This is a genomic window from Kitasatospora sp. NEAU-69 (genome assembly GCF_057158765.1).
Genome location: NZ_JBWXUE010000002.1, coordinates 306,616 through 419,217 on the forward strand (window position 1 = coordinate 306,616; position 112,602 = coordinate 419,217).

Genomic DNA, 112,602 nt, shown 5'->3' on the forward strand with positions numbered 1-112,602 from the left:
CCCTGCAGTGCCACGGTGGTGCCAGCCAGCGCGCCCTCGACCACCACGAGCTGGCTCGGAGCGCCGCGCCGGCCCCGGCCGGCACCCGGCTGCGAGCCGGACTGGGGGTTGCCGGTCCGCTCGCCCTGGTCGCGCGGACCGGGCTGCGGGCGGGCGCCCGCGCCGGCCGGCGCGGGCGTGGCGGTCGCGTTCGCGGTCCCTCCCGCGGTGGCGTTCGCGGCGGCACCGGCCGCGCGGCGGCCGGTGCGGACGGTGCCCTTGGCGCCGAACAGGTCGCTGCGGATCACCTGCACCGCAACGATGACAAACAGCCACAGCACGGCCAGGAAACCCAGCCGCATGACTGTCAGAGTCAGCTCGGACACCGCTGCTCGCCCTACCCTTCGACCTGTCGGTAGATGATCGTCGTGGAGCCCACGACGATCCGCGAGCCGTCGCGGAGCGTAGCGCGCTGGGTGTGCTGTCCGTCCACCACGATGCCGTTGGTGGACCCCAGGTCGAGCACCATGGCGGGGGTGCCGGGGCGGATTTCGGCGTGCTTGCGGGAGACGCCCGGGTCGTCGATCCGGACGTCCGCCTCGGTGGAACGGCCCAGCACGCAGGCGGTGCCGGTGATCTGGTGCCGGGTGCCGTTGACCTCGATCCAGCGGCGGGTGCCCGCGCCGGTGCCCGAGCCGGGGAACGGCCGGACGTTGCCGGCCGGCGGCGGCACGGCCGACTGCGGGGCGCTCGGGATCGCGGGCGGGGCGCTCGGCGGCGGCCCGGCGTACGTCGGCGCGCTGCCCTGCTGCCACGGCGCGGCGGCGGGCTCGGCCGGACCGCGACCGCCGGTGTAGCCGGGGTGCGCGGGCGGGGCGGGCTGCTGGTGCTGCGCGGCAGGCGGCTCGGCGACGTCGGTCGCCAGAGTGCGGCTGCGCACGCGGTAGAGGCCGGTGTCCAGGTCGTCGGCGCGCTCCAGATTGACCTGGAGCGGACCGAGGAAGCTGTAGCGCTGGGCCTCGGCGTACTCCAGGACCATTCCGGACAGCTCCTGGCCGAGCTGGCCTGCGTACGGGCTGAGTCGCTCGTAGTCGTGCGGGCTCAGCTCGACGATGAAGTCGTTCGGAACGACGGTGCGCTCGCGGTTCCAGATGGTGGCGTTGTTGTCGCACTCGCGCTGCAGCGCTCCCGCGATCTCCACCGGCTGGACCTCGGACTTGAACACCTTGGCGAAGGTGCCGTTCACGAGACCCTCGAGCCGCTGTTCGAACTTCTTCATGACTCCCACGGGGCACCCCCTTCCAAGGGCTGTCGTCTGCGGTACCGGGCCACGGCGGGCCCGAATGCGGTACTTCCGTACTGATCGTATCCACGCCCAGGCCATCTGTACGGTTCCCCGGCCAGCCGGATGGTCCGAGCGAGGGGTCGGGCACACCCCTCGCCGCCGGGCGGTACCCGGTGGCACGACTGGTACCCGCTGCTCGGGCGGCTCATCCCTGGGCCGAACGGGCTCACCCGTTCGCCCGGCCGTTCGAGTGGCGGGCCGCGGACAGCTGTGCAGGCCGGGGGCGGGAAGGGATTCGTAGCTTCGGCTCGCACCGTGCTAATGTTTTCCACGTCGGAAGGGGCGCCCGAAAGGGAGCCGAAGCCGGTCGGGTGAGAAGCGAAGCGGGTCCAAACCGGTTCGATCTCGTCCGAGCGATCGGTTAGCATCTTCTACACCACCTTGCGCGGGTGGCGGAATAGGCAGACGCGCTGGATTCAGGTTCCAGTGCCCGAAAGGGCGTGGGGGTTCAACTCCCCCCTCGCGCACCAGCTGAGGCCGGTTGCATCGACGAAAGTCGGGGCAACCGGCCTCACTTGTTTCCCTGCCTTGCTTTCTTGCGGAAGTGGTGCGGCGCTGCGGAAGTGGTGCGGCCCTGCGGAAGTGGTGCGGCGTCAGCCTTCGCCGGATTCCTCCCCCGGGCTGTGCGCGATGGTGATCCCGTGCTTCTCGGCCATCCGGAGCAGCCCGGAGATCCGGCCCTGATACGCCTGGACGCCGTCCAGGTCGCCCTCGGCGCGCGCCTTCGCCAAGGCGTCGCGGGCCAGTGCCAGCTGCTCGCGCAGCTCCTCGTCGAACATCGCGGTCACCTGACCAGCATCGCCTCGCGGCGGCACATCTTCAACCGGTGCCGGTCCGGTCCGGCGGTAGGTTGGGCGGATGGAGACGAGGACCGAACCGGTCGCCGCGCCGCCGAGCGAGCGGGTGCGGCTGCGCGGCACGTACGACGTGCTGGCGGTGATCGCGGTCGGCGGCGTGATCGGTGCCGAGGCCCGGTACGGGATGGGCCGGCTCTGGCCGACGTCGGCCGGCACGTTCCCCGCAACCACGCTGCTGATCAACGCGCTCGGCTGCCTGGTGATCGGGGTCTTCCTGGTGGTGATCACCGAGGGGCGCCCGGCGCACCGGCTGATCCGGCCGTTCTTCGGCACCGGCGTGCTCGGTGGCTTCACCACCTTCTCCACCTACTGCGTGGACGCGCAGAAGCTGATCTCCGGCGGCCACGCCGGCACCGCACTCGGTTATCTGGCGGTCACCCTGCTGGCCGCGATGGTGGCGGTCACGGCCGGGGCCTGGGCGGCGCGGCTGGTGCTGCGCCGGGCGGGGCTGCTGCGATGACCGGCACGAGGCCTGCGCTGCGGCTGACCGTCTACGTCGGCGACACCGACGTCTGGCACCACCGCCCGCTGGCGGCCGAGATCGTGCACCGGGCGCACGCCGCCGGGCTGGCGGGGGCCTCGGTCTTCCGCGGGGTGGAGGGCTTCGGGGTGGGTGCGGTGGTGCACTCGGTGCGGTTGCTGTCGCTGAGCGAGGACCTGCCGGTGGCGGTGGTGATCGTGGACGCGCCCGAACGGGTGCGGGCCTTCCTGCCGCGGCTGGCGGAGCTGGTGCGGGGGACCGGGCTGGTGACCCTGGACGAGGTCGAGATCGTCGACTTCGGAGCGGGCGGCGCCGATGGTGCCGATGGTGCTGATGGAGAGGGCCGACGGTGAACGGGTATCTGCTGGTCGGCGTGGGGGCGGTGGTGGGTGCGCCGTTGCGCTGGCTGACCGACCGGGCGGTGCAGGCCCGGCACGACTCGGTCTTCCCGTGGGGGACCTTCGCGGTGAACGCGTTCGGCTCGCTGGTGCTGGGCCTGGTGACCGGCGCGGTGCTGGCCGGGGCGGCGAGCTCACAACTGCAACTGCTGATCGGCACCGGCTTCTGCGGAGCGCTGACCACGTACTCGACGTTCAGCTACGAGACGCTGCGCCTGGCCGAGACCGGTGCCCGGCTGTACGCGGTGGCGAACGTGACGGTCTCGCTGGCGGCCGGGCTGGGTGCGGCGTTCGCCGGCTCGGAGCTGGCGAAGGCGCTGTTCTGAGTCCTGTGCTGAGTGCTGCGCTGCGGGAGCGGTCAGACCATCAGTTCGCTCTCGATCCTGCGGGTGTGATGGCGGGCCATCGCGAGGTTGGCCCGGGACCGGTCCAGCACCAGGAAGAGGAAGAGGCCCTGCCCGGTCGTCCCGGTGAGCGGCCGGATCAGGTGGTACTGGTGGGTGAGGGTGGCCAGGATGTCCTCCATCTGCTCGCCGGGCCGCCCCTGTAGCTCGACCGAGCGCAGCGTGGCCCGGACCACGTCGGTGCTCCCGGCGGCGGCCAGCGTGAGGTCGAGGTCGGGCGCGTGGCCCAGGGTGCCGAGCGCCATCCCGCTCCCCACGTCGACCAGGGCGGCGCCGAGCGCCCCCTCGATGGCCATCGCCGCTCTGAGCGCGTCGTCGACTCCGGACACCCTGACCTCCCGCGTGATGGTTCCGATACCGACAGCCTAGGGAGCTGTCGGGGTCATGCCGGGCCAGGGCTGAGTAGTGATCACAATTGACCGGTTTGTGAGTGGTGATGAATGGGATTGTCGATAGATCGTCGAATATGCGACCACTTCGGGGGGTGAGGAAACAAACTGGAATTCGATAACGGAATGGGAACAGTTGATTCGCGCCGGTCGTGCGCCCGTCGTGCACGGATAAGGTGATCCGCGCTCCGGGGGGACCGCCTTCGGGCTGACGCGGCCGCAGATGGCCGCAGCGCAGGCAGGACGGTTCTGTGAATCTCACGCGTACGGCGGCCCTCGGTGCCGCTGTCCTCGGTCTCGCTTCTCTGTCGCTGGCGGCCGGTCCGGCCGCCTACGCCGACGACTTCGGCAGCCTCAAGCTGGGGCCCTGGGGGACTTACGACGTCGGGCACCAGGACGTCACGGTGGCACCCGGATCTTCCGAGGACTTCGCGATCTGGGTCAACGGGGCCGCCGGTGCCGATATCGATGCCAATGTGCTGGTGACCGTCAAGACCGTCGGCAGCGACGGCACGGCGCTGCCGACCGGCGTCTCGCTGAGCTTCCCGAACAGCAAGTGCACTCCGGCCGTGCCGGGCACTGCGCCGGCTCAGGCGGCGGCGTTCCTGTGCGAGGTGAGCAACAAGGCCGGTTCGATGATGCCGCCCGGCCCGCCCACCGGCCAGACAGCGGCCCGGGCCGATGTGACGGTGCAGTTCGGGGCGAACGCGCCGGACGCGGAGCACGTCGAGCTCACCCAGACGCTGGTACCGCAGCAGGACCAGACCCTCGCCCAGGTCGAGGCCGACCAGAAGGCCGGGAAGGCCTTCCAGAGCAGCAGCGAGCTCTTCGAGGTCGAGTCGAAGGACCGGGCGGCGCAGGGGACGAGCACCTTCCAGCTGACCGACTTCTCGGCCGGCCAGACCGTGGTGCAGACCGTCAAGGTGCACGCGGCCGACAACCCCGACGTGCAGATCTTCGCCGAGGACGGCGTGGCCGGCCAGACCTGGAACCCGGACCAGAAGACCGAGATCGCGCTGCCGGCCGGCCTCGACCTGATCGCGGCGACGGCGGACAACGGCGCGAAGTGCAAGACGGTGCCGGTTTCCTACCAGCACGTGCAGGGCGCCGGGGACGGCCCGTCGCTGGTGACCTGCGAGGGGCTGGCCACCGGTGACACCACGCTGAAGCTGACCTTCAAGGCGGACGCCGCGCTGAAGGACACCCAGGTCAAGCTGCACAGCCGGTACCGGGTCTACTCCAACAGCTCGTACGACAGGCCGTTCAGCGACGCGGTCGGCAGCTTCGCGGTGAAGGCCGTCGCCGCTGCGCCGGTCACCAGCGCCGCGCCGACCGCCAGCGCTGCGCCCGCCACCAGTGCCGCCCCGGTCACCAGCCCGGTGGCGAGCGCCTCGGTTGCTCCGTCGGCCACGGCGTCGGCTGTCGCGGCCGCCGCGACCACCGGCGCGGCCACGCCGTCCGCGACGGCGAGCCGCAGCGGTGCTGCCACCGGGCAGGAGCTGGCCTTCACCGGCGCGGGCAACGTCGTTGGCTATGCGATCGGTGGCGCCGTGGTGCTGGCCGCCGGCGTGGGCATCACGTTCGCCGCGCGCCGTCGGACCGCCCGGGGCTGATGCCGGAGCCGGTAGAAGCGGCTGCCGAAGGCCGGCCGGAGCGACTTGCGTCGCTCCGGCCGGCCTTCGGCGTGTGTGGGGGTGGAGGGAGTGGTTCGGGGGCTGCGGGCGAGGGGGACGTCGCGGGGCAGCGACAGCCGTCCGGGAGGTGTGGGTGGTGGTTGCGGGCGGAGGGTGCGTGTTGTCGGGGGGTGGGTGGGGTGTGTGGGGGCGGGGGCTGCGGGTCGGGGCGGGGAGAATGGGTTTCGGGGCCGGTCCGGTCGGAGCGGGCGGCGGGACAGGTGACAGGAGGTGCCGCGGTGGTGGACTGGCGGGTGCGGCCCGAGCGGGTGCAGGCGGTGGTGCTGGTGCTGCACGGCGGGCAGGAGCACAGCATGGCGCCGGCCCGGCCGTGGCAACTGGCCTCGGTGCGGATGCGCGGCTTCGTCCGGCCGCTGGTCCGGAGCACGGCCGGGGCCGGCGTGGCCGTCGGGCTGGTCCGCTACCGCTACCGGGGATGGAACGGCGAACGGGCGGACGCCGCCAGGGACGGCGCGTCGGCGCTCGCGGCCGTCGCAGAGCGGTTCGGGCCGGTGCCGGTGGTGCTGGTCGGCCACTCGATGGGCGGGCGGGCCGCGCTGCGGGCGGCCGGGCACCCGACCGTCACCGGTGTGGTCGCGCTGGCCCCGTGGTGCCCGCCGCAGGACCCGTGCGAACAGCTGGCCGGGCGCACCCTGCTGACGCTGCACGGTGACCGTGACCGGGTGACCGATCCCGCCGACACCCGGCGGTTCGCGGCCCGGGCCAGGGCCGCGGGCGCGGCGGTGGCCGGCTTCGAGGTCGCCGGGGCGGACCACGCGATGGTGCGCCGTTCCCGTGTCTGGCACCGCAGCACCGCGCTGCTCACCGCCGGTCTGCTCGGGCTGCGCCCGCTGTCGCCGGAGGTGACCGCCGCGCTGGAGCTGCGCGGCGCGGACCAGGCCGGACTGCGGATCCAGCTGCCCGGCTGACGGCCCGTCGGGCATCGGGGAGCCGTCAGCGCCGGCGCACCGAGCGCAGCGTCAGCATCGCCGCCGTACTGACGAGCAGCCAGAGCGCGCCGAACCCGAGCAGTGCCGGACCGCCGACCAGTGCGGAGACCGGCCCGGCGGCGGCCAGCCCGAGCGGGCCGAGTGCGAAGGCACCGAGGGTGTTGTACGCGGAGATCCGGGCCCGTACTCCGGCTGGGATCTCGCGCTGGGTGACCGTGTCGTAGAGCGTGCCGGAGACCGCCGAGGCGAGCCCGGCCAGCGCCGCTCCGCCGCAGATCCACGGCAGCCCGGCGCCGCTCGCCAGCGCAGCCGAAGGCATCGCGAAGCCGAGCATCGCGACGGTGGAGACCAGCAGCGGCCGGCGGGGCCGGCGCCCGCCGAGCAGCAGCAGTCCGCCGGCCACCGCGCCCGCACCCTCCACCACCAGCACCAGGCCCCAGGCCCACGCCCCGCCGAGCCGCTGCTGCGCGACGGCCGGGCCGAGCACGAGGAACGGCGCCCAGGTCAGGAAGTTGAACAGGCAGCCGTACAGCGAGCTGGCCCAGAGCCACTGGCGGGATCTGAACTCCTGCCAGCCCTCGCGTAGTTGGTGCACGAAGCCGGGCTGCTGGGCGGGTGCGGGCAGGGCCACCGAGATCCGGGCGAGGGTCAGCACGCTGACCGCGTAGCTGGCCGCGTCCAGGGCCAGCACGAGCGCCGGGCCGGCGGTGGCGCAGAGCAGCCCGGCGATCGCCGGACCGGCCACCGTACTGGTCGAACGGGCCAGTCCCAGGAGTGAGTTGGCCCTCATCAGCTGATCCCCCGGGGCGATCCGCGGCACCAGTGCGGCGAGCGCCGGGCTGAACACGGCCTCCCCGGCGCCGAGCACCGCGACCAGCACCAGCGGCACCCAGAGCGGCGGCCGGCCGCCGAGCAGCACGGCCGCGAAGGCGCCCTGGGCCAGGCAGCGGGCCAGGTCGGCGGCGAGCATCACCCGGCGACTGCCCAGCAGGTCCGCGCCGACGCCGCCGATCAGCAGCAGCAGGACCAGCGGCACGATTCGGGCGGTCATCACCAGCCCGAGTCCGGTGCTGCCGGCGCCCGAGTCCAGCACCGCGAAGGCCAGGGCCACCGGGGCCATCGAGGAGCCGAGCACCGAGGTGGCAAAGCCGGGGAAGAAGAATCGGAAATTCCGGTCGCGCCATAACGGGGAATGCGGCACCAGGGCACGCACCGACCCCTGGCGGTCGCGCGGAGCGGTCGTCATGAGCAGCAGCCTGCCGGTCTCCGGCGCCGCCGGGCAAGGCTTTCCCGGAAAAAACATGAGTGACTTGATATCAATTTCCGGCTACCGTCGAAAGAGCGCAGTAAACAGCTGCTGAGCTGCGCACAACAGGGGAGCGGGGATGTCTGATTTACTGCGGGAAGAATGCGAGCCGGTGGAATACGCGGTCGCCGTCGAGCGGTATCTGGCGGCCGCCGAGCTGACCGAGGGATCGCGCAGGATCTATCGGATCGCGCTGGTGACCTGGGCGTGGGCGCTCGCCGGGCGCACCCCGCCGCAGGGGGCCGAGCGGCGGCGGGCGGCGCCACCGGTGTTGCCGCTCGCGCTGCTGGACGACCCGCGCGCGGCCGACCGGCTACGCGCCGCGGTGGCCGAGCGGACGGCGGTGGCGGGCGAGCGGACGGTGCGGCGCGAGCTCTCCGCGCTGCGCGGGGCGCTCGCCTGGTGGCGGGCGCGGGGCTGGCTGACCGGCGATCCGGTGCCGGGCAGGGCGTGGCCGGTGCCGAGCGCCGATGGCTCGCAGCCCGATCGGTACCGGGCGCTCGGGCCGGCCGAGGTGCGGGCGGTGCTGTCGCTGGCGGCGCCGCTGCGGGACCAGGTCTGCTGGCACCTGCTGTACGAGTCCGGGGCGCCGATCGAGCGGCTGCTGGCGCTGGACGTCGATGACATCGACGTCTCGGGACGGCATGGCCGGGGGCGGGCGGCCGGGCTGCACTGGGGCGCGGGCAGTGCCCGGCTGCTGCCGCTGCTGCTGGTGAGCCGCGCGGGCGGGCCGCTGCTGCTGACCGACCGCCGGGCGCCGGCCGGCACACCGGCTCGCGACCGGTGCCCGCTGACGGGGCGCGGGCGGCTCTCCTACCGCCGGGCGGCGGAGGTGTTCGCGAGCGCCACCCGGCCGCTGGACCCGGCGGGGCGGGGGTGGACGCTGCGCCAGCTGCGGCTGAGCGCTGCGCGGTAGGGGGTGGGGGGTAGGGGGAAAAAGGCGGGGGCGGGAGCTGGGGGGAGCGCGTGGGGGGACGTGGGAGGGCAGCAAAGCGGCCGACCCCGCTGGCTTGCGGGACCGGCCGGGAGTGGAGCAGATCAGGCGTTGATGCAGGTGTTCCCGAACGCCGGGTTCGCAATGCTGACGACGCCGATGCTGTTGCCGCAGACGTTGATCGGGATGTGAATCGGGATCTGGATCACGTTGCCGGACAGCACGCCGGGCGAGCCGACCGCCACGCCGGTGGCGGTGGCGTCGGCAGCGGCGGCACCGGCCCCGCCCAGCACCAGGGCACCGGCAGCGCAGGCCAGCACGAGGGCCCTGCGGAAGTCCTTCATGGTCTTCTCCGTTTCCTTGCGGGAGCGAACAGGTCACGCAGGATCACGACCGACCATTCCTGGCCGAAAGTGTTCCTCGGCTTACTCTTCGTCGTCGGGCCCCGCGCAGACGGTTGCGCCACCCGCTATTCACCCGCTCGGCGGAGCTAATCCCGCCCGGCCGACAGACCGTGGGCCAGCAGCGCGGCCTCCACCGATTCCGACTCCGGCCGCGTTCGCGAGCCCGGCACGGCGTCCTGCGCCGGCAGTTCGCTGTGCACCGCGAAGCCCTGGTCGGGGGTCGGCCCGGCCGTCATCGAGCCGCCGAGCAGCTGGGCCCGCTCGCGCAGGCCGACCAGCCCGTGCCCGCCGCCGGGCAGCCCGGCCGGCTCCCGGCCGTCCGGGCGCCGTGGCGCAGGCCCGTTCTGGACGTCCACCAGCAGCCGCTCGCCGCGAACGGTGAGCCGGACCCGGACCTGGGCGCCCGGTGCGTGCTTGCGGATGTTCGTCAACGCCTCCTGCACGGTCCGGTAGGCGGCCCGCTGCACGGCTTCCGGCCATTCCCGGGGGCCCGGGGCCAGCTCGGCCTCGGTGGGCAGGCCGCTCTCCTCGATCAGCCGGGGCAGGTCGGCCAGCTGCGGCTGCGGGGTGAGCGGGTGCTGCGGCTCCCGGCCCGCGCCGGCCGCGCGCAGCACGCCGACCATCTGCCGCAGCTCCTGCAGCGTGCGCACCGACAGTTCGCGGATGGTCTGCGCGGTCTGCGCGGCCGTCGGGTCGGTGGTGGAGACCTGCAGGCCGCCGGCCTGCACGCTGATCAGGCTGACCTGGTGCGAGACCACGTCGTGCATCTCCCGGGCGAGCCGGGTCCGCTCGGTGGCGAGCACCCGTTCGGCGAGCAGCCGGGCCTCGCGCTCCCGGCCCCGGGTCAGCTGGTCCAGCCGCAGCGTCAGCTCCCGCCGGGTGCGGGCCAGCAGTCCGAGCGCGACCGGCGCGGTGCCCAGCAGCAGCGACTGCATCAGCGCCAGCCCGTCGGTCTGGTTGAGCGCGAACGGGTTGATGCCGGAGTTCGGCTCGCTGACCGACCAGGTGAAGTAGTCGGCCGCGCCGAAGGCGGTCGCGCAGAGCACCGGCAGCAGCAGCCGGCGCCGGTCGGCGGCCACCGAGTAGAGCGCGGTCATCGAGGCCAGCCAGCTGTCGGTGAAGAAGGTGCCGGGCAGTGCGCACAGCATCGACAGCATCGGACTGCGTCCGCGCAGCAGCAGGCCGGCCGCCGCGAGGCAGTTCAGGCCGGTCTTCCACCAGGCCGTGTTGTGGTCCAGCAGCCAGCTCTCCAGCAGGGATATCAGCACCGGCAGCAGCAGCGTGAGCCAGTGCACCACCCGGGCTCTGGCGCCGGCCGCGCCGTCGCCGCTCACTGCTGCGGGGGCCGGACGAGCCCGGCCCGGTGGGCGATCACGGCGGCCTGCACCCGGTTGGTGGCGCCGAGCTTGCCGAGGATCGCGCTGATGTGGTCCTTGACCGTGCCGGTGCCGAGGAAGAGCCGGTCGGCGATCTCCGCGTTCGCCAGCCCCTCGCCGAGCAGCGCCAGCACGTCCAGCTCGCGCCCGGTCAGCGTGCGGACCAGGCCGAGTGCGGTCGAGTCGGGGCCGCCGCCCTCCACGTAGCCGCCGATCACGGTCCGGGTGACCGCCGGCGAGAGCATGCTGCCGCCGGCCGCCAGGATCCGCACCGCGTGCACCAGCTGGTCGGGCGCGGTGTCCTTGAGCAGGAAGCCGGCCGCGCCGGCCCGCAGCGCGGTGCCGATGTACTCGTCGGTGTCGAAGGTGGTCAGCATCGAGACGGCCGGCGGGTCGGGCAGCGCCCGCAGCTTGCGCAGCACCGAGATGCCGTCCAGGTCGGGCATCCGGATGTCCAGCAGCACCACGTGCGGCTTCAACCGCTGGACGAGCTCCTCCGCCTCGGCGCCGGAGCAGCCGCCGACCATCTCCAGGTCGGGGGCCGAGCCGACGATCAGCCCCAGGCCCGAGCGGACCAACAGCTCGTCGTCCACGATCAGCACACGGATCGCTGTCACGATGCCTCCTCACTCTCGCTACCCCGGGGATGAGCCTAGGGCCAAAACAGGGTGGCACCCCCGCCGAACGGCGGGGTTGGAATCGGCTGACCGGTTCACGCGATTCTCATCCTGGGTGGGCCACGATTGAGGACGCTCCTTCCGGCACTGCGGATGCGCCGCCCGGACTGATCGTTTGGAATTGACCTGTGTCGACCACCAAGCAGCCCGCGCCGGCTGCCACGCCCAGCAGTGGCCCGCTCGCCAGGCTGCGGCCCCACGCTGCCACCGGCACGGTCTGGTACCTGCGGCTGGTCGCCCTGCTCAACGTGGTCGCGGTGCTGGTGGAGCCGTTCCGCAACACGGTCCGCCACCACAACGAGGGCGAGTTCTTCACGCCCTACCTGGTCACGTCGGGCCTGGCCGCGGCGGTGCTCTCGCTCTTCCTGGCAGTTGCGATGCGCCGCCGCAAGCGGGCGGCCTGGATCTTCAACTTCGTGCTGGGCGGTCTGGTCTTCCTGGTCTACGTGCTGGCGCTCGCCGTGCCGGGCGGCGACGGCTACGACCACCACGTCTTCAACTACTTCTCCGCCGCGCTGACCGGCCTCTTCGTGCTCTGCCTGGTGGTCGGGCGCAAGGAGTTCACGTCCAAGGGCGACCGGTCCAACCCGAAGATGGCGGTGGTCACCTTCTTCGGCGGCCTGCTCTTCGGCGGGCTGGTCGGCGCGGTGCTGGTCGGCTTCTACAACACGCTCTCCGGCTCCGGGTTCGGCGACCGGTTCCGCTACGCGGTCGGCCGGATGATCACGGTCAGCCCGTCCGAGCGGCTGATGGACGTGATCGACGTCCCGAGCTGGCTGAACGCCTTCATCAACGCGATGGGCGCGGTGCTCTTCCTGCTGGTGCTCTACGTGGCATTCCGCAGCCCGCGCGGCAAGGAGCTGCTCTCCGAGCAGGACGAGGCGCAGCTGCGCGACCTGCTGGAGCGTCAGGGCGACCGGGACTCGCTCGGCTACTTCGCGACCCGCCGGGACAAGGCGGTGATCTTCTCGCCGTCCGGCAAGGCGGCGGTCGCCTACCGGGTGGTCGGCGGTGTCTCGCTGGCCTCCGGCGACCCGATCGGCGACCCGGAGGCCTGGCCGGGCGCGATCGAGCAGTGGCTGGCCGAGGCGCACACGCACGCCTGGGCGCCGGCCGTGATGGGTGCCTCCGAGGAGGCCGGGGTGATCTACGCCCGGCACGGCCTGGACGCGCTGGAGCTGGGCGACGAGGCGATCGTCGAGCTGGACGAGTTCTCGATGGACGGCCGCGCGATGCGGGCGGTCCGGCAGGCGTACAACCGGGTCAAGCGGGCCGGCTACACGGTCCGGATCCGGCGGCACGAGGACATCCCCGAGGCGGAGATGGCCGATCTGCTGGCCAAGGCGGACCGCTGGCGGGACGGCCAGACCGAGCGCGGCTTCTCGATGGCGCTGGGCCGGCTCGGCGACCCGGCCGACGGGCGCTGCGTGATGCTGGAGTGCCATGACGGCGGCGGTGAGCTGCGCGCGCTGCTCAGCTTCGTCCCGTGGGGTCCCAAGGGCCTCTCGCTCGACCTGATGCGCCGGGACCGGGACAGCGAGAACGGCCTGATCGAGTTCATGGTGATCCAGCTGCTGGAGAAGGGCACCGCCGAGGTCGGGCTGGAGCGGGTCTCGCTGAACTTCGCGATGTTCCGCTCGGTCTTCGAGCGCGGCTCGCGGCTCGGGGCCGGCCCGGTGCTGCGGCTGTGGCGCGCGGTGCTCGGCTTCTTCTCCCGCTGGTGGCAGATCGAGTCGCTGTACCGGGCGAACGCCAAGTACCGGCCGATCTGGGAGCCGCGCTACCTGCTGTTCGAGAAGAGCAGCGAGATCCCGCGGATCGGCATCGCGAGCGCCCGTGCGGAGGGCTTCATCACCGCACCGAGTCTGCCCGCCCTGTTCCGTCGTCGGCATTCCCGTTCGGTCGCCCCGCCGGCGACTCCCGGGCAGCCGGCGGCGGAGCGTGGCGGGAAGGGGTAGCCCTCCGCCGGGGGGCGGAGGGGACCAATCACCCTGATGGAGTCTCAGGGTTCCCACTGAGGCACAACTCACTCTCCAGCGGGGTATGTCCCCGATATGGAAAAGCGCTGTATCCCACTTGAGGATGAGTGGGAAACCGCCGAATAGGCGGAGTCGGATCGGGGACCAATTGCCTAGGCTGGATCTCAGGACGAAGCCCGGGCGGGCCTACGGGGGCGTCGGCCGGAAAGCAACCGGACCATTGATCCGCAGCAGAAGGACGAGAGAGGCAGTCGTGGACGAGAGCACCCGCACGGGGGACGAGCGATGGGGGTGGACGGCGCCGGCGCGCCGCGCCGTCGTCGCCGAGTGGGGCACGCTGTTCGGCACCGTACGGGACCACCTGGTCCGCAGGCGTTTCGCGTCCATTCCGCTCGCACTCGGTGCGACCTTCCTGATTCTGCTCTTCAGCATTGTTCAGCACCTGCCGGGCGGTGAGCAGTTCGTCAACCGGATCGGTGTGGTCAAGGCCGCGCTGCCGCTGGACGTCTCACTGCTGCGCACCCCTCTCTCGCTCTACGTGCCGGCGCTCGACCTGCCGGTCTGGGGGGCGCTGGCACAGGTGCTGCTGGTCTTCGGGATCGCCGAGATCGTGCTGGGCCGCAAGCTGACGCTGTTCATCGCCTACGCCTGCACGCTGGCCGGCACGATCTACGCGCGGGTGGGCCTGGAGATCGGTCCCGACCACCTGCTCGGGCTGCCGGCGAAGGTCGCGCACATGCGCGACACCGGTCCGTCGGCGGCCGTGGTCGCGCTCGCGCTCTGCGTCGCCTGGAAGACCCGGGCCTGGGTCACCGGCGCCGCGGTCTTCGCCGTCATGGTCGGCGAGGCCGTCGTGCTGCCGAACCTGGCCGGCTTCGAGCACGTCGCGGCGCTGATCGTGGCGGTGCTGATCGCGGCCGCCGTCGAGGTCTTCGGCAGCTACTGGCCGAGGGTGCTGGCCGGGGTCGGCGCCGCGAGCCTGTTCGGCGCCGACCGGCACCGGATCGCCTAGGGCCTTGTCAGGCAGGCCCTAGGGCGAGTCAGCCGCGCGGCAGCGGCTGTTCGAACCAGACCACCTTGCCGACCGCCTTGCGGGCGGTGCCCCAGCGCTCGGCGAGCTTGCTGACCAGGTGCAGGCCGCGGCCGCACTCGTCCATCGACTCGGCGGGCTCCAGCGAGGGCAGGTTGTGGTTGTCGTCGCTGACCTCGACGAGCAGCTTGTCCACCCGGATCAGCTGGAGCTGGACGTAGTCCCGGGCGACCCGGACCGCGTTCGTGACCAGCTCGCTGACCAGCAGCTCGGTGGTGTCGCTGAGCGCGCCGAGCCGCCAGGCGGTGAGCTGGTCGCGGACCAGCTGGCGGGCCCGGCGGACCTCGGCCCGGTCCACCGCGAGCGTCCAGGTGGCCACCTCGGTCTCGGCCACCCCGTCGAAGCGGGCGACCAGCAGGGCCACGTCGTCCTTGCGGTCCTCGGTGTGCAGCCGGTCGAGCACCGTGTCGCAGGCCTCGTCGGGCGTCTGCTTGGGATCGATCAGGTTCCCGCAGAGCGCCGCCAGGCCGGCTCCTATGTCGCCGCCGCGCACCTCGACCAGTCCGTCGGTGCACATCACCAGCATCGAGCCGTCCACCACGTCGATCTTCTTCGCGACGAACGGCACCCCGCCGACCCCGATCGGCGCGCCGGCCGGGATCTCCAGCAGCTCGCCGGTGCCGTCCGGGTGCACCAGCACCGGCGGCACGTGGCCGGCGCTGGCCAGCTCGCAGGTCCGGTTGATCGGGTCGTAGACCGCGTACAGGCAGGTCGCCAGGTGGTCGTCGCCGAGTTTCTGGGCGAGGTTGTCCAGGTGCCGCAGCAGCTGACCCGGCGGCAGGTCGAGTGCGGCCAGGGTCTGCATCGCGGTGCGGAAGCGGCCCATCGCGGCGGCCGAGTGCAGGCCGTGGCCCATCACGTCGCCGACCACCAGGGCGACCCGGCTGCCGGGCAGCTGGATCGCGTCGAACCAGTCGCCGCCGACCTCGGCCCGCCGGTCGCCGGGCATGTAGCGGTGCGCGATCTGCACGCCCGGGATCTGCGGCGGGCGGGTCGGGATCATCGAGCGCTGCAGCGTGGTGGCCACCTTGGCCTCGGCGCGGTGCAGCCGGGCGTTGTCCAGCGAGAGCGCGGCGCGGGCCGCCAGCTCCAGCAGGGTGGCGGCGTCCGACTGGTCGAACGGCGCCCGGTCGGGCAGCCGGAGCAGCTTCAGGATGCCCAGCACAGTGCCGCGCGCGGAGAGCGGCAGCGCCAGCATCGAGCGGCCGGCCACCACCGGGACCAGGCTGGGGCCGCCGCCGAGCGAGGCGGCGTAGTCCACCGCGATGTCCTCGCCGACCACCGGCACCAGGACCGCCTGGTTGCGCTGCAGGGCCATCCCCGGCGGGGTGCTGCGCGGCATCGCGAGCAGCGCGCCCTCCTCCAGCACGTGGCCCCAGTTGCCGGAGGCGGCGTTGTAGGCGCGGGCCACCCGGCGCAGCATGGTGTCGTCGTCCGGCTGCTCCTCGGGCAGCTCGGCGTCCGAGATCAGCCGGTCGAGCAGGTCCACGCAGGCGAAGTCGGCGACCCGGGGGACCAGCACCTGGCAGAGCTCTCGGGCGGTGGTGTCCAGGTCCAGCGTGGTGCCGACCTTGCCGCCGACCTCGTTGAGCAGCGCCAGCTGCTCGCCGGCCTGCCCGCTGGTGATCAGCGGGACCAGCTGGTCGGCGAGCGGGACGGTGGGGCGGGTGCCGCCGTCCGCCGGGCTCTGCGCCGAGCCGTTCGCCGAGCCGTTCGCGGAGAGCGGCGGCACGGGCTGGTCGGTGACCACGGTGGCTCCCGGGGGTGCGGCGGGCGCGGTGCTCGGGGCGGCCGGGGTGGCCGAGGTGGTGGGGGTGGCCGGGGCGTTGGGTGCGGCCGGTCGCTGGTCGCCGCGCTGCTCCGGCACGCCTCTCCCCCGGCTGCCGGCCAGCGGATACCGCCCGTTCAGCGGTCCGGCTGAGGCGACGGCCGGGCCGCCGCCGTTGCCGGCGGCGGCCGAGCGCTGCTGGGCGGTCGGGTAGCGGCGGCCGAGCGCGGCGGCGGGCTGGGCGGCGGCGGTCGCGGGCTCGTACGGGATCACCGGGAGCCGGGTGCCCGCGTCCAGCCAGAGTGCCGGGACGCCCGCGGTGGCGATCCGGCGCAGCAGCGCGCGGCGGCGGGCGGCGCCGGCGCGCGGCAGCAGGGTGGCGAGGCCGGCGGTCCCGTTCGGGCCGGCCGGTGCGAGCGTGGCGGCGATCCGGTGGAAACCGCCCTGCGGGTCGGCGGCGGCGGAGTAGGGCAGCAGCCGGCGGCCGATCGCGATCCGCGGGCCGGCCGCGCGCAGCGGCCGGGCGTCGGCCGCCAGCGCGAGCAGGCTGCGGCCGCCGTCCGGTTCGATCACCGGATAGGCCCACCAGAGCACTGAGCGGTCGCGCTCCTCGCGGTCGGTGACCGGCATCAGGCCGGCCCAGGCGGTGAGCCGGGTGAGGTCGCCGAGTGCGTCGAAGGCGTCCGAGCGGCGCAGCGGTGCGCCGGGCGGCTCGTTCGGCGTCCTCGGCTCGAAGGCGGGCAGCAGGCCGCGGGCGGTGCGGCCCTGGACGGTCTCGGTGCGGTGGCCGAAGAGCTCCTCGGCCGCACGGTTCCACAGCGCGATCCGGCCGTCCGAATCGACCAGGACGGCGGCCAGCCGCACCATGGCCACCACGCCGGAGGGCTGGTCGGCCTCCTCGGCGTGGCCGGGCGGCTCGACGGTGCCCAGCGACAGGGGCTGGTCCGTCGGGCTGGCCGTTGTGCTGGAGTTCGGGTCGTCCGCCATGGGGTTCGATTCGCTCCCGCCTGGTCGGCTGCTGCCTGCCGTGTTGCTCGCGTGTCGCTCAAGCGAAGCACGGACCGGGCAGCGACCGGTACCCAAACCGTCAGATTCGTCAGGATCAGTTGCGTGTCACCCAGCGTGCGCCGTTCCGCACGCCCTGTCCACAACTTTGTTGGCCGGATTTCGTCGCTGCCGCACCTCCCGGAGGCGGTGGGGCCCCCGGGTAGGCTCGGGCCGAGCCCAAGGACCGCCCCGACGACGGGAGCCCGGCTCCGAGACAGGTGGACGAGCGTGGACGAGCGTGGATGAGCGAGGCGAGCAGGTGACCGCACAGAGCCCCGTCCGGTGGACCGACCCGGAGCTTCAGTGGCTGGAGGAACGGGTCGCCGCGGCCGAGCTGGCCTGGCTGACGCTGGACGTCGATGTGGCGACCCTGCAGGTCGAGATCGACAACTTCGCGCTGATCCACCACGAGCGGCTCGGCCCGCTCTACGCCCGGCTCGACGAGCTGGAGGCCCTGGTCGCCGAGGCGAAGGCGGCCGGCAGCGGCTCGGCCGAGGACGTCCGCCGGGCTGCCGAGGCGCGCCGCCTGGTGGAGGAGCTGCCGGATCTGGACGGGCTCTTCGCGAGCATCCGGGAGGCGGAGCAGCGCGCGGCGCAGGCGGCCGCGGCGCCCGGTGCCGGGGCGTCCGCAGGTGGTTCGGACGGCGCGGGGTCGGACGGCGCGGAGTCGAGTGACGCCGGGTCCGACTCGGGCCGTGGCCGGCAGGAGGCCCGCCGGGTCCGCCCGGACAAGGAGGCGCAGCGCCTCTACCGTGAGCTGGCCCGCCGTGCGCACCCCGACCTGAGCACCGACCAGGCCGAGCAGCAGCGCCGGTCCGCCTTCATCGCCCGGGCCAATGAGGCGTACGCACGCGGCGACGCGGCAGCGCTGCACGCGCTGACCGAGGAGTGGTCCACCGCACCCGAGGCGGCCCCCGAGCCGAGCACGCCGGACCGCGCGGACTGGCTGAACCGGCGGCTGACCTGGCTGAACGCCCGGATCGGCGAACTGGCCACCGAGCTGGTGCGGCTGGAGTCGACCGCGATGGGCTCGCTGCTGCGCCTCGACCCGCAGGACCCGGACCGGCTGCTGGCCGAGCTGGCCGACCAGTTGCTCGCCGAGGCGGCGGCGCGGCAGGCCGAGCTGGAGCGGTTGCTGGGGCCCGGCCCAGGCGATGCCGGCCCGTCCGGCGCGCGATCCGTGGACAATGGCCAGACCCCGAATCATCCCTCGCATCGGCAGGAGAGCCCGAGCATGTTCCAGCAGATCCCCACCGCCCAGGCCCAGGCCGTCCCCGCCGACGCGGTGCTGCTCGACGTGCGCGAGCAGGACGAGTGGGACGCCGGCCACGTCGAGGGTGCGCTGCACATCCCGATCGGCGAGTTCACCAGCCGGTACGACGAGGTGCCGGACGCTCCGCTGTACGTGCTCTGCCGGGTCGGCGGCCGGTCCGCGCAGGTCGTCCAGTACCTGGTGCAGCAGGGCCGGGAGGCGTTCAACGTGGATGGCGGGATGTTCGCCTGGGAGCAGGCGGGCCGGCCGATGGTGAGCAGCTCGGGCGCCGAGGCCTACGTGCTCTGAGCCGCCGGGCCGGCCGAGCGCCGGCCGAACGCCGGGCCCGCGACCGGACGAGGGAAGACCAGGGGGAGACGCGCAATGGTGGACGACGGTGTCCCGAAACCGGACGGCCCCGGGCCGGCCGGTCCGGAACCCGACGGCGGGCGACCGGACGGCTCCGGGCCGGACGGCGAGCGGGTCTGGTCGACGCCGGCGCTCGCGGTGCTGGCGACGGCGGGCGTCGGCCTGCTCACCTGCACCGTGGTCTTCCTCGGCGCGGTCTTCCTCCAGGTCGCTCCGGAGAACACGCTCTCCCGCACCTACCAGCGGCAGTTGAACGGCGTCGTCTACCCCGAGTTCGAGCAGAACTGGAAGCTCTTCGCGCCGGACCCGCTGCTCATGAACATCACCGTCGACGCGCGGGTCCGCACCGAGCGGACCACCGGTGACTGGGTCGCGCTGACCGCGCAGGACATCGCCGCGATCCGGGACAACCCGGTGCCCAGCCACGTGGACCAGAACCTGCTGCGCCGGGCCTGGGACTTCTACGACAGCACGCACAACAGCGACGAGAGTGCGAACGGCTCGCGCGGCCCGCTCGCCGTCGAGTACCTCAAGCGGATCGCGCTGCAGCGGATCGGCCGCGACCTGGACGGCGATCCGGTCACCGCGATCGAGCTGCGCTCGGGCAGCGCGGCGGTGGCGCCGCCGTCCTGGAGCAGCGACACCTGGTCCAGCAAGCCGCAGTACCGTCAGCTGCCGTGGTGGCCGGTGAGCGACGCGGACTTCCGGGGGTTGTGATGAACAGCCAGGAGACGGGCCGGCAGACGGACCGCGGGATGGGCCGGGGGACGGACCGGGGAACGGACCTGGAGCCGGGCGCGGAGCCGGGCGGGGATCCCCGGGAGGTGACCGGCCGGGAGAGCGACCGGCTGCTCGCGGGCATCCCGCGGCAGAGCGGGCCGGAGCCCGCCCGGTCCGCCGTCGCCGCCGGCCCGCCGCCGGCCGGCGGTCCGGCCCGCCGGGATCCGGTCGGCCGCGCCGCGGACCTGCTGGTGCTCGGCTTCGTACGGTTCACCGGTGCGCCGATGGCCCGCTACCAGGCCGCCGTGGTGCGGATCGGCTTCTCGCTCGTCTTCACCGTCTTCCTGCTGCGCGAGTGGCCCAACCGCCGGGTGCTGTACGGCGACCGCTCGCCGTGGAGCCTGCAGCTGGCGGACGGGCTGATCGGGCAGACCCACGCGTTCACGCTGCTGGTCTGGAACGACGGCCGCTGGTGGTTCGAGGGCGGCTACGCGCTCGCGGTGGTGGCCGGGGTGCTGCTGCTGCTCGGCTGGCGCACCAGGCTCAGCTCGGTGCTCTTCCTGCTGGCCGTGCTCTCGGTGCAGAACCGCAATGTGCTGGTCGGCGACGGCGGCGACAACCTGGTCCACCTGATGGCGATCTACCTGGCCTTCACCCGCTGCGGTGAGGTCTGGTCGCTGGACGCCCGGCGCCGCCGGCGCGGGCGCCCGGACGGCCCGGCCGGGGTGCTGCTCTGGCTGCTGCTCGGCGCGCTGCTGCTCTGGGCCCAGCTGGCCGGCAAGGTCGGCTGGAGCGGGCCGGACTGGCCCTACCTGGACTGGGCGTCCTTCTTCTGGGCGGCCTGGGGCGTCGCCGGGATCCGGTACGCGGTCAACCGCTGGTGGCCGCGGAGCGAGACCCGCGCGGTGCTGGACGCGATGACGAGCATGCTGCACCACTGCGCGATGCTGGTGATCGCGGTGCAGGTGGTGCTGGTCTACGCGACGGCCGGCTGGTACAAGATCCAGGGCTCGCACTGGCAGGACGGCAGCGCGCTCTACTATCCGCTGCACCTGGACTACTTCACGCCCTGGCCGGCGCTGTCCGACCTGCTCGGCGCGAGCTCGCTGCTGGTCTTCCTCTTCTCGTACGGGACCGTGATCATGCAGGTCGCGTTCCCGTTCACGCTCGTCAACCGGCGGCTGAAGAACGTGCTGCTGGCGCTGATGATCACCGAGCACCTGGCGATCGCGGTGCTGCTGGGCCTGCCGATCTTCTCGCTCGCGATGGTCACCGCGGACGCGGTCTTCCTGCCGACCGCCGCGCTGCTCTGGGTCGGCCGGGTGCCGGGGCGGCTGCTGCGGCGGGTACCGGGCGCGGGTCCGGGCGAGCCGAGAGACCGGGCCGAGCCGACCACGCCCGCCTAGACTGCGGTCATGCCCTGGCTCGCCGCGCTCCGCCACACCGGCCAGGCCGGGCTGCGGTTCGAGCGGACGCTGGGCGAGCCGCGGCGGGCGGTGCGCGGGGCGGCGGCGGTGGCGCTGGTGCTCTTCCCGGTGCTCGCGCTGGCCGGGCCCCGGGCGGCCACCTCGGCCGCGATGGGCGCCTTCATCGCGGGCATCGCGACGTTCCAGCGCAGTTTCCGGCCGCGCCCCTCACTGGCCGTGGCGGCCGGCATCGGACTGGGCGTCAGCACCTTCCTGGGCTACCTCGCCGTCTCGGTGCCGGGCCTCTTCCCGGTGCTGCTGGCAGCCTGGGCGTTCGCGGCCGGGCTGGCCTGGGCACTCGGCCCGACCGCCGGGGTGGTCGCGACGAACACGCTGACCGCCATGCTCGTGGTGGTCCAACTGCCCGTCAGCGTGGCGACGGCGCTCGGCCACGCGCTGCTCTGCGCCGTCGGCGGCGCCGCGCAGGCGCTGCTGATCGCGCTCTGGCCGATCAAGAACTGGGGTGCCCAGCGGGACGCGCTGGCCGACGCCTACGCCTCGCTGGCCGACTACGCGCGCCGGCTGCGGCACGATCCGTACGCGACCGTGGACCCCGACCCGCTGATGACCGCCCGGCACGCCGCCGAGCTGACGGCCTGGCAGCATCGGCGGCGCCCGCGCGAGCTGCGCGGACTGCGCGGCATCGCCGAGCGGATCCGGCCGACCCTGGCGGCCGTCGCCGACCCGCAGATCGGCGCCGCCGCCGAGGGCCCCGAGCGGGACCGGGCCCGCGAGCTGCTGGCCGGTGCGGCGCAGCTGCTGGACGCGCTGGCCCGGGCGATCCGCACCGGTGATCCGATCAGCTACCCGGCCTCGGCGCCCGCCGCGCTGGTCGCGCCGGGCGGCCCGGTGCTGCACGGCGCCGCGCTGCGCGCCGCCCGCCGGCTGACCGTGCTGCTCGGGCACGCGGCCGGCAACCTCGACCGGTCCGGCGAGTCCACCCTGAGCAATCCGGTGGTCGGCCAGGGCGGCGTGCTGGTGCGGCCCGGCCTGGCCCGGATGCTGCCGATCGCGCTGCGCACCGCGCAGCGCCAGCTGCGGGCCGACTCGCCGGTGCTGCACCACGCGGTGCGGCTGGCCGGGGTGGTCACCACGGCGTACCTGCTGGCGAAGCTGACCGGCCTGCACCACAGCTACTGGGCCGCGCTGACCGCCGCGATGGTGATCCGCCCGGACTTCGGCCAGACCTTCAGCCGGGGCGTCGCCCGGGTGGCCGGCACGCTGGTCGGCGTGGTGATCGCGACCGCGGTGGTCGAACTGCTGCAGCCGGGGCAGTGGGTGGCCTGCGCGCTGGCGGTGCTCTGCATCGGCGGCGCCTACCTCACGATCGGCACCGGCTACGCGGTGACCACCACCTGCGTCTCGGCCTACGTCGTCTTCCTGCTCGGCCTGGTGCCCGGCCATGCGCTGGAGACCGGCTGGGAGCGGATCCTGATGACGCTGCTCGGCGGGGCCGTCGCGCTGCTCGGCTACGCGCTCTTCCCGACCTGGGAGACCGCCCGGCTGCCCGAGCGGACCGCCGAGTGGATCGCCGCGATCGGCCGCTACGCCGCCGCCGTGCTGATCGGCTACGGCCGGCCGGCCGACCGGGAGCCGCGGACCGGGCACGACTCACGGGACTCGCGGGACTCGCGGGAGGTGCGCGAGGCGCTGCTGGACTCGCGCGAGGCCCGCGCGGAGTTCCTGCAGGCGATGGACCGGGCGGCTGCCGAGCCGGTGCGGCACGCGGTGCACTCACCGCAGCTGAGCCGCCGCCAGCTGGAGCGGGCCCGGGTCGCGCTCGGATCGTTCTCCCGGATCTCGCTGCTGATGGAGGCGCATCTGCCGGGCCGTCAGGCCGAGCCGGTGCCGGGCGCGGCGGAGTTCGGCCGGCAGCTGGGCGAGGCGACGGCGGCGGCCGGCGCCGCCGTGATCACCGGGCAGCCGGCCGACTTCCGCCCGCTGCGCGCCGTGCACGCGGCCTGGGAGGAGCAGCTGGAGGAGGACGCCGGGCTGGCGCTGGCGCACCGGCCCGGCGACCAGCTGGACGTGGTCCGCTCCGGTGCGCGGTTGTTGCTGGAGGCGCTCGGCGATCTGGAGCGGGCGCTGCGGCCGGCCAGGCCCGGCCGGTCGGAGGAGCCGACGCGGCGCGACGGCTGAGCCGGGCTGTCCGGGCCGACCGGGTGACGGCTCGGTCAGCGCGGGGTGACGTCCGACTGCGACATCCAGTGGAACAGGCCCATGCCGACCGAGGTGGCCAGGTTGAAGCTGGAGACCTGCGGTCGCATCGGGATCGCGAGCAGCGCGTCGGCCCGGTCCCGCAGCTCGGCCGAGACGCCGTGCCGCTCGGAGCCGAAGACGAGCAGCGCGTCGTCCGGCAGCCGTACCGAGCGGATGTCGGCGCCCTCCGGGTCCAGCACGTAGATCGGGCCGGCCGGCAACTGATCGGGCGCCAGCCGGGCGACGGCGGTCGCGAAGTGCAGCCCGGCACCGGCCCGGACCACGTTCGGGTGCCACGGGTCCACGTCGCCGGTGGTGACCACGCCGGTGGCGCCGAAGCCGGCGGCGAGCCGCACCACCGCGCCGATGTTGCCCAGGTTGCGCGGGTTGTCCAGCACCACCACCGGCGCCGTCCGCGGCTGCGCGCGCAGCCGCGCCAGCACGTCCTGCGGATCCGGTCGCAGCGCGAGCGCGGCGACCCCGGTCGGGTGCGGGCGCGGGAGGAGTTCGCGCAGCGCGGCGGCCGGGACCTCGACGGCGGCCGTGGTGACGGCCGCCGCGACGTCCGGCGCGAGCTCGCCAGCCAGCTTCGCCAGGCCGGCCGGGTCGCTGGTGAGCACCTGGCGGACCTCGCCGCCGAACCGCAGGGTGTGCTTGAGCGCGTGGAAGCCGTCGATCAGCAGCATCCCGGGCAGCTCGGCCGCCGCCCGCCAGCGACGCAGCGCCTCGGTGGGGGCATCGTGGTCAGTCATGCCCCCACCCTCACATGAGAGGTGGGTGGCACATAAACGGCGGGTGGGACCGGACAGGCCCTGGTAGTACCGGACCGGCCTAGTAGTACTGCCGCATCAGCTCGGTGGCCCACTGCGGCTGCTCGGTCTCGCCGAGCGGGCCGAACTCGGCCAGCCACGGCTTGAGGTCGAGCACCGGGGTGCCGTCCACCGCGTCCAGCCCCTGCACCCGGACGTCCAGGCCGTCCACCGCGAGCAGCCGGCAGCGCGAGACGCCCAGCCGGTTCGGGCGGTTCTTGCCGCGCTGGGCGAAGATGCCGACCTCGGGCCAGTCCGGGTTGCCGCGCGGGCGCCGGGCGGTGGTCTCGATCTTCGCCTCCGGCACCCGGTGGAAGTGGAAGACCACCTCCAGGTGGCTGAAGGCGTCCAGGCCGAGCAGTGCCTGCGGGGTGAACTGCTCGGGGTCGAGCCGGATCACCGCCGTCTCGCCGCCCCAGTCGTCGTCGACCGGCTCGATCCGGCCGCCGCTGACGTGGCCGATCGGCCGCAGTTCCACCGTGCCGCTGTCCACCGTGCCGTTGTCCACCGTGTTCGTGTGTCCCGCGCTCATGCGTCCCCCTACGAGTCGTTGCCGACCGATCCTGTCACCAGGAGACCGGGTAGCGCACCGGCTGGCGGAAGATCCGGCTGGCCAGCGCCCCGATCGCGACCAGCAGCCCGGTGGCGAGCAGCAGCAGCGGCAGGAAGGTCACCGCGTGCGGGCCCTGCAGCACCACCAGCAGCGCCGTCGCGGCGGCCGGGGAGTGCGACAGGTGGGTGACCAGCATCGCGCCGAGCGCGAGCCCGGCGGCCAGCGCCGCGCCCCAGGGCGTGCGCCCGGTCACGGCCAGCACCGCAAAGCCGATCACCGCCGAGAGCAGCTGTCCGACGACCACGTTGCGCGGCTGCGAGATCGGCAGCCCGGGCGCTCCGTACACCAGCGCGGCGCTGGCCGCGATCGGCGGGATCAGCAGCGGCTCGCCGAGCAGCACGCCGACCCAGACCAGCAGGAGCAGTGCGCCGCACGCCACACCGCTGGCGTGCAGGACGTGCAGGGGGTGTGGTCGCGATCGGGACATGACGAAGCTCCAGCCGGGGTCGAGGGTTACCGAGCACCCTAGCCGCGACCGTGATCGCCCGGCCGGCCGTCTTGCCTGGTGGGCAGTGCTGTCCGGAAAGGCCGACCGGGCAGTGCCGAGTCCGTGGTCCCTGCTCCCGCTCCTAGTCCCACTCCCAGCGGATGCCGGTCTGCCCCGGCGGCTGCTCGGTGACCAGCACGTGTGCGCTGGCCGAGGCGCCGATCCAGACGCCCTGCCTGACCCGGTCGGTCTCCGCGCCGGGGTCGCGCTCGTAGCGCTCGCAGTGCGCGGGGACGGCCGTCGGCTCGAAGTGCACCTGCAGCACGTACTCGCGGACCGGCACGGCGAAGCGGCGCCCGTAGACCGTGGTCGGGCCGCCCGGCGGGATCTCCACCTCGTACTCGAAGACCGTCGAGTCGCCCTGGCCGAGCGGCCGGTCCAGCAGCAGCTCGGCGACCAGCAGGCCGATCTCGGGACGCCGGCGGACCCGGCCGAGCCGGGCGTGCCGGACCGAGGTGATCTCCGGGCAGCCGTCCGTGCCGTCGTCGGCCTTGTGCACGACCAGGCAGCGCGAGACGCCGCCGACCGTGGCCCGGACCACCTGACGCATCCTCAACATCCGGCCGCGCCGCTGCCCGTCCACGTAGTAGGCGTCGTGGATGCTGAGCCGTTCGAGCTCGCCGATCGGCGGTGCGTCCAGCTCCTCGAAGACGTCGGCGATCCGCTGCTCCTCCGGCCAGATCTCGGCCAGCGGCAGGCTGTCGGGGCTGTCCGGGACGGCGTTGGCCACCCAGCGGCCACGCGGCCGTGGCGGGCCGAGCAGGCTGGAGAGCGCGCCGCCGGGCAGCACCAGCAGCTCCTCCAGCAGCGCGACGGCGCGCACCGAGGAGGCCCGCTCGGGCTGACTGCGCCCGCGCCGCCAGTAACTCAGCGTTGTCACACTGACTCTGATGCCCTGTCGGGCGAGTTCGGTGCGGATCCGGTCGAGACTGAGGCCGCTGGCCTCGATCGCCTGGTGCAGGGTCTCGGCGAAACCGGTGGCGGACGTGAGGGCGACACCGACTGCGGCGGCGGTGTCGGGACAGACTGATGGAAGGGATGGTCGAACGGTTGCCGTTTCGACCGGTTGGGTACGGAGCACCACCGAAGTCGCCGGTTGATGCTCGACCAACCGGAGATGTCCGGCGTTCTGCGGGTATTGCGAGCCCATGCGGATAAACCTTCCCCACCTGCCGATTTCGGCGGGACCGGTTCGTCTGATGCGGTGTGGGGGGCATCAGCGAACTGGAGGAACCTTACGCACGGAGCAGAGGCTACGTCATCTGGCGGGGGGTATGACAGTGGTCACGACAAATTACTTTCACGTGACTTGTCCGGATCTGCAAACGCACGAAACGAGAATGCAACAATCCCGCCGGTATCGGGCACGGGCCCGATACCGGCGGGATGTCTCACTACCTGGGATTTCTCGGATTTCGGTGTCGGTGCGCTACCGGATAATGACGCTCAGTCCCAGGCGTACAACGAGTGCACAACGTCAGATGGATCGTCAGCTGACGTTCACGGCCGCGTCGTCGAGGACGAAGCTGGTCTGCGCCGAGGAGGAGTTCTCCACACCGGTGAACTGCAGCGTGACCGTCTGGCCGGCGTAGGCGGACAGGTCGATCGTGTGCTGCACGTAGCCGTCGGCCGCGTCCAGGTTCGAGAACGTGGTCAGGGTCTTGCCGTTGGCCGCGACGGTGAGCTTGTCGGCCGCGGTGCTGCTGGTCTTGGCGGTGTCCACGTGCAGCCAGAAGCTGAAGCTCGCGGAGCAGCCGGCCGGGATGGTGACGGTCTGCGAGAGCTTGTCGGTGTGCGAGCCGCCGTAGCCGTCCAGCCAGGCGTCGTAGTTGCCCGAGTGGGCCGGCTCGGAGCCGGTGTCGCCGTTGATGACGCCGGAGGAGGCGGTCCACGGAGCGGCCGAGCCGGTCTCGAAGTCGCCGTTGCCGAGCAGCTGGGCCGGGGTGCAGGAGCTGGCGGCCGCCACCGTGAGGGTGAAGGTGGTGCTGCCGGTGGCGCCGGTCGAGTCCGTGGCGGTGACGGTCACCGAGGAGGTGCCGGCCGCGGTCGGGGTGCCGGAGATCAGGCCGCTGGTGGAGATCGACAGGCCGGCCGGCAGGCCGGTGGCCGAGTAGCTCAGCGTCTGGCCGGTGGCGGAGTCGGTGCCGGCCAGCTGGAGCGAGACGGCGGCGTTGACGGTGGCCTTCTGGGCGCCGGGGTTGGTGACCGCGACGGTGTTGCCGGGCGTGGTGCTGCCGCCGCCGCCGAGCAGCGCGGTGGTCAGCGCGTCGGCGACCGGGGAGCCCCAGCCGGTGACCTGGTCGTAGCCGGTGCCGGCGTTGAAGTCCTGGTTGGCGCCGGTGGTCACGTCGTGGAACGCGCTGGAGTAGCTCGCGCTGTTCGCGACCTGGTAGAGCGCCGGGTTGGCCTGGCCGAGGTTCGGCTTGGTGGCGGCGGCGGCCTTCTGGTTGAAGAGCGCGGCGTAGCCGGACCAGAGCGGGGCGGCGGCGCTGGTGCCACCGTAGACCTGCCAGCCGGCGGAGCTGGTGCCCTGGGTGTAGATCGCGAAGCCGCTGTTCGGGTCGGCGTTCGAGGAGACGTCGGGAACCGTGCGCATCGAGCCCGAGACGCCGGTGCCGGTCTGCCAGCTCGGCTTGGCGAACTGGGTGGAGACGCCACCGCCGGCGGTGCTCCAGGCGCTCTCCGAGGAGTAGCCGTTGCCGGAGACCTGGAGGTTGGTGCCACCGACGCCGGTCACGTTCGGGTCGGAGGCCGGGTAGTCGACCGCCTGGACGTTCGCGCCGCTGGTCGAGCGGGTGCAGTCGCGCGAGCCGTCGTCACCGGAGGCCGAGAAGGCCGAGATGCCCTGGGCGGCGGCCTGCTTCATCGAGTTCGCGACCGTGTTCATCACCGAGGCGACGGTGTCGGGCTCGCAGGAGCCCCAGGAGATCGAGATGACCGAGGCCTGGTTGTCCGCCACGATCTTGGCGGCCATGTCGATCTCGCCCTGGTCGGTGTTCGGGGCCTCGTAGACGAGCTGCTGCGCCTTGGGCGCGACGCCGCGGACGATCTCGCTGTCCAGCTCGACCTCGCCCTGGCCCTGGCCCGGCTTGCTGTTGTAGTTGGCGCCGTCCACCGAGACGGTGCTGACGGCCGGGCCGGTCAGACCGTACTGCTTGTCGTACGTGGTGAGGTTGGTGGAGCTGTAGCCGTCGAACTCCCAGAGCGCGACCTTCACGCCGGTGCCGTCCGTGCCGACCTTGTTGAGGTTGTAGGCGCCGTCGTACTGGCCCGGGCCGTAACCCTGCGGGGTGGCGTTCGGGGTGGTGTTCGGCTTCGCGAGGTGGGTGGTGCGCACCGTGTGGTCGCTCAGACCGCCCAGGCCCACCACCAGGTTGGCGATGTCGGCCGGCAGCGAGGCCGCGTTGTCGTTCGCGAAGAAGTTCTTCTGCTGGTCGGCGTCGAAGTAGGCGCTCTCGTGCGTGCCGAACGCGGCGGAGATCTGGTCCGAGCTGCCCTGGACGTCGATCACCTGGCGGTTGGCGCTCACCGAGGTGGTCAGGCCGTGCTGCTTCAGGTAGGCGACGACGTGCGCGACATCGGCCTGGGTCGGCGCGAACCGGTCGGTGAACTGGGCGGGCGTCAGGTAGTGCCCGTACAGCGGCGACTTCGGGTTGGCGACGTCGGCCAGGAACTGGTCCAGCTCGGCGGCGTTGCGCAGCTTGAGGCCGACGGCCACCGAGAGCTGCTGGGCGGCGGGGACGTCGCCCTTCTTCTCCGAGTGGGCGACCGCGGGGGTGACCGTGCTCGGCAGCGAGACGCGCGGCGCCGAGACGTTCGGGGTCGCGGCCTGGGCAGCGGTCACACCCATCGAGGCGACGGTGAGCGGCAGCAGGGCTATCGCGGCTGCGAGGGCGAGGGGGCGGGGACGCACGGGCTCCTCCTCCGACCGGCCAGGGGACCGGTAAGGGCTCAAGCGTTCCGGGGTCGAAAACGCTTGGGTGAACGTTCCCAGAAATTTCCTGGGAATTGACCCAAGTTCAGGTAATGGGGAGCCAAATAACAGTCAAGTGTGAATGCCCGGATTGTGAACTGAATGGAGGTTATTTCATACAGTGAATAAAACGGGCCCGGACTCCCGTGGCGGGAGTCCGGGCCCGGGGGCGCCGGCCGGGGTTGGTGTGAGCAGGCGTCAGCTCCGCTCGGACGGGTCCGAGGGCCTGTCGTCGCCCGGCGTGCCGAGCCACTCGGTCAGCGCCGTGCGCAGCTCGCCGCGGCTCGGGTCGGCGGCCGCCCAGGCCGCGTAGCCGTCCGGGCGGACCAGCAGCACGGTGGAGCGCAGCTTGCCGTGCGGGTCGGCCGGCGCGGCGAGCACCAGCCGGTCGGCCCAGGGCTCGGCGACGGCCGGCTCCAGACCGCTGAACGGTGCGCCCGGCGCCCGCTCGTCGGTGCTGACCAGGACGAACTTCCCGGAGCGCAGGGCCTCGTAGAGCCGGCCCGGGGCGCCGGGGCGGTCCACCGCGAGCCGCAGATCCGGCACCCGGCGCCCGGCCAGCGGGTGCGAGCCGCGCGGCGCCGGGTAGCCGAAGCCGATGCCGGAGACGACCCGGGCGGCCTCGCCGATCAGCGGCTGCGCGGAGTGGGCCACCGTGCCGAGCACCGTGCGGGCGGCGCGCAGCGCCGAGGTCCGGGCCAGCGCGAGCCGCAGCAGCGCGCCGGAGAAGCGCACCACCTGCCGGCCGACCGGGTGCCGCTCCTCCTGGTAGCTGTCCAGCAGGGCGGCGGGTGCGTGGCCGTTCAGCACGGCGGCGAGCTTCCAGCTCAGGTTGGCGGCGTCCTGCAGGCCGGTGTTCATGCCCTGGCCGCCGGCCGGCGAGTGGCAGTGCGCGGCGTCCCCGGCGAGCAGCACCCGGTCGTCCCGGTAGCGCGGCACCTGGCGCTCGTCGCTGTGGAACCGGGACATCCAACGGGCCTCGTACAGGCCGTAGTCGACGCCCAGGGTGCGCCGCGCGATGTCGGCGATCTCGGTCAGTTCGACCGGGGCGTCGTCCGGCAGCTGCCGGGTCCGGTCCCAGGCGATCAGGCGGTACCAGCCGTCGCCGAAGGGGGCCATGAAGCAGAAGCCGTCGGCGGTCGCGGCCGCGGTCAGCACGTCCTGCGGCGCCCGCTCCAGCCGGACGTCGGCGAGCAGCACCGAGCTGACCACCGACGCGCCCGGGAACGGGATGCCGAGCAGTTCGCGGACGGTGCTGTGCACCCCGTCGGTGGCGACCGCGTAGCGCGCCCGGAAGACCGCGGGGCCCTGGGCGGTGGTCGCCTCCAGCGTGACGCCGTCGGCGTCCTGGCGCAGGCCGGTCAGCCGGTGGTCGCGCAGCAGCAGCGCGCCGGCCTTCACCGCGCGCTCGTGCAGCAGTCGTTCGGTGTGTGACTGCGGGGTGATCAGCACGAACGGGAACCGGGTGGGCAGCCGGGTCAGGTCGATCCGCAGCCGCCCGAACAGCCGCAGTTCGCCGACCGCGGCGCCGGTGGTGATCAGCTCGTCGGCGAGCCCGCGGGCGTCCAACTGCTCCAGGGTGCGGGCGTGCACGGCGAAGGCCCGGGTCAGGTTGCACTCCGTGGCGCGCTTCTCCAGCACGGTCACCCGCAGCCCCGCCGAGGCCAGATCGCCCGCCATCAGCAGGCCGGTCGGGCCGGCGCCGACGATCACCACATCGGATTCGGTCACCTGGTCGGTCATCTGCCTCTCCCGGTTCCTCGGTTGCCGCGCAGGAGCGGAGCGGAACGCGGCTCCCTCCTGGATACCCATCATCGCGGGCGGGTCGGGCGCTGGGAATCCGGTTCACACGATGGGGGCATGTGCGCGTCGAACGGGAATGCGACGGTCCGCCCGGCGAGTGGGGTTCCTCGAGCCGGGCGGACCGCGATTCATGGGCCCGACGTCGCGTCGGGCGGTGACGGAGGATCAGGCCGGACGGCGCACCTGGACCACGCGGAACCGGCTCGCGACGAACGCGGCGTCGGTGTAGGCGGAGTTGGCGGCCGGGTTGGCGCCGGTGCCGTGCAGGTCGGAGAAGGCCGAGGTCTGGTTCGGGTAGACGCCGCCGGTCAGGTTCAGCGAGAGCGAGACCCCGCTGTCCAGGCAGGCGCGGACCAGCTCCTGCTCCACCTCGGGCACGGTGGTGTAGCCGGTCGCGGTCATCGCGCCGTGCTCGGCGACGCTCTCCCGGAGCAGCTTGACCGCGTCTGCCGTGGAGTCCACCGCGACCGCGAAGTAGACCGGGCCGAAGCACTCGGTGAGGAAGACCGCACGGTCGTCCGGCTTGTGCGCCTCGACCTTGACCAGCGCGGGCGTGCGGATCGTGGCGCCGGGGAACTCGGGCGACTCCACCACCCGCGGCGCGAGCGCCAGGTCGCCGTACTCGCCGCCGGCCGCGGCCGCGCTGCGCTGCAGCACGTCCGGGTTGACCACGGCGCCGAGGATCGCGGCGGCGCGGGCGTCGTCGGAGAGCAGGCCCTCGATCGAGCGGGCCAGGTCGGCGACCACCTCGTCGTAGGACTTCAGGCCCTGGTCGGTCTCCACGCCGGTGCGCGGGATCAGCACGTTCTGCGGGGTGGTGCACATCTGGCCGGTGTAGAGCGAGAGCGCGAAGGCGAGGTTGTTCAGCATCCCCTTGTAGTCGTCGGTGGAGTCGATGACCACGGCGTTGACGCCGGACTTCTCGGTGTAGACCAGGGCCTGCCGGGCGTTCTCCTCCAGCCAGTTGCCGAACGCGGCGCCACCGGTGTAGTCGATGATCCGCACGTCCGGGTGCTCGGCCAGCACCTTGGCGACGCCCTCGCGGTCGCGCTCGGCGGCCAGCGTGACGACGTTCGCGTCGAAGCCGGCCTCGGTGAGCACCTCGCGGGCGATCCGCACGGTCAGCGCGAGCGGCAGCACGGCGCGCGGGTGCGGCTTGACGATCACCGGGTTGCCGGTGGCCAGCGAGGCGAACAGGCCGGGGTAGCCGTTCCAGGTCGGGAAGGTGTTGCAGCCGACCACCAGGGCGGTGCCGCGCGGCACCACGATCGACTCCTTGCTCAGCACCAGCGGGTCGCGCTTGCCCTGCGGCTTGGTCCAGGGCGCGGTCGCGGGCAGCTTGGTCTGCTCGGCGTAGGCGTAGGCCACCGCCTCCAGGCCGCGGTCCTGCGCGTGCGGGCCGCCGGCCTGGAAGGCCATCCCGTAGGCCTGGCCGGTGGTGTGCATGACGGCCTGGGCCATCTCGTGCGAGCGGGCGTTGATCCGGGCCAGGATCTCCAGGCAGACCGCGGCGCGCGCGGCCGGGCCGGCGGCGGCCCAGGAGCCGGCGGCCTCCTTGGCGGCGGCCAGCAGCGCGGCCGGCTCGCTGCGCGGGTAGGAGATGCCCAGCTCAGGGCCGTACGGGGAGACCTCGGTGCCGGCGAGCTCGCCGCTGGTCGGCTGGCCGGGCAGGGCGAACGGGGCGCCCTTGAGCGCCTCGAAGGCGGCCAGGCCGTCGGCCGGCCCGCTCTCGCCGTACGCCTTGGGGAACTCCGGGTACGGCGTCCAGTAGTCCCGGGTGGCGATGGCGGCCAGGGCTTGGTCAAGGGTGCTCTGGTGACGCTCGATCAGTTCGTCGACGGCGGCCATTCGGCGCTCCTCGGTAAGGGAGGACTGGGTGACGTACCACAGCGTAACCGAACGATCGGTCGGGGCGATAGAGGTTCCGCGGTGGGTGCTGCGGCGGGTCCTGTGGTGGGTCCTCGGCGGGCGGGGGCGGCGTTCGGGACGGCGGTGGCTACGGGGATACTCAGAGGCATGGCCGACTCACCGATCCGCACCACCTACACCGTCGACTCGCTGCTCGCGGTGACCGTGCAGGTCTTCAACGAGCGCGGCTACGACGGCACCTCGATGGAGGACCTGTCGCGGGCCGCCGGGATCTCCAAGTCCTCGATCTACCACCACGTGCGCGGCAAGGAGGAGCTGCTGCGGCTCGCGGTGGGCCGGGCGCTGGACGGGCTGTTCGGGATCCTGGACGAGCCGGCCGCGGTCGAGGGCCGGCCGGTGGACCGGCTGGAGCACGTGGTGCGGCGGACCACCGAGGTGCTGCTCGACGAGCTGCCGTACGTCACGCTGCTGCTGCGGGTGCGCGGCAACACCGGGACCGAGCTGTGGGCGCTGGAGCGCCGGCGGGACTTCGACCACCGGGTCGCCGAGCTGGTCCGGGAGGCCGTCGCGGCCGGTGAGCTGCGCGGTGAGGTGGAGCCGCGGCTGGCTACCCGGCTGCTGTTCGGCATGATCAACTCGATCGTGGAGTGGTACCGCCCGGGCGCCGCCGGGGCCGACGGGGTGCCGGACGCGGTGGTCCGGCTCGCCTTCGACGGGCTGCGCGCCTGATCGGCCGCTGCGCCTGATCGGCCGGTGCGTCTGATCGGCCGGTGCGTCTGATCGACCGCTGCGCGGCGATCGACCGCGGACATCCGGGTGGGCCGGGCCGGGCGGCTCAGGCGGGCGGTACCCGGTCGGTCTCCTCGAAGACGAGCAGCGTCTGGGTCGCCAGCACCTGCGGGATGCTCTGGATGCTGCCCAGCACCAGCTCGCGCAGCGCCCGGTTGTCGGCCGTGTGCACCAGCATCAGCACGTCGAACTCGCCGCCGACCAGCGCGATGTGCGCGACGCCTGGCAGGTCGAGCAGCTGCTCGCGCACGGTCCGCCAGGAGTTCTGCACGATCTTCAGGGTGACGTAGGCCGAGGCGCTCTGCCCGGCCCGCTCGTGGTCGATCCGGGCGGTGAAGCCGCGGATCACCCCGTCCTCCATCATCCGGGCGATCCGGGCGTAGGCGTTGGCCCGCGACACGTGCACCCGCTCGGCGACCGAGCGGACCGAGGCCCGGCCGTCCTGCTGGAGCAGCCGCAGGATCGACCGGTCGACCCGGTCCAGGCCGCGCTCGGGGCTCTGGCTCGGACCGGCCGACAGCGAGGCCGGCTGCGGTGCCGACGGTGACCCCGACTGCGCCGTGGACTGCGATGCCGGCTGCGCCGGGGTCATGCCATGTCCGGCCATTTGTTCAGTGCCCATGTCCCCCGAGCCTCCCAAGATGGACGTGCTGCTTCCACTCGACCGCTCTGACGACCGATTGTCCAGCACCTTCACGTGACTGTGGCCACAATGAATAGACAACCGAACAATCGGTTGGGAGGCAATCCCCTCAGGCAGTCCCGTAGGCAGTCCCGCTGGCCCCCACAGCGCCCGCCCTCCCCACCCCTTGGAGGTGCCCGATGACCGTCCTCGACCACCGGCCCACCGCGCCGGTCCCAGGCTGGCTGCCCGGAGCGACCGAGCTCCGGACCGACCCCGCGCCCCTCCTGCCGGACTCGACTCCGGTCCGCGTACTCGGCACCCCCGAGCTGGAGAAGTACGACCCGGCCCTGCTGCTGGAGCTCTACCGCCGACTCGTCGTCGGCCGCCGCTACAACCAGCAGGCGACCACCCTCACCAAGCAGGGCCGGCTCGCCGTCTACCCGTCCTCCACCGGCCAGGAGGCCTGCCAGGTCGCCGTCGGCACGGTGCTCGCCGAGCGGGACTGGCTCTTCCCGAGCTACCGCGACACGCTCGCCGTGGTCGGCCGCGGGGTGGACCCGCTGGAGGCGCTCACGCTGCTGCGCGGCAACGCGCACACCGGCTACGACCCGCTGGCCACCCGCACCGCCCCGCTCTGCACCCCGCTCGCCACCCAGGCCCCGCACGCGGTCGGCCTCGCGCACGCCGCCCGGCTGCGCGGCGAGCAGGTGGTGGCGCTGGCCATGCTGGGCGACGGCGGCACCTCCGAGGGCGACTTCCACGAGGCGCTGAACTTCGCCGCGGTGCTGAAGGCGCCGGTGGTCTTCCTGGTGCAGAACAACGGCTACGCGATCTCGGTGCCGCTCACCCGGCAGTCCGCCGCGCCGAGCCTGGCGCACAAGGCGGTCGGCTACGGCATGCCGGGCCGGCTGGTGGACGGCAACGACGCGCCGGCCGTGCACGCGGTGCTCTCCGAGGCCGTCGAGCGGGCCCGCAGCGGCGGCGGCCCGACCCTGATCGAGGCGCTCACCTACCGGGTGGACGCGCACACCAACGCCGACGACGCGACCCGCTACCGGGTGGCGGACGAGGTCGCGGCCTGGCAGCAGCACGACCCGATCCTGCTGCTGGAGCGCGAGTTGCGCGGGCTCGGCCTGCTGGACGACGCGGTGGCGGCGCAGGCGACCGACGAGGCCGAGGCGCTGGCGGCCCGGATGCGGGCCGAGTTCCACGCCGAGCCGGTGCTCGACCCGGCCTCCCTCTTTGCCCATGTCTACGCCGAGCCGACCCCGCAACTCCGGGAGCAGGCAGAGCAGTTGGCAGCCGAGCTGGCTGCGGAGGAGAATCGGTGAGCGCTGTGGCAACGGCTGGTGCGTCGACGCGTACGTCGACGATGGCGCAGGCGCTGAACGCGGCGCTGCGCGACGCGATGCGCGAGGACCCGGCGGTGCACCTGCTGGGCGAGGACGTCGGCTCGCTCGGCGGCGTCTTCCGGATCACCGACGGCCTGACCGCCGAGTTCGGCGCGGACCGCTGCCTGGACACCCCGCTCGCCGAGGCCGGGATCCTGGGCACCGCGGTCGGCATGGCGATGTACGGGCTGCGCCCGGTCGTCGAGATGCAGTTCGACGCGTTCGCCTACCCGGCGATGGAGCAACTCGTCTCGCACGTCGCCAAGATGCGCAACCGGACGGCAGGGAAGATGGCGCTGCCGATCACCGTGCGGGTGCCGTACGGCGGCGGGATCGGCGGGGTCGAGCACCACAGCGACTCCTCCGAGGCGTACTACGCGAACACCCCCGGCCTGCACGTGGTCACCCCGGCCACGGTGGCCGACGCGTACGGGCTGCTGCGCGAGTCGATCGCCTCCGACGACCCGGTGGTCTTCCTGGAGCCGAAGCGGCTCTACTGGTCCAAGGCCGAGCTGGACACCGCGGCCGGCGTCGAGCCGATCGGCCGGGCTGTGCTGCGCCGTCCGGGGCGCTCGGCGGTGCTGATCACGTACGGCCCCTCGCTGCCGGTCTGCCTGGAGGCGGCCGAGGCGGCGAAGAGCGAGGGCTGGGACCTCGCGGTGCTGGACCTGCGCAGCCTGGTGCCGTTCGACGACGCGACGGTCTGCGAGGTGGTCCGCTCGGTCGGCCGCGCGGTCGTGGTGCACGAGTCCACCGGCTTCGGCGGGGTCGGCGCGGAGATCGCCGCTCGCGTCACGGAGCGGTGCTTCCACCACCTGGCCGCACCGGTGAAGCGGGTGACCGGGTTCGACATCCCGTTCCCGCCGCCGATGCTGGAGCACCACCACCTGCCCGGGGTGGACCGGATCCTGGACGCGGTCTCGCAGCTCCAGTGGGAGGAGTGAGCGTGATGCCGATCGTGCGCGAGTTCACGCTGCCCGACCTGGGCGAGGGCCTGACCGGGGCCGAGGTGGTGCGCTGGCTGGTCGAGGTCGGTGACGTGATCGCCGTCGACCAGCCGGTGGTGGAGGTGGAGACTGCCAAGGCGATGGTGGAGGTGCCCTGCCCGTACGGCGGGGTGGTCACCGCGCGGTTCGGCGAGGTGGGCGAGGAACGGGCGGTCGGACAGCCGCTGGTGACGGTCGCGGTCGCGCCGGAGCCGGGGACGGTCGTGCCGGACGCTCCGGTGCAGAACGAGCGCCCGCTGGTCGGGTACGGGGTCGCCGAGGGTGCGAAGGGCTCGCGACGGCGCCGGGTGGGCGCGGCGTCCGTCGTGGCTCCGGCCGCGCCCGTCGTGCCTGCCGCGCCTGTCGCTCCGGTGGCTCCCGTGGCCGTGCCGGTCGCTGTTCCGGTCGCCGCTGCGGCGGTCGTGGCCGTGATCTCGCCGCTGGTCCGCCGGCTGGCCCGGGACCACGGGGTGGAGCTGGCGGCGCTGACCGGCAGCGGCCCCGACGGCCTGATCATGCGGGCCGACGTGGAGCGGGCGATCCAGACGGCGGCCGCTCCCGCTCCCGCACCCGTCGCGGTGCCGGTGCCCGTGCCGGTCGTGGCGGCGGGCGACGAGGTCGTCCCGCTGCGCGGTCTGCGCCGCACAGTGGCCGAGAAGTTGACCCGCAGCCACCACGAGATCCCCGCCGCCACCTGCTGGGTGGACGCCGATGCCACCGAACTGCTCGCGCTGCGGGCGCAGATGAACCAGGCGGACGGTCCCAAGGTCTCGCTGCTCGCGCTGCTGGCCCGGATCAGCGTGGCCGCGCTGGCCCGGCATCCCGAGCTCAACGCGAGCGTCGACCTGGATGCGAACGGCGCACCCGCCGCGCTGCGCCGGCACGCCGCGGTGCACCTGGGGTTCGCGGCGCAGAGTGACCGCGGGCTGGTGGTCCCGGTGGTCCGGGACGCGCAGCTGCTCTCCACCGAGCAGCTTGGGGCCGAGCTGGCCCGGCTGACCGCCGCCGCCCGGGCGGGCACCCTCAAGCCGGCCGAACTGACCGGTGGCACCTTCACGTTGAACAACTACGGTGTCTTCGGGGTGGACGGCTCGACGCCGATCCTCAACCACCCGGAGGCGGCGATGCTCGGGGTCGGCCGGATCGTGGCCAAGCCGTGGGTGCACGAGGGCGAGCTGGCGGTCCGTCAGGTCACCCAGCTGTCGTTCACCTTCGACCACCGGGTCTGTGACGGCGGCACCGCGGGCGGGTTCCTGCGGTTCGTCGCGGACTGCCTGGAGCGGCCGGGGACGTTGGTGCGGCAGCTCTGACCTGTCGTCATATCTGAAAACAGGCAACGGCGGACGCCGTCGTCGTGCGCAAAGCAGATGAGCTTAGCGTGTGACGGCGGCGTCCGTCCGGCATATGCGGGATTTGTCGGATGAGCTGTTTGGGCGTGCGAGTCTGCTGAAGGCGTTGCAGGGACGACCGGAGGCGAAACGATTCTCTTGAGTACCCGTCAGGCTGTGATGAAGTCGCTCCCCGCGCTGCTGGTCCGCTCCGGGCGTGGCTCGGCCGCAGCGGCCGCCGTGCCGGGGATGGCCGGCCGGCCCGAAGCGCCGGTGGTGCCCCCGATGCCGACCGAACCGCCGTCGATCCCGGCGGCTCTGGTGGCTCCCGCCGTCCCGGATCCCCCGGCCGTCGAGTACCCCGTCATCGAGCACCCCGTCATCGAGCGGCCGGCGAGCGGGCAGCCCGTCCCCGAGCAGCTCCCGGTGCGCCGGCCCGAGCACCTGCCCGAGCACCGGGCCACCGGATCGCCGGCCATCGAGCCGCTCTTCCGCTGGGCGCCCGGCCTCAACTGGGCCGGCCCCGGCGACCAGTGGAGCCAGGCATGGGCCACCGAGACGCTCGGCGGGCACCCCGGCCCGCTCGGTCAGCTGTCACCGGCCGGTCCGCCGCCCGCCCCGTCCGCCGCTCCGGCGGCCGCCGCCGAGGCGCCGACCGCGCGTGACATCGAGCTGATCCGGGCCACCCTGGCGGTGGTCGAACCGGTCGCCGACCGCGCCACCGCGCACTTCTACGCGCTGATCTTCCTGCACCACCCGGAGATCCGCTCGCTCTTCCCGGCCGCCATGGACGTCCAGCGCGACCGGCTCTTCCGCGCGCTGCTGCTGGCCGCGCGCAGCGCCGACGACCCCGCCGGACTGACCGAGTACCTGACCCGGCTGGGCCAGGGCCACCGCAAGTACGGCACGCTGGCCGGTCACTACGGGCCGGTCGGCGAGTGCCTGCTGGCCGCGCTCGCCAGGTACGCGGGCAGCCGCTGGGACGCCGAGACCGAGCTGGCCTGGCGCCGCGCGTACGGGCTGATCTCGTCGATCATGATCGGCGCGGCCGAGGGCGCGGCCCGCACCTCGCCGCCCTGGTGGCAGGCCGAGGTGGTCTCGCACCAGGTCTACGGGCGGGACGTCGCGGTGATCACCGTCCGCCCGGACCAGCGGTACCCGTACCGGGCCGGCCAGTACGCCACGCTGGAGACGCCCTGGTGGCCGCGGGTCTGGCGGCACTTCTCGTTCGCCACCGCGCCCCGGCCCGACGGCCTGCTGACCTTCCACGTCAGGGCCCTGCAGACCGGCTGGGTGAGCAGCGCGCTGGTCCGCCGGGCCCGGCCCGGCGACGTGCTGCGGCTCGGTCCGGCGGCCGGCAGCATGGTGGCCGACCACACGGACCCGGCGGATCTGCTCTGCCTCGGCGGCGGCACCGGGATCGCGCCGATCGCCGCGCTGGCCGAGGAGGTGGCCGCGCACGGCGCGGGCGGCCGCCGGATGCAGGTCTTCTACGGCGCCCGGCAGCGCGCCGACCTCTACGAGCTGCCGGCCCTGCAGCAGCTGGCGCAGCGGCACCCGTGGCTCTCGGTGCGGCCGGTGGTGTCCCAGGAGAGGGTGCAGCCGGGGGCGGTGCTGCCAGGGCTGCTCTCCGACGTGGTCACCCAGCTCGGCCCGTGGGACGGTCACCGGGCGTACCTGAGCGGCCCGGCCGCGATGGTGCGCCGGGCCGCCGGCGCGCTGGCCCGTTCCGGCGTGCGCGCCGAGGACATCCACCACGACCTGCCGGACGCCGGATGAGGCCCGGCGGGCGCGGTCGGTCGGGTCGGGCCGGGTGGGGTCAGCCCGGGGCGGGTCAGCCGAGGTCGGGCGCGAGCAGTGCGCGGACGCCCTCGATGTTGGCGGCCAGGTAGGCGCGCAGGGTGGGCGGCACCAGGTTCACCGCGGTCACGCCCTCGCGGGTGAACGGCAGCCGGACGATCTCGTACTCGCCTCGCGGCTCGTCCACCTCGGGGCCGTGCCGGCGCCCGGGGTCCAGCGAGGCGAGCCGGCAGACGAAGAAGTGCTGCACCTTGACCCCGTGCGGGTGGAGCAGCGTGCCGTCCTCGTGGTGCGCGTGCGCGACGGTGTCGACGAAGGCCGGCACCACATCGACCACCTTGCCGCCGAGCTCCTCGTCCACCTCGCGGTGCAGCGCGTCGGTCACCGTGCGGTCGCTCGGCTCGACGCCGCCGCCGGGCGTGATCCAGTACGGGTTGGCGCCGGGGCGGGTGCGTTTGATGACGACCAGCTCGGCCCGGGCGTGCGGGTCGTCGGCGGGCAGGTCGAGCAGGATGGCGCGCGCGGTGCGCTTCACCACCGGGCGCGGGTGCGGGGTCGGCGCGACCGGCGCGACCCGCGCGCTCGGGGCGGCCGGAGCGCCGGGTGCGCCCGGCGTGGTGGTCGCTGTGGTCGGTGTGGTGGTCGTGGGGGACAGGGCGGACGGCACCGCGGTCACCTCCGGAAGGTCCGGTCGGCCCGGACCAGGCGTTGTGCGGGAGTCTCCCGCGCTGCGCCGGAGCCGAAACTCGTACAGACGGACGAAGAGGAAGGCCGGGTTCCGGCATGCTCAGCACACTCAGGGGCCGGATGGCGATGAGTCTGGTGCTCTCCCCCGAACTCGCCGCCGCTCTGGTGGCCGATCTGGAGTACGACCCGGCCGATCCGTACGCGGTCCGGCTGACCTTCCACCTGCCCGGGGACGCGCCGGTCCGCTGGGTCTTCGCCCGGCAGCTGCTGCTCGACGGGATCAGTGCCCCGAGCGGCGAGGGCGACGTGCGGGTCTACCCGGCGGACTCGGAGGCGTCGGAGATCTACCTGCGGCTGCGCGCGCCGGAGGGCGGCGCGCTGCTGCGCGCGGCCGCACCGCCACTGCTCGCCTTCCTGGCCCGGGCCGACCGGCTGGTGCCGGTGGGCCGGGAGTGCGCGGCGGGCGCGCTGGAGGCGCAGCTCGCCGTGATCCTCAGCCGCGGCTGCGGCAACCCGGGCTGACCTGGCCGGTCCGTCGGTTCGGCCAGGCCCCGGCCAGGCCTAGTCGTCGCCGAGGGCCAGGTGCAGGCCCCAGGAGACCAGGCTGATGATCAGTGCGCCGAAGAGCGCCGGCAGGAAGCCCTCGACGTGGAAGTCCAGCTGCAGCCGGTCCGAGGCGAAGGAGGTCAGCCAGAGCATCAGCGCGTTGACCACGAAGGTGATCAGGCCGAGCGTGAGGATGAAGAGCGGGAACGAGAAGAGCTTCACCAGCGGCTTGACCAGCCAGTTCACCACCCCGAAGACCAGGGCGACCAGTACCACGGTGAGCGCCTTGTGCTGGAAGTCGCCGCTCGACAGGGTGATTCCGTTGACCAGCCAGGCCGCCACCCAGATGGCCGCCGCGTTGATGAGGGTCTTGAGGACGAAGTGCTTCATGGCCCGCATCGTCGCAGGCCCGGACGGTCGGCGGAAGCGCCCGCGGGTGGATGTTGTCCGGCAGGGTGTTGAATGCGGGGTGGCAGTGCGAGGGGAGCGAGAGCGATGAAGGTCTTCCGGCTGGACGAGCTGGACGCGGAGCGGGCCGCCAACGACGGTGCGTACCTGCGGTTCCTCAAGGAGCGCCACATGTCGGCCGGCCTGTACGCGCTCGGCCCCGGCGACACCGACACCCAGAGCGCGCACGAGCAGGACGAGATCTACCAGGTGATCAGCGGCCGGGCCTATCTGACCATCGGCGACGAGACCACCACGGTCGGCCGGGGCACCGTCGCGTATGTGCCGGCCGGGGTGCCGCACCGGTTCCACCACATCACCGAGGAACTGCGGGTGCTGGTCGTCTTCTCGCCGCCCGAGGCCTGAACCGCGCGCCCGGAACCGGCCCGCCGAGCGGTGCAGGCGGCCGACGTAGGGTCGGGGCCATGACCCAGACCCAGAACCCGCCCGCGGCGCCGACGCTGACCGAGGAACTGTGGGCCGCGATCGAGCCGGTCTACGCCGCGATCCTCGACCACCCGTTCCTGGCCGGCCTGACCGACGGGACGCTGCCGCGCGCGGCGTTCCGCCACTTCGTCGTCCAGGACTCGCACTACCTGCGCGACTACGCGCGGGCGCTGGCCGTCTGCGCCGCCAAGGCGCCGGGCGAGGCCGAGGTGCGGGCCTTCGCCGACGACGCGATCGGCGCGCTCGCCGCCGAGCAGGGCATGCACGCGGAGTTCCTGGGCGCCTTCGGCTCGACCGCCGACGAGGCCGCCGCCGAACCGGTGCTGCCGACCACCCAGGCGTACACCAGCTACCTGCTCGCGACCGTCTACGGCGGCTCGTTCGCCGAGGCGGTCGCCGCGGTGCTGCCCTGCTACTGGATCTACGCCCGGGTCGGCGAGCAGCTGCTGGCGAAGTCCTCCCCCGGCCCGCTCTACGCGAAGTGGATCGGGGTCTACGGGGACGAGGCGTTCCAGTCCGTGGTGCGCCGGGTGCTCGCGCTCACCGACCGGCTCGGCGAGGAGCTGTCGGCGGCCGAGCGGCGCCGGGTGACCGAGCACTTCGTGACCACCTCGCGGTACGAGTGGATGTTCTGGGACGCGGCCTGGCGGGGCGAGAGCTGGCCGGTCTAGGCCGCCCGCACGGCTCTGCCGGCGGCCCGGAATGCCGCGCCCCCGGGGACAACCCCGAGGTGGGGCCCTTCCGTTGCCTCAGGGTTCTCTCCGGGTTCTCTCCGGGGCCGGATCTCTCGTTTCGCCCTCGTGGCCCTCGTACGATCGAAGTACCGAAAGCGGACGGGATACGGCAGCGAAGCCGCCCCGAAGGGGAGAGAAGGAACGGACATGGCCGAGCTCTGGAAGTCGCTGCCGTCGTGGGTGCGCAACATCGTCGTCCCGATCATCGTGCTGATCATCGCGTTCAACGTGATCGGCTTCGTCTTCGGCGTGGTCGCCGCGCTGGTCGGCTTCGCCGTGAAGGCACTGGTGGTGGTCGGTATCGCGGCCGCCGTGGTGATCCTGGTGAAGAAGGCCGCCAAGAGCTGACGGCCCGCCCGCCCTCCGCTCCGGCGCCCGCCCCCTGCTCCGTGCAGGTGGCGGGCGCTCGGCGTTGCACGGCGTCGTGCGGTGTCGTGCGGTGTCGTGCGGTGTCGTACGGCGTCGGGGGGGGGGGGGTAACCCGTTACTTTTGTTTTTATTCTCCCCCACCCCTTTCTCCCTCCTTGGTCTTTCTGTTCTTTTGCCCCCCCCCCCCTCTTTTGTTTTTCTCCCTGGCCCCGACGGCCTGCGGCTGTGCTGTGCTGCGGCTGTGCTGCGGCTGTGCTGTGCCGGATCAGTTCTGCTCGGCGGCCTCACCCTGGACCGGGATCGACTGCACGGCGGGCTTCGCCGCCGCGGACTGCGGTGCGGCGGGCTTCTTCGCCGCCGCGGCGTCCTCGGTGCCGTTCATCGAGCCGAGCAGCTGGCGCGCCAGCCCCAGCCCGGTGCCGCCCATGGTCAGTGCCTTGGCGAACATCTCGCCCATGCCCTCGGCGCCGTTGAGCAGCACCATGTGCTCGACGTTGCCGAAGGCCTCCGCGCCGGCCCGGACGATCTCCGGCCAGTTCTCGGCGAGCTGCTGGGCGACCACGGCCTCCTGGTTCTCGGCCAGCGCCGCTGCGCGGGCCTTGATCGCCTCGGCCTCGGCCAGACCGAGCGCGCGGGCCGCCTCGGCGGTGGCCAGACCCTTCGCCTCGGCCGCCGCGGCCTCGGCCTGACCGGTCGCCTTGGTCGCCTCGGCGGCGGCCAGACCGCGCGCCTTGGTGGCCTCGGCCTCGGCGATGGCGGCGATCTTCACCCGGTTCGCCTCGGCGCCGGCCCGCAGCTCGGTCTCCCGGGCCTGGGCCTCGGCGGCCGAGATCCGGGCGTCGCGGTCGGCCTCGGCCTTCGTCCGGGTCTCGTACGCGCGGGCGTCGGCCGGCTTGCGGACCTCGGCCTGCAGCTGCTGCTCCTTGCGGTGGCCCTCCAGCTCGGCGACCTTGGTCTCCTGGACCACGACCTCCTGCCGGGAGGCGGCCTGGGCGAGCGGTCCGGCCTGCAGCGCGCGGGCCGCCGCGGTGTCCATCTCGGCCTGGTAGCCGGCCTGCTGGATACCGGAGTTGCGGGTCGCCTCGGCCTTGCGGGCGAGCGCCTCCTGCTCCGCCTCGGTGGCCTCGCGGTCCGCGGAGGCGGCCGCGATCCGGGCGTCGCGCTGGACCGCGGCGGCGTGCGGGGCGGCCAGGTTCTTGATGTAGCCGGTCGGGTCCAGGATCTCCTGGATCTGCAGCGAGTCGATGATCAGACCGAGCTTCTCCATCTCGGAGCCGGAGGCCGCCCGGGTCTCCCCGGTCAGCCGCTCGCGGTCGCGGATCATCTCCTCGACGGTCAGACCGCCGACGATCGAGCGCAGATGGCCGGCGAAGACGTTGTGCACGCGCTGGCCCATCATCTTCTGCTGGTCCAGGAAACGGCGGGCGGCGTTCGCGATGGAGGTCGCGTCGTCGCCGACCTTGAAGATCACCACGCCCTTGACCTGCACCGGGATGCCTTGGCGGGTGACGCACTCGACGTCCAGGTCGGCCTCGTTGAGGTCGAGCGAGAGCTTGCGGACGGTCTGGATGCCCGGCGTCACGAGCGTGCCGCGGCCGGTGACGATCCGGAAGCCGAGGCCCTCACCGCCGCCTTCGGCACGGTGCTTGGAGCCGGAGATGATCAGGGCCTCGTTCGGCTCGGCGACCCGCCAGCAGAGTTTGAACAGGATGACCACGATGATGACTGCAGCGGCTGCGCCGCCTGCGATGCCGTAAAGCATCGGCTGATTCCCCCTTCGGGCCGCACCGGTTCCGTGGCTGCGCTCGGTTGTGCAGGATGGCGCGGAACGCGGTGACGAGTGGAGATTCTGCGCCTCTTCCTCATCGCTTGGGAAGCCGGGGGTGGTGTGTCGTTCGAGCCGGTTTCCGGTACCGGTTTCCGGAGGTGACGAAGTGTGCGTCTTCCGCCCCGGCCGCGACGGTCGGCCGCCGGTGTCGCGGGCCCGCCGCCCCCGGTGCGGTCAGCCGAGGACCGGGGCCACGTAGACCGTGCGCGGTGGCTGGTATTCGACCACCACGACGGCCGTGCCGACCGGCAGCGGATCGCCTGGTACGGCCTGGTAGGCCAGGAAGGCCTCGGTGCCCTGACGCTCCGGAACATGCACGAGTACCTCACCGACCAGCCCTGCTCCGACCCGTCCGGTGACCCGCCCCGTGTACCCGATCATCGCCGTGCGCCCCCTCTGCCCCGGGCGCCTGAACGCGCCTCGTTCGATGCCGTCCAGTCTGCCGCAGTGGCCGGTTGGCGCCATAGGCCGGTGCGGCGGCAGATCGCCTGCCCGGCGGGGCACCGGCCCGGTCGGTGGACCCCCTCTGGACCGTCGCCGGGCGGCCCGCTACCGTGAGGGCGTCTTCGGGCAGGCAACTCCGCCTGCCCAACGGGAGCTCGGAGCACCGGGCTGAGAGGGCGCTGAACGGTACCCGCGGATCATCGCGTACCGGCCGCTGCGCCGACCGCAGGAACCTGACCGGGTAATGCCGGCGTAGGGAGTAGAGGGTCTGATGACCGTTTCCAGCAATGACGCACGTCCGGGCGCCGACGAGAACGCGACCGGTGCCGGTGCCGCGGGTGCCGGGGTGACCAGCGCCGCGACCGGCTACCCGACCCCGGCCTGGCGCAAGGCGTACCGCGAGGGTTCCCGCCCCGACCTGCGCGTCCCGTACCGCGAGGTGCAGCTCACCAACGGGAAGACCGTCCCGCTGTACGACACCTCCGGCCCGTACACCGACGCCGCGTACGAGCCCGACGTGCGCCGCGGCCTGCCCGCGCTGCGCGACCCGTGGATCCGCCAGCGCGGCGACGTCGAGGAGTACGACGGCCGCGAGGCTCGCCCCGAGGACGACGGGATCAAGCACACCGCCCCGCGCGGCGGCAACCTGCGCAACCTGGACGCCGTCTTCCCCGGCCGGCCGCGCCGCCCGCTGCGCGCCCGCGACGGTGTCGCGGTCACCCAACTCGCTTACGCCAAGCGCGGGGTGATCACGCCGGAGATGGAGTTCATCGCGCTGCGCGAGGGCCTGGAGGCGTCCTTCGTGCGGGACGAGGTGGCCCGCGGCCGGGCGGTCATCCCGCTGAACATCAACCACCCCGAGGTCGAGCCGGCCATCATCGGCACCAACTTCCTGGTGAAGATCAACGCCAACATCGGCAACTCGGCGGTCACTTCGTCCATCGAGGAGGAGGTGGAGAAGATGACCTGGGCGACCCGCTGGGGCGCCGACACGGTCATGGACCTCTCCACCGGCCGCAACATCCACACCACCCGCGAGTGGATCCTGCGCAACTCCCCGGTCCCGATCGGCACCGTGCCGCTCTACCAGGCACTGGAGAAGGTCGACGGCAAGGCCGAGGAGCTGAGCTGGGAGGTCTACCGCGACACCATCATCGAGCAGTGCGAGCAGGGCGTCGACTACATGACCGTGCACGCCGGCGTGCTGCTGCGCTACGTGCCGATGACCGCCCGGCGCAAGACCGGCATCGTCTCGCGCGGCGGCTCGATCATGGCCGCCTGGTGCCTGGCGCACCATCAGGAGAACTTCCTCTACACCAACTTCGAGGAACTCTGCGACATCCTGCGCGCCTACGACGTGACCTTCTCGCTCGGCGACGGCCTGCGCCCGGGCTCGATCGCGGACGCCAACGACGAGGCGCAGTTCGCCGAGCTGCAGACGCTCGGTGAGCTCGGCCGGATCGCCCGCGAGCGCGACGTGCAGGTGATGATCGAGGGCCCGGGGCACGTCCCGATGAACAAGATCAAGGAGAACATGGATCTCCAGAAGGAGATCTGCGACGAGGCGCCGTTCTACACGCTCGGCCCGCTGACCACCGACGTCGCGCCCGGCTACGACCACATCACCTCCGGCATCGGCGCCGCGATGATCGCCTGGTGGGGCACCGCGATGCTCTGCTACGTCACGCCCAAGGAGCACCTGGGCCTGCCCAACCGCGACGACGTCAAGACCGGCGTCATCACCTACAAGATCGCGGCCCACGCGGCCGACCTGGCCAAGGGCCACGCCGGCGCCCAGGAGTGGGACGACGCGCTCTCCGACGCCCGCTTCGAGTTCCGCTGGGAGGACCAGTTCAACCTGGCCCTCGACCCGGAGACCGCCCGCGCGTTCCACGACGAGACGCTGCCCGCCGAGCCGGCCAAGACCGCGCACTTCTGCTCGATGTGCGGGCCGAAGTTCTGCTCGATGAAGATCAGCCAGAAGATCCGCGACGAGCACGGCGACGGCTCGACGGCCGTCGCGAGCGACTTCGACGCCGAGGCCCTGGCCGGCATGGCCGAGAAGTCCGCCGAGTTCGCGGAACACGGCAACCGGGTGTACCTGCCGATGGCGGACTGACGCTGCTGCCGCCTGACGACGGGCGCCGCTCCCCGAGGCTGATGCCGACCGGGAGCGGCGCCCGTCCGCGTTTCCGGGCTCGGGAACGGTCGGTCGCTGCTACATTCAAGAGTGTTGTTGGTCTTATATAACGGAGGCAAGTATGAGCGTGACAACCATCGATCTGGATGATGACGCTCTGGCGAAGGCCTTGCGGTTCTCCGGGGGCGCGACCAAGAAGGACGTGGTCAACACCGCCCTCCGCGAGTACGCCGAGAGGCACGAACGGGCCGCCCGGCGTGCTCGGCACTTCCAGGCCGCCCAGCAGTGGGACTACGAGGGGTGGCAGCAGCTCCACGAGGCCGAGAAGCAGGGGGAGGAGTGATCCGGTACCTCGCGGACTCCACTGCCGTGTGGCGACTGCAGCGCGAGCAGCACCTGAACGACGCGTGGGGGGAGGACATCGACCTTCGCGTCATCGGATCCTGTGCTCCTCAGCGCACCGAGTTCCGACGTTCCGCGCGCAACCTCGTGCACTACGAGCAGATGGGCGAGATGTTCGCCGACCTGTACCCGGACGTGCCCCTGCCGAAGAACATGTGGGCCTGGATCGAGGCCGCCCAGTTCCGGCTCGCGCGGAGCGGCGGAGCCGTCCGGGCCCTGTCCACTGTCGACCTCATGGTCTGCGCGACCGCAGCTCACCACGGGTTGATCGTGCTGCACGACGACAACGACTTCGTCACTGCGGCCGGCGTCCTCACCGATGTCCTCCAGCGCAGCGTCCGTGACGTTCCGCAGTAGCCGACAGGGCATGGCCGATATGGCTAAGTCATCGACTTATATCAACCGGTGATCTATGGTCGTTCCATGGCAGACCGTCAACTACAGGAGCCGACCCGCCTCGTGCTCACCGCGCTGGCCGATGCTCCGCGGCACGGCTACGCGATCATTCAGGAAGTGCTGGCCATCTCCGGTGGCCGGACCAAGTTGCTCACCGGCACGCTCTACACGGCGCTGGACCGGCTGCTTCAGCAGGGCCTGATCCGGATCGACCGCGAGGAGATCGTGGACGGGCGACTGCGTCGCAGCTATGCGCTGACCGAGCAGGGCCGTGACGTCCTCGGCAAGGAGATCGAGCGCCTGCGGGTGGGCGTCGTCGAGGCCGAACGGCGGCTCGGGATCAGCCGGTTCGTGCCGAACGGGGGGATGGCATGAGCGAATCGGGCACCACCGCGCACACTACTGCGACCACCGCTCGCCCGCTGGCGGAGCGACTGCCGCTGCTCGGGCTCTATCCCGCCGAGTACCGTGCCACGCACGGTGCGGAGATCGCCGCCGTCTTCGCCGAGTCCGCGCGGGGGGAGGGGACCCGGGCGGTCCTGCGCGAGTGGGCCGGGCTCGCCGCGCACGCGCTGCGGCTGCGCACCCGGCTCGGCTCGGCCGACCCCGGTGGCCGGATCGCCGCGGGGGCCGCGCCGTTCATCCTCGCGGGCGGTGCGGGCCTGAGTCTGGTCGAGCTGCTGCTGGGGATCCTGCTGCCCGGCACCGGTTACGGCTGGGGCGGCGAGAACGCCCGGATCGCCGTCGGGCTGCTGCAGACCGTCCCCTGGATCGTGGCCCTGCTCTGCGCGGTACTCGGCCGCTGGGCGCCGGCCAGGGCGGTGGTCCTGCTGGGCACCCTCGGTCGGCTCGCCGCCCCGGCGGTGATCCAGCTGGTCCACTCCGGGGTGGCGGGCGAACGGTACGACGGCCTGCTCGGGCTGTGGGTCGGGCTCGGGGCACTGCTGCTCATCGCCCCACCGGACGCCGTCGACCTGTCCCGGCGCGGCTGCGCCGAGATCACCCTCGCCGCCCTCGCGATCGCCACGCCGCTCACCGCGCTCCCCCTGCTGGCACGGCTGCCGCGGCCCGATCAGCCGGACGCGTTCTTCGACCTGTTCTACTCGCCGACCGTCCAGCGCCTGGTGGAGTCCTCGGCCCCCTGGCCCGCCGCGGTGCTGAGCCTGGCCCTGCTGCTCCACCTCGGCTCCCGGCGCCTCGATCGCCTGCGGGCCGTCGGCGTCGCGCTCGCGGTCCTCCCCTGGACGCTGGTGATCGCCCCGCCGTTCTTCCCGGAGCCCTGGACGGATACTCACCTGCTGCTCCGTCAGGGCGTGATCGTCGCCGTCCTGCTCGGTGGCGCCGTGCTGCTGGGCACCGGGTGCCAGGCGTACTGGCGGCACCGCCGTGCCGTATCCGTGGACCTGGTCTGACCGCTCGCGCGGTCGGTGTTCCTTCCCTACAGAACCGCCCATGGCCCGAATCGGGCCATGGGCGGTTTGCTTGCTTGAATTGATCATCGACATATGTTGATCGATGACTTATGGTGGTGACGAACCGTCAGTGCATGAAGCCGACTCGCCCTGCTGCTGCGGCCGTTGCCGCTGCTCGCCACCCCGGCAGGGCGCCGTCGAGGCGGGCCTGACGAGTGATCACCTCATGCGCGGGTACCGCCACCGACCCCGTGTTCCGTGTTCCATGAGAGGAGCGACGTGCAGCACCGTTCGCGAACGCCGAAGGCGCTCGGCCTCGGCCTGACCACTGCGCTGACCACTGCCGTGGCCCTGGCCCTGGCCGCGCCGCCGGCCCTGGCCGCACAGGCGGCCGGCACCGACGCCGACCCCGTTCCCGGCCTGGTGGCCGGGCAGGACACCGCCACGCCGCAGCTGGTCACCGGCCTGGCCGACGCGGCCCCCGGCAGCCCGGCCGACGCCGCGCGGGCCTACCTCGCGGCCCACCAGGACCGGTACCGGATCGATCCCGGGCAGCTCACCGAGATCGGTGCCGATCGCACCGCCGACGGTGGAAGCACCGTCAGGTTCCAGCAGAACCGTGATGGCATACCGGTGTTGGGCGCGCAGTACCTGGTCCATCTCACCGGCGACGGCGCCGCGCAGCGGGTCGAGTCGGCGGGTGGGAAGTACTTCACCGGGCTCACCGCGCCGACCCGGCCCACCGTGCCGGCCGAGGCGCTGCGCACCATGGCGCTCGGCTCGCTCACCGACCCCGACGCCCGGGCCAAGGCCACCGTCGAGGACCGCGGCCCGGTGATCCTGCCCGGTGGCGCCGGCCGGCTGGCGCAGCACTTCAGCGTGCACAGCACCGACTCGGCCACCGGCGGTCCGCTGGTCCGCGATGTCTACGTGGACGCAACCGTCGGCGCCGTCGTCCTCACCAGCGACGCCACCGCCCCGTACGCGGTCGGCGCGAACGCCACCGCCGGCACGCCGGCCGCCGCCGGCCTGGAACCCGCCACCGGGACCGCGCCGGACGTCTTCGGCACCTCCACCAAGGTGAACATCGGCCGCCTGCCGGACGGGAGTTACCAGCTCACCGACCTCAGTCGGCCCGCCCCCATCACCACCTACGACGCGGCCGGCCGGGACGCCGGCGACTACCAGGGCGGGATCCCCGCCGACAGTCTCCCGGTCCGCTCCCCGGGCCCGGACTTCCCCGCCACCAGCGGCAGCAGCGGCGCCACCAACGCCCATCTCGACGCCGGCATCGTCTACGACTTCTACCACGACCGGCTCGGCCGGGACGGTCTGGACGGCAAGAACGGCCCGATCACCGCCGTGGTCAACGTGACCAACGGCGGCGCCCCGTACCCGAACGCCTACTGGGACGGCCAGAAGATGGTCTACGGCGGTGGCGGCCCGCAGTACTACCCGTTCGCCGTCGCGCTCGACGTGGCAGGGCACGAGATGACCCACGCCGTCATCCAGAACACCGCCAACCTGGTCGGCTTCGGTCAGGCCGGCGCGATGAACGAGGGGCTGGCCGACTACTTCGGCAACGCCATCGAGGTGACCACCCGCGGCATGTCGATGAGCGACCCGAAGGCTGCGCTGCTCGGCGAGAGCCTGTGCCGCACCGGCACGCCGGAGGCCTGCGCACAGCGCCGGCTGGACGACCACAAGACCACCGTGAACGACTACCTGGGTCTGGGCCCCGACATCGACAGCGGCGGCGCGCACCTCAACTCCACGATCTTTTCGGGTGCGTTGTGGGACATCCGGCGCACCCTCGACCCGCTCACCGCCGACCGGCTGATCTACCGCGCGCTCGCCGACTACCTCACCCCGCTGGACGACTTCGTGGACGGTCGCAACGCGGTGCTCGCCGCCGGCCGGGCGCTCAACCTCCCGAAGTCCCAACTGCGGGAGGTGGCAGCGGCGTTCGACGCACACGGGATCAAGTCCGGCTGGCAGCACCGGCTCGGCACGGACAGCCGCACGCTGCTGGCCGGCGCCTCCACCCCGTCCGCCCCGGTCGCCGCCGACGGCCACTGGGTGATGACCGACACCGACCCGAGCGGCAAGACCCCGTCCGGCCTGTACACCGGCTCCACCACCGGTCGCGGCGCGCCCACCCAGCTCAGCCCGGCGGACGGCCGGCTGCACGGCTGGGCCGCCACCGACGGCAAGTCCGCCGCCTGGCTGGCCATCGGCACCGACGCCCAGGGCAAGTGGGGCATGGAGGTGCTGAGCCGGTCGCTCTCCGGCGGCCCGATCCGCAGCCTGTTCAGCTCCAACGGGTCCCAGCAGCCCAGCAGCGTCCAGGTCTCGGGCGATGACGTCGCCTTCGTGGTCTCCGCCGCCGGTCACACCCGGATCGAGCTCTCGCACGCCGGCGCCCCGGCGGTCGAGATCCCGTTGGCCGACGGCCATGCGGCGTTCGGCCTGAGCCTCAAGGACGGCAACCTGGCCTGGACCGAGTCCTGGACGGACGGTCAGAACCACCTCACCGCGGCGACCGTCTACTCGATCGCCGCCGGCAAGGTCACCGCGCAGTACCTGCCGGGCGCCTCGACCGGCACCGCCCCGGGCCGGGTCACGACGGCGCTGCTGGCGGGCGGACGGCTGCTGTGGGTGGAGATGCCCGCCGACCGCACCGAGCGCAGCTCGATCCGCTCCGGCGCGCTGGACGGCTCCGGCGTGACCACCGTGCTGCCGGGCGACTCGTCGGTCGCCCCGGCGGGCACCGACCTCAGCGTCACCGCCTCGGACAGGTTCATCACCTACGAGTGGCGCAACGACAAGCCTGCTGATGGCTGGACCAACGCCGCCCTCCCCAAGCTCTGGCAGCTCCCGATCACCGGTGGCGCCTCCGAGCGGCTCTCCTGCAACCGCGGCAGCCAGTACCAGGCGGCCGCCGATCAGGGCTCCCGGGTGGTCTGGCTCGACGCCACCGCGGGGCGCACCGACCTGGTCACCCGCGACCGGGCGGCGGGCAGCTGCTGATCCCTGCGGACGCACGATTCGGCCGGCCACCGCACCCCCGTGGTGGCCGGCCGAATCGAGGGAGACGAGGGCGCCGGGAGCCGGTACTGTACGCGGTCGTCGGTTTCGGCGTTTATCTGATCCTTATACGGGGGCTTTTCGTGAACCTTGATTTCAGCGCGCAGCCGTTCTTCTCCTGGTACGTCGTGCTGCTGTTCGTCAGCGGCGTCGCCATGCTGGTGATGGGTGCGATCAACTCGCGGGCGCTCAGCAAGGGCTGGCGGATCCTCAACGTGCTGTTCGGGCTGGGGTTCACGGGCTACGCGTTCTACCTGGCGTTCCTCTTCCAGGGCACCAGCTACATCGTCTTCTTCAAGGCGTTCATCCTGCCGGTCGTGATGATCGTCAACTTCTTCCGTGCGCAGGGGGCCCGCGGCAAGGCTGCGCCCGCGCCGGTGGCCTACCCGCAGCCGGTGCAGGCGCAGTACGTGCAGCCGATGCAGCCCGTGCAGCCGGCGCAGCCCGTGGCGGGGAACCCATACGCGCAGCCCGTACAGCCTGCCGGCGAGCAGCAGATCGGCTGAGACACCCGGCGAAAGCCTGCTGACGGCAGCGCCCCCGGTTGGCAGGATGGGGGCATGTCAGATGAGCGCACACCAGGTCAGCACGTGTCGGACGGCCGGAGCACCCCGCGCGGGATCGCCGATGAGTTCGTCGATCGGACGGCGGCGCGGGATCCGCTGACCGCGGCCTCGCTCGGCCTCCACCCCGGGGACGAACGGCAGGTGGACCTGTCTCCGGAGGGCTGGGAGGCGATGGCCGACCTGGCCCGGGAGGCGCTCGGCGCGCTGGAGCGGCTGCCCGCGCAGGCGTCGGCGGAGCCGGCCGAGGCGGCGTGCGCGCGGCTGCTGCGCGAACGGCTGACGGCGCAGCTCGCCTCGCACGAGGCGGGCGACCACGTGCGGGCGCTGCGCAACACGAACTCGCCGATCCACCAGGTGCGTTCGATCCTCACCCTGATGCCGACCGCGACCGAGCAGGACTGGACCGCGATCGCCGGGCGGCTGCGCAATCTGCCGGGCGCGGTGGCCGGCTACCGCACCACGCTCGCGCAGGGGATCGACCGCGGGCTGCTCTCCGCGCCCCGCCAGGTCGAGTCGGTGATCGCGCAGCTGGACGCCTGGACCGGGCAAGCAGGTGGCGGGGCCGGTTGGTTCGCCGAGTTGGTCGGCGCGGCCGGTGACGGCGCGGGCGGCGGCACGGCCGGCGAGCGGCTGCGCGGTGAGCTCGACGCTGCCGCACTCGGTGCCACCGCGGCCGTCGCCGAGCTGCGTGACTGGCTGCACGGCGTCTACCTGCCCGCCGCCGCCGACGTGCCGGACGCGGTCGGCCTGGAGCGGTACCTGCGCTCGGCGCGCCTCGCCACCGGTTCGGACGTGGACGTCGCCGAGGCGTACGAGTGGGCCTGGGAGGAGTTCCACCGCACCGTCGCCGAGATGCGGGTGGAGGCCGACCGGGTGCTGCCCGGTGCGACCGTCATGCAGGCGATGGAGCAGCTGAACGAGTCCGGCCACGCGATCAAGGGCGAGGAGGCCGTCCGCGACTGGCTGCAGCAGATCATGGACGAGGCGATCGAGGCCCTCGACGGCACCCACTTCGACATCACCGGACCGCTGCGCCGGGTCGAGTCCCGGATCGCGCCGGCCGGCAGCGCCGCCGCGCCGTTCTACCAGGGGCCGAGCCTGGACTTCAGCCGCCCCGGCCGCACCTACCTGCCGACGCTGGGCCGGGACACCTTCCCGACCTGGCAGCTGGTCAGCACCTGGTACCACGAGGGCGTGCCGGGCCACCACCTGCAGATCGCGCAGTGGGCGGCCGTCGCCGACCAGCTGAGCCGCTATCAGGTCACCCTCGGCAAGGTCAGCGCGAACGTCGAGGGCTGGGCGCTGTACGCCGAGCGCCTGATGGACGACCTGGGGTACCTCACCGACCCGGCCAACCGCCTGGGCTACCTGACCAAGCAGATGCTGCGGATCATCCGGGTGATCACCGACATCGGCATGCACCTGCGGCTGGCGATCCCGGCCGACTCCGGCTTCCACCCGGGCGAGGTCTGGACCCCGGAGCTGGCCGAGCGGTTCCTGGCCGAGTACCAGGGCAGCCCGCCGGCCCGCCGGCTCAGCGAGATCAACCGCTACCTCGGCTGGCCCGGCCAGGCGATCGGCTACAAGCTCGGCGAGCGGGCCTGGCTGGCGGGCCGGGAGGCGGCGCAGCGCCGGCTCGGCGCTGACTTCGACCTGAAGGCCTGGCACATGAAGGCGATCTCGCAGGGCTCGTACGGGCTGGACGACCTGGTGGCGAACCTGGCCTCGCTCTGACGGCGGACAGGCCCCAAGGAGGGCGCTGTTCGGTCAGGGCTGCTCCGGCGGTGCCTCGCCCAGCAGGGCGGGCAGCACCGCCGGCAGCCCGGAGAAGGTGAACGCGGCCTCGCCGGTGCTGTGCAGCGCGGCGGTGAGCCGGCTCTGGTTGCTCTCGTCCAGCTCGGGCAGCGCGTCCTGCTCGAACCAGCGGATCTCCAGCGACTCGTCGTCGTTCACCCGAGCCTCGCCACCGACCGCGCGGCAGCGGAAGGTCAGCTCCAGGTACTGGGTCTGGTCGCCGTTGGCGTACGTGACCGGCGGCGAGACGCTGACCGAGGTCAGCAGCTCGGGGACGGCGATCACGCCCGCCTCCTCCAGGCACTCGCGGACGGCGGTGTCGGCCGGCTGCTCGGCCGGGTCGATGATGCCGCCGATCAGTGCCCAGTCGCCGGTGTCCGCCCGCCGCCCGAGCAGCACGCGGTCCTGGTCGTCCAGCACCACGGCGGAGGCGACGGAGAGCCAGAGCGGACGGGTGCCGATCAGGGCACGCAGTTCGGTGATGAAAGGAGGGATGGCCATGAGGCCGAGCCTACTTGGCACGGACTTGGGACAGTGTCGGCCCGGTGCTGCGGCAGCGCCGTCCGGCGGACGCGGACGCTGGCTCCGGGGGCGGCCGGGGGTCAGGCTGGGAGGGACGGTGGTCGGCTGGAGGTCCGCGCGGTCGGGGCCTGCGCGGAAGGGGGCCGGATGGACGTCGGGCAGACCGGCATCGGACAGTTGGGCAGGGGCGGGTCGCGGGGACGGCCGGACGGCGCCGCGCAGCGGCTGCTCGGCCAGGAACAGGCGGTGCTGGCCCGGTACCGGGAGGCGCTGCGGGCGATCAACAGCCCGCTGACGGCCGACCCGCAGGGCTGGGAGCAGTGCGCGGTGCAGGCCCGCCGGATCCTCGCGGACTGCGCGGCGAGCCTGGCCGACGGCCGGAGTGCCGAGGCCACCGACCACGCAGGCGCCGCAGGCCCCACGGCCGGTGCGACGCCGCTGCATCCGGCCCACTCGGTCCGGGCCGGGCGCCTGCTCCAGGACATCGTGCTCGGGGCACTGGACCAGGCCGTCGCCGACGCCGACGCCGACGCCGACCCCCGTGCCACGACGGACGACCCGGCCCGCTGCCGCGGCTGTGACGACAACTACGCCGCCGCCGTCCGCTCGCTCCACCAGGGCGTCAGCCGTCGGCTGGAGGGCGGCTCGGTCGGCTACGACAGCCGACTGCTCGGCCGGGTCCGCGAGTTGCACGAGCGCGAGCAGCGCACGCTGGCCCGCGAGGTCCAGGAGCGGCTCGGTGCCCCGCTCAACGCGGCGGCCCGCCGGCTGGACCAGTACGAGCGGCAGGCCCGGCTCGCCGGGACCGCGCCGGCGCCGCAGGTCGAGGCGGCCCGGGAGGCCGTCGCCGAGGCGCTGGAGCAGGCCCGCCGGATCGCCGACGGGCTGCGCCGCCCGGCCGGCGCGGGGTCGCTGGCCCGGGCGCTGGAGGGCTTCGCCGCCTCGCTGCCGGCCGACGGCCCGGAGATCAGGATCTGGGTCAGGGGCGCGCAGGAGTGGCTGCCGACGGCCGTCTCCGAGGAGTTGTTCCTGATCGTCCGCGAGTGCCTGCGCAACGCGGTCCGGCACGCGGCGGCCGGCAACGTCGTGGTGCACATCGACATCGCGCCGCACGAGGTGCTGACCGAGGTGCTCGACGACGGGCGCGGCTTCGAACCGGCCGCCGCGGCGCGCTACCCGGGCGGCGGCGGTCTGGACGAGCTGCGCGAGCGGGTCGATCTGCTGCGCGGCACGCTGGACCTCGTGACGGCGCCGGGGCGCGGCACCCGGGCACTGGTCCGGCTGCCGACCGGCGGGGGCGAGCACCGGTAGAGCGGGTGGGCGGGTAGGCGGGTGAGAGACGGCAGGAGACAGGCCCCGGGCGCCGCGGCGTAGGATTGGGGCCTCATGGAGCTGATCATCAGTGATCTCACACCCGCCGACCCGGAGTTGGAACGGGACGTCGCGCCGCTGATCCGCCTGCTGCGGCCCGGTCTCGGCCGGGCGGAGTTCTCCGCCTTCGCCGCCGAGGCGCACGCGCAGGGCCTGGTGTTCACCGCCGGGTACGAGCCGCGCGGCCGCTGCGTGGCGGTCGCGGCGCACCGGGTGCTGGCCACCAGTCGGGGGCGGCTGCTGCTGGTGGACGACTTGGTCACCGACCCCGACCTGCGCTCGGCGGGCGCCGGCAGCAGGCTGCTCGCGGAGCTGGAGGAGCGGGCCCGGCGGTCCGGCTGCGTGCGGCTGGAGCTGGACTCGGGGGTGTCGAACCACGGCGCGCACCGGTTCTACCACGGGCGGCGGATGTCGATCGTGGCCTTCCACTTCGCGCACGACATCGCCCACGACAGGCTCTAGCGGCGGGCGAAGCAGTGGTTGCGGCCGAGGAGTTCGAAGCCGCGCCGGGCGTACCAGTGCCGGGGCCAGTCCTCGGCGTCGGCGAGCAGGAAGAGCGTTCCGCAGCCCGCCGCGGCGGCCAGGGCCAGGGCGGTCGCCAGCAGCGTGTCGGCGTGGCCGCGGCGGGTGTGGCCGTGGGCCGTGACCACCTCCTCGATCTGGGCGAGTCCGGTCGCCGGCTCCAGGTAGAGGTCCGCCCAGGCCGCGAAGGTGGCGCCCTCCCGCACCGCGAGGAAGCGGACGTCCGGAGCGCCCTGCCGTCGGGCCGTCCGCCGGTCGGCGAGTTGCGCGGCCACCTCGGGGCGGTCGGGGCGGTCCGGCAGCCAGCGCAGGGTCTGCGCGAGCGACGCGTCTCGGAAGTCGGCTTGCTCGACTTCCTGTGCAGGGGGCTCCGGCAGCGCGCACCCGGCGGTCGAGCGCGCCATCACCAGCTCGGTCTCCCGGACGTACCCCGTGGCGAGCAGCGCCGGTGTGCAGGCGGCGCCGAGCGCCTCGTCCAGCACGGTGATCCGGCGGTGGCCGGCCGCGGCGAGGTCCGCCAGGTCCACCGGCTCCGGCAGGCCCGAGAGCTCGGTCGTGCCGGTCAGCAGCAGCTGGTTGTGCTCGTGGGAGAGCGGGAACCGCGGGTCCGACACCACCATGCCACCGGCGGTGGGGAGTTCGACCAGTTCGGCCGCCTGGCGGCGGGCGAAGCCGGCCCGGAAGGCGGCCGTCCGGGTGAGCAGTGTGGCTGACATGCAGTCATATTAATGACCGTGTCACGATGGCCGCATGCCTAGAGGACTGCGTTATGCGAACGAAAGTCTGGCGTTCCTGATCGAGCTGGCGGTGCTCGGCTTCCTGGCCTGGTGGGGCTTCGGCGTCGGCGACCGGCTCCTGGTCCACCTGCTGCTCGGGCTCGGCTCCCCGCTGCTGGCCGCGCTGGTCTGGGGCCGGTACGCCGCGCCGCGGGCCACCGTGAAGCTGCCGCGCCCGGGCGTGCTGGCGGTGAAGGCGGTGGTCTTCGCGGCCGGCGCGGCCGCGCTCGGCGCGGTGGCGGGCCTCGGCTGGGGGCTCGGCTTCGGGGCGCTCGCGCTGGTCAACACGGCGGTGCTGATCCCGAGCAGTCCGCACAGCCTGCTCGGTGCGCACGACCCGCTGGGCAACCACGACGGCGACAACTGAAGGCGGCCACCGGCGGCCGGCCTGCGTGGGTGGGCGCGGCGGCCAGCCGGTGGGTGGCTCGATAGTAGGCGGGTGCGGGCCGGGAGGGAACGGTTGACGGGCGATCAGTCCACCGGTAGCCGTGCGACCAGCAGGCGGCCCTCCATGGTGACCCCGCCGTCCATCGCGACCGCCAGCTCGTCGGCGTAGATGTACGGCCCGGGGACGTACGGCCGCTCGCCGCTGTCGTTGTTCGCCTCGCCGGTCAGGTACGGGATCGGGCTGTGCCCGTGCACCACCCGGTGCCCGCCGTACGTCGCCAGCAGCTCGCCCGCCGCCATCGGACCGCCGGCGCCGCGGAAGGCGAACCGCTTGGTGAACCGGCGGAACGCGTCCCACCACTCGTCCGCGCCCTCGTCCGCGAGCAGGTCGTGCACCGCGTCGTTGACCTCGTCGATCGAGTTGCCGAACTCCAGGTACGCCGTGGTGTCCGAGTGCAGCAGCAGGTGGCCGTCCTCCAGCGCCATCGCGGGCAGCCGGGAGAGCCAGCTGATGTGGTGCCCCTCCAGCCGCTCCAGGTCGCGCTGCTGCCCGCCGTTCAGCAGCCAGGCGGCGCGGAACGAGGCGGTGCCCGCGGTGGACTGCACCGGCTCGTCGCCGTACCGGTGGGCGCCGAGGAAGAGCAGTTCGTGATTGCCCATCAGGGCCCGGCAGTAGCCGCCGGCGGCGGCCGCCTCGGCGGCCAGCTGCATCACCAGGTCGATCACGCCGATGCCGTCGGGGCCGCGGTCGGTGAAGTCGCCGAGGAACCAGACCCGGGAGCGGCCGGCCGCCCAGTGGCCGTCGGCGTCCACCAGGCCCTGCTGGTGCAGCGCGGCGAGCAGCTCGTCGAGGTAGCCGTGCACGTCGCCGACCACGTAGAGCGGGCCGACCGGGCCCGGATCGGCGGCCGGCTGCGGGTACGGCGTGGCGTACGGGTTGTCCTCGGTGATCGGCGGGCCGAGCTCGATGGTCGGCGGGTCGTCGTGCGAGGGCGGCGACGGCGGAGACGGCGGTGACGGTGGGCCGTCCGGTGGCGGCGGCGCCAGGAAGATCGGGTCGGTGCCCGGCTCGGGCCGCGACAGGCCGGTCACCGGCCAGTGCTGCTCCAGGTAGCGCGCGCCGCCGTACCCGCTGTAGGTGGCGTCCTGGCCGCCGGGCTGTTCCCCGGCCTGGTCACCGGGCGAACCCTGGTACTCCTGAGGGGGGTTGGGCTCGTAGTACGAGCCGTACGGCAGCACGTCGAGGTCCTGGTGCGGGTGGGGGCCTGAGTGGGGCAGTTCAGGCCCGGGGTAGCGGTCCTCGGGTGTCATCCGCCCATCATAGGAAGACCACTCTCCCGTCGTCCTCACCCGGTGGCCATCCAAATCGATTCGGGGACGTCAATCCGTGCGCGTGCGCTCGGCCGGAGCGGCTGCGGGGTTCAGACCTCGCCCGGTGAGCGGGGCGGGCTGACGGTGGTTCGCGGGCTGCGCCGCTGCGAGGAGGCCCGGATGATCAGTTCGGTGGGCATCAGGGTGCCCGGCGGCGGGCCGGTGCCGGCGGTGCGGTAGCGCGGCGGGAAGAGCCGGGCGCCGCTGGTCGGCGTGTCGGCCGTCATGCCGGTGCCCGAGTCGATCCCCTCGATCGCGTCGATCAGGAGGTTGACGACGGTGGTGCCGATCCGGCGGGGCTTGAGCGAGAGCGTGGTGATCGGCGGCTCGGTGCCGGCGTAGACGTCGCTCTCGCTGCAGCAGACCAGCAGCAGGTCGTCCGGCACCCGCAGGCCGTAGCGGCGGGCGGCGGCCAGCAGGTCGGTGCCGTTCGGGTCGAACAGGCCGTAGACCGCGTCCGGGCGGTCCGGACGGGCCAGCAGCCGGTCGGCGGCGACCGCCCCGGCGGCCGGGTCGTGCGCGGGGTAGGCCTCGTAGACCGGCTCCTGGCCGACCCGGGCGCACCAGCCGAGGTAGGCGTCGGTGGAGAGCCGGGTGTACGTGTCGGTGCTGGTGCCGGTGAGCAGCCCGATCCGGCGGGCGCCGGCCTCGCTGAGGTGCTCCAGGATGCCGAGCACGGCCGCCTCGTGGTCGTTGTCCACCCAGGCGGTGACCGGGCAGTTGCCCGGCTTGCCGTCGCTGACCACCGGGACGCCGGACCGGTACAGCTCGCTGACCAGCGGGTCCTGGTCGGCCGGGTCGATCACCACGGTGCCGTCCAGCGCGACGTTGCTCCACACGTCGTGCCGGGAGGAGGCGGGCAGCACCACCAGCGCGTAGCCGCGGCCGAGCGCCGCGCTGGTGGCGGCCCTGGCCATCTCGGCGAAGTAGGCGAACTCGGTGAAGGTGAAGGGCTCCTCGCCATAGGTGGTGACGGTCAGTCCGATCAGTCCGGACCGGCCGGTGCGCAGCGTCCGGGCGGCGGCGGACGGCCGGTAGCCGAGGCGCTCGGCGACCTCGCGCACCCGGCTGCGGGTTTCGTCGGGCAGGCGGCCCTTCCCGTTCAGGGCGTCGGAGACGGTGGTGATCGACACTCCGGCGGCTGCTGCCACATCCCGGATGCCGGCCCGCTCCAGACGTCGTGAGGTGGTGGGTCGCCGACCGCTCTGGTTGGCTGCTGCTGTCATGGCGCACCGATCGTATGGTGCGTCAGCCGCTTCGCGGACCAGGGAGCGAAGCGGTGGCGCAGATACGTTTCTCCACGTCCACCGCTCGTCTCACTCCTTGGATCGATGGTCTGATTTCGGCCGATTACCTCTGACATGTGCCATCGGAACGAGAGACAATGGCTGATCCGCATCGGTGCTCCGGCCGGACATCTCACCCCTATGGGTGAGCGCGGTGGGTATCGTTCTGGGCACCCGACCGGGGATACGACACCGTTGGTGCGACCGGCGCACAAACGAGCGCCGGGGCGCGCGGCGGGACGGGGCGGGCCCTACCGGGCCGGCCCGGATCGAACGTAGAAGGAGAGCACCACCGTGAGCGGTACGGCAGCGCAGGGTCCGCGGCTCCGCCCGAGCCTCGACGCAATCCCCACCTACAAGCCCGGCAAGCCGGCCGGCGCCGACGCGTTCAAGCTGTCCTCCAACGAGAACCCGTACGAGCCGCTGCCGGGCGTGCTGGAGGCCGCCGTCGCGGCCGCCGGCTCGTTCAACCGGTACCCGGACATGGCGGTCACCGAGCTGACCGAGGAGCTGGCCCAGCGCTTCGGCGTGCCGGCCGAGCACATCGCGACCGGTCCGGGCTCGGTCGGCGTGGCCCAGTCGCTGGTCTCCTCCACCGCCGGTCCGGGCGACGAGGTGATCTTCGCCTGGCGCTCCTTCGAGGCCTACCCGATCATCACGCAGGTCGCCGGTGCCACCCCGGTCGCGGTGCCGCTGACCGCCGGTGAGGAGCACGACCTCGACGCGATGCTCGCCGCGATCACCCCGCGCACCCGGCTGATCTTCGTCTGCAACCCGAACAACCCGACCGGTGTCGCGATCCGCCGCCCCGAGCTGGAGCGGTTCCTGGACGCGGTGCCCGCCGACATCCTGATCGTGGTCGACGAGGCGTACCGCGAGTTCCTGCGCGACGAGCAGGTGCCGGACGGCGTCGAGCTCTACCGCGACCGGCCGAACGTCGCCGTGCTGCGCACCTTCTCCAAGGCCTACGGCCTGGCCGGCCTGCGGGTCGGCTTCGCGATCGCGCACGAGCCGGTCGCCGGCGCGCTGCGCAAGACCGCGATCCCGTTCGGCGTCAGCCAGCTCGCCCAGGACGCGGCGGTCGCCTCGCTGCGCGCCGAGGACGCGCTGATGGTCCGGGTCGAGGCGCTGGTCGTCGAGCGGGCCCGGGTCGCGGCGGCGCTGGCCGAGCAGGGCTGGACGCTCGCCGACTCGCAGGCCAACTTCGTCTGGCTGCGGCTTGGCGAGCGGACCCTGGACTTCGCCGCGGCCTGCGCGGCGGCCGGCGTGATCGTCCGCCCGTTCCCGGGCGAGGGCGTCCGGGTCACGATCGGCGAGGAGGCGGCCAACGACCTCTTCCTCGGCGTGGCGGCGGAGTTCCGCAAGGAGCTGTAGGAGCTGTAGGAGCTGTAGGAGCTGTAGGGGCTGTGGGCACCGGCTGCGGGAAGCGGCCGAGCTGACCGACGACGGCGGGCCGGGGGGACACCCCCGGCCCGCCGTCGATCGTTCGCTACAGGTCTCAGCCGGCCCAGGGGGTCGCGGCCCGCTCCGCCAGGCTGCGCTCGACGCAGAACTCGTTGCCCTCGAGGTCGGCCATCAGCGCCCAGCCGGTGCCGTCCGGCTTGCGGTGGTCCTCCAGCAGCGTGGCGCCGAGCGCGCTCAGCCGCTCGACCTCCTCGTCGCGCGGGCCGGCCGGCTGCAGGTCCAGGTGCACCCGGTTCTTGGCGGTCTTGCCCTCCGGGACCCGGATGAAGAGCAGGTTGGGCGCCGCGCTGCCGTCCGGCGCGGGCACCATCACCTCGTCGTCGCCCGGCTTGCTCTCCGGGTCGACCGGCCGGCCGGAGACCGCGGACCAGAACCCGGCAAGCCGGTACGGGTCCGCACAGTCGAAGGTGATGCTGTGCACGAGCGAGGTCAACTGTCCTCCTGAGTGGCATGACTGATTGTTTTTCATACTGTCAGGGCGCTGTCCGGGTCGTCTGGGATTATCGGCCTGCGAGCCGCCCCGGACCGGCGGGGCAGGCGTGAAAGCCGGGACCCAGATGGCTGGGAACTTGCTGTGAGTAGCCTCAATCCCATCTTTCGATGGCCCGGATGCGCCGCTCATATGTCCTGATTTGCCCTTGATCGAGCTCGCTGACCGCCTCAGCGAACACTCAGTCTGTGCTCAGGGCATCGCAAGAGCACCGGGCGAACCTTGGGCGCTATGAAGGTCCTCCCGCGACGGCGTGGCGCCGTCCTCGTCAACACAGTGCTCGGTGTGGCCCTCCTCGCTGGGGGCGCGCTGGCGTACAACACGGTGAACAGCACCAGCAGCGCCGCCGCCGGGAAGCCGACGGCACGTACCGCGACCGTGACCAAGGGAACGGTCCTGGCCACGGTGTCCGGATCCGGTGCCCTCTCCTCGCCCACCGACGCGGGGGAGGACTTCGTGACCGGTGGCAGGCTGACCTCGCTCAAGGTGAACGTCGGCGACCAGGTGACCGCGGGCGAGGTGCTGGCCACCGTCGACACCACCGCCGCCCAGCAGGCGGTGACCGCCGCGAACGGCGCCGTGGCCGAGGCCCAGGCCGGGTTGACCACCGCCCAGGCGAACCTCACCAAGGCCCAGGCCGGGACCACGACGACGACCACCGTCCCGGTGGGGAGCACCGCCGCCGCTGCGGTGGACGCGTCCTGGACCAGCCCGAAGCCTTCGGCGAGCGGCTCCGCGAGCGCCCCCGCCGGCCCGTCGGCCGGCCCGTCGCCCTCGGCATCGTCCGCGGCGCCGACCAGCGCGGCCCCGGCCCCCGGTGGCAATGGCGGCGGCAATGGCGGTGGCAATGGCGGTAGCGGTGGCAGCGGCGGTTCGGGCGGCAACGGCGGCTCGAGCAGCGGCAGCGGCGGCAGCAACAACAACGGCGGCAGCGGCAGTAACAGCAACACCGGTAGCAACACCAACAGCGGTAGCAACAACAGCAACAACAGCGGGAACAGCAACAACGGCGGTGGCGACTCCAGCAGCCGCAACAACACCCCCGCCCCGCAGATGACCACCATCACCACCACCAAGGTGGACCCGGCCGCGGTCGCCCAGGCCGAGCAGCAGGTCACGCAGGCGCAGCAGCAGCTCGACACCGCGCAGACCAACCTCACCAACGCGCAGACCGCGCTGACCGGCACCACGCTGACCGCCTCCGAGGCCGGCACCGTCGCCTCGATCAGCAACAAGGTCGGCGACACCGTGGCGGGCACCGGCGCCGGCGTCGGCAGCGGCTCCTCCGGTGGCGGCGCGAGCAGCTCGGGCAGCAGCTCCGGCAAGACCAGCGCCTCCTCCGCCTCCGCCGAGCCGTCCGGCTTCATCGTGCTGACCAACCCGACCGGCATGCAGGTCACCGCGACCTTCTCCGAGCTCGACTCGCTGAAGCTGAAGAAGGGCGAGGCGGCGTCCGTCACGCTCAACGCGCAGTCCGACACGAAGCTGAACGCGACCGTGCTCTCGGTCAGTTCGCTCCCGGTCGCGTCCAGTGGCGGCACCAGCAGCGCGGTCCAGTACTCCGCGATCCTGAACATCCTCGGTGACACCAGCCAGCTGCGCACTGGCCTGAGCGCGACCATCTCGGTGGTCACCGGCGAGGCCGACAACGCGCTCTCGGTCGCCTCCTCGGCGCTGGCCGGCACCGGCTCGACCCGCACCGCGACCGTCGTGAAGCCGGACGGCACCACCAGCCGGGTCAGCGTCCAGGTCGGCGTCGTCGGCGACACCACCGTGCAGGTGACCTCCGGTCTGAACGAGGGCGACAAGGTCGTGATCGCCTCGACCACCGCGGGCGGCAGCAACGGCTTCCCGAGCGGCGCCTTCCCCGGCCTCGGCGGCGGCGCGGGCGGTTTCGGCGGCGGTGCCGGTGGCGGCGGCGGTCGCGCCGGTGGCGGCGGCGGTGGCGGCACCCGGGGCGGCAACTGATGGGCCGTCGGTCGCGGGCGCGCGGTGACAGCGCGCCCGCCGAACCCACGGGCCCGCAGACGGCTCCGCCCGTCATCCAGGTCCGCAGCCTGACCAAGTCGTACGGCCACGGCGACGCGACCGTGCACGCGCTGCGCGGCGAGTCCGACCCGCACTCCGGTGCGCCGCTCGGTGTCGATCTGGACATCGAGCAGGGCGACTTCGTCGCGGTGATGGGCAGCTCCGGCTCCGGCAAGTCCACCCTGATGAACATCCTGGGCTGCCTGGACGTGCCGACCGCGGGGCGCTACCTGCTGGACGGCATCGACGTCGGCCACCTGGACGAGGGCCAGCTGTCGCTGGTCCGCAACCGCAAGATCGGCTTCATCTTCCAGTCCTTCAACCTGGTGCCGCGCACCACGGCGCTGGCCCAGGTGGAACTGCCGCTCGCCTACGCGGGTGTGCGGGCCGCCGAGCGGCGCAAGCGCGCGATGGCCGCGCTCGCGCTGGTCGGCCTCGCGGAGCGGACCGACCACAAGCCGAACGAGCTCTCCGGCGGTCAGCAGCAGCGTGTCGCGGTGGCCCGCGCGCTGGTCACCGCACCGGCGATGCTGCTGGCCGACGAGCCGACCGGCAACCTGGACACCCGCTCCACCGAAGAGGTACTGACGATCATCGACGGACTGAACTCGACCGGACGCACGGTCGTGCTGATCACCCACGAGGACGAGGTGGCCGCGCACGCCAAGCGGGTACTGCGGCTGGTGGACGGCAAGATCATCTCCGACATCCGGCAGGGGCCGGTCGTCGGCCCGCCGCCGGTGCTCGCCGCGCAGCTGCGGCAGCGCGGCAGCGCGCAGCCGAACGCGCAGTTGATCGGAGGCCGGCCGTGATCCTCTTCCAGATGCTGCGCTTCGCGCTCGCCGGTCTGGCCGCCAACAAGGTGCGCTCCGCGCTCACCATGCTCGGCGTGCTGATCGGTGTCGCCTCGGTCATCCTGCTGCTGGCGGTCGGCAACGGCTCCTCGGCGGCGGTGAAGAACTCGATCACCTCGCTCGGCACCAACTCGCTCACCGTCTCCTCCGGCTCCTCCTTCGGCGGCTCGCGCAACGCGGGCAGCACCAAGAAGCTCACGGTGGACGACGCGAAGGCGCTCGCCGACCAGAGCGTCGCGCCCGACATCAAGTCGGTCGCCCCGGTCGTCACGGCCAGCGGCAGCGCGGTGTACGGGGACATCTCGTACACCCCCGGCTCGATCGTCGGCACCTACCCGGCGTACTTCGAGACGGCGAACGACAAGGTCGCCCAGGGTGACTACTTCACCAACGACGACGTGCTGAACTCCAGCAAGGTCTGCGTGCTCGGCTCCACCACCGCCAAGCAGCTGTTCGACACCGACAACCCGGTCGGCAAGAGCATCAGCATCGGCGGCACGCCGTTCACCGTGATCGGGGTGCTGACGACCAAGGGCGGCAGCACCGGTTTCACCGACCCGGACGACGTCGTGATCGCGCCGCTGCCGACCGTGCAGAACGCCTTCACCGGCTTCGGCTCGGTCAGCCAGATCCTGGTCCAGGCCACCTCGGCCGACACCACGACGGCCGCGCAGAGCGAGATCACCCAGGTGCTGATGGGGACGCACCAGATCACCGACCCGACCAAGCTCGACTTCCGGGTGAGCAACCAGGCCTCGCTGCTCACCGCGCGGGAGAGCACCAGCAAGACGTTCACCGTGCTGCTCGGCGCGGTGGCCGCGATCTCGCTGCTGGTCGGCGGCATCGGCATCACGAACATCATGCTGGTCACGGTGACCGAGCGGACCAGGGAGATCGGCATCCGCAAGGCGCTCGGTGCGCCGAAGGCGGTGATCCTCGGGCAGTTCCTCACCGAGTCCACGCTGCTCTCGGTGCTCGGCGCCGGGCTCGGAGTGGCGGTCGGCATCATCGGCTCGCACTTCAGCGTGGTCGGGATCAAGCCGGTGGTGATCCCCTCCTCGGTGCTCGGGGCGTTCGGGATCGCCGTGGCGATCGGTCTCTTCTTCGGCAGCTACCCGGCCAACCGGGCCGCCTCGCTGCGTCCGATCGACGCGCTGCGGCACGAGTAGGGACGGACCGATGAGCAGCACGCACAGGCGGATCAGCCTCGGCAAGCCGACGAGCACTGGTATGACGACGGGTCAGCTGACCCCAGACGAGCGGGAGCAGGCAGAGCCCATGCCGACCAACAACAGCGACCTGTTCCGGGCCGACGACACGGTCCGGCTGCCGGCGGTGCCGGGGGAGCCCGGCCCGGTGGCGGTGCAGCCGGCGAGCCCCGGAGTGCTCTCCGGCGACGCCGCCGCCCATGTCGAGCTGCTGTCCACCGCGCCGGACGCCCGCGACGTCACCGCGGAGCTGGCGGCCCCGCCGCGGCGCAAGCTGCCCTGGCTGACCCTGCTGCTGGCCGGTGGCGTGATCGCGGCGGCCGCGTTCACCGGCGGTGCCTGGTACCAGAAGAACGACGGTGCGACCCCGGCGAACAGCCGCACCACGGCCGCCGGCGCGCGCGGTGCCGGGCAGGCCGGGGCGGCGGGCGGCAGCTCCCGCCGCGGTGGCGCCGGCGGCGGTGCGGCCGGTGGCGCGGGCGGCGGGCAGGGCGGTGCGGCGGGCTTCACCCGCGGCACGGTCAAGCTGGTCGACGGCACCACCGTCTACCTGACGGACGCCAGCGGCAACATCGTGAAGGTCACCACCGGCGGCACCACCAAGGTGCAGACCACCCAGGACGGCAAGGTCAGCGACCTGCAGCCGGGCCAGAGCGTGACCGTGGTCGGCACGCCGGACGGCTCCGGCGGCTACTCGGCGTCGCAGCTGACCGAGGGCGGCGCGCTCGGCGGCTTCGGCGGCGGGGGTGGCGGCTTCGGTGGTGGCGGCGGTGGCTTCGGTGGCGGTGGCGGTGGCGGTGGCGGTGCGGCCGCCGGCGGTGGTGGCGGCGGGACGACCGGCGGCTGACGCTGAGCGAACGGCGTGGGCCCGTCGGTGACGGGCCGTCACGCCGGCCGTGATCGATGCGGCCGCCCCCTGGCTGCCACCGGCCGTGTTCCGCCAGAATGTGCGCGGACCGGCCGCCAGGCCGGTTCACCAGCATCTTTTTATCTCGGGGGAACCATGTCCACTGCCGCACCGATCGCCCCTGCCCGCAAGGGCAAGCAGGCCGCTCTCGGGTGGCTGGTCAGTATCGCGTTCAACGTCGGCGCACCGATCCTGATCTACAACCAGCTGCACGCCAACGGCTTCAACGACTTCACGTCGATCCTGCTCTCCGGCCTCGGCCCGGTGCTGGACATCCTGATCTACGTGGCCTGGCACCGGAAGCTGGACGAGTTCGCGATCTTCTCGCTGATCTTCGTCGTGCTGGGCGCCGTGGCCGCCGGTGTCGGCCCGCACGACGCCCGGATGCTGCTCGCCAAGGACTCCCTGGTCACCGGCCTGTTCGGGGTGGTCTGCCTGGCCACGCTGCTCGCGCCCAAGCCGCTGATGTTCTACTTCGGCCGCAAGTTCGCCACCGACGGCACTCCGGCGCAGACGGCCTGGTTCAACGGCCTCTGGCAGTACGAGCGGTTCCGCCGGGTGCAGCGCAACCTGACCATCGGCTGGGGCGTGGGCTCGCTCGTCGAGGCGGCGGTCCGGATCGTCCTGGTCTACTCGCTGTCGGCCACGACGATGGTCACGGTCAACAACACCCTCCCGTACGTGTTCACCGGCGGGCTGATCTTCTGGACGATCAGGTACGCCAAGCGCTCCCAGGCCAAGGGCCTGGCCGAGCAGGCGGCGGCCGCCGCCGCGGCCGCCGAAGCCGGGCAGTCCACGGTGGCGAACGCCGGCTGAGCCGGGCGGCCGGCGCGGGCGGGGGCGCAGTAGCGGCGGGGGTGCGCAGCCGGAGCAGGGGCACAGTCGGAACGGGCCCGTCCGGATACGTACGACCAACCCGTTCATGCGCTTTTCATCTATCGCGCGTAGCCTCCCGGGACCATCATCAGATGGGACGAATCACCCCGGCCCCGGGAGGCGGACCCGTGACTGCGCCCACCACGACGAGCGCTCCGAGCCTCGCGTCGAACGCCCAGCTCACCTCGCATGCTCCGTACGCGCCGCCCGCGCCGTACGCACCGCCCGCCCCGGCCCAGCCGGGACGCGCGACCGGCGAGGCGTTCCTGCTGGTGGTCGACGACGAGCCGAACATCCGCGAGCTGCTCTCCGCCTCGCTGCGCTTCTCCGGCTTCCGGGTGGAGTCGGCCGCCACCGGTGAGGAGGCGCTGGCCGCGATCTCCGTCGAGCGCCCCGACCTGGTCGTGCTCGACGTGATGCTGCCCGACCTGGACGGCTTCACCGTCGTCGAGCGGCTGCGCGAGCAGACCCGCCGCCAGCAGATCGCCAACCCGGCCGGCCTCGCCGCCCGCCCCGGCCGGCCGCGCCCCGCCGACCACCTGCCGGTGCTCTTCCTGACCGCCAAGGACGGCACCGAGGACAAGGTGCACGGCCTGGCGGCCGGCGCCGACGACTACGTGACCAAGCCGTTCAGCCTGGAGGAGCTGATCGCCCGGATCCGGGCGATCCTGCGCCGGGCCGGCGGCCCCGCCGAGGATGGCCGGCTCACCGTCGCCGACCTGACCCTGGACCCGCTGGCCCACGAGGTCACCCGGGACGGGCGCCCGGTCGCGCTCTCGCCGACCGAGTTCAAGCTGCTGCACTACCTGATGGCGAACGTCGGCCGGGTGGTCTCCAAGGCGCAGATCCTGGACCACGTCTGGGCCTACGACTTCGGCGGCGACCTGAGCATCGTCGAGTCGTACATCTCCTACCTGCGCCGCAAGCTCGACTCCGGCCCCGACCACGGCCCGAAGCTGATCCACACGGTGCGCGGCATCGGCTACGCGCTGCGCCGACCGCCGCAGCAGCAGGACTGACCGAGCGTGCGCGTTCCCGGCCCACTGCGCCGCCGGTTCGGCGGGCTCGGGCGCGTCGTCCGGCCGCTGGCCCGTCCGTTCGCGCCGCTGCTGCGGCGCACCGGGCGGCTCTCGCTGCGCACCCGGCTGCTCGCACTCACCCTCGCGCTGGTCACCACCGGTCTGGTGGTCAGCGACGTGGTGGTGCTCGACACCGTGCGCACCGAGCTGACCGGCCGGATCGACCAGCAGCTGACCCGCTTCGGCGGCCCGCTCGCGCACCGCACCGGCCAGCACCCGAACAACGGCTCCGACAACCGCCCGACGCCCTCCCCGTTCGCCGCCGACCCGCCGCCGACCGCGCCCGGCGGCGACAACGGCAAGCGGGTCCAGTACCTGCCCGGGCTGCCCAGCCTCTACGAGGTCCGGATGCTCGCCGCCGACGGCAGTGTGCGCAAGGTGTACCGCCAGCCGATCGCCGAGTCCGATCCCGGTCCGCTGCTGCCCAAGATGTCCCCCTCGGTGCTGGCCGGGCACCTGGGCAAGCCGTTCTCCGTGCTCGGCGAGCACCACGGCCCGCGCTGGCGGGTGCTGATCCTGCCGATCCAGCGCACCAACGACGTGCCGAACGTGCCGGTCCCGGCCGGCAGCAACTCGTCCTACGTGATGAGCGCCATCTCGCTGTCGGAGGTGGACGCCTCCAGCGAGCAGCTGCAGGACGCCTTCGAGGCGATCGGCGGCATCTCGCTGCTGCTGATCGCGGGCCTGGGCACGTTCGCGGTCCGGGCCGGTCTGCTGCCGCTGCGCCGGATCGAGCGCGGCACCGAGCGGATCGCGGCCGGCGAGCTCTCCTACCGGATGCCGGAGCTCGGCAGCGGCACCGAGGTCGGCCGGCTCTCGCTCGCGCTGAACGGGATGCTCGACCAGATCGAGTCCGCGTTCGCCGCCCGCGCCGAGTCCGAGGCGCGGATGCGCAGCTTCGTCGCGGACGCCTCGCACGAGCTGCGCACCCCGCTGGCCGGCATCCGTGGTTTCGCCGAGCTCTACCGGATGGGCGCGTTCGCTTCCGAGGCGGACGTCAAGCGCACCATGGACCGGATCGAGTCCGAGGCGGTCCGGATGGGCGGCCTGGTCGAGGACCTGCTGACGCTGGCCCGGCTCGACGAGGAGCGCCCGCTCGACCTCGCCCCGATGGACCTGCGCACCCTCGCCGCCGACGCGCTGCACGACCTCACCGCCCTCGACCCGACCCGCGCGGTCTCGCTCACCGGCCCGGGCGGCGCCGGCGCCCCGGGCGCGGCGGCCGTCCTCGGCGACGAGGCCCGGCTGCGCCAGGTCGTCACCAACCTGGTCGGCAACGCCGTCAAGCACACCCCGCGCGGCACCGCCGTGCGGATCGGGGTGGGCGCCACGGCCGACCACTGCGTCCTCGAAGTCGCGGACTCAGGGCCTGGGTTGACGCCGGATCAGGCGGCTCGCGTGTTCGAGCGCTTCTACCGCGTGGACGCCTCGCGCAGCCGCCACGACGGCGGCGGCGCGGGCCTGGGCCTGGCCATCGCCGCCGCCCTGGCCCGCGCCCACGGCGGCACCATCACGCTCGACCCGACCCCGACCCGGGGCGCCACCTTCAAGCTGGCGCTCCCCCGATCGAGCGGCGAGTAGCCCGGCCCGGGCCGAGAAGAAGTAGAGCCTTCCCCGCGCGCCCACTTCTCACGCTTCGCCTTCACGTCTTCTCCGTCACACACCCCCGCCGTGTCCACCCAAACGCGTGTGCGTAATACTGTCCTCGTGCAGCTTGTGAACGTGTTCACGTTCACAAGCTCGCAAGCTTGGCGGGTATTGGTGCGCTTCGCGATGAATGGCACTTTTGTCCGCCATGTCAGGCAGGATCTGGGTGAAAGACACTCAGACCGGACAGACGGCCGCAGGGAGAGGGCGAAGTGGAGCTATCAGTCGCTCACGAGACGATCGCGCGATGGCAGTTCGGGGTCACCACCGTCTACCACTTCCTCTTCGTGCCGCTGACGATCAGTCTGGCCGCGATGGTGGCGGGGCTGGAGACGGCCTGGGTGCGGACGGGCAAGGAGAAGTACTTCCACGCCACCAAGTTCTGGGGAAAGCTCTTCCTGATCAACATCGCCATGGGCGTGGTCACCGGCATCGTGCAGGAGTTCCAGTTCGGGATGAACTGGTCGGACTACTCGCGCTTCGTCGGGGACGTCTTCGGGGCGCCGCTCGCGATGGAGGCGCTGATCGCGTTCTTCTTCGAGTCCACGTTCATCGGGCTGTGGATCTTCGGCTGGGACAAGCTGCCGAAGAAGATCCACTGCGCCTGCATCTGGATGGTCGCGCTCGGCACCGTGCTCTCGGCGTACTTCATCCTGGCGGCCAACTCCTGGATGCAGCACCCGTCCGGCTACACGATCGACCCGGTGACGAAGAAGGCCCAGCTCACCGACATCACCCGGGTGCTGTTCCAGGACACCACGGTCGTCGTGGTCTTCCACACGCTCACCGCCGCGTTCCTGACCGGCGCCGCGTTCATGGTCGGCATCGCCTCGTTCCACCTCTGGAAGGCCAAGCGCCGCCCGGCGGACACCGACCGCCGCAAGGTGGCCGCGATGCGCACCTCGCTGCGGCTCGGCCTGGTGATGGCCGTGGTCGCCGGGCTCGGCACCGCGATCAGCGGTGACACGCTGGCCAAGGTGATGTTCGAGCAGCAGCCGATGAAGATGGCCTCGGCCGAGGCGCTCTGGGAGACGCAGGCGCCGGCGCCGTTCTCGATCTTCGCCGTCGGCAACGTCAACCAGGGCCACAACTCGGTGGAGTTGGAGGTCCCGGGGATACTCTCCTTCCTCGCCAAGAGCGACTTCAGCTCGCCGGTGCCCGGCATCAACGACACCGCCGCCGCCGAGGCGGCCAAGTACGGCGGCAAGCCCAGCGACTACATCCCGAACATCTTCGTCACCTACTGGGGCTTCCGGCTCATGATGGGCTTCGGGATGACCTCCTTCGCGGCCGGCCTGATCGGCCTGTGGACCACCCGCCGGAAGTTCTGGCTCGCCCCTGAGTTCCGCACCGGCGAGGACGAACCCCCGCGCCTGATGCTCACCCGCGACCGCGAGATGAACACGCTGCTGACCAAGTGGAGCTGGCGGATCGGCATCCTGACCATGGGGTTCCCGCTGATCGCCAACAGCTTCGGCTGGATCTTCACCGAGATGGGCCGGCAGCCCTGGGTCGTCTTCGGGCTGATGAAGACCTCGGACGCGGTCTCCCCCAACGTCAGCGTGACCACCCAGGTGATCGCGTTCAGCACCTTCACCGCGCTCTACGCGGTGCTCGCGGTGATCGAGGTCCGGCTGCTCGTCAAGTACGCGAAGGCCGGCCCGGACGTGGACGAGCGCCCGCCCGCCAAGGACCCGACGCTGCGCGGCCCCTCCTCGGACGAGGACGCCGACAAGCCGCTCGCGTTCGCCTACTGAGACCGGGGGAGAAGGACACATGCAACTCCACGACGTCTGGTTCGTCCTGATCGCGGTCCTCTGGATCGGTTACTTCTTCCTGGAGGGCTTCGACTTCGGCATCGGCATCCTGACCAAGCTGCTCGCCCGCGACCGGGCCGAGCGCCGGGTGCTGATCAACACGATCGGCCCGGTCTGGGACGGCAACGAGGTCTGGCTGCTGACCGCGGGCGGCGCGACCTTCGCGGCCTTCCCGGACTGGTACGCCACGCTCTTCAGCGGCTTCTACATCCCGCTGCTGGTGATCCTGGTCTGCCTGATCGTGCGCGGGGTCGCGTTCGAGTACCGGCACAAGCGCTCCGAGGAGCGCTGGCAGCGCAACTGGGAGCAGGCGATCTTCTGGACCTCGCTGCTGCCCGCGTTCCTGTGGGGCGTCGCGTTCGCGAACATCGTGCACGGCGTGGCCATCGACCGGCAGAAGAACTACACCGGCGGCCTCGGGGACCTGCTCAACCCGTACGCGCTGCTCGGCGGCCTGGTCACGCTCGTCCTCTTCACGTTCCACGGTGCGCTCTTCGCCGCGCTCAAGACGGTCGGCGGGATCCGGGAGCGCGCACGGGCGCTGGCGCAGTGGCTCGGCCTGCTGACGGCGGTGCTCGCGCTGGCCTTCCTGAGCTGGACCCAGGCGCACCACGGCGACGGCTGGAGCCTGGCCGCGCTGGTCGTCGCGGTGCTCGCGCTGCTCGGCGCGCTCGCGGCGAACCGGGTGGCGCGCGAGGGCTGGGCGTTCGCGCTCTCCGGGCTGACCATCGTGGCGGCGGTCGGGATGCTCTTCCTGTCGCTCTTCCCGAACGTGATGCCCTCGACGCTCGACCCGGCCTGGAGCCTGACGGTCACCAACGCGGCCTCCTCGCCGTACACGCTGAAGCTGATGACGATCGTCGCGGCGATCTTCACGCCGCTGGTGCTGCTCTACCAGGGGTGGACGTACTGGGTGTTCCGCAAGCGGATCGGCGTCCAGCACATCCCCGGCGCCGGCTCCGGCCCCGCCGCGCCCTCGGCCTCGGCCTCGGTCGAGAGCTGACCGCCATGCGACCCGTTGACCCCCGGCTGCTGAGCCACGCCCGCACCACCCGGGCCTTCCTGGCCGGCTCGGTGCTGCTCGGCGGGATCGGCGCGGTGCTGGTGCTCTGCCAGGCCACGCTGATCGCCGATATCGTGGTCCGCTGCTTCCAGCGCGGGCAGGGCCTGGCCGCGCTGACCACCCCGCTGCTGCTGCTCGCCGCGACGGCGCTCGGCCGGGCGGCGGTGGCCTGGCTGACCGAGCTGACCGCGCACCGCTCGGTGGCCCGGGTGAAGTCGACGCTGCGGCTGCGGCTGCTCGACCACGCGAGCGCGCTCGGCCCGTCGTACCTGGACGGCCGGCGCAGCGGCGAGCTGACCACGCTCGCCACCCGGGGGATCGACGCGCTCGACGACTACTTCGCCCGCTACCTGCCGCAGCTCGCGCTCGCGGTCGTGGTGCCGGTCGTGCTGCTCAGCCGGATCCTCGGCGCCGACTGGGTCTCGGCCGCGATCATCGCGGGCACGCTGCCGCTGATCCCGGTCTTCATGATGCTGATCGGCTGGGCCACCCAGTCCCGGATGGACCGGCAGTGGCGCTCACTGGCCCGGCTCTCGCACCACTTCCTGGACGTGGTCGGCGGGCTGCCGACGCTCAAGGTCTTCGGCCGGGCGAAGGCGCAGGCCGCCGCGATCGCCCGGATCACCGACGAGTACCGGCGGGCCACGCTGCGCACGCTGCGGATCGCCTTCGTCTCCTCGTTCGCGCTGGAGCTGCTGAGCACGCTGTCGGTCGCGCTGGTCGCCGTCTCGATCGGGTTCCGCCTGGTGGACGGCACGCTCGGGCTGGAGACCGGACTGCTGGTGCTGATCCTGGCGCCGGAGGTCTACCTGCCGCTGCGCCAGGTCGGCGCGCTCTACCACTCCAGCGCGGAGGGGCTGGCGGCCGCCGAGGAGGTCTTCGCGGTGCTGGAGACCCCGCTGCCGGCGGCCGGCACGCTGGCCTCCCCCGCGCTCGCCGGCGCGGCGCTGGCCGTCGGCCCGCTGACCGTCACCCACCCGGGCCGCACCGTCCCCGCACTCGACGGCGCCGCGCTCGACCTGGCCCCCGGCAGCACGACCGCACTCACCGGGCCGAGCGGGGCGGGCAAGAGCACGCTGCTCGCGGTGCTGCTCGGCTTCGTCCGCCCGGCGGCCGGGAGCGTGCGGATCACCGCCGCCGACGGGCGTTCGTACGACCTGGCGGAGCTGGATCCGGCGTCCTGGCGGGCCCAGATCGCCTGGGTGCCGCAGCGGCCGCATCTCTTCGCCGGCACGGTCGGCGAGAACGTCCGGCTGGCCAGGGCGGAGGCGAGCGAGGCCGAGGTGCGCGCGGCGCTGGCCGCCGCGCACGCGCTCGACTTCGTGGACCGCCTGCCGCGCGGCCTGGACACCGTGCTCGGCGAGGGCGGCGCGGGGCTGTCGGCCGGGCAGCGGCAGCGACTCGCGCTGGCCCGCGCACTGCTGACCGGCCGTCCGCTGGTGCTGCTGGACGAGCCGACCGCGAACCTGGACGCCGAGAGCGAGGCGGCGGTCGTCGAGGCGGTGCGCGCGCTGGCGGCGGACCCGGCGCGGACGGTGCTGCTGGTCGCGCACCGGCCGGCGCTGCTGGCGGTGGCGGACCGGCGGGTCCGGCTGGGGGTGCCTGCTGCTGCTTCACTTCCCGCGCCCGTGTCCGTGGCCACCCGGGCTGCCGTCCCCGTGGCCGCTCCCGCACTGCCCGCGAGCGCACCCCTCGCACCCCTCACGCCCGGTGGCACCCCGCTGCGCCGGATCGCGCAGCTCTTCCGCACCGCCGAGGCCGGTCGCCCGCGCCGCCGGTTCGCGCTCGCCGTGCTGCTCGGCGGCCTCGCGCTCGGCTGCGCCGTCGCGCTGATGGCGACCTCGGGCTGGCTGATCTCGCGCGCCTCCCAGCACCCGCCGGTGCTCTACCTGCTGATGGCCGTCACCGCCGTGCGCGCCTTCGGCGTCGGCCGCAGCGTGTTCCGCTACGCCGAGCGGCTGGTCTCGCACGACGCCGTGCTGCGCACGCTCGGCAGCCTGCGGGTGACCGTCTACCGGCGCCTGGAGCGCCTCGCGCCCGCCGCGCTGCCCGCGTTCCGGCGCGGTGACCTGCTCTCCCGGCTGGTCGCGGACGTGGACTCGGTGCAGGACTGGTACCTGCGCTGGCGGCTCCCGGCGGCCGTGGCCCTCACCGTCTCGCTCGCGACCTCCGTGCTGCTCGGTCTGCTGCTGCCCGGCGCCGGGATCGCGCTGGCGGTCGGGCTGCTGCTCGCGGGCGTCGCGCTGCCGCTGCTGACCGCTCGGCTGAGCGGCCGGACCGAGCGTCAACAAGCCCCCGCACGCGGTGCGTTGGCCTCGGCGGTGCTCGACACCTGCACCGGCGCGGCCGAGTTGACGGTGGCCGGCGCGCTGCCGGCCCGGCTCGCCGCCGTCCGGGCCGCCGACGCCCGGCTGACCGGGCTCGCCGCGCGCTCCGCCGGCAGCACGGCGCTCGGCGCCGGACTGATGGCGCTGCTCACCGGGTGGACGGTGGTCGGGTGCGCGGCGGTCGGGATCGGCGGGGTCCGGGCGGGGAGCCTGTCGGGGCTCTGCCTGGCGCTCGTCATCCTCACCCCGCTCGCCGCGTTCGAGGCGGTGGCCGGGCTGCCCGGCGCCGTCCAGGTCCGCGAGCGCAGCCGGGCGGCGGCCGAACGGCTCGTCGAGGTGCTCGACACGCCCGAGCCGGTGGTCGAGCCCGAGGCTCCGGTGGCGCTCCCGGCCGACCCGTTCCCGCTCGCGGTGCGCGGACTGCGGGCCCGCTGGCCCGGACAGGAGGCGTACGCGCTGGACGGCGTCGACCTCGACCTCGCGGCCGGGCGCCGGGTGGCCGTGGTCGGCCCGTCCGGATCCGGCAAGACGACGCTCGCGCAGGTGCTGCTGCGGCTGCTCGACCAGGAGGCGGGAGCTGTCATGCTCGCCGCGAGTTGTCCACAGCCTGTGGACAGTCGAACGCTTGACGGCGACGACCTGCGCCGGGCGATCGGCCTCTGCGCCCAGGACGCGCACGTCTTCGACAGCTCGCTGCGTGAGAACCTCCGGCTGGCCCGGCCCGCCGCGAGCGACACCGAGCTGCGCGCGGCGCTCACCGCCGCCCGCCTGCTCGACTGGGTGGACACCCTGCCCGAGGGCCTGGACACCATGGTCGGCGAGCACGGCGCCCGCCTCTCCGGCGGCCAGCGCCAGCGCCTCGCGCTCGCCCGCGCGCTGCTCGCCGACTTCCCGCTGCTGATCCTGGACGAGCCCGCCGAGCACCTCGACCTGCCCACCGCCGACGCGCTGACCGCCGACCTGCTCGCCGCGACCGAGGGCCGCGCGACGCTGCTGATCACCCACCGCCTGGCCGGGCTCGCCGAGGCGGCGGTGGACGAGATCGTGGTGCTCGACGGCGGCCGGGTGGTCGAGCGCGGTGACTGGGCGGAGCTGACGAGCCGTCCGGACGGGCGGCTGCGCGGGCTGTGGCAGCGCGAACTCGCGGCGGACCGACTGGTGGCCGCCGGGGTCTGATCAACGCAGGTGTGACTCCAGGTGCGCGCGGATCCGGGCGCGGTGCATCCAGCCGCGCGCCGCGCCGCCGAACACGGTTCCGAAGCCGGCGCTCACGGCCAGCCCTTTCCAGTCCGGGAATGACCGGTAGGCGGCGGCGGAGGCAACACAGGAAAGCACCATCGCGATGATGTAGGCGTAGCCTCCGGGCGGCTCTATTTCGTCGATCTCCACCGATCGGCCCGGCTCGTTCACGTGTTCTGCCACGTGTTCCGCACCAGGCGCGGCGTCGATTTCCACAGCTCTCGTCACCTCGTCCCCCGGAACCGCTTGTGCACGGCACAGTCCGCTCGGCTCGCGGAGCCGCCGTGGCGCGGTGCCCGCCGGGTGCGCCGGCCGCACGGCCGGGCGCGTTCCGCATGCTGACGGTCCGTCGGGCACGATGGGCCCGCCGAGCTCCGGGTCATGCGGAGCGTGGCAGCGGCGGTGTCGGTGCGCCGAGGCGGTTTGCCGAATCTCTTGGACAGTACGACGGCAAGGCAATCGGGAACTCCCCACAGAAGACCCCCCTGCACCCCCGCCGATCGGCGGGGGAGGCGAGGAGATTCCTTTGCTGCGGTGATTTCCCAAGCCTTCCGCAGCGTCCTGTGAAATCTACCTGATGCCGCCGACGCCGGAACTGGAGACCCCGGTCACGGGCGAACCTCAAATCAGGCTCAAGAAAATCACCGGGCGCATTGCGTTGCCTCCGCGCCGCCTCGCAGGGCCGCGCCACCCTGCATGGCCGCACGGGCTCTGGCCACGCCCACCGCCGTCACCGCAGCGCCGCTGCCCACGGGGACCGCGCGCGTTCGCGAGCCGAGGCCCGCGCAGGAGCGGCAGATGCCTGGCTGCGGCACCGGGTCATGGCACTTGGCGCACTCGGCGGGGGGCGGCGGCGGTGCCGTGTCGGTCCTGACCGGCGGCATCTTGCGCTTCAGGCGGCTGCGCAGCATGCCGACCGGGGAGTGCACGGTCGAGGGCAGGCCGGACAGCAGCGCCTGGGCCAGCTCGCTCGGACTGCAGCCGCGTTCCAGCCACTGGCTGACCAGCGGCGCGAGCGCGAGTGCTTCGTGCTCGCCCAGTCGCAGGCGCGGGTCGGGCCGGACGGCCCGGAACAGCGTCAGCGCCGCCGCCCGCAGCTGCTCGCTCGGCTCCGGCCGCTCGCGCTGTCCGCTCCGCTTCGCCGGCTCGCCGGGAGGGAGGGTGGGTTCTTGTTCCCGTTCCTTTACTACCAGGGCGTCAGGCCGATCGGCTTCTGGCTCACCGGCTCCCGAAAAGGCGGCAGTCGGTGCCGCCCCGGGCAGCTGCGGCGTGTCGAAGACGTACGCCTCACTGCGGATCGTCCCGTCGGGCAGCCGCCGCTTCACGACCCGGTAGTACCCGGCGGCCGTCAGTTCCTTGAGCGCCCGGGCGACCGCCGTGCGCCCCTGCGGACTGGTGTCGGCCATGTGCCGGCCGTCCTCGCGCCGGCCGTCCGTGCGGGAGAGCAGATCGCCCAACAGGCCGCGCGCGGTGAAGCTCAGGCGACGGTCCTGGAGGAGGTAGTTGGGAAGCACCGTAAAAGAGCGCACATGGGCGCTACGCTGGACGTGCATGGGAGAACGCTGCTCCTAGGCCAGACCCCGGGGTGTTGGTAGCACCGCCGGGGTCAACTCTGTTCGAATTCGCTTGGGCTACGTGACGTAGCAAGCGAACTGTCGCACGTGCCGAGGACGTTGCCGCGCGAGATTGCTCCGGCGTTCACCATTACGTGTGAAGCTCGCGCAAAGTCGCCTCTAACCCACTGATCAGGGCGGACAATCCGGCCTCGCCGGCCTCGGTTCTCGAAGTACCCGGGTTCACCGCACTAGCCGAGGACGAGTTCGTGCTCGACGGACGACTCGTCGCCCGGGACCGGGACGAAGTGGCCGCTGCGGGTGAAGCCGATCTTCCGGTAGAAGGCCTCGGCCCGCTCGTTGTCCTGGTGCACGAAGAGGCGGATGCGGGAGACCTTGGGCTCGTCGAGCTCGTGCGCGAAGGCGGTCGCCGCGTCGAACAGGGCGCGGGCCAGGCCGGTGCCGCGCTGCTCCGGGCGGACGAACACACCGACCAGGTGCGCCTGGTCGACGTCGATCGGCTTGCCGAAGAGGTCCTCGCGGCCGGCCCGCTCGATCAACACCGTCACCGAGCCGTCCCAGCCGCCATCCGGCCGCTCGGCGACGAACTGCCGGCTGACCATCTCGCCGCGGGAGCCGGCCGCGCGATCCTGCCAGAACTCGTCGGGCCTGGCGGCGGCCTTCTCGTACGTGTCCAGGAAGGCGACTCCCGCCGCCGGATCCCGCAGCGCGTCCAGGCGCAGTTCCTTGACCTGCTGCCAGTCCTCGACAGTCACGGCTCGAATCACGTGGTTCATGCGCCGATCTTCGATGCGCGCGGAGACCAGGGGCAAGCGGATTTCGGGCATTGGAGGGCGGGGCCTCAACGGGCGCGGTTCCGGGTGAAGCCGGTGCGGGTGACCAAGGCGATCAACTCTGGCCCGAAACAGGGCTAGTTGACCGACTGCTGGTGCCCCCGCGATGCCGGGGGCACCAGCAGTCCGGCCAGCGGTCGATCAGCCGGCTCGCAAAGAAGCCGGGCTCACCGTGGACCGTCCGCTTGCGGGTCAGCGGGATCCGCTTGCCGGTCTCGGTGATCCGGTACGTCCGCAGGGTCATCCTGCTGGCTTCGTTGCTCATGGTTCAGTTCCTTGCGCACAGGGGGCAGCTCGGCCAGTCCAGTGGGCACGAGCTCGCCGGGGATGATCCACCCGGCACAGCGGGCATGGGCATTGAGACACGCGGTGAGCGCGCGGACGGTACGGATGTCGCAGCCACCGAGCTCGATGTGAACTCCGTAGGGAGTGAGAGTGATCCGGCCCGCCGTGAGCGCCGGAAACGGAGGAATCCCACCAAGCGCCAGCGCAGCGGCCAACTCCTCGACGGCTTCTTGAGCCTCGGCGCGCAGCGCGCGCTCGTCAGGGGGATCAATTGGGCTGCTGGTCACGGAACTTCACCCCGGCACGGAGCACATCGACGAGCTTGCCGATCACGTCGGGCCGGGCCGCGCCGAGGTCGATCAGGAAGACCCCGGTGCGCTGCCCGGAGGCCCAATCGACTCCGGTACTAGGCAGGTTGATCCGGGAGAGGTGGAGTACGGCGGTCAGGTCGTCGTAGACGCTGGCGGCGTCCTCGCGGGCATCGGAGATCTGGCGGGAGAGGGGAGAAGGCATGAGGGTCCCTGGGGTGTAGGGCCGTTCGCCGAGGTAGATCGGCGACGATGACTACAGCATCGACCCAGCGCATGACAGCTGAAAGGCCGTCAAGAGGACTTGTTCATACCGGAATAATGCCTTCATGCCCTGGTTTCCTCATAGGAGTCCTGGGGAAGTCATCTCGGTCGTAGAGTACGAGCTGTAGCCCAGCCAGTTCGGAGAACCCTCATGGCCCGTCCCCCTGGCAACACCGCCCTCAAGGCCGCTCGGCAAGCTGCGGGCCTCTCCTCTCAACCGGCCTTCGCAGCGGCGCTCACGGCCGCTGCCCGCCAGCTGGGCATGGGAGAGGTCGTTGTCAGTCTGCGTCAGATTCGCCGCTGGGAGTCCGCCAACCCGCCGTGGCCGCAGGATGATTACCAGCGCCTCCTCACCAGCGTTCTGCATGTGCCGGTTGAGCAGCTCGGATTCACTCCGCCCTGGTCGCGTACCGAGTCGCTCCCCACGATGCCGACTGTGGCCCCACAGTCGGCGTACCAAACTCCCACTCTCCGCGCAGCGCTTCCTCGGCCCAGCACGGCTTCCGGGGCTCAGCCGCCCACCATCGGCGCCGACTTCGCCATAGTCACCCAGGCACACCGGCGCCTTTATTGGAGTGTGGCGCCAGCCAGCCTCCATCAAGCCGTTGCCGAGCATGCGAACCTCGGCACCGTTCTCTTGGGTGAGACCTCGGGCGTTGCCCGCCGCATCCTCGCAGCCGCGCTCGCGGAGTCGCTCCTGCTGGCGGGTCGCATCCAGTTCTTCGACCTCCGTCAGCCCGACCAGGCTGGTTCCACCTATCTGCGTGCCCTCCAAGCAGCCGGGGATGCCGATGACTCCCTGCTCGGCGCGGCCGTGCTCGCCCACACCGCGTTCATCCCTGGCTGGGCCGGACGACGAGAGGATGCGGTCGAGCGGATGACCGCAGCCCGTGCCTACGCCCGTCGAGCTCCCGCGAGTGCCGAGTTCCTGGCGTGGCTGGATGCCGTCGAAGCAGAGTGCCTGACTCGCTGTGGCGACCACCGAAGCGCGTTGGGCCTGCTGCAACGTGCCGAGGACGTCCTCACGGCCGGCTCCGAGCACCTTGCTCCGGACTGGTTCACCTGGTTCAGCCCCGTGCGTCTTGCCTCATTCCGAGGCAGCACGGAGCTGGCGGCCGGGCACCTGCCGCAGGCGCGTGCGACTCTGCAACGTGCGCTCGAAGAGCTCGGTGAGTCGGATGGGAAGCAGCGGGTTGTCGTCCTCGCGGACCTAGCCGCTGTCGAAGCCGCCGCGTCTCGGCCGGCCGAAGCGTGCGAGCTGGTAGAGAGGGCCCTCGATCAGCTCGCGGTCACCTGGTACGCGACGGGCATGGAACGAGTGCGTGAGGTCCGTCGGGTGCTCAGCCGTTGGCCGGAGCTTCCGCAGCTCCGACAGCTCGATGACCGGCTGTACAGCTGGGCGGCTACGCTCAACTCGCTTCAGCGTTGAACTTCGCGATCAGATCGGCAAGTTCGAGAAGGGAGTCGATGCGGAACGTCGCCAGCTCGGCAGCCGCCGGATCGTGCTGCTGGATCCACCCCCATGGGCCACGCCGGATCAGCGCCGTGCGCATTCCGGCCGCGACCGCCGGTCGGATGTCGTTGTCGAGGCGGTCGCCGACGTAGAGGATCTCGCCGGCCTCCGCCGGGGTGACCTCCGTGAGGCACTGGAAGAACTGTGGGTCGGGCTTACTGGCGCCCCAGTCGTCGGAGGTGCCGATGAGATCGACGTGACCGGTGAACAACTCGCGGAGGATCCCTCCGGCGCGGACGGTCTGGTTGCCGGCGATCGCCAGCCAGAGGCCGTCGGCGCGGAGTCGGGTGAGGGCAGGTCGCACGTCGGTGTAGAGGTCACTCTCACTGAATGTCTCCGGCTTGCCTGCGGCGACACGCTTCTCGCGTTCCTCATGGAGGTCGAAGCCAGGGCGGAAGACCTGGAACGTCTCGCGGTAGTCGAGCCCCCGCGCGATGGTGGCACCGAACTGCGCGACGAAGGTGTGCCGGGGGATACCGAGCCAGTCAGCCCAGGTGCCGTACTCCCGGGTCTCGTCCACCAGGCACTCGCCGACATCGAACACGACAGCCTTGATCACCATGACGGCAGGGTAACTTGCGGTCCGCGGGCGCGATGTAGTTGTGACAGCCCCAGCGGCTCGACCGGAGAGGACCACCGCTCATGGGTAGGACCGAGTACTACAATGACCCTGAGGCCCCCAAAGCCAACACCCTCATCCCGGCCAGCAACCTGCTCGTCGTCGACTCCGACGGCGCGCTCCTGCTCCAGCGGCGTCGGGACACCGGTCAGTGGGCGTTGCCCGGCGGTGCTCAGGACATCGGCGAGACCGCCGCCCAGTGCGCGGTGCGTGAGTGCTTGGAGGAGACCGGCATCGTCGCCGAGATCACCGGCTTTCTCGGGGTCTACACCAACCCGAAGCACATCGTCGCGTACACCGACGGGGAGATCCGCCAGCAGTACGAGAACACCTACATCGGCCGCCCCACCGGCGGCGAGCCCACGATCAACGACGAGGCCGATGGCGTCCGTTGGATCCAGCCCGCCGACCTCGACCGGTACGACATCCACCCCAGCATGCGCCAGCAGATCGGCGACTACCTCGCGGGGAGCTACCCCTACCTCGGATGATGGTGCCGAGAAGTCGGCGATCTCGACTTCCGCTGGGCGTGTTGATGCCCTGCGCCGCGTGATTTCGCAGTGCAGGGCATCCGTGTCCAGCGCGGGTGCTACGAAGGAAGGTTGAACAGGCGGGTATCGCCCGTGTATGCCTGGCCGAAGACGGTGATCTGGAACTTGAGCCAGATCTCGTTGTTGTTCTTGCTGTACTCGGTGGCCGTTCCTTGGATGATGCCGGACACGCCGATCGTGTTGGTGATCCCGTCCTTGAGGTTCCCCTTGCCTGATGCGACCTTGAAGGTGCCGATGATGGGAACCTTCACGGACAAGGTGTAGTCGGCATCCAGCGTCTCGGGGTCTATCGAGTTCTCCCCCTTCAGAACCACCGGGCCTACCGGAAGCTCCCAGGAGGAGTCGATGGTCTGGCCACCGAATGGATTCCGTCCCACGATCGCGAACGTCCGGTAGCCGCCGTCCTCGTTGGTGACGGGAACTGGCTGCTGCGGAGCGTCGAGCGGCTGGTCGGTCATCAGGAGCTCCTTCATTAGTGGCAGGTGCACCTCAATGATCACGGGATGCAGGGCACGCAACAAGGGTGTCTTTTAGGACAGCCCGCACCACAGCACGTTGCTGCTAGCGGGCGCGGTTCCGGGTGAAGCCGGTGCGGGCCCAGAGGTAGCCGCCGAGGGCGATGGCGAGGCACCAGGCGATGGCGAGGATGCCGTTGTGGCCGATCGGGGCGCCGGTCAGCAGGCCCCGGAGCGTTTCGATGACGGGGGTGAAGGGCTGGTACTCGGCGAACTGGCGGACGCCGGGCGGCATCGAGCCGGCGGGGGCGAAGGCGCTGCCGACGAACGGGAGGAAGATGATCGGCAGCGGGCTGTTGCTGGCCGCCTCGGTCGTTCCCGAGACGAGCCCGATCGCCACCGCGAGCCAGGTCAGGGCGAAGGTCAGCAAGAGGAGCAGTCCGGCCGCGGCGGCCCAGGCGGCGGTGTGGGCGGTGGGCCGGAAGCCCAGGGCCAGCGCGGCGGCGATCACCGACGCCGTGCTCACCACGGTCGTGATCATGCTGTTGATCACGTGTGCGGTCAGGATGGATCCCCGGGCGATCGGCATCGTGCGGAACCGGTCGACGATGCCCTCGGTCATGTCCGTACAGACCGCCACCGCCGTGGCCATGCTGCCCGAGGCCACCGCCGTGATGATGATGCCGGGCGCGATGTAGTCGATGTACCCGCCACCGCCCCCGTGGTGCCCGCCCGCTGCGGCGATCCCGGCGCCCAGCGTCTTGCCGAGGACTCCGACGAACAGCAGGAGCATCACCACCGGGCCGAAGACGGACCCGACCGTCATCGCCGGATAGCGCAGCGTGTGGCGCAGGTTGCGCCGCAGCATCGTGGCCGTGTCGGTCAGGGCGTAGGTGCTGGTGCTGGCGCTGGTGTTGGTGCTCATGCGGAGATCTCCTCGTGGGTGGCGGGGGTGCTGCGGTTGCCGGTCAGGGCGAGGAAGACGTCGTCGAGGTCCGGGGTGTGCACGGAGAGCTCCGCGACGGCGATGGCTGCGGCCTTGAGGCGGTCGAGCAGGGACTGCAGGGACGCGACGCCGCCGTCGCTCGGGATCTGCAGGGTCAGCGCGTCGTCGTCGCGTGAGGTCACGTCGAGGAGTCGGGCGGCCGCCGCCAGGTGCGGGGCGTCCGCGAACCGCAGCCGGATGTGGCCGCCGGGGACCAGGCGCTTGAGCTCGGCCGCGGTGCCTTCGGCCACCAGCTTGCCCTGGTCCAGCACGGCGATCCGGTCCGCGAGCTGGTCGGCCTCCTCCAGGTACTGGGTGGTCAGGAAGATCGTGACCCCGTCGGCGACCAGGCCGCGGATGATCTCCCACAGGTCGCGGCGGCTGCGCGGATCCAGGCCGGTGGTCGGCTCGTCGAGGAAGATCAGGCGCGGGTCGGCGATCAGGGTCATCGCCAGGTCGAGCCGGCGCCGCATGCCGCCGGAGTAGGTCGAGATGGGCTTCTTCGCCGCCTCGACCAGGTCGAACCGCTCCAGCAGGGCGTCGGCGCGGCGCCGGCCCTCGCGGCGGCCCAGGTGGTGCAGGTCCGCCATCAGGATCAGGTTCTCCCGGCCGGTCAGCAGGCCGTCGACGGCCGAGAACTGCCCGGTGACCCCGATCGAGGCCCGCACACCGCCGGGATCCCGGGCCAGGTCGTGGCCGAGCACCTGCGCCTGGCCGCCGTCGGCCTCGATCAGCGTCGAGAGGATCTGCACCGTGGTGGTCTTGCCGGCGCCGTTCGGGCCGAGCAGGGCGAAGACCGTGCCCGCGGTGACGGTCAGATCGAGACCGTCCAGGACGAGCTGGTCGCCGTAGGACTTGCGCAGGCCGGTCGCGGTGATCGCGGCGGGCCGGGCGAAGGCGGCTTGGGTAGCCTGCCGATACGTTGTCGTCGTTGTCGTCGTGTTCACGGGTAGAGCGTCCGACCCTGACGCAGGGTCAAGGTCAAGCGGTCTGTCCGGGCAGGTTTTCGGGGGGTCATCGGTGTTGACGATCGGCCAGGTCGCGGCCTATCTGGGCGTGACGGTGCGGGCGATCCGCCACTACCACCAGCGGGGTCTGCTGCCCGAGCCGGCGCGCGATGTCTCGGGGTACCGGCGTTACGGGGCCGACGCGATCGTCACGCTGGTGCGGATCAGGACCCTGTCGGACGCAGGCGTCCCGCTGGCGCGGATCGAGGAGCTGATGGGAGCCTCGCCCGCACAGTTCGCCTCCTCGGTCGCGGCGATCGACGACGATCTGAAGGACCAGATCAGGGACTTGAAGCGGCGCCGCAGCCGGATCGCCGAACTGGCCGCCGGTGACCGGATGTTCCTGCCGGAGGAGGTCGTGGTCCTGCTGGAGCGCGTCGAGGGGATCGGGCTCAGCCCGGAGGCGGTGCGGACCGAGCGCGACTCGTGGATCCTGCTGGTGGCGCAGTACCCCGACCAGGTGCCGGGGTGGGCGCTGCAGAAGCAGGCGCTGTTCGAGGACCCGGCCTTCCAGCGGCTGTACCTGACCGCCGACCAGGCCGCCGGCTGGGACCGGGACGACCCGCGCCTGGAGGCGCTCGCGGACGAGGTGAACGGTTTCGGCGGACTCCAGGCACCAGGCAGCCCGGACGGCGCCGAGCCGATCCTGGCTCTCGACGCCCTGGTCGCCGTCACGCTGATGGCGGCGCAGACCGGAAAGCCGGTGCCCGCCTGGGAGCGGTTGATCGAACTGTGCCGGAGCCGGGCAACGGGCACGTCCGTGCGTCAGCACGTCCGCCAGAATGACGCTCATGAGTGACCAGCAGCCCCTCCAGCTCAGGATCGACGACCTGCGACACGCCTGTGAGCTGGTGCTCGACCACATCGAAGAGCTCAACGGCGCTACCGTGAGCGTGGATGCGGACTACTTCTGGTCCGTTCCGGGCGATCAACTCTTCGACGTGTACAAGGAACCCGAGGGTCTCACCATCGGGCAGCTGTCCGAGGCGTGGCAGCACATCGAGGATCTGCTCGCCGGCCCGGACCGGGCGATCGGCCATCATCTGGTCTGGCTGTCCCAGGTCCTCGCGGCGATCCCTCGGAGCACGGTCGGGTAGTGCGGGTCGTGCGGGGAGTGGACGCGGCGAGGCCGATGCCCTCTCAGCGCGGGAGCGACGACGTGCACCAGCTCACTCACGGCGACATCAAGGCCGCCACCGACCGGATCGCCGGACGCGTTCGCCCGGTCACCGTCGTACCGGACGGCGTCGTACCGGATGGCGGGGAGGTCTGGCTGGCGCTGGAGTTCATGCAGCACACCGGGTCGTTCAAGGCCCGTGGTGCGCAGAACTTCATCCAGGCCCAGCGGGAGGCCGGCACCCTCCCCGAGGCCGGCGTGACGATCGCCTCCGGTGGCAACGCGGGGCTGGCCTGTGCGTGGGCGGCCCAGCAGCAGGGCGTCGCCGCGACGGTCTTCCTGCCCACCACCGCTCCGGCGGTCAAGGTGGCGAAGCTGCGCGGGTACGGCGCGGATGTGCGGCTCGTCGGCGCGGAGTACGCCGAAGCGCTGGCCGCCTGCGAGGAGTTCGCCAACGCGACCGGTGCGCTGGCGAGTCATGCGTACGACCATCCGCTGATCGCGGCGGGGGCCGGCACGCTGGTGGCGGAGATCCTCGGCCAGCTGCCCGGCCTGGACACGCTGGTGGTCGCGGTCGGCGGCGGCGGGCTGTTCGCGGGGGTGGCGACGGCAGCGGAGCAGTACGGCCTGCGGACCATCGCCGTCGAGCCCGAGGACTGCCGCGCGCTCAACGCGGCGATCGCGGCGGGCCGGCCGGTGGACGTCACGGTGGACTCGGTCGCGGCGGATTCGCTCGGCGCCCGCCGCGCCTCGCGGATGGCGCTGGACGCCGCCGAGCGGGACGGTGTGCACTCCGTGCTGGTCCAGGACGCCGAGATCGTCCGCGCCCGCCAGGCGCTCTGGGACCGGCGCAGGCTGGTGGTCGAGCTCGGCGCCGCGACCGCGCTGGCGGCCCTCACCACGCCGGACCCGGAGCACGGGTATCAGCCGGCGCGTGGTGAGCGGGTCTGCGTCGTGCTCTGCGGCGCGAACACCGACCCGGGGGATCTCTAGTCACCGTGCCGCAGGACGCAGCCGGGGCGCGACGTGCCTGGGTGTACCGAGCCTGGGTGTACTGCACCCTGGCTGGGCACTGGGAGACGAGAGGGCGAGGTGGTGTGATCAGCTGGTGGAAGCATCAAATGCACCTGACTCACCCGTCACTCCCGCCACTGCAGCCCCAGGCCGGCCGACCCGCGCGCTGACCCTGATGCTGGCCGTGGCCTGCGGCCTGACCGTGGCGAACCTCTACTACGCGCAGCCGTTGCTCGACCTGATCGCCCGCTCCTTCGGCGTCAGCCAGGGCGCGGCCACCGGCGTCGTGACGCTGACCCAGGTGGGATACGCGCTCGGCCTGCTCTTCGTGCTGCCGCTCGGCGACCTGGTCGAGAACCGCACGCTGGCGACCCGGACGCTGGTCGGGACGGCGCTCGCGCTGCTGCTCGCCGCGCTCTCGCCGACGTTCGGCATGTTCCTCGCCGTCTCGGTGCTGGTCGGGCTCACCTCGGTGGTCGCGCAGGTGCTGGTCCCGCTCGCGGCCCACCTGGCGCCGCCCGAGGAGCGCGGCGCGTTCGTCGGGCGGGTGATGAGCGGGCTGCTGCTCGGGATCCTGCTCGCTCGCACCGTCTCCAGCCTGGTCGCCGAGCTGTTCGGCTGGCGCGCGATCTACTTCGTCTCCGCCGTGCTGATGGTGGTGCTCAGCGCCGTGCTGCACCGGATGCTGCCAAAGCGCGCGCCGGACCACACCGCCGGCTACGGCTCGCTGCTGCTGAGCCTGGGCGAGCTGGTGCGCAACGAGCCGGCGCTGCGCCGCCGGGCGCTCTGCCAGGCGTCCATGTTCGGTGCGTTCACCGTGTTCTGGACGGCCATCGCGTACGAGCTGGTCGACGAGCACGGCTTCAGTCAGGCGCAGATCGCGCTCTTCGCACTCGTCGGCGCGGGCGGCGCGGCCGCGGCACCGGTCGGCGGCCGGCTCGCCGACCGCGGGCACGGCCGGATCGCCAGCGGCGCGGCCTTGCTGCTGGCCTCGCTCAGCTTCGTGCTGGCCGGGCTCGGGCACCGCAGCGTGGCGCTGCTCGCGGTGGCCGCCGTGCTGCTGGACTTCGCCGTGCAGTGCCACCAGGTGATGAGCCAGCACGAGATCTACGCGCTGCGCGGCGATGCCCGGGCCCGGATCAACACCGTCTACATGACCACCGTCTTCGTCGGCGGCGCGCTCGCCTCGGCCGTCACCGGCCTGCTGCACAGCGCCTACGCCTGGACCGGTGCCTGCGCGCTCGGGACGGCGCTGCCGCTCGCCGGCCTGCTCGTCTGGGGCCAGGGCATGCGGGCATCGCGGCGGGCCAGCGCTTAGTGTCGAAGCATGGCCACCACACCCGCCTCCGACGAGGGCTCCCCCGTTCCGCACCGGGTGCCCGAGATCTCCTCGCTCGGGCTGGACACGCTGGTGACCGAGGTGTCCGAGCGCTTGCAGTCGGCGGCCGCGGTGACCGACCGGATGCAGCGGCTGCTGGAGGCGGTCGTCTCGGTCGGCGCGGGGCTGGACCTGCACGCGACGCTGGAGCGGATCGCCGCCGGCGCGGCCGAGCTGGTGGACGCCCGGTACGCGGCGCTCGGCGTGATCGCGCCGAACGGGCACGGGCTCAGCGACTTCATCCACGTCGGCATCGACGCCGAGACGGCCGCCCGGATCGGTGACCTGCCGACCGGGCGCGGCATCCTCGGCGCGCTGATCGAGCGCCCCGAGCCGCTGCTGCTGGACGACCTGGCGCAGGACCCGCGGTCCACCGGGTTCCCGCCGCACCACCCGCCGATGAAGTCCTTCCTCGGCGAGGTGATCCGGGTCCGCGACGAGGTCTTCGGCAACCTGTACCTCACCGAGAAGCACGGCGGCGGCGGATTCACGCCCGAGGACGCCCAGGTGGTGCACGCACTCGCGGCCGCCGCCGGGGTGGCCATCGAGAACTCGCGGCTCTACGAGGAGGGCCGTCGCCGGGAGCGCTGGATCGCCGGCGCGGCGGCGGTCACCACCGCGCTGCTCTCCACCGACGAGGCGTCCGCCGCGCTCGCGGTGGCCGCCGAGCAGGTCCGCGAGCTGGCCGATGCCGCGCTCGGGATGATCATGCTGCCGACCGGTGACGGCGGCCTGCGGGTCTCGCACGCCTCCGGGGCGGAGGCCGAGTACGTGATCGGCGAGCTGGTGCCGGGCACCGGTTACGCGGCCAGGCTGAGCGCGGGTGAGAGCGTCTTCATCGACGACATGTCCGCCGACCCGGAGCTGGTGATGCGCCTGGCCCGCAACTACGGACCCTCGATGGCGCTGCCGATGGTCGCGGCCAGCCGGGCGCTCGGCGGCCTGGTGGTCTGGCGCCCGCGGGGCGCCCGCCCGTTCACCGATGCCGAGAAGGAGCTCGCGCAGACCTTCGCCTCGCAGGCCGCGCTCGCGCTGCGGCTCGCCGAGGGGCAGCGGGTCCAGCAGCGGCTGGCGGTCTTCCAGGACCGCGACCGGATCGCCCGCGACCTGCACGACCTGGTGATCCAGCGGCTGTTCGCGACCGGCATGATGCTGGAGAGCGCGGCCCGCCGGGCGATCGTCCCCGACGTGGTCGAGCGGATCGGCACGGCGGTGGACGAGCTGGACGCCACGATCCAGGAGGTCCGCACCACCATCTACGCCCTCCAGCACGGCCACGAGGACGAGCCGGACACGCTGCGCACGCGCGTCCTGCGCGAGGGCAGCCAGGCGGCGGCGGCACTCGGCTTCAAACCCTCGGTGACCTTCGCCGGGCCGGTGGAGAGCCTGGTCGGTGACGCGACGGCCCGCCACCTGCTCGCGGCGCTGCGGGAGATGCTCTCCAACACGGCCCGCCACGCGCGCGCCTCACGGGTCGGCGTCGAGGTGGACGCGACGGTCCACCTGGACGAGCAGGGCCGCCCGGTCTCCGGTGATCCGCAGGCCGAGCACCGGCCCGGCCGCCCGGGCGTGCTGCTCACCGTCACGGACGACGGCGTCGGGATCCCGGAGGGCGGGCGCCGCAGTGGGCTGGCGAACCTGCGGCGGCGGGCCGAGAACCTGGGCGGCGCCGCCTGGCACGAGCCGGGACCGGACCGGCGCGGCACCAGGGTGCGCTGGTCCGCCCGGCTCTGAGGCACGCGCCGGCTCAGCGGGCGTGCCCGGCAGGCTCCGCAGGGGCAGCCTCGGCAGCGGCGGGCTCGGCAGCGGAGGACTCCCAGGTGTACGGCGCGAGCGCCGCCTCGACCGGCGCGCCGGTCAGCCGGTTGGCCAGCGTGGACATCGTGTACGTGCCGATGCCGAGCACCACCTCCAGCGCCTGGCGCCGGTCGAACCCGTGCCCGAGGAAGTCCGCGAGCGCCTGGTCGCCGACGTCCCCGGTGGTGGCGAGCACCCGCAGGGTGAACTGCCGGACGGCCTCCAGGCGCGGATCCGGCAGCGGCCGCTCGGCGCGCAGCGCGGCGGTGACCTCGGGGTCGGCGCCGAGCTTGCCGAGCTTGGCGCTGTGCATCGCGACGCAGAGGTGGCAGGAGTTGCGGGTGGCGATGGTCAGCACCACCACCTCGCGGGCCAGCTGGTCGAGCGTGCCGCTCTCGAAGACGGCGGAGGCCCGCAGAAAGCCGTCGAGCAGTTCGGGGGACTCGGCGAGCCGGGCGACGGCGGCCGGCAGGTAGCCGAACTGCCGGGTGACGGCCGCCATCGACTTGTGGGCGGCGGCGGGGGCGGTGTCGAGGGTGTGATCGATGAACGCGGTGCTGGGCATGGCGCGGGCTCCTCGCCGTAGAATGGTCAACGCGGTTGTCTAAACCGTAAACCAGGTTGTCTATCTCCGGCAAGGGGCGTCCGATGGTCACTTCAGCGCAGCACCGCGACCCGGCCGAGGGGCGCGGCTTCGAGCTGCCACTGCTGCTCTTCGCCGGATTCCGTTCCCTGATCGACCAGTTGCACGCCGAGCTGGCCCGCCAGGGCCACCCGGACGTCCGGCCGGCGCACGGCTTCGCGCTGCAGGCGGTCGGCGTGGCCGGGGCCAGTGCGAGCGAGGTCGGGCGGCGGCTCGGGGTCTCCAAGCAGGCGGCCGGCAAGACGGTGGACCGGCTGGAGGCGCTCGGCTACGTGGAGCGGGCGGACGACCCGGCGGACGCCCGGCGCAAGCTGATCCGGCTCACCCCGTCCGGCCTGGACGTGCTGGTCCGCTCGGCCGAGATCTTCGAGCGGCTGCGCGCGCAGTGGGTCGGCGAGCTCGGCGCGACCCGGGTGCGCGACATGGAGGCGGACCTGCGGACCATGGTCCCGGCCGGCTTCTTCCGGCTGGACGTGGCGGGCTGGCTGGGCGGCTGACCGGACGGCTGATCGGACGGGTGGTCGGACGGGTGGTCGACGGTCGGCGGCCGGGCACCCGTCCGTTACGGGTGCCCGGCCGCGCCGGGCCGTCAGCGCGACAGCAGCGGCAGGCCCACCGAGAGCCCGATCAGCAGCGCCAGCACCAGCCAGGCGTACGGGTTGCCGCAGTTGATCGTCCAGCCGATCCCGAACCGCTTGGGCACGAAGAGCGTCGGGTCCTCCCGGTTCACGTACACCAGGCCGCCGAGCCGCCAGTACCGGTCGTCGTCCTGGTGCACCGGCCGCCGGCCGTCGTTGCGCTGCGCCACCGCCACGCCCTGCGCCACCGCCACGCCGTGCGCGACGGGCGCGCCCTGGGCCACCGCCACCGCCAGCTCCTGCGGCACCGGCAGCCGGCTGCCGTTCTGGCCGGCCCGCAGCCCGAAGCCGAGCAGCGCGACCACCCCGAGCGCTGTCGGGGCGATCACCCGAGCCAGCGCGAGCGTGGCCGAGCCGTCCCAGATCTGCCAGGCCGCGAGCAGGATCGTCAGGTTCACGCAGCCGGTCAGCGCGAGCAGGCAGCGCGCCATCAGCACCACGAACCGCCGGTACTGGTACGCGGACGCCTCGGCGCGGGCCGGATCGAGGTCGGCGCGGGCCCGGAAGACCATCGCGGTGGTCAGCAGCATCACGGCGGTGAGGCCCAGCTGCGCGAAGACCGGCGCGAACGCGCTGCCTACCGACTTCGCGGCCAGCTGATCGACCGTGCCGGAGCCGCCGAAGTGGGTCGGCAGCCGGTCCGGCATCGACGGGTAGCGGATCGCCGCGGCCACGCCCGTGCCGAGCAGCAGCAGGACCGCCGGCGCCGCCCACGCCCAGGGCAGCGCGACCGGGTCGGTGCGCAGCGAGGTGTCCACCGCGATCGTCTGCCGCAGCCCGCCGAACCACTGCTCGCGCTCCTTGACCGCGCCGATCGCCCGGTGCGCGCGCAGATACCCGGCCCCGCCGACCGCGATGACCACGACGGCCGACAGCGCCCCGGCCAGCGGCCCCGGCGAGGAGGCGGAGCCGGCCAGCGCCCAGACCGCCCCGCCCAGCACGACCGCACCGCCGGCGATCCCGACCAGCCACCGGTAGGCGCGCCGCTGCTCGGCGATCACCGGCGCCTGCGCGTGCTCGGCCGGCACCCGAACGCCGAACGGCAGCGTGGGCGCGGTGATCGAGGGCATCAGCCAGGCCGCGAGCAGTATCGCCAGCGGCACCACCGACAGCGTCAGAACGGCGCTGGTACTCATGGACGTTCCCCCAAGTCTTCTGCTGTTCCAGTCTGTTCGAACGCGCCGACGGTCCCGGCGCAGGCCGCCAGCACGGCCTCGGCCGGCATCCCCTGCGCCACCGCCTCGGCGAGCAGCGTGCGCAGCCGGGCCTGCCACTGCTCGGCGAACCCGGCGGCGGGCGGACCGGAGCGCCGGTCCCGCTGCACGACCGCGCCGCTCTTGCGGGTCAGGACCAGCAGGCCCTCCTGGCGCAGCTGGTCGTAGGCCTTGTTGACGGTGTGGAAGTTGATGCCGAGATCACCGGCCAGCTGCCGGGTCGAGGGCAACGGGCTGCCCTCGGTGAGCCGGCCGTCGGCGACGGCCTCGACGACCTGGTCCCGCAACTGCTGGTAGATCGGGATCTCGCTGGCCAGGTCAAGGGTCAGGATCAAGGGGGCTCCCCCCGAGCGATGTTGTTCTGCTCTATTACTTATAGAACAGCTCACTGTCCGGGGCAAGCAGAAGGCCCGCCGCGACGCCGGGCGTCGGGGCGGGCCTTGCGGCCGGAGAGGGCCGGTCAGTCCTCCTCGTTGGCGATGTACTTCTCGTACTCCGCCGCGCTGAGCAGGCCCTTCAGCTGGGCGGCGTCGGTGCCGGTGAGCTCGATGAGCCAGGCGGCGTACGCGTCCTCGTTGACGCTCTCGGGTTCCGCGTCCAGCTCGTCGTTCACCGCGCTGACGGTGCCGGAGACCGGCGCGTACGTCTCGGAGACCGCCTTCACCGACTCCAGCGTCCCGGTGGCCGTGCCCTGGTCGAACTTGTCGCCCACCTTCGGCAGCTCGATGAAGACGATGTCACCGAGCTGCTTCTGGGCGAAGTCGGTGATGCCGACCCGGACCTTGCCACCGCCGAGGTCGCGGACCCACTCGTGGTCCTTGGTGTACTTGAGGTCGGTGGGGACGTTGCTCATGGCTACCTCCGAGGGCGCTGGGCGGCGGATCCGCCGCCTTCAGCTGAAAGATAGTCAGAAACGGCCCGGCTCCTGGTGACTTCTGCCGATCCGCGCGTGTTCCGGGCCGCGCGGGGTGCTCGCGGACGCCTCGCGGATGACTCGGGAACGACTCGCAGGGGACTCGGGTTCGCAGTTGAACTCCCCACCCCCACAGCGCTGTTGGCCCGGCGCTCGGCGAAGATTAACGGGGGAGAACTTCCCGGCCAATAGACCTGCCGAACAGGCGTCTGCTCTATCTGCGTCACTGGCCTCACACCTACCGTTGACCCGGTTGAGTGCCGAACACGAGATCTCTACGCGATGCCCACGAGGCCCGCCAGGTCCTTTTGCGGTCGCCGTGTAGGGCGGGCGGGACAGGGGCGGGTGGGCCGGGTGGGGCACAGTGGTGGGGGACGGGCCGGGGCAGAGGCCGTCCGAGGCGGGTTCCAGGTCGAACGGGCGGCCAACGGCCGTTACCAGTGGCAGCTCAAGGCGCCGAACGGACGGATCGTCGCGGTCTCCTCGGCGGTCTACGACTCGGCCGGCGAAGCCGTCCGGGCGTTCGACGGCTTACGGGACGAGGCGGCCGAGTTGACCGCGCGGATCACGCACGTACGGGAGGGCATCGGCTGGACCTGGGTGGTCCCCGGGGCGCGCGGACTGCCCGAGGCGCGCTCCAACCGGGCGTACGAACGCTACGCGACGTGCCAGAACGCGTTCCGGCGGTTCGTCGCGCTGCTGGAGCGCCGGCATCCGCAGGAGCCGGCCGGAGAGGCGGTCCCGTCGAGACCCGCCGACCATGCCTGAGCTCCCACCACCACCGCCCCCACTCTCGCCGCCACCCCCACCGCCGTCACCGCGCGGCCCCCGGCTGCTCGCCGTGCTCGGTGCGGGCCGCCGGATCGGCTGGTCGCTCGCCGCCGGCAACGGCCGCCAACTCGCGGTCTCGGCAAAGCTCTACCGGACCGAGGCCGAACTCGTCGCCGCGCTGCGCGAACTGCTGATCGAACGCGCCTCGCTGCGCTACGCCTTCACCCAGGACCAGGCGCGCGCCTGGTGCTGGGCCGCCTACCTGCCCCCGCGCACCACCCGGCCCGGCGCGACCGTCGCCGAGGAGCCGGTGGCCCGCAGTGCCCGGGGTTACCTGCGGCGGGACCAGTGCCGGCAGGGCGTGCACAGCTTCCGTACCGGACTGCACGCGCTGGAGCGGGAGTTGCGCACGGCCGGCCGCGAGGGCCGGTGGCCCTGGTGACCGCCAGGTTGCCGGCCCAGACCCGTATCCCCACCGAGTGACCACCGCGAGAAGAACACCGCCCGGCCGCGCCCGGCCCGGCCGGGGAGCGCCGGATGCGAACTACTGCCCCGGGCCAGCGGGTAAACCGGCAAGTCGACAAAACACTGATGTTCACCCGCACTTGAGCACCTCCGGCAGGCGCTTCCGACTCCCCCGCCGACTGGCCAGGATCGGTCCCGCCGGACGGGCCGAAGGAACTGCGGCCCCCGGAGTCCGGGTGCGGTCCCGTCCCCGGACATCGATGCAGCCTCTCCCACCGGAGGAATAGCACCATGCGTCACACTGCCGGAAAGCTGTTCGCCACGCTCGCCATCGCCACCGCTCTGGGCACCGCCGTCGCCGGCCAGGCTCTGGCCGACCCGACCGTCACCCCGAAGGCCCAGGACATCGTGGGTGTGGGCTCGGACACCACCCAGGCCGTGTCCAACCAGTTCTCCACCGACTACAACGCCTACCTGACCGGCAAGGGCGACACCACCTCGCCGCGCCTGTACAGCTGGGACGCGACCGGCACCTCCCCGATCACCACCAAGACCGGCGCGACCCCGATCGTGCGCCCGAACGGTTCCGGCGCCGGCATCAACGCGCTGAACGCCAACACCAGCGCCACGGTGAACTTCGCCCGTTCCTCGCGCGGCCCGCAGACCGGTGACCTGACCACCGACGACTTCGTGGCCTTCGCCAAGGACGGCGTCTCCTGGGCGGCCAACGCGACCGGCAACGCGCCGGCCAACCTCACCACGGCCGACCTGGCCGGCATCTACACCTGCACCATCACCAACTGGAACCAGATCACCGACATCTCCGGCTACACCGGCGCGAACGCCACCATCAAGGCGTACCTGCCGCAGATCAACTCCGGCACCCGCGCGTTCTTCCTGAAGGCGGTCGGCGGCGGCACCACCTCGATCACCCCCGGCGCCTGCGTCCAGGCGTACACGCCCGAGGAGAACGAGGGCACCGACGCGGTGTTCAACGACCCGAACGTGATCGAGCCCTACTCCGCCGCGCACTACATCGGCCAGGTCTACGGCGGCCACGCGAGCGGCTCCGACGCCCCCGGCTACGTGACGCTGCGCAACACCAACGGGATCAACCCGATCACCAGCACCCACACGCTGAACCCGTCGTACACCGCGACCGTCTACGGCCGCGTGGTCTACAACGTGTTCCGTGACGCCGAGTGGACCGGCACCGGTGCCAACCCGGCGCTGAAGGCGATCTACGGCACCACCGGCTGGGTCTGCACCAACGCCACCGCCAAGGCCGACATCGCGAGCTACGGCTTCCAGACCCTGCCGGGCGCCGCCTGCGGCAGCGTCACCCACCTCTGAGCCACCCACCTCTGAGTCACCCAGCTCTGAGCCGGCCCCGGCCGACCGAGCAGCACCACTGATCAGCGCCACCCATGTACAGCGCCACCCAGTAGCAAGCCGGCGGCCAGGGGTCCCTCCCCTGGCCGCCGGGCCGCTCCAAGCCCAGAACCGTGCACGAAGGAGACCATTCCATGCGCCGTACCACCACCCGTATCGCCGTCACCACCGCCGTCGCCGCAGTCCTGGCCGGCACCGCGCTGAGCTCGACCGCGCTGGCCGCGACCGCCACCACCGCGCCGACCGGCAGCCTGGTGGTCCAGGAGGACAACACGTTCATGCAGCAGGCCGCGCAGAACGGCATCTTCGCCGTCGCGCTGCCGAGCGCGACGCCCGGCTTCAGCAGCAGCACCGGTTTCTCCGCGACCTTCCCGGTGACCGGCGGCTCGGCGAACCTGCCCGGCTACTACGGCAACGTGCAGGTGGGCGGTGGTCTGCTGCTGGTGGACGTGCAGACCGGCAAGTGCGTCGTCTTCAACAACCTGGCCTTCAGCGCGGACAACTGGGCGATCACCGGTGTGCCGCGCGGCGCGACCGCCCCGGTCAACCTGCTCGACCCGGCCGGTGACAACACCCTCACCACGGCGGGCACCACGCAGAACCTGGCCGCCTCCGACCTGCAGATCGACCCGGCCGGCGCGCAGTACGCGGACGCCCAGCTGGGCACCACCTTCTTCACGGCGGGCCAGCACACCGGCAGCCTGAGCCTCAGCTTCACGCCCGGCAGCTGAGCCGGGGCCTGACGGTCCAGCAGCCTCAAATCCCCGCCGTCGGGGCCTGGTTGGGGTCTCGTACACCTTGGACGGCAGCAGCTGTCACGTAGGGATGACCGAATGGACCCACGGGAATCCGTGGGTCCATTCGCATGCCTGTCGTCGCCCTCGCACATCCGCACCGCGCGCAGCCGGAGGTAGCCCTGATGAGAGTCCGTGACCGAGGTCCGAGAGGACTGGGCTGGTGGGCCCGGGCCTGGCTGTGCGCTGTCCTGGCCTGGGCGGTGGTGGCCGTGCTCGCGGTGCTGCCGCTGGGCGCCGGCACCGTCCAGCAGGCCCGTGCGGACTCCGGGGCGACGACCGTGCAGGGCCCGCCGGTCTGGATACCGGATCCCGGCTCCATGGGACTGACCGGAAAGACCGGTGCCAACGGCAGCGTCACGGTCTCGCAGACCGCCAACCTGACCGACCAGGTCGTGCATGTGTCGTGGTCGGGCTTCACGCCGAGCGTGAACATCGCCGACGGCTCGCAGGCGACCTCCACCGTTCCCGGTGACGGCACCGTCATGTACCCCGTGCGGGTCTACGAGTGCCGCGGCGTCAACCCGGGGCCGACCGACTGCTACGGCTCGACGCTCTACGGCGGCGATCCGGCCAAGGGGTTCCAGCAGGGCGAGCCCGCCGCCGGTCTGACGACGCCGGAGTTCCCCTCGAACGGCCAGATCGCGGTGACCGGCGCGGACGGCACCGGCTCGGCCGACATCGAGGTGTGGACGGCGGTGCAGAGCCAGAGCCTGGGCTGCGACTCCGCCCACCCGTGCTCGATCGTGGTGGAGCCGAACTACGGCGGTGACGCGCTCGGCAACGACGCCGTCAACAACGGCGACATGAGCGGCACGCCGAACTGCGACTCGCACGACGGTGACAACGACGGCTTCTTCGACCAGGCGACCGACCACGTCACCCAGGAGGGCAACGGTGGCAACGGCAACTGGACCGGCGAGACCTGCTCCTGGGGCCGCCGGGCCGTCGTCCCGCTGAGCTTCGCGCCGACGGCCGCCAGCTGCCCGCTGGCCGGCAACGACTTCGCCACCGCGGGCATGCCGATGGCCGAGCGCGCGATCCAGCAGTGGCGGGCCGGTGCCTGCCTGGCCGCCAACCCGCTGCACGTCGGCTACACCTCCGAGTCCGAGCCGCTGGCCCGGCAGGCGTTCCTGGCCGGCGCCGGGGCCGAGGTGGTGCTGACCGGCCGCCCGGACACCGGCAAGGCGCCCCGCCCCTACGTCTACGTCCCGGTCACGAACGCCGCGATCTCGGTGGCCTTCGAGGTGGACGACCCGACCACCGGCCAGCGGATCCCCCAGATGCGGCTGAACGCCCGGCTGCTCGCCAAGGAGCTCACCCAGTCGTACTCCTGGGCCCCGACCGGCTACCAGCCGAAGTCCGTGGTCGGGAACCCGATGTGCATCTTCCAGGACCCGGAGTTCCTGGCGCTCAACCCGCCGAGCCTGATCGCCCCGCTCCAGTGGCCACGCTGCTCCGACGTGCCGAACAGCCTGCCGATCGTCTCGGGCGACGCCACCGACCTGATCCACCAGCTCACCTCGTGGATCGCCGGCGACCCGCAGGCGGCGCAGTTCCTGGAGGGGCAGCCCGACCAGTGGGGCATGCACGTCGACCCCTACTACCTGCAGCCCGGCTACTCCGGCTACCCCACCGACATCCTGACCCCGCAGGACTCCACCGGCTTCGGCGACGTGAACGGCCAGCCCGGCGTGCCGGCCCACCAGAAGGCGCTGGAGTGGAGCCCGGTGATCAGCGGGCTGGACGACGCGGTCCGTGACTTCCTGCTCGCGAAGCCGACCTGCACCGACCCGGTGCCCGGCGCCGGCGGCGTGCTCTCGCACTGCGCGGCGCTGCCGCCCGGCCAGCGCACCCTGATCTCGATCATGGACAGCGCGAACGCCGCGGCCTTCAGCCTGCCGCAGGCCCAACTGCTCAACCCGCAGGGCTCGTTCGTCGCGCCGACGCTGGACACGATCCGGCAGACCGTGAACGACATGCCGGTCGATCCGCAGACCGCCACCCAGCAGGCGCCGTACGGTCAGCCTGTCACCGCGTACGCGACCGACGCGAACGCCTACCCGCTGACCACCGTCGAGTACGCGATGGTGCCGACCGCCGGGCTCGGCGCCGCCAAGACCACGGCGGTCTCGACGTTCCTCCAGCAGGTGACCTCGCTGGGTGGTGGCCAGCTCTACGGCAACGACCCGGGCAAGCTCGGGCCCGGCTACGCGGACCTGACGGCCGCTCAGGAGCAGGCCGCGCAGTCCGCGCTCCAGCACGTCGCCGCCCAGGACAGCGCGCTGCCCGGCAACCAGGTGGCACCGTCGCCGTCCCCCAGCCCGACGCCGACTCCCACGCCCACCCCGACGCCGACAGCGACGCCGGTGCCGACGCCGAGTGCGAGCCCGACACCCGCGCAGCCGAGCACGTCGCCGACCGTCGCCCCGCAGCCCAGCACGGCTGCGACCGTCGCTCCGGTGGCGGCCGCCGCCACGGAGGACTCGGGTAACACCGGGGGCACCGGAAACAGCGGCACCTCTGGCAACAATGGCAACACCGGCACCTCCGGCAACAACGGCACCGGTACCAGCACGAACAGCGGTACCAGCGGCGGCGGCACGACCGGGCTGGACGACACCGGGAACACCGGCGCCGGCACGGTCGCCACCACCACTGCACCCGGTGCGACGCCCAGCGCCAAGCCGACCGCCAGTGCGGCGGCGACGGCGACGGGGCAGTCCCAGCAGCCGGCCGGGCCCGCCCTCGCACCGGTCGCCGCCGGCACCCCGGCGCCGGACCGGGCCGGGGTGGCCAGGCTGCTGCTCCCGATCGTGCTGATCGTCGGTGCGGTGCTGCTGGTCGGCGGCCCGGCGGCGCTGGTCCTCGCCGGTACGGAGGCCGGCTCCCGGGTGCTCTCCCGGGTCCGCGGCCGGGTCGGCGGCCGAGGCGGCAAGCGATGACCGCCCTCGACGCCTGGTTCCCGGCGACCCCCGACGACCCCGAACCGAACAGCAGCCCCGACACCGACCGCCCCCGGGCGATCAGCGCTCCGGCCACCGCCGGTGACAAGGTCTTCCGTGGGGTGCTCCGGCTGGCCGGCTTCTCGGTCTTCGGGATCATGGGCCTGATCGCGTTCTTCCTGCTGGCACGCGGCATCAAGGCCCTCAACGCGGCCGGCTGGTCGTTCCTGACCCAGCAGCGCTGGAGTCCGGCCGGCCACCAGTTCGGCATCGCGGCCGTGCTGCCGGACGGCGTGCTGATCGCGGTGATCGCGCTGCTCTTCGCGGTGCCGATCTCGCTCACCGCCGCGCTCTTCATCTCGGAGTTCGCGCCGCAGTGGCTGCGCGCCGGGCTGATCACGATGGTCGACCTGATGGCGGCCGTGCCCAGCATCATCTACGGCCTGTGGGGGCTCGGCTTCCTCCAGCCGCGGGCGATCGGGGTGATCCGCTGGATGGCGCTGCACCTGGGCGGGGTGCTGCCGTTCCTCAAGGTGCCCGTCGACATCGGCACGCACTACACGGCGTCCACGTTCATGGCCGGCATGGTGGTCGCGCTGATGATCATCCCGATCGTCACCTCGCTCAGCCGCGAGGTCTTCGCCCAGGCGCCGCAGGGCGAGCGGGAGGGCGCGTACGCGCTGGGCAGCACCCGCTGGGGCATGGTCCGCACGGTGGTGCTGCCGTTCGGCCGCGGCGGTGCGATCGGCGCGGTGATGCTCGGCTTCGGGCGGGCGATGGGGGAGACGATCGCGGTCGCGTTGATCATCTCGCCGTCCTTCACGTTCACCAGTCACGTGCTGCAGGACGGCGCCAACTCGATCTCGGCGCTGATCGCGCTGCACTACAGCGAGTCGGACGGGTTCTCGATCTCCGCGCTGATGGCGGCCGGCCTGGTGCTCTTCGCGGTGACGCTCGTCGTCAACGTGCTGGCCGGCCTGGTGGTCAGCCGGTCCCGCTCCGGCGCCTCGACGGTGGACTGAGCCGATGACCGACACTCTCACCCCCGGAGGGAACCTCGTCGTGAGCACCGCTCTCGTCGCCGCGCCACCCGAGCGCCGCCGCAAGCTCGGCGGCGTCACCCGAGCCGAAGTGGCCACCGTGGCGGCCGCGCTCGGCGGTTCGTTCGCCCTCGACTGGCTGCTCTACGAGCGGGTGCTGCCGTTCAGCGGCGCGCAGGGCTTCCTCGGTCTCTGGTACCTGCTCTTCCTCGGCCTCTCCTGCGCGCTCGGCGCGATGCAGTGGGACAGCCGGGTGGTCCGCCAGCGCCTGGTCGCGATGGTCGCCTGGAGCTCAGGGGTGCTGCTGGCCTTCCTGATCGTCGCGCAGCTCGTCTTCATCACGTGGCGCGGCGTGAAGGCGGCCGGCCACGCGAACTTCTACACCCAGACGCTGGAGCGGACCAACGCGACCTCGCCGATCACCTCGGGCGGTGCGCTGCACGCGGTCGTCGGCACGCTCGAACAGCTCGGCCTCGCCACGCTCTTCGCGGTGCCGCTGGGCATCGCGGCGGCGATCTTCATGTCGGAGGTCGGCGGCCGGGCGGCCCGTCCGGTGCGCACGCTGGTGGAGGCGATGACCGCGCTGCCGTCGATCGTGGCGGGGCTCTTCGTGCTGGGCGTGCTGATCATCACGCTCGGCATGCAGCCGTGCGGCTTCGCTGCCTCCATCGCGCTGACGGTGATGATGATGCCGATCGTCACCCGGGCCGCCGAGGTGGTGATCCGGCTGGTCCCCGGCACGCTGCGGGAGGCCTCCTACGCGCTCGGCGGCAGTCAGTGGCGCACGGTGGTGAGCGTCGTGCTGCCGACCGCCCGGCGCGGGCTGGCCACCGCGGTGATCCTCGGCATGGCACGCGGGGTCGGCGAGACCTCCCCGGTGCTGCTGACCGCCGGCTACACCTCGGGGTTCAACGGCAACCCGTTCTCCGGCCACCAGGTGAGCCTGCCGCTGCTGATCTGGAACCTGGTGCGCCAGCCGTACGGGATCACGGTCTCCCGGGGCTACGCGGCCGCGCTCCTGCTGATGGTCATCGTGCTCGTGCTGTTCATCACGGCCCGGTTGCTCGGCGGCCGGCGGCCGGGCGAGCTGAGCTGGCGCCAGCGCCGCCGGATCGCCCGCTCGGCGGCCGCCCGATGAGCAGACGTCCCGTCAATTCCACTGATCCGCAAGCCGGAGGAACCTCCATGCCGTGGGCCGTCGTCCACCGCCGGGCACTGGCCCTGCTGCTCTCCTTCGCCCTCACCGTGCTCGCCCTGCTCTTCGGTCAGGCGGGCGCGGCCTTCGCCGCCACCTCGCTGAACGCGGACGGGTCGAGCTGGGCGGGCCCCGCGATCGACAAGTGGCGCACCGACGTCGCCGACCAGGGCATCTCGATCAACTTCACGCCCGACGGCTCGGCGGCCGGCCGCCAGCAGTGGGAACTCGGCCTGGACGACTTCACCGCCTCCGACGTCCCGTTCCGCACCCACAACGACACCGGCGCCTCGCAGGGCGAGCTGACCGGCGGCATCGCGACGGCGGAGAACCCGCGCTACGGCTACTCCTACGTCCCGATCACGGCCGGCGGCACCTCGTTCATGTACAACCTGAGCGTCGGCGGCCAGCGGATCACCGACCTGCGGCTGTCCCCGGACAACATCGTGGACATCTTCACCGGCAAGATCACCAACTGGAACGACCCGAAGATCACCGCCTCGTACGGCAGGCAGCTGCCGAACATCCCGATCACCCCGGTCATCCGCTCCGACGGCTCCGGCGCCACCGCGCAGTTCACCCGCTGGATGGAGCACACCCACCAGGCGCAGTGGGACGCGTACTGCTCCAGCGTCAACAACGTCACCTGCGGCGACTACACCGAGTTCTACCCACCGTCGAACGGCATGGTCGCACAGAACGGCTCCGACCAGGTCGCGCACTACATCATGGCGCAGGCCGGCCTCGGCGCGATCGGCTACGACGAGTACGCGTTCGCGCTGGAGAGCAACTCGCCGGTGGTCAAGGTGCTCAACCCGGCGGGGTACTACACGCTGCCGACCGCCTCCAACGTGGCCGTCGCACTGACCAAGGCGACCATCAAGGGCGTGGACGACAACACCCCGCCGGACGACCCGAACTTCCTCCAGCAGAACCTCGACGGCGTCTACTCGAACAACGACCCGCGCTCGTACCCGATCTCCAGCTACAGCTACGTGATCGTGCCGCGCTCCGCCGCCCCGCTCCCGGTGCCGCCGCGCTTCACCGACGGCAAGGGCGCCGCGCTCAGCCAGTACCTCTCCTACGTGCTCTGCGCCGGGCAGGCGACCGGCAGCAGCGGGATCGACTCGATCGGCTACTCGCCGATCCCGCGCAACCTGGTGCGCGGCGGGCTGCTCCAGGTCTCGCGCATCCCGGGCAACGCCAGCAACGTCGACCCGAACACGCTCAACAACTGCGCCAACCCGACCTTCGACGCCCAGGGCAACCTGACCATCCTGGTGAACGCGCCGCAGCCGAACGCCTGTGACAAGCAGGGCATGCCGCTGAGCTGCAACCGCAGCAACCCGTCGAGCAGCGGCACACCGGGCGGCTCCGGTGCGGGCGGCTACGGTTCGGGCGGTGGCACGGGCTCGGGTTCGTCCGGTGGCGGCACGGGTTCGGGTAGCTCGGGTGGCGGCGGCGGTGGCAGCTCCGGCGGCTCGGGTTCGACCGGTGGCAGCGGCAGCTCCGGCGGCTCGGGCTCGACCGGCGGCGCCAGGGGTGGTGCGGCCTCCGGCGGCTCGTCCGGCGGCGGCAGCCATGGCAGCACCGGCGGCGGTTCGGGTTCGGGCTCGGGTTCGTCCGGTGGTGGCACGGGTTCGGGGAGCTCGGGTGGCGGCGGTAGTGGCAGCTCCGGCGGCTCGGGCTCGACCGGTGGCAGCGGCAGCTCCGGCGGCTCGGGCTCGACCGGTGGTGCGGGCGCCGGCACCCCGGGCTCGGACGGCGGCCCGAGTTCCGCGGCCGCGATCGACCCGCAGACCGGCGAGCAGATCACCGACGGCTCCTCGGGCGGCTCGGGCGGTGGCTCCGGCGGCAGCAGCCAGGCGGCCGCGAACGTGGTGACCGTCGGCGACCGCCCGCAGGACTGGACGCTGAGCACGCTCACCGCGGTCGAACTGGTCGCCGTGGTGGCCGTGCCGCCGTTCCTCGGCGGCTGGCTGCGTCGGCGCCGGCAGTCCGGCGGCTCCTCCACCGGGGGCCCGCGATGACCGATCTCGCGGAAACGGTGGTGCTGCCGGCGGTCTCGCCCGTGCCGGGGCAGTCGCCCGCCCCGGCACCCGGCGAGCCCGACCGGGCCGCCGTCCGGCGCCGCCGGGTGGTCCAGGCCGGCTGGGTGGCGACGCTGCTCTCCGGTCTGCTGCTCGGCTTCGTGGTCTTCCTGTTCGCGCTCTCCCCCTTGCAGGAGCTGCACTACCAGGCCGCCGCGTACCAGACGCTGCGCTACCAGCTCGGCGACGCGCTCGCGCCGACCGGCCGGGCGGCGGACGGTGCTCCGGTCGCCGTGCTCGACATCCCGGCGATCGGCGTGCACCACCTGGTGGTGGTCGAGGGCACCACCGGGCGGGACCTGATGCGCGGGCCCGGCCACCGCCGGGACACCGCGCTGCCCGGCCAGAGCGGCACGGCGGTGCTGTTCGGGCGCGGCACCGCGTTCGGTGCGCCGTTCGGGCGGCTGTCCGAGCTGCGGGTCGGCGACAAGATCCAGGTGGCCACCGGCCAGGGGCAGTTCAGCTACACCGTGAACGCCTACGGCAGCGGCGCGCACCCGATCGCCGACCCGCAGGCGCCGGCCCGGCTGGTGCTGACCACCAGCGACTCCGGCTGGATCCCCACCGGCACGGTGCTGGTCGGCGCGCGGCTGGACGGCGATCCGCAGCCCAATCCGCACGGCCGCCCGGCGCTGCTGCCCGCCGACCGCGCGCTGGCCCAGGACACCGGGGCGCTGGCCGCGCTCCAGCTCTGGTCGGCCGGTCTGCTCGGCGCGGTGCTGCTGGCCACGGTCGCGGTCCGCCGCTGGCACCGCCGGGCCGCCTACCTGGCCTTCGCCCCGGTGCTCGGGGCGCTGCTCTGGGCCTGTTACGAGAACGCCGCCGCGCTGCTCCCCAACCTGTACTGACCGGAAGGACGTCCGCCCGATGACCACCACCGTTCCCCGCCCGAGTCCGTCGGCCGAGCCGGTCCCGCTCTCCGGGCTGGAGTCCCGCGAGGTCTCCGCCTGGTTCGGCGCGCACAAGGTGCTGGAGCGGGTCTCGCTCAGCATGGCGGCCGGCGAGGTCACCGCGCTGATCGGGCCCTCCGGCTGCGGCAAGTCGACGTTCCTGCGGATCCTCAACCGGATGCACGAGATGGTGCGCGGTGCCCAGCTGGCCGGCGAGGTGCTGCTCGACGGCGAGGACGTCTACGCGCACGGGCGCCGGCCGGCCGAGGTGCGGCGGCGGATCGGGATGGTCTTCCAGCGGCCCAACCCGTTCCCGGCGATGTCGATCGCGGACAACGTCTCCAGCGGGCTCAAGCTGGCCGGCATCAAGGTGAGCCGGGACCACCGCGAGTACCTGATCGAGGACAGCCTGCGCCGGGCCGGACTGTGGGACGAGGTCAGCAACCGGCTCGGCACCCCGGGCGGCGCGCTCTCCGGCGGCCAGCAGCAACGCCTGTGCATCGCACGCTCGTTGGCGGTCGAGCCGGAGGTGCTGCTGATGGACGAGCCGTGCTCGGCGCTCGACCCGACCTCGACCCGCCGGGTCGAGGAGACCATCGCCGAGCTGCGCGGCCGGCTGACGATCGTCATCGTGACCCACAACATGCAGCAGGCCCAACGGGTTTCGCAGTCCTGCGCGTTCTTCCTGGCCAGCCATGACACGCCGGGCCGGATCGTGGAGGCGGGCCCGACCGAGCAGATCTTCACCGCGCCGGTCGATCAGCGCACTGCGGACTACGTCAACGGCCGCTTCGGCTAAACGGTGTGGTGGTCGGTCAGGAGGCGGCCGGCCGGGAGATCAGCTGCTCGATCACCCGGGCCACGCCGTCGTCGGTGTTGTTGACGGTGTGCTGCGCGACCGCCGCGAGTACCTCGGGGTGCGCGTTGGCGACCGCGTAGGAGGTGCCGGCCCAGGCCAGCATCTCCAGGTCGTTCGGCATGTCGCCGAAGGCCACCACCTCGGTCCGGTCGATGCCCTGCTCGGCGCACCAGCGGGCCAGCGTGCTGGCCTTGGTGACGCCGCGGGCGCTGATCTCCAGCAGCGCGATCGGGCTGGACCGGGTGGCCTCGGCGAGGTCGCCGATGGCCGCCCTGGCCTCGCGCAGGAACGCGTCCGGGTCCAGCTCCGGGTGCTTCGCGAGGATCTTGTAGCTGACGGCCGCGCCGCTGCCGGCGCGGTGGTCCGCGAGCAGCTCCTCGGCGGGCGCGACTTCGTGCGCCTCGTCGTCGCCCCACATCCGGACCTCGTACTCGGGCTCGCGGGCGAAGCCCTCCGGGTACTCGAAGGCGAACGCCGTTCCGGGCAGCCGCTCGCGCAGCCGGGCCACCACGGCGCGGGCGTCCGGGACGGTCAGCGGGAAGCTCTCCAGCAGGCGGCCGCCGTGCACGTCGACGATCGCGCCGCCGTTCGAGCAGATCGCCACGCCGTGGCCGCCGATGTGGCCGCTCAGCTTCGTCATCCAGCGCGGCGGGCGCCCGGTGACGAAGACCACCTGGATGCCGGCCGTCTCGGCGGCGGCCAGTGCGGCGGCCGTGCGGGGCGAGACGGTGCCGTTGTCGCAGAGCAGCGTGCCGTCGAGGTCGGTTGCGATCAGTCGGATGCGCGGAGTCGGCGGGTTCACCGGACCATCCTCGCAGGGCCACACGGCGCTGCGGGTTGCCGGGTGCGCGGCGCTCCCGACCGTTGCGGAGAAGGCATGACGGCGCACGGTCAACCCCCGTGTGACCGTGCGCCGTCCGACTGCCTGCCGTCTATTTTGTTGGACGGCACGCGGTTGAACATACGCCGAACCCTCCCCGGGCTGTCAACCGCAATAGCCGGTCGAGACCGGCTCCGAGACGGGCTGGTCGAGAGCGGGGGCCGGACTTGAGGCTGCCTTGAGGAAATGGCAGGTTCATCGGATGAAGTCACCGCTTCCGCCCGATAGAACGTCTAATTCAGTGGATACTGGGCTTTGAGCGCAGATTTCCGAGCCCGCCGCGGGACCCCGCGGCGTCCACCGCGGAGAAGGAGTGGCGATGCCGACCGGTGAGTCGAGCCCTGTGCGGCCGCGCACCATCGCCGAGAAGCTGGAGCACCTCTTCCAGGAGATCCACCCGGCCGGACGCGGCCCGTTCAGCTACCACGAGGTGGCGCAGGCGATCCGGGAGCAGGCCGGCCCGGACGGCCCGACCGTCTCGCACGGCACCCTGCAGCAGATCCGCACCGGTGCCAAGACCAACCCGACGGTGAAGACGCTGGAGGCGATCGCGGCCTTCTTCGGCGTGCCGGCCGCGTACTTCCTGGACGACACGGTGGCCGAGCGGGTCGATGCCCGGGTGCGCGAGCTCAAGGCGGGCGCGGTGGTGGCCGGTCCGGGCGTCCCGAAGCCGACCGCGGGGGTGCCGTCGGCCACCGGTGGGGCCGGTGGGGCCAGTGGGGCTGCCGGTGGGGCCGGCGGGGCCGGTGCGGCTGCCGGCGCGGACGAACTGGCGGACATGCTGGCCGACCGCAACGTGCGCGCGGTGGCCTTCCGGCTGGCCGGGCTCTCCCCGCGCGCGCTGAAGGGCCTGCGGGCGATCGTCGACCAGGTCCGCGAGGTCGAGGGCCTGCCGGAGGTCGGGCGGGTCCGGCCCGGGCGTCACCGAACGTGACGTGAAGGAGACCGTACGCGGAAGACACTGCACCTGCACGCCACCGCACGTGACCACCGCTCGACCGAGCGTTTAAGCTACTGGCTCGATCGACCGGTGGTCGGAACCGGTCGGGACCGGTTGGCAGTGGGCACAGCGTGTGAGCACAGCGCGAGCTCTCGACCGGCCGCAGTGAGCGCAGAGAGGGCAGGGCGGCCATGAAGTGGCGCAGACAGCCCCGCAGCCATCTCGCCGATCTGGCCGAGCGGCTGCCGGTACCGCGGCCGTTCCAGCTGGAGGAGTTCTGCGCGGCCGTCGCCCGTGGCCGCGGCCGCCCACTGCGCCTGGTGCCGCTGGAGAACGCCGCCGGGGCCGACCTGCCGTGCGGACTCTGGGTCGGCCTGGACACCGAGGACCTGGTCTTCTACGAGGCCGGCGCGGCCCCGATCCTCAAGACCCAGATCGTCCTGCACGAGATCGCGCACATGCTGCTGGACCACCTGGCGCCGGACGGTGCGACCCCCGCCGAACGCAACGCGCTCGCCGAGCGCGCGGCCGCGGCCGCCGCGGCCGAGGCGCAGCAGCGGGCCGCCGACGAAGAGCTCGGCCTGGCCACCGACCGGGTGCTCGCGCTGCTGGCCCGCAACGGCTACAGCAGCAGCCAGGAGTCCGACGCAGAATCCCTCGCCACCCTGATCCTCGAACGCGCCACCCGGACCAGTGGCGCGGCCGACCCCGGCACACCGCACTCGGACCAGGTGCTGGACCGCCTCAACGACGCCCTTGGACACCCGGTACGCCGTATATGAACCTCGTGAACGTCTCCCAGAGCCTCCCCCTGAACCTCCCCCTGAACGTCTCCCTGGGCCACCCGCTGAGCCACCTGCACCCGCTCGCCGTCGCCCAGGCGGCGTCGGCCCCGGTGCCGCTGGGCCATGTGGTGGTGCTGGCGATGCTCTGGCTGGTCACCGTGTGGCGCCTGCCCGCCGCCGTCCAGAACCCGCGCCAGCGCCCGCTGTGGACGGCCTTCGCGGGCGTCACGATCCTGGTCACGCTCGGCCTGCCGGTGCTGACCGACGGGATCGACGCGGCCAGCGGCGTCCACAACCTGGTGGTGCCGCTCAAGCACATCATCGGCCTGGTCGCCTGCAACGCGCTGCTCGCCTTCGTGGCCGCGATGGCCCGCCCGGACCTCGCCCAGCGGCTGCGCCGGCCGATGCTGATCGGGCTGCTCACCGCGCAGGCCGGCCTCGCGGTGAGCTTCGCGCTGCTGCACCAGACCAGTGAGGTCGCCGACTTCTACCAGGCCTACCCCGGCTCGGTCCCGGCCGCCGCGTACGCGCTGATCGTGGCCGGCTACCTGGGTGCCGCGATGGCCGTCACCAGCTGGCTCTTCGGCACCTACGCGCGCCGGGCCGCCGCCGGCTGGCTGCGCACCGGCCTGCGGGTGCTGGCCCTCGGTACCGCGCTCGGCTTCGGCTACTCGGTGCTGCGGGTCTGCCAGGTGCTGCTCCAGCTGTTCGACCGGCCGATGTTCATGCCCGCGAGCGTGCTGTACGACCTGGAGTGGATCGCCATCGCGCTCGTCCTGCTGGGCAGCTCGATCCCGCCGATCGGCTCGGCCATCGCGGCGCTGGGGGCCTGGCGCACCGCGCGCCGACTCGGCCCGCTGTGGACCGCGCTGACCGGCGCCGTCCCCGAGGTGGTGCTGACCGCGCCGCTCGGCCGCAGCGCCCGGGTGCGGCTGCACCGCCTGGTCATCGAGATCCGGGACGCCGCACTGGTGCTCGCCTCGTACGCCGACCCCGAGCTGCGCCGCCGGGCCGCGGCCGCCGCCGAGGCCGCCGAGGCCGATCCGCAGCGCCGGGGCGTGCTGGCCGAGGCGCTCTGGCTGCGCGCCGCCTGCACCGAGCGGCTGGCCGGGCGGACCCCGGCCGAGCCGGCCGCGCCGGGCCGGGACGGCACCTTCGAGGAGCTCGACTTCGCGACCGAGACCGCCCGCCTGCTGCACCTCGCCGCCGCGTACCGCTCGCCGGCCGCCGAGGACTTCGCCCGTACCGCCGACCTCCAGGAAGCCTCGTGACCGCGCTGACCGACCCCGGGCCCGCCGCCGGCCCTGTGCCTGCCGACGACCCGGCACCTGCCGCCGAGTCGCGGTGGGCCCGGCTGGTCACCGACGGCCTGGAGCCGAAGAACTGGATCATCGCGGTCACCCTGCTCACCGGCTGGCACGCCGGCCGGCTGGCCGGCCTCGGCTGGGGCCTGGAGGCCGCGCTCTTCTCCGGCGTGATCCCGATCCTGCTGATCAAGGCCGGCGAGCGGCGCGGCCACTGGGGTGACCGGCACGTCCGCCGCCGCCAGGACCGGCTGGTGGTGATACCGCTGATCATGGTCTCGGTGCTGCTCGGCATGGCGCTGATGCTGGCCCTGCACGCCCCGTCGGAGCTGGTCGCGCTGGTCGCCGCGATGCTCGCCGCGCTCGTCGCGATCCTGGCCGTCACCACGGTCTGGAAGGTCAGCGTGCACACCGCCGTCTCGTCCGGCGCGATCGTGATGCTCGCGTTCTGCTACGGCCCGTGGCTGCTCGCGCTCTACCCGCTGGTCGCACTCGTCGGCTGGTCCCGGATCGCGCTGCGCGACCACACGCCCGCCCAGGTGCTGGTCGGCAGCGTGCTCGGCGCCGCCGTCGCCACCCCGGTCTTCCTCGCGCTGCGCTGACTCTCGCTGCGCTGACCACCGCGTCGGCCGCCCGCCGCTGCTCCTGCCGCAGGCGGACGGCCGACGCCCCTCATCTCCTCAGCGCCTCGACTCCTCAGCCCCTCATCTGGTCAGCGCGTCGCGATCGCCGGGTCGCTGGTGCTCGGCTGCCCGGTCTCGACGTGCCCGCAGAGCCGGCGCAGGAACGCCGGGTCCTGGTCGCCGGTCACCGACAGGTCGTACCAGCCGTTGCTGTGCCCCGGGTCCGCCGTGTGGACCAGCTGTGCCCCCGGCCGCAGCTGGTAGGTGGCCGGGCGCTCGTGGCCGTAGCCGTCGGTCACGGTGAGCTTGACCGTCGTGGCACCGTTGTTGCTGAGCTCCAGCCGCACGTGGCCGGTGCCGCCGTCATGGCGTGCCGTCAGCTCGGCGCCCGCGCCGGCCCGGCCCCGGAACAGCCGCTGGAACCCGTTCGGCCCGTGCACGGTGAAGTCGTA

At 72.7% G+C, this 112,602-nt stretch carries 106 protein-coding genes and 1 tRNA gene (2 of these 107 cut by a window edge); 66 read left to right on the plus strand and 41 right to left on the minus strand.

The genetic code is table 11. The annotated features are described in order from the left end of the window. Positions 1-365, minus strand: partial view of an FHA domain-containing protein FhaB/FipA gene (locus AC060L_RS03450; protein ID WP_483796880.1) — the 5' portion only. Its footprint begins 232 nt before the window's first position; 365 of the gene's 597 nt are visible here — the first part of the coding sequence; its start codon is at positions 363-365; the stop codon falls past the left edge of the window. A gap of 11 nt (positions 366-376) precedes the next feature. After that, positions 377-1,267 carry an FhaA domain-containing protein gene (locus AC060L_RS03455; protein ID WP_483796881.1) on the minus strand — a complete coding sequence of 297 codons (891 nt, stop codon included), beginning with the start codon at positions 1,265-1,267 and terminating at the stop codon, positions 377-379. A 440-nt stretch (positions 1,268-1,707) separates the two neighbouring features. Here AC060L_RS03455 and AC060L_RS03460 point away from each other — a divergent pair. Beyond that, positions 1,708-1,794 (plus strand) — tRNA-Leu (locus tag AC060L_RS03460). A 123-nt stretch (positions 1,795-1,917) separates the two neighbouring features. On the opposite strand, the gene AC060L_RS03465 is transcribed toward AC060L_RS03460, so the two are convergent. Next, a complete protein-coding gene (locus AC060L_RS03465) occupies positions 1,918-2,112 on the minus strand; it encodes a hypothetical protein (protein ID WP_483796882.1) in 195 nt (64 codons plus the stop codon). Between the two features lie 70 nt (positions 2,113-2,182). On the opposite strand from AC060L_RS03465, the gene crcB (AC060L_RS03470) reads away from it, so the two are divergent. From crcB (AC060L_RS03470) to crcB (AC060L_RS03480), 3 genes are read left to right on the plus strand one after another with little or no spacing between them, the layout of a single operon-like run. Continuing rightward, on the plus strand, positions 2,183-2,641 hold the full coding sequence (gene crcB, locus AC060L_RS03470) for a fluoride efflux transporter CrcB (RefSeq protein ID WP_483796883.1): 459 nt from the start codon (positions 2,183-2,185) through the stop codon (positions 2,639-2,641). Next, entirely contained in the window at positions 2,638-3,015 is a 378-nt protein-coding gene (locus tag AC060L_RS03475) for a DUF190 domain-containing protein (protein WP_483796884.1), read from the plus strand. The genes crcB (AC060L_RS03470) and AC060L_RS03475 overlap by 4 nt, the downstream gene beginning before the upstream one ends. Beyond that, a complete protein-coding gene (gene crcB, locus AC060L_RS03480; RefSeq protein ID WP_483796885.1) occupies positions 3,012-3,386 on the plus strand; it encodes a fluoride efflux transporter CrcB in 375 nt (124 codons plus the stop codon). Before AC060L_RS03475 ends, crcB (AC060L_RS03480) begins: the two co-directional genes overlap by 4 nt. A gap of 32 nt (positions 3,387-3,418) precedes the next feature. Here crcB (AC060L_RS03480) and AC060L_RS03485 read toward each other — a convergent pair whose 3' ends face one another. Then, positions 3,419-3,793 (minus strand): hypothetical protein, encoded by a 375-nt coding sequence (locus AC060L_RS03485; RefSeq protein ID WP_483796886.1) that lies wholly within the window; start codon positions 3,791-3,793, stop codon positions 3,419-3,421. A 311-nt stretch (positions 3,794-4,104) separates the two neighbouring features. Between AC060L_RS03485 and AC060L_RS03490 the strand changes: the two genes are divergently transcribed. After that, positions 4,105-5,466 (plus strand): hypothetical protein, encoded by a 1,362-nt coding sequence (locus AC060L_RS03490; RefSeq protein ID WP_483796887.1) that lies wholly within the window; start codon positions 4,105-4,107, stop codon positions 5,464-5,466. 299 nt (positions 5,467-5,765) lie between these two features. Next, on the plus strand, positions 5,766-6,455 hold the full coding sequence (locus tag AC060L_RS03495) for an alpha/beta hydrolase (RefSeq protein ID WP_483796888.1): 690 nt from the start codon (positions 5,766-5,768) through the stop codon (positions 6,453-6,455). A 25-nt stretch (positions 6,456-6,480) separates the two neighbouring features. On the opposite strand, the gene AC060L_RS03500 is transcribed toward AC060L_RS03495, so the two are convergent. Further along, a complete protein-coding gene (locus tag AC060L_RS03500) occupies positions 6,481-7,722 on the minus strand; it encodes an MFS transporter (protein WP_483796889.1) in 1,242 nt (413 codons plus the stop codon). A gap of 139 nt (positions 7,723-7,861) precedes the next feature. Here AC060L_RS03500 and AC060L_RS03505 point away from each other — a divergent pair, with 139 nt between their 5' ends. Further along, positions 7,862-8,698 (plus strand): hypothetical protein, encoded by an 837-nt coding sequence (locus AC060L_RS03505; protein WP_483796890.1) that lies wholly within the window; start codon positions 7,862-7,864, stop codon positions 8,696-8,698. Positions 8,699-8,820: 122 nt separating this feature from the next. Here the strand turns inward: AC060L_RS03505 and AC060L_RS03510 are convergent, their stop codons facing one another. From AC060L_RS03510 to AC060L_RS03520, 3 genes are all read right to left on the minus strand, one after another. Continuing rightward, entirely contained in the window at positions 8,821-9,060 is a 240-nt protein-coding gene (locus AC060L_RS03510; RefSeq protein ID WP_483796891.1) for a chaplin, read from the minus strand. Positions 9,061-9,206: 146 nt separating this feature from the next. Then, on the minus strand, positions 9,207-10,454 hold the full coding sequence (locus AC060L_RS03515) for a sensor histidine kinase (protein WP_483796892.1): 1,248 nt from the start codon (positions 10,452-10,454) through the stop codon (positions 9,207-9,209). After that, positions 10,451-11,113, minus strand: a complete 663-nt coding sequence (locus tag AC060L_RS03520; RefSeq protein WP_483796893.1) for a response regulator — start codon at positions 11,111-11,113, stop codon at positions 10,451-10,453. The genes AC060L_RS03515 and AC060L_RS03520 overlap by 4 nt, the downstream gene beginning before the upstream one ends. A 188-nt stretch (positions 11,114-11,301) precedes the next feature. On the opposite strand from AC060L_RS03520, the gene AC060L_RS03525 reads away from it, so the two are divergent. Both AC060L_RS03525 and AC060L_RS03530 read left to right on the plus strand, forming a co-directional pair. After that, on the plus strand, positions 11,302-13,131 hold the full coding sequence (locus tag AC060L_RS03525) for a phosphatidylglycerol lysyltransferase domain-containing protein (RefSeq protein WP_483796894.1): 1,830 nt from the start codon (positions 11,302-11,304) through the stop codon (positions 13,129-13,131). Positions 13,132-13,405: 274 nt separating this feature from the next. Further along, the gene (locus AC060L_RS03530) at positions 13,406-14,164 is read left to right on the plus strand and encodes a hypothetical protein (protein WP_483796896.1); all 759 of its coding nucleotides are present in this window, start codon (positions 13,406-13,408) and stop codon (positions 14,162-14,164) included. A 28-nt stretch (positions 14,165-14,192) separates the two neighbouring features. Here AC060L_RS03530 and AC060L_RS03535 read toward each other — a convergent pair whose 3' ends face one another. Next, on the minus strand, positions 14,193-16,997 hold the full coding sequence (locus AC060L_RS03535; protein ID WP_483796897.1) for an ATP-binding SpoIIE family protein phosphatase: 2,805 nt from the start codon (positions 16,995-16,997) through the stop codon (positions 14,193-14,195). Between the two features lie 319 nt (positions 16,998-17,316). On the opposite strand from AC060L_RS03535, the gene AC060L_RS03540 reads away from it, so the two are divergent. The 4 genes from AC060L_RS03540 (at position 17,317) to AC060L_RS03555 (ending at position 23,003) form a co-directional block, all read left to right on the plus strand. Then, entirely contained in the window at positions 17,317-18,618 is a 1,302-nt protein-coding gene (locus AC060L_RS03540) for a rhodanese-like domain-containing protein (protein WP_483796898.1), read from the plus strand. A 75-nt stretch (positions 18,619-18,693) separates the two neighbouring features. After that, on the plus strand, positions 18,694-19,395 hold the full coding sequence (locus AC060L_RS03545) for a DUF5819 family protein (protein ID WP_483796899.1): 702 nt from the start codon (positions 18,694-18,696) through the stop codon (positions 19,393-19,395). Beyond that, positions 19,395-20,804: an HTTM domain-containing protein gene (locus AC060L_RS03550; RefSeq protein WP_483796900.1), complete on the plus strand. Its 1,410-nt coding sequence runs from the start codon at positions 19,395-19,397 to the stop codon at positions 20,802-20,804. The genes AC060L_RS03545 and AC060L_RS03550 overlap by 1 nt, the downstream gene beginning before the upstream one ends. Before the next feature lie 9 nt (positions 20,805-20,813). Further along, positions 20,814-23,003 (plus strand): FUSC family protein, encoded by a 2,190-nt coding sequence (locus AC060L_RS03555; protein ID WP_483796901.1) that lies wholly within the window; start codon positions 20,814-20,816, stop codon positions 23,001-23,003. A 35-nt stretch (positions 23,004-23,038) separates the two neighbouring features. Here AC060L_RS03555 and AC060L_RS03560 read toward each other — a convergent pair whose 3' ends face one another. From AC060L_RS03560 to paaN, 7 genes are all read right to left on the minus strand, one after another. Further along, positions 23,039-23,815: a TrmH family RNA methyltransferase gene (locus AC060L_RS03560; protein ID WP_483796902.1), complete on the minus strand. Its 777-nt coding sequence runs from the start codon at positions 23,813-23,815 to the stop codon at positions 23,039-23,041. Between the two features lie 79 nt (positions 23,816-23,894). Then, complete coding sequence (locus AC060L_RS03565; protein ID WP_483796903.1) at positions 23,895-24,404, minus strand: SAM-dependent methyltransferase; 510 nt, start codon at positions 24,402-24,404, stop codon at positions 23,895-23,897. 34 nt (positions 24,405-24,438) lie between these two features. Further along, a complete protein-coding gene (locus tag AC060L_RS03570; protein ID WP_483796904.1) occupies positions 24,439-24,912 on the minus strand; it encodes an HPP family protein in 474 nt (157 codons plus the stop codon). 142 nt (positions 24,913-25,054) lie between these two features. After that, on the minus strand, positions 25,055-25,852 hold the full coding sequence (locus AC060L_RS03575; RefSeq protein ID WP_483796905.1) for a hypothetical protein: 798 nt from the start codon (positions 25,850-25,852) through the stop codon (positions 25,055-25,057). A gap of 609 nt (positions 25,853-26,461) precedes the next feature. Then, positions 26,462-28,885: a protease pro-enzyme activation domain-containing protein gene (locus AC060L_RS03580; protein WP_483796906.1), complete on the minus strand. Its 2,424-nt coding sequence runs from the start codon at positions 28,883-28,885 to the stop codon at positions 26,462-26,464. 258 nt (positions 28,886-29,143) lie between these two features. Further along, positions 29,144-30,688: an FAD-dependent monooxygenase gene (locus tag AC060L_RS03585; RefSeq protein ID WP_483796907.1), complete on the minus strand. Its 1,545-nt coding sequence runs from the start codon at positions 30,686-30,688 to the stop codon at positions 29,144-29,146. A gap of 225 nt (positions 30,689-30,913) precedes the next feature. After that, the gene (gene paaN / locus AC060L_RS03590; RefSeq protein ID WP_483796908.1) at positions 30,914-32,596 is read right to left on the minus strand and encodes a phenylacetic acid degradation protein PaaN; all 1,683 of its coding nucleotides are present in this window, start codon (positions 32,594-32,596) and stop codon (positions 30,914-30,916) included. A 168-nt stretch (positions 32,597-32,764) separates the two neighbouring features. On the opposite strand from paaN, the gene AC060L_RS03595 reads away from it, so the two are divergent. After that, positions 32,765-33,346: a TetR/AcrR family transcriptional regulator gene (locus tag AC060L_RS03595; protein WP_483796910.1), complete on the plus strand. Its 582-nt coding sequence runs from the start codon at positions 32,765-32,767 to the stop codon at positions 33,344-33,346. Positions 33,347-33,452: 106 nt separating this feature from the next. Here the strand turns inward: AC060L_RS03595 and AC060L_RS03600 are convergent, their stop codons facing one another. Beyond that, entirely contained in the window at positions 33,453-34,028 is a 576-nt protein-coding gene (locus AC060L_RS03600) for an Lrp/AsnC family transcriptional regulator (RefSeq protein ID WP_483796911.1), read from the minus strand. A gap of 200 nt (positions 34,029-34,228) precedes the next feature. On the opposite strand from AC060L_RS03600, the gene pdhA reads away from it, so the two are divergent. From pdhA to AC060L_RS03620, 4 genes are all read left to right on the plus strand, one after another. Beyond that, positions 34,229-35,362: a pyruvate dehydrogenase (acetyl-transferring) E1 component subunit alpha gene (gene pdhA, locus AC060L_RS03605; RefSeq protein ID WP_483796913.1), complete on the plus strand. Its 1,134-nt coding sequence runs from the start codon at positions 34,229-34,231 to the stop codon at positions 35,360-35,362. 41 nt (positions 35,363-35,403) lie between these two features. Continuing rightward, positions 35,404-36,366: an alpha-ketoacid dehydrogenase subunit beta gene (locus AC060L_RS03610; RefSeq protein ID WP_483797057.1), complete on the plus strand. Its 963-nt coding sequence runs from the start codon at positions 35,404-35,406 to the stop codon at positions 36,364-36,366. Between the two features lie 5 nt (positions 36,367-36,371). Then, the gene (locus AC060L_RS03615; protein ID WP_483796914.1) at positions 36,372-37,718 is read left to right on the plus strand and encodes a dihydrolipoamide acetyltransferase family protein; all 1,347 of its coding nucleotides are present in this window, start codon (positions 36,372-36,374) and stop codon (positions 37,716-37,718) included. Between the two features lie 177 nt (positions 37,719-37,895). Next, positions 37,896-39,515: a globin domain-containing protein gene (locus tag AC060L_RS03620; protein ID WP_483796915.1), complete on the plus strand. Its 1,620-nt coding sequence runs from the start codon at positions 37,896-37,898 to the stop codon at positions 39,513-39,515. A gap of 55 nt (positions 39,516-39,570) precedes the next feature. Here the strand turns inward: AC060L_RS03620 and AC060L_RS03625 are convergent, their stop codons facing one another. After that, positions 39,571-40,074 carry an NUDIX domain-containing protein gene (locus AC060L_RS03625; protein ID WP_483797058.1) on the minus strand — a complete coding sequence of 168 codons (504 nt, stop codon included), beginning with the start codon at positions 40,072-40,074 and terminating at the stop codon, positions 39,571-39,573. A gap of 245 nt (positions 40,075-40,319) precedes the next feature. Here AC060L_RS03625 and AC060L_RS03630 point away from each other — a divergent pair, with 245 nt between their 5' ends. Continuing rightward, positions 40,320-40,745, plus strand: coding sequence for an SsgA family sporulation/cell division regulator (locus AC060L_RS03630; protein WP_483796916.1), 426 nt, complete (start codon positions 40,320-40,322; stop codon positions 40,743-40,745). Between the two features lie 39 nt (positions 40,746-40,784). On the opposite strand, the gene AC060L_RS03635 is transcribed toward AC060L_RS03630, so the two are convergent. Next, on the minus strand, positions 40,785-41,159 hold the full coding sequence (locus tag AC060L_RS03635; protein ID WP_483796917.1) for a phage holin family protein: 375 nt from the start codon (positions 41,157-41,159) through the stop codon (positions 40,785-40,787). 105 nt (positions 41,160-41,264) lie between these two features. On the opposite strand from AC060L_RS03635, the gene AC060L_RS03640 reads away from it, so the two are divergent. From AC060L_RS03640 to AC060L_RS03650, 3 genes are all read left to right on the plus strand, one after another. Then, the gene (locus AC060L_RS03640; protein ID WP_483796918.1) at positions 41,265-41,582 is read left to right on the plus strand and encodes a cupin domain-containing protein; all 318 of its coding nucleotides are present in this window, start codon (positions 41,265-41,267) and stop codon (positions 41,580-41,582) included. A 59-nt stretch (positions 41,583-41,641) separates the two neighbouring features. Further along, complete coding sequence (tenA, locus tag AC060L_RS03645; RefSeq protein ID WP_483796919.1) at positions 41,642-42,334, plus strand: thiaminase II; 693 nt, start codon at positions 41,642-41,644, stop codon at positions 42,332-42,334. 210 nt (positions 42,335-42,544) lie between these two features. After that, positions 42,545-42,745, plus strand: coding sequence for a DUF5326 family protein (locus AC060L_RS03650; protein WP_483796920.1), 201 nt, complete (start codon positions 42,545-42,547; stop codon positions 42,743-42,745). A gap of 286 nt (positions 42,746-43,031) precedes the next feature. Here the strand turns inward: AC060L_RS03650 and AC060L_RS03655 are convergent, their stop codons facing one another. Both AC060L_RS03655 and AC060L_RS03660 read right to left on the minus strand, forming a co-directional pair. Next, a complete protein-coding gene (locus AC060L_RS03655; RefSeq protein WP_483796921.1) occupies positions 43,032-44,528 on the minus strand; it encodes an SPFH domain-containing protein in 1,497 nt (498 codons plus the stop codon). Between the two features lie 240 nt (positions 44,529-44,768). Further along, complete coding sequence (locus AC060L_RS03660; RefSeq protein ID WP_483796922.1) at positions 44,769-44,975, minus strand: hypothetical protein; 207 nt, start codon at positions 44,973-44,975, stop codon at positions 44,769-44,771. Between the two features lie 334 nt (positions 44,976-45,309). On the opposite strand from AC060L_RS03660, the gene thiC reads away from it, so the two are divergent. The 8 genes from thiC to AC060L_RS03700 all read left to right on the plus strand — a co-directional run bounded on the left by thiC (position 45,310) and on the right by AC060L_RS03700 (position 54,775). Next, the gene (gene thiC / locus AC060L_RS03665) at positions 45,310-47,157 is read left to right on the plus strand and encodes a phosphomethylpyrimidine synthase ThiC (protein ID WP_483796923.1); all 1,848 of its coding nucleotides are present in this window, start codon (positions 45,310-45,312) and stop codon (positions 47,155-47,157) included. A 142-nt stretch (positions 47,158-47,299) separates the two neighbouring features. Beyond that, positions 47,300-47,521: a type II toxin-antitoxin system VapB family antitoxin gene (locus AC060L_RS03670; protein ID WP_483796924.1), complete on the plus strand. Its 222-nt coding sequence runs from the start codon at positions 47,300-47,302 to the stop codon at positions 47,519-47,521. After that, on the plus strand, positions 47,518-47,937 hold the full coding sequence (locus AC060L_RS03675; RefSeq protein WP_483796925.1) for a PIN domain-containing protein: 420 nt from the start codon (positions 47,518-47,520) through the stop codon (positions 47,935-47,937). The genes AC060L_RS03670 and AC060L_RS03675 overlap by 4 nt, the downstream gene beginning before the upstream one ends. A gap of 66 nt (positions 47,938-48,003) precedes the next feature. Continuing rightward, on the plus strand, positions 48,004-48,351 hold the full coding sequence (locus AC060L_RS03680; RefSeq protein WP_483796926.1) for a PadR family transcriptional regulator: 348 nt from the start codon (positions 48,004-48,006) through the stop codon (positions 48,349-48,351). Then, positions 48,348-49,388: a hypothetical protein gene (locus tag AC060L_RS03685; protein ID WP_483796928.1), complete on the plus strand. Its 1,041-nt coding sequence runs from the start codon at positions 48,348-48,350 to the stop codon at positions 49,386-49,388. Before AC060L_RS03680 ends, AC060L_RS03685 begins: the two co-directional genes overlap by 4 nt. A gap of 279 nt (positions 49,389-49,667) precedes the next feature. Then, on the plus strand, positions 49,668-52,418 hold the full coding sequence (locus AC060L_RS03690) for a M4 family metallopeptidase (RefSeq protein ID WP_483796930.1): 2,751 nt from the start codon (positions 49,668-49,670) through the stop codon (positions 52,416-52,418). A 140-nt stretch (positions 52,419-52,558) separates the two neighbouring features. Beyond that, positions 52,559-52,981 carry a hypothetical protein gene (locus AC060L_RS03695; protein ID WP_483796931.1) on the plus strand — a complete coding sequence of 141 codons (423 nt, stop codon included), beginning with the start codon at positions 52,559-52,561 and terminating at the stop codon, positions 52,979-52,981. A gap of 54 nt (positions 52,982-53,035) precedes the next feature. Further along, positions 53,036-54,775: a DUF885 domain-containing protein gene (locus AC060L_RS03700; protein WP_483796932.1), complete on the plus strand. Its 1,740-nt coding sequence runs from the start codon at positions 53,036-53,038 to the stop codon at positions 54,773-54,775. Positions 54,776-54,808: 33 nt separating this feature from the next. On the opposite strand, the gene AC060L_RS03705 is transcribed toward AC060L_RS03700, so the two are convergent. Further along, positions 54,809-55,336, minus strand: a complete 528-nt coding sequence (locus AC060L_RS03705; RefSeq protein ID WP_483796933.1) for an NUDIX hydrolase — start codon at positions 55,334-55,336, stop codon at positions 54,809-54,811. A gap of 168 nt (positions 55,337-55,504) precedes the next feature. On the opposite strand from AC060L_RS03705, the gene AC060L_RS03710 reads away from it, so the two are divergent. Both AC060L_RS03710 and AC060L_RS03715 read left to right on the plus strand, forming a co-directional pair. Beyond that, positions 55,505-56,668 (plus strand): sensor histidine kinase, encoded by a 1,164-nt coding sequence (locus AC060L_RS03710; RefSeq protein WP_483796934.1) that lies wholly within the window; start codon positions 55,505-55,507, stop codon positions 56,666-56,668. Between the two features lie 75 nt (positions 56,669-56,743). Then, positions 56,744-57,190, plus strand: a complete 447-nt coding sequence (locus AC060L_RS03715) for a GNAT family N-acetyltransferase (protein WP_483796935.1) — start codon at positions 56,744-56,746, stop codon at positions 57,188-57,190. On the opposite strand, the gene AC060L_RS03720 is transcribed toward AC060L_RS03715, so the two are convergent. After that, positions 57,187-57,966, minus strand: coding sequence for a GNAT family N-acetyltransferase (locus AC060L_RS03720; RefSeq protein ID WP_483796936.1), 780 nt, complete (start codon positions 57,964-57,966; stop codon positions 57,187-57,189). The two genes, AC060L_RS03715 and AC060L_RS03720, sit on opposite strands and share 4 nt — an antisense overlap. Positions 57,967-58,000: 34 nt before the next feature. On the opposite strand from AC060L_RS03720, the gene AC060L_RS03725 reads away from it, so the two are divergent. Next, positions 58,001-58,393: a YrdB family protein gene (locus tag AC060L_RS03725; protein WP_483796937.1), complete on the plus strand. Its 393-nt coding sequence runs from the start codon at positions 58,001-58,003 to the stop codon at positions 58,391-58,393. Between the two features lie 104 nt (positions 58,394-58,497). Here AC060L_RS03725 and AC060L_RS03730 read toward each other — a convergent pair whose 3' ends face one another. Continuing rightward, positions 58,498-59,724 carry a metallophosphoesterase gene (locus AC060L_RS03730; protein WP_483796938.1) on the minus strand — a complete coding sequence of 409 codons (1,227 nt, stop codon included), beginning with the start codon at positions 59,722-59,724 and terminating at the stop codon, positions 58,498-58,500. 110 nt (positions 59,725-59,834) lie between these two features. Beyond that, positions 59,835-61,010: a LacI family DNA-binding transcriptional regulator gene (locus AC060L_RS03735; RefSeq protein WP_483796939.1), complete on the minus strand. Its 1,176-nt coding sequence runs from the start codon at positions 61,008-61,010 to the stop codon at positions 59,835-59,837. A 354-nt stretch (positions 61,011-61,364) separates the two neighbouring features. Between AC060L_RS03735 and hisC the strand changes: the two genes are divergently transcribed. Next, complete coding sequence (hisC, locus tag AC060L_RS03740; RefSeq protein WP_483796940.1) at positions 61,365-62,444, plus strand: histidinol-phosphate transaminase; 1,080 nt, start codon at positions 61,365-61,367, stop codon at positions 62,442-62,444. A gap of 124 nt (positions 62,445-62,568) precedes the next feature. On the opposite strand, the gene AC060L_RS03745 is transcribed toward hisC, so the two are convergent. Beyond that, positions 62,569-62,967 (minus strand): VOC family protein, encoded by a 399-nt coding sequence (locus tag AC060L_RS03745; RefSeq protein WP_483796941.1) that lies wholly within the window; start codon positions 62,965-62,967, stop codon positions 62,569-62,571. 342 nt (positions 62,968-63,309) lie between these two features. Between AC060L_RS03745 and AC060L_RS03750 the strand changes: the two genes are divergently transcribed. The 10 genes from AC060L_RS03750 to cydD all read left to right on the plus strand — a co-directional run bounded on the left by AC060L_RS03750 (position 63,310) and on the right by cydD (position 78,006). Further along, positions 63,310-64,992 carry an efflux RND transporter periplasmic adaptor subunit gene (locus tag AC060L_RS03750; RefSeq protein ID WP_483796942.1) on the plus strand — a complete coding sequence of 561 codons (1,683 nt, stop codon included), beginning with the start codon at positions 63,310-63,312 and terminating at the stop codon, positions 64,990-64,992. Beyond that, a complete protein-coding gene (locus tag AC060L_RS03755; RefSeq protein WP_483796943.1) occupies positions 64,992-65,864 on the plus strand; it encodes an ABC transporter ATP-binding protein in 873 nt (290 codons plus the stop codon). The genes AC060L_RS03750 and AC060L_RS03755 overlap by 1 nt, the downstream gene beginning before the upstream one ends. Continuing rightward, entirely contained in the window at positions 65,861-67,075 is a 1,215-nt protein-coding gene (locus tag AC060L_RS03760) for an ABC transporter permease (RefSeq protein ID WP_483796944.1), read from the plus strand. Before AC060L_RS03755 ends, AC060L_RS03760 begins: the two co-directional genes overlap by 4 nt. 10 nt (positions 67,076-67,085) lie before the next feature. After that, positions 67,086-67,961 carry a hypothetical protein gene (locus AC060L_RS03765; protein ID WP_483796946.1) on the plus strand — a complete coding sequence of 292 codons (876 nt, stop codon included), beginning with the start codon at positions 67,086-67,088 and terminating at the stop codon, positions 67,959-67,961. Between the two features lie 156 nt (positions 67,962-68,117). After that, a complete protein-coding gene (locus AC060L_RS03770) occupies positions 68,118-68,837 on the plus strand; it encodes a VC0807 family protein (RefSeq protein WP_483796947.1) in 720 nt (239 codons plus the stop codon). Between the two features lie 326 nt (positions 68,838-69,163). Next, on the plus strand, positions 69,164-69,916 hold the full coding sequence (locus tag AC060L_RS03775) for a response regulator transcription factor (RefSeq protein ID WP_483797060.1): 753 nt from the start codon (positions 69,164-69,166) through the stop codon (positions 69,914-69,916). Positions 69,917-69,922: 6 nt separating this feature from the next. Next, positions 69,923-71,557: a sensor histidine kinase gene (locus tag AC060L_RS03780; RefSeq protein WP_483796948.1), complete on the plus strand. Its 1,635-nt coding sequence runs from the start codon at positions 69,923-69,925 to the stop codon at positions 71,555-71,557. A 278-nt stretch (positions 71,558-71,835) separates the two neighbouring features. Further along, positions 71,836-73,380: a cytochrome ubiquinol oxidase subunit I gene (locus tag AC060L_RS03785; protein WP_483796949.1), complete on the plus strand. Its 1,545-nt coding sequence runs from the start codon at positions 71,836-71,838 to the stop codon at positions 73,378-73,380. Between the two features lie 19 nt (positions 73,381-73,399). Continuing rightward, positions 73,400-74,443, plus strand: coding sequence for a cytochrome d ubiquinol oxidase subunit II (gene cydB / locus AC060L_RS03790; protein ID WP_483796951.1), 1,044 nt, complete (start codon positions 73,400-73,402; stop codon positions 74,441-74,443). Between the two features lie 5 nt (positions 74,444-74,448). Beyond that, on the plus strand, positions 74,449-78,006 hold the full coding sequence (gene cydD / locus AC060L_RS03795; protein WP_483796953.1) for a thiol reductant ABC exporter subunit CydD: 3,558 nt from the start codon (positions 74,449-74,451) through the stop codon (positions 78,004-78,006). Here the strand turns inward: cydD and AC060L_RS03800 are convergent, their stop codons facing one another. From AC060L_RS03800 to AC060L_RS03820, 5 genes are all read right to left on the minus strand, one after another. Next, on the minus strand, positions 78,007-78,285 hold the full coding sequence (locus AC060L_RS03800; protein ID WP_483796954.1) for a hypothetical protein: 279 nt from the start codon (positions 78,283-78,285) through the stop codon (positions 78,007-78,009). 425 nt (positions 78,286-78,710) lie between these two features. Continuing rightward, a complete protein-coding gene (locus AC060L_RS03805; RefSeq protein ID WP_483796955.1) occupies positions 78,711-79,622 on the minus strand; it encodes a hypothetical protein in 912 nt (303 codons plus the stop codon). A 251-nt stretch (positions 79,623-79,873) separates the two neighbouring features. Then, positions 79,874-80,419, minus strand: coding sequence for an N-acetyltransferase family protein (locus AC060L_RS03810; RefSeq protein ID WP_483796956.1), 546 nt, complete (start codon positions 80,417-80,419; stop codon positions 79,874-79,876). 224 nt (positions 80,420-80,643) lie between these two features. Continuing rightward, entirely contained in the window at positions 80,644-81,048 is a 405-nt protein-coding gene (locus AC060L_RS03815) for a hypothetical protein (RefSeq protein ID WP_483796957.1), read from the minus strand. Beyond that, positions 81,029-81,274: a hypothetical protein gene (locus AC060L_RS03820; protein ID WP_483796958.1), complete on the minus strand. Its 246-nt coding sequence runs from the start codon at positions 81,272-81,274 to the stop codon at positions 81,029-81,031. Before AC060L_RS03820 ends, AC060L_RS03815 begins: the two co-directional genes overlap by 20 nt. Before the next feature lie 210 nt (positions 81,275-81,484). Here AC060L_RS03820 and AC060L_RS03825 point away from each other — a divergent pair, with 210 nt between their 5' ends. Next, on the plus strand, positions 81,485-82,762 hold the full coding sequence (locus AC060L_RS03825; protein WP_483796959.1) for an NsdA family TPR-like regulatory protein: 1,278 nt from the start codon (positions 81,485-81,487) through the stop codon (positions 82,760-82,762). Here AC060L_RS03825 and AC060L_RS03830 read toward each other — a convergent pair. Further along, entirely contained in the window at positions 82,743-83,408 is a 666-nt protein-coding gene (locus AC060L_RS03830; protein WP_483796960.1) for an HAD family hydrolase, read from the minus strand. The genes AC060L_RS03825 and AC060L_RS03830 overlap by 20 nt on opposite strands. Positions 83,409-83,488: 80 nt before the next feature. On the opposite strand from AC060L_RS03830, the gene AC060L_RS03835 reads away from it, so the two are divergent. Beyond that, on the plus strand, positions 83,489-83,956 hold the full coding sequence (locus AC060L_RS03835; RefSeq protein WP_483796961.1) for an NUDIX hydrolase: 468 nt from the start codon (positions 83,489-83,491) through the stop codon (positions 83,954-83,956). A 98-nt stretch (positions 83,957-84,054) separates the two neighbouring features. On the opposite strand, the gene AC060L_RS03840 is transcribed toward AC060L_RS03835, so the two are convergent. From AC060L_RS03840 to AC060L_RS03850, 3 genes are all read right to left on the minus strand, one after another. Beyond that, the gene (locus tag AC060L_RS03840) at positions 84,055-84,474 is read right to left on the minus strand and encodes a hypothetical protein (RefSeq protein ID WP_483796962.1); all 420 of its coding nucleotides are present in this window, start codon (positions 84,472-84,474) and stop codon (positions 84,055-84,057) included. A gap of 103 nt (positions 84,475-84,577) precedes the next feature. Next, entirely contained in the window at positions 84,578-85,396 is an 819-nt protein-coding gene (locus AC060L_RS03845; protein ID WP_483796963.1) for an ABC transporter permease, read from the minus strand. Further along, on the minus strand, positions 85,393-86,334 hold the full coding sequence (locus AC060L_RS03850; protein WP_483797061.1) for an ATP-binding cassette domain-containing protein: 942 nt from the start codon (positions 86,332-86,334) through the stop codon (positions 85,393-85,395). The genes AC060L_RS03845 and AC060L_RS03850 overlap by 4 nt, the downstream gene beginning before the upstream one ends. A gap of 142 nt (positions 86,335-86,476) precedes the next feature. Here AC060L_RS03850 and AC060L_RS03855 point away from each other — a divergent pair, with 142 nt between their 5' ends. The 5 genes from AC060L_RS03855 (at position 86,477) to AC060L_RS03875 (ending at position 91,706) form a co-directional block, all read left to right on the plus strand. Continuing rightward, positions 86,477-87,262, plus strand: a complete 786-nt coding sequence (locus AC060L_RS03855; RefSeq protein WP_483796965.1) for a MerR family transcriptional regulator — start codon at positions 86,477-86,479, stop codon at positions 87,260-87,262. After that, positions 87,255-87,560, plus strand: coding sequence for a hypothetical protein (locus AC060L_RS03860; RefSeq protein ID WP_483796966.1), 306 nt, complete (start codon positions 87,255-87,257; stop codon positions 87,558-87,560). Before AC060L_RS03855 ends, AC060L_RS03860 begins: the two co-directional genes overlap by 8 nt. A 35-nt stretch (positions 87,561-87,595) precedes the next feature. Continuing rightward, complete coding sequence (locus AC060L_RS03865) at positions 87,596-88,573, plus strand: threonine/serine dehydratase (protein WP_483796967.1); 978 nt, start codon at positions 87,596-87,598, stop codon at positions 88,571-88,573. 196 nt (positions 88,574-88,769) lie between these two features. After that, positions 88,770-89,912, plus strand: coding sequence for an MFS transporter (locus AC060L_RS03870; protein WP_483796968.1), 1,143 nt, complete (start codon positions 88,770-88,772; stop codon positions 89,910-89,912). 9 nt (positions 89,913-89,921) lie between these two features. Next, a complete protein-coding gene (locus tag AC060L_RS03875) occupies positions 89,922-91,706 on the plus strand; it encodes a sensor histidine kinase (protein WP_483796969.1) in 1,785 nt (594 codons plus the stop codon). Between the two features lie 13 nt (positions 91,707-91,719). Here AC060L_RS03875 and AC060L_RS03880 read toward each other — a convergent pair whose 3' ends face one another. Next, positions 91,720-92,334, minus strand: coding sequence for a carboxymuconolactone decarboxylase family protein (locus AC060L_RS03880; protein WP_483796970.1), 615 nt, complete (start codon positions 92,332-92,334; stop codon positions 91,720-91,722). A gap of 83 nt (positions 92,335-92,417) precedes the next feature. Between AC060L_RS03880 and AC060L_RS03885 the strand changes: the two genes are divergently transcribed. Then, complete coding sequence (locus AC060L_RS03885) at positions 92,418-92,909, plus strand: MarR family winged helix-turn-helix transcriptional regulator (protein ID WP_483796971.1); 492 nt, start codon at positions 92,418-92,420, stop codon at positions 92,907-92,909. A gap of 92 nt (positions 92,910-93,001) precedes the next feature. Here AC060L_RS03885 and AC060L_RS03890 read toward each other — a convergent pair whose 3' ends face one another. From AC060L_RS03890 to gcvH, 3 genes are all read right to left on the minus strand, one after another. Further along, positions 93,002-94,186 (minus strand): DUF1648 domain-containing protein, encoded by a 1,185-nt coding sequence (locus tag AC060L_RS03890; RefSeq protein WP_483796972.1) that lies wholly within the window; start codon positions 94,184-94,186, stop codon positions 93,002-93,004. Beyond that, the gene (locus AC060L_RS03895) at positions 94,183-94,599 is read right to left on the minus strand and encodes a GntR family transcriptional regulator (RefSeq protein ID WP_483796973.1); all 417 of its coding nucleotides are present in this window, start codon (positions 94,597-94,599) and stop codon (positions 94,183-94,185) included. Before AC060L_RS03895 ends, AC060L_RS03890 begins: the two co-directional genes overlap by 4 nt. Positions 94,600-94,724: 125 nt before the next feature. Next, a complete protein-coding gene (gene gcvH, locus AC060L_RS03900; protein ID WP_483796975.1) occupies positions 94,725-95,117 on the minus strand; it encodes a glycine cleavage system protein GcvH in 393 nt (130 codons plus the stop codon). Positions 95,118-95,531: 414 nt separating this feature from the next. Between gcvH and AC060L_RS03905 the strand changes: the two genes are divergently transcribed. The 10 genes from AC060L_RS03905 (at position 95,532) to AC060L_RS03950 (ending at position 107,558) form a co-directional block, all read left to right on the plus strand. Beyond that, the gene (locus AC060L_RS03905; protein WP_483796976.1) at positions 95,532-95,945 is read left to right on the plus strand and encodes a DUF1508 domain-containing protein; all 414 of its coding nucleotides are present in this window, start codon (positions 95,532-95,534) and stop codon (positions 95,943-95,945) included. Further along, positions 95,938-96,390: a hypothetical protein gene (locus AC060L_RS03910; RefSeq protein WP_483796977.1), complete on the plus strand. Its 453-nt coding sequence runs from the start codon at positions 95,938-95,940 to the stop codon at positions 96,388-96,390. Before AC060L_RS03905 ends, AC060L_RS03910 begins: the two co-directional genes overlap by 8 nt. 314 nt (positions 96,391-96,704) lie before the next feature. Then, on the plus strand, positions 96,705-97,766 hold the full coding sequence (locus tag AC060L_RS03915) for a PstS family phosphate ABC transporter substrate-binding protein (protein ID WP_483796978.1): 1,062 nt from the start codon (positions 96,705-96,707) through the stop codon (positions 97,764-97,766). A gap of 173 nt (positions 97,767-97,939) precedes the next feature. After that, positions 97,940-98,536: a hypothetical protein gene (locus AC060L_RS03920; protein ID WP_483796979.1), complete on the plus strand. Its 597-nt coding sequence runs from the start codon at positions 97,940-97,942 to the stop codon at positions 98,534-98,536. 188 nt (positions 98,537-98,724) lie between these two features. Then, positions 98,725-101,544: a hypothetical protein gene (locus tag AC060L_RS03925; RefSeq protein WP_483796980.1), complete on the plus strand. Its 2,820-nt coding sequence runs from the start codon at positions 98,725-98,727 to the stop codon at positions 101,542-101,544. Next, complete coding sequence (pstC, locus tag AC060L_RS03930; protein WP_483796981.1) at positions 101,541-102,566, plus strand: phosphate ABC transporter permease subunit PstC; 1,026 nt, start codon at positions 101,541-101,543, stop codon at positions 102,564-102,566. The genes AC060L_RS03925 and pstC overlap by 4 nt, the downstream gene beginning before the upstream one ends. 40 nt (positions 102,567-102,606) lie before the next feature. Further along, positions 102,607-103,722, plus strand: a complete 1,116-nt coding sequence (gene pstA / locus AC060L_RS03935) for a phosphate ABC transporter permease PstA (RefSeq protein ID WP_483796982.1) — start codon at positions 102,607-102,609, stop codon at positions 103,720-103,722. 47 nt (positions 103,723-103,769) lie between these two features. Then, entirely contained in the window at positions 103,770-105,809 is a 2,040-nt protein-coding gene (locus AC060L_RS03940; RefSeq protein WP_483796984.1) for a substrate-binding domain-containing protein, read from the plus strand. Beyond that, positions 105,806-106,717 (plus strand): sortase, encoded by a 912-nt coding sequence (locus AC060L_RS03945; RefSeq protein WP_483796985.1) that lies wholly within the window; start codon positions 105,806-105,808, stop codon positions 106,715-106,717. The genes AC060L_RS03940 and AC060L_RS03945 overlap by 4 nt, the downstream gene beginning before the upstream one ends. Positions 106,718-106,736: 19 nt before the next feature. Further along, positions 106,737-107,558, plus strand: a complete 822-nt coding sequence (locus tag AC060L_RS03950; RefSeq protein WP_483796986.1) for a phosphate ABC transporter ATP-binding protein — start codon at positions 106,737-106,739, stop codon at positions 107,556-107,558. 16 nt (positions 107,559-107,574) lie between these two features. Here the strand turns inward: AC060L_RS03950 and AC060L_RS03955 are convergent, their stop codons facing one another. Further along, on the minus strand, positions 107,575-108,420 hold the full coding sequence (locus AC060L_RS03955) for a Cof-type HAD-IIB family hydrolase (RefSeq protein WP_483796987.1): 846 nt from the start codon (positions 108,418-108,420) through the stop codon (positions 107,575-107,577). Between the two features lie 397 nt (positions 108,421-108,817). Between AC060L_RS03955 and AC060L_RS03960 the strand changes: the two genes are divergently transcribed. The 4 genes from AC060L_RS03960 (at position 108,818) to AC060L_RS03975 (ending at position 112,129) form a co-directional block, all read left to right on the plus strand. After that, the gene (locus AC060L_RS03960; RefSeq protein WP_483796988.1) at positions 108,818-109,432 is read left to right on the plus strand and encodes a helix-turn-helix domain-containing protein; all 615 of its coding nucleotides are present in this window, start codon (positions 108,818-108,820) and stop codon (positions 109,430-109,432) included. Positions 109,433-109,629: 197 nt separating this feature from the next. Beyond that, a complete protein-coding gene (locus AC060L_RS03965; RefSeq protein WP_483796989.1) occupies positions 109,630-110,220 on the plus strand; it encodes a hypothetical protein in 591 nt (196 codons plus the stop codon). Next, a complete protein-coding gene (locus AC060L_RS03970; protein WP_483796991.1) occupies positions 110,217-111,494 on the plus strand; it encodes an MAB_1171c family putative transporter in 1,278 nt (425 codons plus the stop codon). The genes AC060L_RS03965 and AC060L_RS03970 overlap by 4 nt, the downstream gene beginning before the upstream one ends. Next, entirely contained in the window at positions 111,491-112,129 is a 639-nt protein-coding gene (locus AC060L_RS03975) for a phosphatase PAP2 family protein (RefSeq protein WP_483796992.1), read from the plus strand. The genes AC060L_RS03970 and AC060L_RS03975 overlap by 4 nt, the downstream gene beginning before the upstream one ends. A 110-nt stretch (positions 112,130-112,239) precedes the next feature. Here AC060L_RS03975 and AC060L_RS03980 read toward each other — a convergent pair whose 3' ends face one another. Further along, positions 112,240-112,602, minus strand: partial view of a phosphocholine-specific phospholipase C gene (locus AC060L_RS03980; RefSeq protein ID WP_483796994.1) — the 3' portion only. It continues 1,689 nt past the right edge of the window; 363 of the gene's 2,052 nt are visible here — the last part of the coding sequence; its start codon lies off the right edge, out of view; its stop codon occupies positions 112,240-112,242.

Coding starts and splice junctions, on each gene's coding strand:
- AC060L_RS03730 (WP_483796938.1), bottom strand. CDS start 59,724: ATGACACCCGAGGACCGCTACCCCGGGCCTGAACTGCCCCACTCAGGC.
- AC060L_RS03585 (WP_483796907.1), bottom strand. CDS start 30,688: ATGACCGACCAGGTGACCGAATCCGATGTGGTGATCGTCGGCGCCGGC.
- AC060L_RS03940 (WP_483796984.1), top strand. CDS start 103,770: ATGCCGTGGGCCGTCGTCCACCGCCGGGCACTGGCCCTGCTGCTCTCC.
- AC060L_RS03865 (WP_483796967.1), top strand. CDS start 87,596: ATGCCCTCTCAGCGCGGGAGCGACGACGTGCACCAGCTCACTCACGGC.
- pdhA (WP_483796913.1), top strand. CDS start 34,229: ATGACCGTCCTCGACCACCGGCCCACCGCGCCGGTCCCAGGCTGGCTG.
- AC060L_RS03885 (WP_483796971.1), top strand. CDS start 92,418: ATGGTCACTTCAGCGCAGCACCGCGACCCGGCCGAGGGGCGCGGCTTC.
- AC060L_RS03945 (WP_483796985.1), top strand. CDS start 105,806: ATGACCGATCTCGCGGAAACGGTGGTGCTGCCGGCGGTCTCGCCCGTG.
- AC060L_RS03970 (WP_483796991.1), top strand. CDS start 110,217: ATGAACCTCGTGAACGTCTCCCAGAGCCTCCCCCTGAACCTCCCCCTG.
- AC060L_RS03845 (WP_483796963.1), bottom strand. CDS start 85,396: ATGAGCACCAACACCAGCGCCAGCACCAGCACCTACGCCCTGACCGAC.
- AC060L_RS03715 (WP_483796935.1), top strand. CDS start 56,744: ATGGAGCTGATCATCAGTGATCTCACACCCGCCGACCCGGAGTTGGAA.
- AC060L_RS03925 (WP_483796980.1), top strand. CDS start 98,725: ATGAGAGTCCGTGACCGAGGTCCGAGAGGACTGGGCTGGTGGGCCCGG.
- AC060L_RS03505 (WP_483796890.1), top strand. CDS start 7,862: ATGTCTGATTTACTGCGGGAAGAATGCGAGCCGGTGGAATACGCGGTC.
- thiC (WP_483796923.1), top strand. CDS start 45,310: ATGACCGTTTCCAGCAATGACGCACGTCCGGGCGCCGACGAGAACGCG.
- AC060L_RS03830 (WP_483796960.1), bottom strand. CDS start 83,408: ATGGTGATCAAGGCTGTCGTGTTCGATGTCGGCGAGTGCCTGGTGGAC.
- AC060L_RS03965 (WP_483796989.1), top strand. CDS start 109,630: ATGAAGTGGCGCAGACAGCCCCGCAGCCATCTCGCCGATCTGGCCGAG.
- AC060L_RS03510 (WP_483796891.1), bottom strand. CDS start 9,060: ATGAAGGACTTCCGCAGGGCCCTCGTGCTGGCCTGCGCTGCCGGTGCC.
- AC060L_RS03500 (WP_483796889.1), bottom strand. CDS start 7,722: ATGACGACCGCTCCGCGCGACCGCCAGGGGTCGGTGCGTGCCCTGGTG.
- AC060L_RS03960 (WP_483796988.1), top strand. CDS start 108,818: ATGCCGACCGGTGAGTCGAGCCCTGTGCGGCCGCGCACCATCGCCGAG.
- AC060L_RS03725 (WP_483796937.1), top strand. CDS start 58,001: ATGCCTAGAGGACTGCGTTATGCGAACGAAAGTCTGGCGTTCCTGATC.
- AC060L_RS03545 (WP_483796899.1), top strand. CDS start 18,694: ATGGTGGACGACGGTGTCCCGAAACCGGACGGCCCCGGGCCGGCCGGT.
- AC060L_RS03555 (WP_483796901.1), top strand. CDS start 20,814: ATGCCCTGGCTCGCCGCGCTCCGCCACACCGGCCAGGCCGGGCTGCGG.
- AC060L_RS03535 (WP_483796897.1), bottom strand. CDS start 16,997: ATGGCGGACGACCCGAACTCCAGCACAACGGCCAGCCCGACGGACCAG.
- AC060L_RS03720 (WP_483796936.1), bottom strand. CDS start 57,966: ATGTCAGCCACACTGCTCACCCGGACGGCCGCCTTCCGGGCCGGCTTC.
- AC060L_RS03880 (WP_483796970.1), bottom strand. CDS start 92,334: ATGCCCAGCACCGCGTTCATCGATCACACCCTCGACACCGCCCCCGCC.
- AC060L_RS03890 (WP_483796972.1), bottom strand. CDS start 94,186: ATGAGTACCAGCGCCGTTCTGACGCTGTCGGTGGTGCCGCTGGCGATA.
- AC060L_RS03870 (WP_483796968.1), top strand. CDS start 88,770: ATGCTGGCCGTGGCCTGCGGCCTGACCGTGGCGAACCTCTACTACGCG.
- AC060L_RS03650 (WP_483796920.1), top strand. CDS start 42,545: ATGGCCGAGCTCTGGAAGTCGCTGCCGTCGTGGGTGCGCAACATCGTC.
- tenA (WP_483796919.1), top strand. CDS start 41,642: ATGACCCAGACCCAGAACCCGCCCGCGGCGCCGACGCTGACCGAGGAA.
- AC060L_RS03680 (WP_483796926.1), top strand. CDS start 48,004: ATGGCAGACCGTCAACTACAGGAGCCGACCCGCCTCGTGCTCACCGCG.
- paaN (WP_483796908.1), bottom strand. CDS start 32,596: ATGGCCGCCGTCGACGAACTGATCGAGCGTCACCAGAGCACCCTTGAC.
- cydB (WP_483796951.1), top strand. CDS start 73,400: ATGCAACTCCACGACGTCTGGTTCGTCCTGATCGCGGTCCTCTGGATC.
- AC060L_RS03920 (WP_483796979.1), top strand. CDS start 97,940: ATGCGCCGTACCACCACCCGTATCGCCGTCACCACCGCCGTCGCCGCA.
- AC060L_RS03560 (WP_483796902.1), bottom strand. CDS start 23,815: ATGACTGACCACGATGCCCCCACCGAGGCGCTGCGTCGCTGGCGGGCG.
- AC060L_RS03860 (WP_483796966.1), top strand. CDS start 87,255: ATGAGTGACCAGCAGCCCCTCCAGCTCAGGATCGACGACCTGCGACAC.
- AC060L_RS03635 (WP_483796917.1), bottom strand. CDS start 41,159: ATGAAGCACTTCGTCCTCAAGACCCTCATCAACGCGGCGGCCATCTGG.
- AC060L_RS03825 (WP_483796959.1), top strand. CDS start 81,485: ATGGCCCGTCCCCCTGGCAACACCGCCCTCAAGGCCGCTCGGCAAGCT.
- AC060L_RS03700 (WP_483796932.1), top strand. CDS start 53,036: ATGTCAGATGAGCGCACACCAGGTCAGCACGTGTCGGACGGCCGGAGC.
- AC060L_RS03705 (WP_483796933.1), bottom strand. CDS start 55,336: ATGGCCATCCCTCCTTTCATCACCGAACTGCGTGCCCTGATCGGCACC.
- AC060L_RS03670 (WP_483796924.1), top strand. CDS start 47,300: ATGAGCGTGACAACCATCGATCTGGATGATGACGCTCTGGCGAAGGCC.
- AC060L_RS03685 (WP_483796928.1), top strand. CDS start 48,348: ATGAGCGAATCGGGCACCACCGCGCACACTACTGCGACCACCGCTCGC.
- AC060L_RS03915 (WP_483796978.1), top strand. CDS start 96,705: ATGCGTCACACTGCCGGAAAGCTGTTCGCCACGCTCGCCATCGCCACC.
- AC060L_RS03595 (WP_483796910.1), top strand. CDS start 32,765: ATGGCCGACTCACCGATCCGCACCACCTACACCGTCGACTCGCTGCTC.
- AC060L_RS03565 (WP_483796903.1), bottom strand. CDS start 24,404: ATGAGCGCGGGACACACGAACACGGTGGACAACGGCACGGTGGACAGC.
- AC060L_RS03630 (WP_483796916.1), top strand. CDS start 40,320: ATGCTCAGCACACTCAGGGGCCGGATGGCGATGAGTCTGGTGCTCTCC.
- AC060L_RS03475 (WP_483796884.1), top strand. CDS start 2,638: ATGACCGGCACGAGGCCTGCGCTGCGGCTGACCGTCTACGTCGGCGAC.
- AC060L_RS03810 (WP_483796956.1), bottom strand. CDS start 80,419: ATGAACCACGTGATTCGAGCCGTGACTGTCGAGGACTGGCAGCAGGTC.
- AC060L_RS03735 (WP_483796939.1), bottom strand. CDS start 61,010: ATGACAGCAGCAGCCAACCAGAGCGGTCGGCGACCCACCACCTCACGA.
- AC060L_RS03710 (WP_483796934.1), top strand. CDS start 55,505: ATGGACGTCGGGCAGACCGGCATCGGACAGTTGGGCAGGGGCGGGTCG.
- AC060L_RS03875 (WP_483796969.1), top strand. CDS start 89,922: ATGGCCACCACACCCGCCTCCGACGAGGGCTCCCCCGTTCCGCACCGG.
- AC060L_RS03600 (WP_483796911.1), bottom strand. CDS start 34,028: ATGGGCACTGAACAAATGGCCGGACATGGCATGACCCCGGCGCAGCCG.
- AC060L_RS03820 (WP_483796958.1), bottom strand. CDS start 81,274: ATGCCTTCTCCCCTCTCCCGCCAGATCTCCGATGCCCGCGAGGACGCC.
- cydD (WP_483796953.1), top strand. CDS start 74,449: ATGCGACCCGTTGACCCCCGGCTGCTGAGCCACGCCCGCACCACCCGG.
- AC060L_RS03840 (WP_483796962.1), bottom strand. CDS start 84,474: ATGACCGACCAGCCGCTCGACGCTCCGCAGCAGCCAGTTCCCGTCACC.
- AC060L_RS03770 (WP_483796947.1), top strand. CDS start 68,118: ATGTCCACTGCCGCACCGATCGCCCCTGCCCGCAAGGGCAAGCAGGCC.
- AC060L_RS03640 (WP_483796918.1), top strand. CDS start 41,265: ATGAAGGTCTTCCGGCTGGACGAGCTGGACGCGGAGCGGGCCGCCAAC.
- AC060L_RS03910 (WP_483796977.1), top strand. CDS start 95,938: ATGCCTGAGCTCCCACCACCACCGCCCCCACTCTCGCCGCCACCCCCA.
- AC060L_RS03570 (WP_483796904.1), bottom strand. CDS start 24,912: ATGTCCCGATCGCGACCACACCCCCTGCACGTCCTGCACGCCAGCGGT.
- AC060L_RS03765 (WP_483796946.1), top strand. CDS start 67,086: ATGAGCAGCACGCACAGGCGGATCAGCCTCGGCAAGCCGACGAGCACT.
- pstC (WP_483796981.1), top strand. CDS start 101,541: ATGACCGCCCTCGACGCCTGGTTCCCGGCGACCCCCGACGACCCCGAA.
- AC060L_RS03755 (WP_483796943.1), top strand. CDS start 64,992: ATGGGCCGTCGGTCGCGGGCGCGCGGTGACAGCGCGCCCGCCGAACCC.
- AC060L_RS03655 (WP_483796921.1), bottom strand. CDS start 44,528: ATGCTTTACGGCATCGCAGGCGGCGCAGCCGCTGCAGTCATCATCGTG.
- AC060L_RS03950 (WP_483796986.1), top strand. CDS start 106,737: ATGACCACCACCGTTCCCCGCCCGAGTCCGTCGGCCGAGCCGGTCCCG.
- gcvH (WP_483796975.1), bottom strand. CDS start 95,117: ATGAGCAACGTCCCCACCGACCTCAAGTACACCAAGGACCACGAGTGG.
- AC060L_RS03610 (WP_483797057.1), top strand. CDS start 35,404: ATGGCGCAGGCGCTGAACGCGGCGCTGCGCGACGCGATGCGCGAGGAC.
- AC060L_RS03805 (WP_483796955.1), bottom strand. CDS start 79,622: ATGCACGTCCAGCGTAGCGCCCATGTGCGCTCTTTTACGGTGCTTCCC.
- AC060L_RS03835 (WP_483796961.1), top strand. CDS start 83,489: ATGGGTAGGACCGAGTACTACAATGACCCTGAGGCCCCCAAAGCCAAC.
- AC060L_RS03550 (WP_483796900.1), top strand. CDS start 19,395: ATGAACAGCCAGGAGACGGGCCGGCAGACGGACCGCGGGATGGGCCGG.
- crcB (WP_483796883.1), top strand. CDS start 2,183: ATGGAGACGAGGACCGAACCGGTCGCCGCGCCGCCGAGCGAGCGGGTG.
- AC060L_RS03660 (WP_483796922.1), bottom strand. CDS start 44,975: ATGATCGGGTACACGGGGCGGGTCACCGGACGGGTCGGAGCAGGGCTG.
- AC060L_RS03615 (WP_483796914.1), top strand. CDS start 36,372: ATGCCGATCGTGCGCGAGTTCACGCTGCCCGACCTGGGCGAGGGCCTG.